The 115,343-nt window shown below is 47.0% G+C and carries 99 protein-coding genes (2 of these 99 running past the window's edge); 66 read left to right on the top strand and 33 right to left on the bottom strand.

The genetic code is table 11. The features are described 5' to 3' along the window. The 7 genes from metG to lpxB form a co-directional block, all read left to right on the top strand. Positions 1–1,993: the 3' portion of a methionine--tRNA ligase gene (gene metG / locus BUB18_RS02795; RefSeq protein WP_073077792.1), read on the top strand. It extends 146 nt beyond the left edge of the window; the window shows 1,993 of its 2,139 coding nt (coding positions 147–2,139); the start codon falls outside the window, past its left edge; the stop codon is at positions 1,991–1,993. Between the two features lie 287 nt (positions 1,994–2,280). Further along, entirely contained in the window at positions 2,281–4,680 is a 2,400-nt protein-coding gene (locus tag BUB18_RS02790; RefSeq protein ID WP_073077790.1) for a 3-hydroxyacyl-CoA dehydrogenase/enoyl-CoA hydratase family protein, read from the top strand. Between the two features lie 7 nt (positions 4,681–4,687). Further along, positions 4,688–5,584, top strand: a complete 897-nt coding sequence (locus BUB18_RS02785; protein WP_073077788.1) for an ABC transporter ATP-binding protein — start codon at positions 4,688–4,690, stop codon at positions 5,582–5,584. Further along, complete coding sequence (locus tag BUB18_RS02780) at positions 5,581–6,357, top strand: ABC transporter permease (RefSeq protein WP_073077786.1); 777 nt, start codon at positions 5,581–5,583, stop codon at positions 6,355–6,357. The genes BUB18_RS02785 and BUB18_RS02780 overlap by 4 nt, the downstream gene beginning before the upstream one ends. Before the next feature lie 83 nt (positions 6,358–6,440). Beyond that, positions 6,441–7,223: a 5'/3'-nucleotidase SurE gene (surE, locus tag BUB18_RS02775; RefSeq protein ID WP_073077784.1), complete on the top strand. Its 783-nt coding sequence runs from the start codon at positions 6,441–6,443 to the stop codon at positions 7,221–7,223. Between the two features lie 43 nt (positions 7,224–7,266). Beyond that, a complete protein-coding gene (locus tag BUB18_RS02770; protein WP_073077782.1) occupies positions 7,267–7,566 on the top strand; it encodes a hypothetical protein in 300 nt (99 codons plus the stop codon). 19 nt (positions 7,567–7,585) lie between these two features. Next, positions 7,586–8,689 carry a lipid-A-disaccharide synthase gene (lpxB, locus tag BUB18_RS02765; protein ID WP_073077780.1) on the top strand — a complete coding sequence of 368 codons (1,104 nt, stop codon included), beginning with the start codon at positions 7,586–7,588 and terminating at the stop codon, positions 8,687–8,689. A 181-nt stretch (positions 8,690–8,870) separates the two neighbouring features. Here the strand turns inward: lpxB and BUB18_RS29560 are convergent, their stop codons facing one another. Next, positions 8,871–9,041: a DUF6728 family protein gene (locus BUB18_RS29560; RefSeq protein WP_178372071.1), complete on the bottom strand. Its 171-nt coding sequence runs from the start codon at positions 9,039–9,041 to the stop codon at positions 8,871–8,873. An 80-nt stretch (positions 9,042–9,121) separates the two neighbouring features. Between BUB18_RS29560 and BUB18_RS02760 the strand changes: the two genes are divergently transcribed. The 7 genes from BUB18_RS02760 to BUB18_RS02730 all read left to right on the top strand — a co-directional run bounded on the left by BUB18_RS02760 (position 9,122) and on the right by BUB18_RS02730 (position 19,913). After that, the gene (locus tag BUB18_RS02760) at positions 9,122–11,713 is read left to right on the top strand and encodes a beta-mannosidase (RefSeq protein WP_073077778.1); all 2,592 of its coding nucleotides are present in this window, start codon (positions 9,122–9,124) and stop codon (positions 11,711–11,713) included. A gap of 2 nt (positions 11,714–11,715) precedes the next feature. Continuing rightward, positions 11,716–13,152 carry an alpha-L-fucosidase gene (locus BUB18_RS02755; RefSeq protein WP_073077776.1) on the top strand — a complete coding sequence of 479 codons (1,437 nt, stop codon included), beginning with the start codon at positions 11,716–11,718 and terminating at the stop codon, positions 13,150–13,152. 301 nt (positions 13,153–13,453) lie between these two features. Beyond that, on the top strand, positions 13,454–14,212 hold the full coding sequence (locus tag BUB18_RS02750) for a response regulator transcription factor (RefSeq protein ID WP_073077774.1): 759 nt from the start codon (positions 13,454–13,456) through the stop codon (positions 14,210–14,212). Positions 14,213–14,281: 69 nt separating this feature from the next. Continuing rightward, positions 14,282–16,534 carry a RelA/SpoT family protein gene (locus BUB18_RS02745; protein WP_073077772.1) on the top strand — a complete coding sequence of 751 codons (2,253 nt, stop codon included), beginning with the start codon at positions 14,282–14,284 and terminating at the stop codon, positions 16,532–16,534. A 233-nt stretch (positions 16,535–16,767) separates the two neighbouring features. After that, positions 16,768–18,039 (top strand): adenylosuccinate synthase, encoded by a 1,272-nt coding sequence (locus tag BUB18_RS02740; protein ID WP_073077770.1) that lies wholly within the window; start codon positions 16,768–16,770, stop codon positions 18,037–18,039. A gap of 93 nt (positions 18,040–18,132) precedes the next feature. Beyond that, positions 18,133–18,579 carry a hypothetical protein gene (locus BUB18_RS29555; RefSeq protein WP_073077768.1) on the top strand — a complete coding sequence of 149 codons (447 nt, stop codon included), beginning with the start codon at positions 18,133–18,135 and terminating at the stop codon, positions 18,577–18,579. 71 nt (positions 18,580–18,650) lie between these two features. Then, positions 18,651–19,913, top strand: a complete 1,263-nt coding sequence (locus BUB18_RS02730) for an anthranilate synthase component I family protein (protein WP_073077766.1) — start codon at positions 18,651–18,653, stop codon at positions 19,911–19,913. On the opposite strand, the gene BUB18_RS02725 is transcribed toward BUB18_RS02730, so the two are convergent. Then, positions 19,885–20,802 carry a TIGR01777 family oxidoreductase gene (locus tag BUB18_RS02725; RefSeq protein ID WP_073077764.1) on the bottom strand — a complete coding sequence of 306 codons (918 nt, stop codon included), beginning with the start codon at positions 20,800–20,802 and terminating at the stop codon, positions 19,885–19,887. The genes BUB18_RS02730 and BUB18_RS02725 overlap by 29 nt on opposite strands. A gap of 204 nt (positions 20,803–21,006) precedes the next feature. On the opposite strand from BUB18_RS02725, the gene BUB18_RS02720 reads away from it, so the two are divergent. From BUB18_RS02720 to BUB18_RS02705, 4 genes are all read left to right on the top strand, one after another. Then, positions 21,007–22,530, top strand: a complete 1,524-nt coding sequence (locus tag BUB18_RS02720; protein ID WP_073077762.1) for a hypothetical protein — start codon at positions 21,007–21,009, stop codon at positions 22,528–22,530. Between the two features lie 15 nt (positions 22,531–22,545). After that, complete coding sequence (locus BUB18_RS02715; RefSeq protein ID WP_073077760.1) at positions 22,546–23,526, top strand: hypothetical protein; 981 nt, start codon at positions 22,546–22,548, stop codon at positions 23,524–23,526. Positions 23,527–23,807: 281 nt separating this feature from the next. Then, on the top strand, positions 23,808–24,263 hold the full coding sequence (locus BUB18_RS02710) for a protein-disulfide reductase DsbD domain-containing protein (protein WP_073077758.1): 456 nt from the start codon (positions 23,808–23,810) through the stop codon (positions 24,261–24,263). Positions 24,264–24,371: 108 nt separating this feature from the next. Next, complete coding sequence (locus BUB18_RS02705) at positions 24,372–26,390, top strand: protein-disulfide reductase DsbD family protein (protein ID WP_073077756.1); 2,019 nt, start codon at positions 24,372–24,374, stop codon at positions 26,388–26,390. 81 nt (positions 26,391–26,471) lie between these two features. Here BUB18_RS02705 and hisS read toward each other — a convergent pair whose 3' ends face one another. Both hisS and BUB18_RS02695 read right to left on the bottom strand, forming a co-directional pair. Continuing rightward, complete coding sequence (gene hisS / locus BUB18_RS02700; protein ID WP_073077754.1) at positions 26,472–27,821, bottom strand: histidine--tRNA ligase; 1,350 nt, start codon at positions 27,819–27,821, stop codon at positions 26,472–26,474. A 17-nt stretch (positions 27,822–27,838) separates the two neighbouring features. Then, positions 27,839–28,279 carry a low molecular weight protein-tyrosine-phosphatase gene (locus BUB18_RS02695; RefSeq protein ID WP_073077752.1) on the bottom strand — a complete coding sequence of 147 codons (441 nt, stop codon included), beginning with the start codon at positions 28,277–28,279 and terminating at the stop codon, positions 27,839–27,841. Positions 28,280–28,792: 513 nt separating this feature from the next. Here BUB18_RS02695 and BUB18_RS02685 point away from each other — a divergent pair. The 22 genes from BUB18_RS02685 to BUB18_RS02580 all read left to right on the top strand — a co-directional run bounded on the left by BUB18_RS02685 (position 28,793) and on the right by BUB18_RS02580 (position 51,046). Next, positions 28,793–29,710 carry a substrate-binding domain-containing protein gene (locus BUB18_RS02685; RefSeq protein ID WP_178372070.1) on the top strand — a complete coding sequence of 306 codons (918 nt, stop codon included), beginning with the start codon at positions 28,793–28,795 and terminating at the stop codon, positions 29,708–29,710. Between the two features lie 36 nt (positions 29,711–29,746). Next, positions 29,747–31,504 carry a tetratricopeptide repeat protein gene (locus BUB18_RS02680; RefSeq protein ID WP_143159802.1) on the top strand — a complete coding sequence of 586 codons (1,758 nt, stop codon included), beginning with the start codon at positions 29,747–29,749 and terminating at the stop codon, positions 31,502–31,504. 64 nt (positions 31,505–31,568) lie between these two features. Next, the gene (locus tag BUB18_RS02675) at positions 31,569–32,057 is read left to right on the top strand and encodes an NADH-quinone oxidoreductase subunit A (protein WP_245805605.1); all 489 of its coding nucleotides are present in this window, start codon (positions 31,569–31,571) and stop codon (positions 32,055–32,057) included. Positions 32,058–32,081: 24 nt separating this feature from the next. Continuing rightward, the gene (locus tag BUB18_RS02670; RefSeq protein ID WP_073077747.1) at positions 32,082–32,645 is read left to right on the top strand and encodes an NADH-quinone oxidoreductase subunit B; all 564 of its coding nucleotides are present in this window, start codon (positions 32,082–32,084) and stop codon (positions 32,643–32,645) included. 41 nt (positions 32,646–32,686) lie between these two features. Further along, positions 32,687–33,202 carry an NADH-quinone oxidoreductase subunit C gene (locus BUB18_RS02665; RefSeq protein ID WP_073077746.1) on the top strand — a complete coding sequence of 172 codons (516 nt, stop codon included), beginning with the start codon at positions 32,687–32,689 and terminating at the stop codon, positions 33,200–33,202. Positions 33,203–33,213: 11 nt separating this feature from the next. Beyond that, the gene (locus tag BUB18_RS02660) at positions 33,214–34,434 is read left to right on the top strand and encodes an NADH-quinone oxidoreductase subunit D (protein ID WP_073077744.1); all 1,221 of its coding nucleotides are present in this window, start codon (positions 33,214–33,216) and stop codon (positions 34,432–34,434) included. Between the two features lie 132 nt (positions 34,435–34,566). Continuing rightward, positions 34,567–35,058 (top strand): NADH-quinone oxidoreductase subunit NuoE family protein, encoded by a 492-nt coding sequence (locus BUB18_RS02655; protein ID WP_083549284.1) that lies wholly within the window; start codon positions 34,567–34,569, stop codon positions 35,056–35,058. A 21-nt stretch (positions 35,059–35,079) separates the two neighbouring features. Then, complete coding sequence (locus BUB18_RS02650; RefSeq protein WP_073077740.1) at positions 35,080–35,271, top strand: hypothetical protein; 192 nt, start codon at positions 35,080–35,082, stop codon at positions 35,269–35,271. A 67-nt stretch (positions 35,272–35,338) separates the two neighbouring features. After that, positions 35,339–36,697, top strand: coding sequence for an NADH-quinone oxidoreductase subunit NuoF (nuoF, locus tag BUB18_RS02645; protein ID WP_073077738.1), 1,359 nt, complete (start codon positions 35,339–35,341; stop codon positions 36,695–36,697). A 106-nt stretch (positions 36,698–36,803) separates the two neighbouring features. Continuing rightward, positions 36,804–37,181 (top strand): GxxExxY protein, encoded by a 378-nt coding sequence (locus BUB18_RS02640; protein ID WP_073077736.1) that lies wholly within the window; start codon positions 36,804–36,806, stop codon positions 37,179–37,181. Between the two features lie 233 nt (positions 37,182–37,414). Further along, positions 37,415–38,512, top strand: coding sequence for an NADH-quinone oxidoreductase subunit G (locus BUB18_RS02635; protein WP_073077734.1), 1,098 nt, complete (start codon positions 37,415–37,417; stop codon positions 38,510–38,512). A gap of 26 nt (positions 38,513–38,538) precedes the next feature. Then, positions 38,539–39,582 (top strand): NADH-quinone oxidoreductase subunit NuoH, encoded by a 1,044-nt coding sequence (gene nuoH, locus BUB18_RS02630; protein ID WP_178372069.1) that lies wholly within the window; start codon positions 38,539–38,541, stop codon positions 39,580–39,582. Between the two features lie 51 nt (positions 39,583–39,633). Then, complete coding sequence (nuoI, locus tag BUB18_RS02625) at positions 39,634–40,143, top strand: NADH-quinone oxidoreductase subunit NuoI (protein WP_073077732.1); 510 nt, start codon at positions 39,634–39,636, stop codon at positions 40,141–40,143. A 46-nt stretch (positions 40,144–40,189) separates the two neighbouring features. After that, positions 40,190–40,684: an NADH-quinone oxidoreductase subunit J family protein gene (locus BUB18_RS02620; protein WP_073078418.1), complete on the top strand. Its 495-nt coding sequence runs from the start codon at positions 40,190–40,192 to the stop codon at positions 40,682–40,684. 42 nt (positions 40,685–40,726) lie between these two features. Further along, positions 40,727–41,044 (top strand): NADH-quinone oxidoreductase subunit NuoK, encoded by a 318-nt coding sequence (gene nuoK / locus BUB18_RS02615; protein WP_073077731.1) that lies wholly within the window; start codon positions 40,727–40,729, stop codon positions 41,042–41,044. Positions 41,045–41,100: 56 nt separating this feature from the next. Then, a complete protein-coding gene (gene nuoL / locus BUB18_RS02610) occupies positions 41,101–42,999 on the top strand; it encodes an NADH-quinone oxidoreductase subunit L (protein ID WP_073077729.1) in 1,899 nt (632 codons plus the stop codon). 33 nt (positions 43,000–43,032) lie between these two features. Beyond that, positions 43,033–44,466 (top strand): complex I subunit 4 family protein, encoded by a 1,434-nt coding sequence (locus tag BUB18_RS02605; protein WP_073077727.1) that lies wholly within the window; start codon positions 43,033–43,035, stop codon positions 44,464–44,466. 23 nt (positions 44,467–44,489) lie between these two features. Beyond that, positions 44,490–45,860, top strand: coding sequence for an NADH-quinone oxidoreductase subunit N (locus BUB18_RS02600; protein WP_073077725.1), 1,371 nt, complete (start codon positions 44,490–44,492; stop codon positions 45,858–45,860). Positions 45,861–46,024: 164 nt separating this feature from the next. Further along, positions 46,025–47,302, top strand: coding sequence for an ABC transporter permease (locus BUB18_RS02595; protein WP_073077723.1), 1,278 nt, complete (start codon positions 46,025–46,027; stop codon positions 47,300–47,302). Between the two features lie 59 nt (positions 47,303–47,361). Further along, entirely contained in the window at positions 47,362–48,675 is a 1,314-nt protein-coding gene (locus tag BUB18_RS02590) for a gluconate:H+ symporter (RefSeq protein WP_073077721.1), read from the top strand. Between the two features lie 10 nt (positions 48,676–48,685). Further along, positions 48,686–49,786, top strand: coding sequence for a D-TA family PLP-dependent enzyme (locus BUB18_RS02585; RefSeq protein ID WP_073077719.1), 1,101 nt, complete (start codon positions 48,686–48,688; stop codon positions 49,784–49,786). A 57-nt stretch (positions 49,787–49,843) separates the two neighbouring features. Beyond that, positions 49,844–51,046, top strand: a complete 1,203-nt coding sequence (locus BUB18_RS02580; RefSeq protein ID WP_073077717.1) for a DUF2252 domain-containing protein — start codon at positions 49,844–49,846, stop codon at positions 51,044–51,046. A 79-nt stretch (positions 51,047–51,125) separates the two neighbouring features. Here BUB18_RS02580 and BUB18_RS02575 read toward each other — a convergent pair whose 3' ends face one another. From BUB18_RS02575 to BUB18_RS02535, 9 genes are all read right to left on the bottom strand, one after another. Beyond that, positions 51,126–53,483 (bottom strand): family 20 glycosylhydrolase, encoded by a 2,358-nt coding sequence (locus BUB18_RS02575; RefSeq protein WP_083549281.1) that lies wholly within the window; start codon positions 53,481–53,483, stop codon positions 51,126–51,128. Positions 53,484–53,565: 82 nt separating this feature from the next. After that, complete coding sequence (locus BUB18_RS02570; RefSeq protein ID WP_073077715.1) at positions 53,566–53,943, bottom strand: hypothetical protein; 378 nt, start codon at positions 53,941–53,943, stop codon at positions 53,566–53,568. 36 nt (positions 53,944–53,979) lie between these two features. Continuing rightward, positions 53,980–54,732: a hypothetical protein gene (locus tag BUB18_RS02565; protein ID WP_073077713.1), complete on the bottom strand. Its 753-nt coding sequence runs from the start codon at positions 54,730–54,732 to the stop codon at positions 53,980–53,982. Between the two features lie 47 nt (positions 54,733–54,779). Continuing rightward, positions 54,780–55,403: a rhomboid family intramembrane serine protease gene (locus tag BUB18_RS02560; RefSeq protein ID WP_073077712.1), complete on the bottom strand. Its 624-nt coding sequence runs from the start codon at positions 55,401–55,403 to the stop codon at positions 54,780–54,782. Between the two features lie 46 nt (positions 55,404–55,449). Continuing rightward, positions 55,450–56,313 carry a hypothetical protein gene (locus BUB18_RS02555; RefSeq protein ID WP_073077710.1) on the bottom strand — a complete coding sequence of 288 codons (864 nt, stop codon included), beginning with the start codon at positions 56,311–56,313 and terminating at the stop codon, positions 55,450–55,452. Positions 56,314–56,385: 72 nt separating this feature from the next. Beyond that, positions 56,386–56,832, bottom strand: a complete 447-nt coding sequence (rplI, locus tag BUB18_RS02550) for a 50S ribosomal protein L9 (protein WP_073077708.1) — start codon at positions 56,830–56,832, stop codon at positions 56,386–56,388. Between the two features lie 6 nt (positions 56,833–56,838). Next, positions 56,839–57,111, bottom strand: a complete 273-nt coding sequence (gene rpsR / locus BUB18_RS02545; protein WP_073077706.1) for a 30S ribosomal protein S18 — start codon at positions 57,109–57,111, stop codon at positions 56,839–56,841. Between the two features lie 4 nt (positions 57,112–57,115). Further along, a complete protein-coding gene (gene rpsF / locus BUB18_RS02540) occupies positions 57,116–57,466 on the bottom strand; it encodes a 30S ribosomal protein S6 (protein WP_245805604.1) in 351 nt (116 codons plus the stop codon). A gap of 144 nt (positions 57,467–57,610) precedes the next feature. Beyond that, a complete protein-coding gene (locus BUB18_RS02535; RefSeq protein ID WP_143159801.1) occupies positions 57,611–57,898 on the bottom strand; it encodes a hypothetical protein in 288 nt (95 codons plus the stop codon). Between the two features lie 208 nt (positions 57,899–58,106). Between BUB18_RS02535 and htpG the strand changes: the two genes are divergently transcribed. Then, on the top strand, positions 58,107–59,948 hold the full coding sequence (gene htpG / locus BUB18_RS02530) for a molecular chaperone HtpG (RefSeq protein WP_073077702.1): 1,842 nt from the start codon (positions 58,107–58,109) through the stop codon (positions 59,946–59,948). Between the two features lie 522 nt (positions 59,949–60,470). Further along, the gene (locus BUB18_RS02525; RefSeq protein WP_083549279.1) at positions 60,471–61,226 is read left to right on the top strand and encodes a carboxylesterase family protein; all 756 of its coding nucleotides are present in this window, start codon (positions 60,471–60,473) and stop codon (positions 61,224–61,226) included. Positions 61,227–61,335: 109 nt separating this feature from the next. Here the strand turns inward: BUB18_RS02525 and recJ are convergent, their stop codons facing one another. Beyond that, positions 61,336–63,033, bottom strand: coding sequence for a single-stranded-DNA-specific exonuclease RecJ (gene recJ, locus BUB18_RS02520; RefSeq protein ID WP_073077700.1), 1,698 nt, complete (start codon positions 63,031–63,033; stop codon positions 61,336–61,338). A 101-nt stretch (positions 63,034–63,134) separates the two neighbouring features. After that, positions 63,135–64,100: a polyprenyl synthetase family protein gene (locus BUB18_RS02515; protein WP_073077698.1), complete on the bottom strand. Its 966-nt coding sequence runs from the start codon at positions 64,098–64,100 to the stop codon at positions 63,135–63,137. Positions 64,101–64,539: 439 nt separating this feature from the next. Between BUB18_RS02515 and BUB18_RS02510 the strand changes: the two genes are divergently transcribed. The 3 genes from BUB18_RS02510 (at position 64,540) to BUB18_RS02500 (ending at position 70,009) form a co-directional block, all read left to right on the top strand. Further along, positions 64,540–65,967: an OmpA family protein gene (locus BUB18_RS02510; protein WP_178372068.1), complete on the top strand. Its 1,428-nt coding sequence runs from the start codon at positions 64,540–64,542 to the stop codon at positions 65,965–65,967. A gap of 201 nt (positions 65,968–66,168) precedes the next feature. Then, entirely contained in the window at positions 66,169–68,127 is a 1,959-nt protein-coding gene (locus tag BUB18_RS02505; protein WP_073077695.1) for a KUP/HAK/KT family potassium transporter, read from the top strand. 130 nt (positions 68,128–68,257) lie between these two features. Next, complete coding sequence (locus BUB18_RS02500) at positions 68,258–70,009, top strand: DUF4091 domain-containing protein (protein WP_073077693.1); 1,752 nt, start codon at positions 68,258–68,260, stop codon at positions 70,007–70,009. Between the two features lie 208 nt (positions 70,010–70,217). On the opposite strand, the gene ftsZ is transcribed toward BUB18_RS02500, so the two are convergent. The 13 genes from ftsZ to mraZ all read right to left on the bottom strand — a co-directional run bounded on the left by ftsZ (position 70,218) and on the right by mraZ (position 86,936). Beyond that, positions 70,218–72,047: a cell division protein FtsZ gene (gene ftsZ, locus BUB18_RS02495; RefSeq protein ID WP_073077691.1), complete on the bottom strand. Its 1,830-nt coding sequence runs from the start codon at positions 72,045–72,047 to the stop codon at positions 70,218–70,220. A 194-nt stretch (positions 72,048–72,241) separates the two neighbouring features. After that, the gene (gene ftsA / locus BUB18_RS02490) at positions 72,242–73,645 is read right to left on the bottom strand and encodes a cell division protein FtsA (RefSeq protein WP_073077689.1); all 1,404 of its coding nucleotides are present in this window, start codon (positions 73,643–73,645) and stop codon (positions 72,242–72,244) included. Then, entirely contained in the window at positions 73,642–74,745 is a 1,104-nt protein-coding gene (locus BUB18_RS02485; RefSeq protein WP_073077687.1) for a cell division protein FtsQ/DivIB, read from the bottom strand. The genes ftsA and BUB18_RS02485 overlap by 4 nt, the downstream gene beginning before the upstream one ends. 6 nt (positions 74,746–74,751) lie before the next feature. Then, entirely contained in the window at positions 74,752–76,098 is a 1,347-nt protein-coding gene (gene murC / locus BUB18_RS02480; protein WP_073077685.1) for a UDP-N-acetylmuramate--L-alanine ligase, read from the bottom strand. 124 nt (positions 76,099–76,222) lie between these two features. Then, positions 76,223–77,317: an undecaprenyldiphospho-muramoylpentapeptide beta-N-acetylglucosaminyltransferase gene (murG, locus tag BUB18_RS02475; RefSeq protein WP_073077683.1), complete on the bottom strand. Its 1,095-nt coding sequence runs from the start codon at positions 77,315–77,317 to the stop codon at positions 76,223–76,225. Between the two features lie 31 nt (positions 77,318–77,348). Next, positions 77,349–78,545, bottom strand: a complete 1,197-nt coding sequence (locus tag BUB18_RS02470; protein ID WP_073077681.1) for an FtsW/RodA/SpoVE family cell cycle protein — start codon at positions 78,543–78,545, stop codon at positions 77,349–77,351. 44 nt (positions 78,546–78,589) lie between these two features. After that, entirely contained in the window at positions 78,590–79,930 is a 1,341-nt protein-coding gene (gene murD / locus BUB18_RS02465; protein ID WP_073077679.1) for a UDP-N-acetylmuramoyl-L-alanine--D-glutamate ligase, read from the bottom strand. Positions 79,931–79,972: 42 nt separating this feature from the next. Further along, positions 79,973–81,232, bottom strand: coding sequence for a phospho-N-acetylmuramoyl-pentapeptide-transferase (gene mraY / locus BUB18_RS02460; RefSeq protein ID WP_073077677.1), 1,260 nt, complete (start codon positions 81,230–81,232; stop codon positions 79,973–79,975). Between the two features lie 96 nt (positions 81,233–81,328). Then, positions 81,329–82,795, bottom strand: coding sequence for a UDP-N-acetylmuramoyl-L-alanyl-D-glutamate--2,6-diaminopimelate ligase (locus BUB18_RS02455; RefSeq protein WP_073077675.1), 1,467 nt, complete (start codon positions 82,793–82,795; stop codon positions 81,329–81,331). Continuing rightward, on the bottom strand, positions 82,795–84,849 hold the full coding sequence (locus BUB18_RS02450; protein ID WP_245805603.1) for a penicillin-binding protein: 2,055 nt from the start codon (positions 84,847–84,849) through the stop codon (positions 82,795–82,797). Before BUB18_RS02450 ends, BUB18_RS02455 begins: the two co-directional genes overlap by 1 nt. A 200-nt stretch (positions 84,850–85,049) precedes the next feature. Continuing rightward, positions 85,050–85,433 carry an FtsL-like putative cell division protein gene (locus BUB18_RS02445; protein ID WP_083549277.1) on the bottom strand — a complete coding sequence of 128 codons (384 nt, stop codon included), beginning with the start codon at positions 85,431–85,433 and terminating at the stop codon, positions 85,050–85,052. A 112-nt stretch (positions 85,434–85,545) separates the two neighbouring features. Further along, on the bottom strand, positions 85,546–86,457 hold the full coding sequence (rsmH, locus tag BUB18_RS02440; RefSeq protein WP_073077671.1) for a 16S rRNA (cytosine(1402)-N(4))-methyltransferase RsmH: 912 nt from the start codon (positions 86,455–86,457) through the stop codon (positions 85,546–85,548). Between the two features lie 11 nt (positions 86,458–86,468). After that, positions 86,469–86,936, bottom strand: coding sequence for a division/cell wall cluster transcriptional repressor MraZ (gene mraZ, locus BUB18_RS02435; RefSeq protein WP_073077669.1), 468 nt, complete (start codon positions 86,934–86,936; stop codon positions 86,469–86,471). Between the two features lie 491 nt (positions 86,937–87,427). On the opposite strand from mraZ, the gene BUB18_RS02430 reads away from it, so the two are divergent. The 11 genes from BUB18_RS02430 (at position 87,428) to BUB18_RS02380 (ending at position 96,533) form a co-directional block, all read left to right on the top strand. Further along, positions 87,428–88,264 carry an outer membrane protein assembly factor BamD gene (locus tag BUB18_RS02430; protein WP_073077667.1) on the top strand — a complete coding sequence of 279 codons (837 nt, stop codon included), beginning with the start codon at positions 87,428–87,430 and terminating at the stop codon, positions 88,262–88,264. Beyond that, entirely contained in the window at positions 88,233–88,574 is a 342-nt protein-coding gene (locus BUB18_RS02425; RefSeq protein WP_073077665.1) for a DNA-directed RNA polymerase subunit omega, read from the top strand. Before BUB18_RS02430 ends, BUB18_RS02425 begins: the two co-directional genes overlap by 32 nt. Before the next feature lie 78 nt (positions 88,575–88,652). Then, positions 88,653–89,873 carry a bifunctional phosphopantothenoylcysteine decarboxylase/phosphopantothenate--cysteine ligase CoaBC gene (gene coaBC / locus BUB18_RS02420; RefSeq protein ID WP_083549276.1) on the top strand — a complete coding sequence of 407 codons (1,221 nt, stop codon included), beginning with the start codon at positions 88,653–88,655 and terminating at the stop codon, positions 89,871–89,873. Continuing rightward, positions 89,866–90,780 carry a type IX secretion system protein PorD gene (gene porD, locus BUB18_RS02415; RefSeq protein ID WP_073077663.1) on the top strand — a complete coding sequence of 305 codons (915 nt, stop codon included), beginning with the start codon at positions 89,866–89,868 and terminating at the stop codon, positions 90,778–90,780. Before coaBC ends, porD begins: the two co-directional genes overlap by 8 nt. Positions 90,781–90,852: 72 nt before the next feature. Then, a complete protein-coding gene (locus BUB18_RS02410) occupies positions 90,853–91,338 on the top strand; it encodes a DUF4296 domain-containing protein (RefSeq protein ID WP_073077661.1) in 486 nt (161 codons plus the stop codon). A 17-nt stretch (positions 91,339–91,355) separates the two neighbouring features. Next, on the top strand, positions 91,356–92,048 hold the full coding sequence (locus BUB18_RS02405; RefSeq protein WP_073077659.1) for a CoA transferase subunit A: 693 nt from the start codon (positions 91,356–91,358) through the stop codon (positions 92,046–92,048). Positions 92,049–92,051: 3 nt separating this feature from the next. After that, entirely contained in the window at positions 92,052–92,708 is a 657-nt protein-coding gene (locus BUB18_RS02400) for a 3-oxoacid CoA-transferase subunit B (RefSeq protein ID WP_073077657.1), read from the top strand. Between the two features lie 181 nt (positions 92,709–92,889). Further along, positions 92,890–93,135: a hypothetical protein gene (locus BUB18_RS02395; RefSeq protein WP_073077639.1), complete on the top strand. Its 246-nt coding sequence runs from the start codon at positions 92,890–92,892 to the stop codon at positions 93,133–93,135. Beyond that, positions 93,132–94,262, top strand: a complete 1,131-nt coding sequence (locus BUB18_RS02390) for a DUF5723 family protein (protein WP_317043087.1) — start codon at positions 93,132–93,134, stop codon at positions 94,260–94,262. The genes BUB18_RS02395 and BUB18_RS02390 overlap by 4 nt, the downstream gene beginning before the upstream one ends. Positions 94,263–94,388: 126 nt before the next feature. Beyond that, a complete protein-coding gene (locus BUB18_RS02385; protein WP_073077633.1) occupies positions 94,389–95,228 on the top strand; it encodes an aminotransferase class IV in 840 nt (279 codons plus the stop codon). Next, complete coding sequence (locus BUB18_RS02380; RefSeq protein ID WP_073077631.1) at positions 95,229–96,533, top strand: cryptochrome/photolyase family protein; 1,305 nt, start codon at positions 95,229–95,231, stop codon at positions 96,531–96,533. It begins immediately after the preceding gene. Between the two features lie 79 nt (positions 96,534–96,612). Here the strand turns inward: BUB18_RS02380 and BUB18_RS02375 are convergent, their stop codons facing one another. Continuing rightward, positions 96,613–97,401: a 1,4-dihydroxy-6-naphtoate synthase gene (locus BUB18_RS02375; protein ID WP_073077628.1), complete on the bottom strand. Its 789-nt coding sequence runs from the start codon at positions 97,399–97,401 to the stop codon at positions 96,613–96,615. Position 97,402: 1 nt separating this feature from the next. Next, positions 97,403–98,110, bottom strand: a complete 708-nt coding sequence (gene mqnB, locus BUB18_RS02370; RefSeq protein ID WP_073077625.1) for a futalosine hydrolase — start codon at positions 98,108–98,110, stop codon at positions 97,403–97,405. Between the two features lie 114 nt (positions 98,111–98,224). On the opposite strand from mqnB, the gene BUB18_RS02365 reads away from it, so the two are divergent. From BUB18_RS02365 to fabD, 3 genes are all read left to right on the top strand, one after another. Then, positions 98,225–98,638 (top strand): 6-pyruvoyl trahydropterin synthase family protein, encoded by a 414-nt coding sequence (locus BUB18_RS02365; RefSeq protein WP_073077622.1) that lies wholly within the window; start codon positions 98,225–98,227, stop codon positions 98,636–98,638. Between the two features lie 49 nt (positions 98,639–98,687). Further along, positions 98,688–99,275 (top strand): GTP cyclohydrolase I FolE, encoded by a 588-nt coding sequence (gene folE / locus BUB18_RS02360; RefSeq protein WP_073077619.1) that lies wholly within the window; start codon positions 98,688–98,690, stop codon positions 99,273–99,275. A gap of 282 nt (positions 99,276–99,557) precedes the next feature. Then, complete coding sequence (fabD, locus tag BUB18_RS02355; RefSeq protein WP_073077616.1) at positions 99,558–100,454, top strand: ACP S-malonyltransferase; 897 nt, start codon at positions 99,558–99,560, stop codon at positions 100,452–100,454. Positions 100,455–100,557: 103 nt separating this feature from the next. Here fabD and BUB18_RS02350 read toward each other — a convergent pair whose 3' ends face one another. Together BUB18_RS02350 and BUB18_RS02345 are read right to left on the bottom strand one after the other, a co-directional pair. Next, complete coding sequence (locus BUB18_RS02350) at positions 100,558–101,406, bottom strand: GNAT family N-acetyltransferase (RefSeq protein WP_073077613.1); 849 nt, start codon at positions 101,404–101,406, stop codon at positions 100,558–100,560. Positions 101,407–101,477: 71 nt separating this feature from the next. Then, positions 101,478–101,933: a GNAT family N-acetyltransferase gene (locus tag BUB18_RS02345; protein WP_073077610.1), complete on the bottom strand. Its 456-nt coding sequence runs from the start codon at positions 101,931–101,933 to the stop codon at positions 101,478–101,480. A 99-nt stretch (positions 101,934–102,032) separates the two neighbouring features. On the opposite strand from BUB18_RS02345, the gene BUB18_RS02340 reads away from it, so the two are divergent. The 5 genes from BUB18_RS02340 (at position 102,033) to BUB18_RS02320 (ending at position 106,928) form a co-directional block, all read left to right on the top strand. Continuing rightward, positions 102,033–102,524 carry a DinB family protein gene (locus tag BUB18_RS02340; RefSeq protein WP_073077607.1) on the top strand — a complete coding sequence of 164 codons (492 nt, stop codon included), beginning with the start codon at positions 102,033–102,035 and terminating at the stop codon, positions 102,522–102,524. 53 nt (positions 102,525–102,577) lie between these two features. Further along, positions 102,578–103,273 carry an NUDIX hydrolase gene (locus BUB18_RS02335; RefSeq protein WP_073077605.1) on the top strand — a complete coding sequence of 232 codons (696 nt, stop codon included), beginning with the start codon at positions 102,578–102,580 and terminating at the stop codon, positions 103,271–103,273. 178 nt (positions 103,274–103,451) lie between these two features. Continuing rightward, positions 103,452–105,356 carry a sensor histidine kinase gene (locus tag BUB18_RS02330; protein ID WP_178372067.1) on the top strand — a complete coding sequence of 635 codons (1,905 nt, stop codon included), beginning with the start codon at positions 103,452–103,454 and terminating at the stop codon, positions 105,354–105,356. A gap of 10 nt (positions 105,357–105,366) precedes the next feature. Next, positions 105,367–106,404: a sensor histidine kinase gene (locus BUB18_RS02325; protein WP_073077602.1), complete on the top strand. Its 1,038-nt coding sequence runs from the start codon at positions 105,367–105,369 to the stop codon at positions 106,402–106,404. Positions 106,405–106,502: 98 nt separating this feature from the next. Then, a complete protein-coding gene (locus BUB18_RS02320) occupies positions 106,503–106,928 on the top strand; it encodes a hypothetical protein (protein ID WP_073077600.1) in 426 nt (141 codons plus the stop codon). A 75-nt stretch (positions 106,929–107,003) separates the two neighbouring features. Here BUB18_RS02320 and BUB18_RS02315 read toward each other — a convergent pair whose 3' ends face one another. Beyond that, complete coding sequence (locus BUB18_RS02315) at positions 107,004–108,011, bottom strand: beta-ketoacyl-ACP synthase III (RefSeq protein WP_073077598.1); 1,008 nt, start codon at positions 108,009–108,011, stop codon at positions 107,004–107,006. Positions 108,012–108,203: 192 nt separating this feature from the next. Here BUB18_RS02315 and ruvA point away from each other — a divergent pair, with 192 nt between their 5' ends. Together ruvA and sov are read left to right on the top strand one after the other, a co-directional pair. Then, a complete protein-coding gene (gene ruvA / locus BUB18_RS02310) occupies positions 108,204–108,791 on the top strand; it encodes a Holliday junction branch migration protein RuvA (protein ID WP_073077597.1) in 588 nt (195 codons plus the stop codon). Between the two features lie 32 nt (positions 108,792–108,823). Beyond that, on the top strand, positions 108,824–115,343 hold the 5' portion of the coding sequence (gene sov, locus BUB18_RS02305; RefSeq protein WP_073077595.1) for a T9SS outer membrane translocon Sov/SprA. The gene runs 767 nt beyond the window's last position; only the first 6,520 of its 7,287 coding nucleotides appear in the window; the start codon lies at positions 108,824–108,826; its stop codon lies beyond the right edge, outside the window.

Genomic DNA, 115,343 nt, shown 5'->3' with positions numbered 1-115,343 from the left:
TTGCGGAACTGATGAACATGGGGTACCCATCACCATCAAAGCAATGAAGGAAGGCATCACTCCACAGGACGTTGTGGATAAATACCATAAAATTATTGGTGACAGCTTTGCAGCGATGGGTATCTCTTTCGATATCTTTTCCCGCACCAGCAACAAAATTCACCATGAAACTGCTGCTGAGTTTTTCCTGAAAATGTACAACGATGGCCTTTTCGAGGAAAAAGAATCAGAACAGTATTACGATCCTAAGGCCAATATGTTCCTGGCCGACAGATATATCATCGGTACCTGCCCGCATTGCGGCAATGATAAAGCCTATGGCGATCAGTGCGAAAAATGCGGTAACAGCCTTAGCCCGGATGAACTGATCAACCCACACTCCGCTCTCAGTGATGCGGTACCTGTAAAGAAAAAAACCAAACACTGGTACATGCCTTTACAGAACTACGAACCATGGTTGAACGAATGGCTGCTCGAAGGGCACAAGGAATGGAAAAACAACGTGTACGGACAGTGTAAAAGCTGGCTGGATAGTGGTTTACATCCCCGCGCAATGACCCGCGACAGCAACTGGGGTATTAAAGTGCCCCTGCCGGATGCGGAAGGTAAAGTACTGTACGTATGGTTTGATGCCCCGATCGGTTATATCTCCGCTACCAAAGAACTGACTGAAAACTGGGCCGATTACTGGTGTAAAGACGATACCAAGCTGGTTCATTTTATTGGGAAAGATAACATCGTTTTCCACTGTATTATATTCCCGAGCATGCTGAAAGCACACGGTGGATATGTACTTCCGGATAATGTGCCTGCAAACGAATTCCTGAACCTGGAAGGCGATAAAATCTCCACTTCCCGCAACTGGGCAGTATGGGTGAATGATTATATCTGCGACTTCCCGGATCAGCAGGATGTATTGCGCTATGTACTTACCTCCACGGCGCCGGAAACAAAGGATAACGACTTTACCTGGAAAGATTTTCAGGACAGGAATAACAGTGAGCTGGTAGCTAACCTGGGTAACTTTGTAAACCGTACCATGGTGCTGATGCACAAACTGTGCGGAGGCAAAGTCCCTAATTTGCATGCCCACCTGGTTAACGATGAAGACCGTGCGATGCTCAGCGAATTTGCTGCCGCTAAAGAAAGAGTGGAAAATGCACTGGAATCCTACAAATTCAGAGAAGCCCTGTCCGAAATCATGGCCCTCTCTTCCAAAGGAAACCAGTACATGCAGCGTAATGAGCCCTGGATTCTTGCTAAAGCCATTGAAAAACTGAATAAGGGAGAAGCACATGATAAATACACGGCCGATGATCTCGAAATGCTCCAGCAGCGTATCGACATCTGCCTGCACGTATGTTTGCAGCTGACCGCCAACCTGGCGATTCTCATCAATCCGTTCCTGCCGTTCACAGCTAAGAAAATGCTGCACATGATGAAGGTGGTAGAGCGTATGCTGGATTGGGAAAACGCAGGTTCTGCCAAACTGCTCAGCGTAGGTTATTCCCTGCGTGAACCAGAACTGCTGTTCAAGAAAATTGAAGACGAGGCTATCGCTGCCCAGCTGGCAAAACTGGCTGAGTCCAAAAAAGCGATCGACGCTGCCGCTGCAGCCACTGCAGCAGCATTAGCACCAAAAGAAGAAAAACCGGCCGCTCCTGCAAAGCCTGAAATTCAGTTCGATGATTTCGCTAAACTGGACCTGCGTGTAGGTACCATCCTCACCGCAGAAAAAGTGGAAAAAGCGGATAAACTGTTGAAATTACTGGTAGATATCGGCACCGAACAACGCACCGTTGTTTCCGGTATCGCAGCGCACTTCGCACCGGAAGACATCATTGGTAAACAGGTAACCCTGGTGGCCAACCTGGCGCCCCGCAAAATGCGTGGTATTGAAAGTCAGGGTATGATCCTGATGGCAGAAGATAACGGTAAACTCGTATTTGTAAACCCTGCCCAGGCGGTGAAACCAGGTAGTGGGGTGAGTTGAGTTCAACTTTTCAAGTGATAAATAGTTTAAGTCCTGCCTTTATGGCGGGACTTTTTTTATTCCCCCGGATTGCGGCCCACCTGCGGTGGGCCGCAATCCGGGATGCTGCTTGGATGCCGCCGCCGGCGGCACCCAAGCCCAGTTCCTCTCGTCTGCCGAAGGCAGACGAGAGGAACTGGAAACCCGAACTTTAACATTCCCACTGACTTTTAAACCCCAAAAAATCCTAAATTCAGGAATCTAAAAATATTGATTGTATTCACTAACAGATTAAAGCTGGACGTAATATGCAAAGACATATCAATAAAGTAGCCGTACTAGGCTCCGGGGTTATGGGATCAAGAATTGCCTGTCACTTTGCAGGCATTGGAGTTCAGGTACTGCTGCTTGATATCGCACCAAAAGAACTGAACGACGCAGAAAAGAAGAAAAACCTCACATTGGATAGTCCTGCAGTGAAGAACCGGATTGTGAACGACGCTCTCCAGGCTGCTGTTAAGTCAAATCCCTCTCCTGTTTTTACGAAAGATGTAGTAAAACTCATCAAAACAGGCAATTTCACCGATGATATGAAAAAGATCGCGGAGGTAGACTGGATCATTGAAGTGGTGGTAGAAAACCTGGCCGTGAAAAAAATAGTATTTGATCAGGTGGAGCAATTCCGTAAACCAGGCACCCTGGTTACCTCCAATACTTCGGGTATTCCCATTCACCTGATGGCGGAAGGCCGCAGCGAAGATTTTCAGAAAAACTTCTGTGGCAGTCACTTCTTCAATCCGCCGCGCTACCTGCGCCTGCTCGAAATAATTCCTACACCGCATACGGATCCTGCGGTTGTCGATTTCCTGATGGAATATGGTGACCTGTATCTCGGTAAAACCACCGTGCTCTGTAAGGATACACCCGCCTTTATCGCCAACCGCGTAGGGGTGTACTCCATCATGGCCATCTTCCACATCATGCAGGAAATGGGCCTCGGCATCGATGAAATTGATGCACTCACCGGTCCGGTGATTGGCCGCCCCAAATCGGCTACCTTCCGTACAGCAGACGTAGTGGGTATTGATACCCTCGTGAAAGTGGCGAAAGGAGTGCTGGAAAACTGCCCGAATGACGAAGCTATTGCGATCTTCAAAATTCCTGATTTCCTGCAAAAAGTAGTAGAAAACAACTGGCTGGGAGATAAAACAGGTCAGGGTTTTTATAAGAAGACGACAGGGGCGAACGGAAAGGAGATCCTTACCCTCAACCTGCAAACCATGGAGTACGGGCCTAAACAAAAAGCCCGCTTCAGCAGCATTGATGCAGCCAAACCCGTGGAGGATCTCAAGCAGCGACTGAAAATACTGGCCGGTTCCACAGATAAAGCCGGTGAGTTCTATCAGCAGTTCCATGCTTATCTCTTCTCCTACGTATCACACCGCATCCCTGAAATTGCGGATGACCTCTACAAAGTAGACGATGCGATGAAAGCCGGCTTCGGCTGGGAAATCGGTCCTTTCGAAAGCTGGGACCTGCTCGGTGTGGAGGCCTACGCCAAAAAGGTAGAAGAAAAAGGACTTACCGTAGCGCAGTGGGTGAAAGATATGCTGGCGAAAGGTTTCAAGAGCTTCTACAAAGTGGAAAACGGCAAAAAATACTACTATGATATTGCATCGCAGGATTATAAAGCATTACCCGGTGAAGGTTCCTTCATTATCCTGGAAAACTATGGCAGCAATGTGATCTGGAAAAACAGCGCCAGCAGACTGATTGACATCGGCGACGGTGTGGTATGTTTCGACTGGCAAACTAAAATGAATACTATCGGTGGCGAAGTGCTCGAAGGGCTCAATAAAGCGGTGGACCGCGCGGAGAAAGACTTCCGTGGCCTTGTAGTAGCTAATGATGGTGCGAATTTTTCTGCCGGTGCCAACGTGGGGATGATCTTCATGATGGCCGCAGAGCAGGAGTATGACGAACTGGATATGGCAGTACGCTTGTTCCAGCGTTCCACTATGCGTTTACGTTATTCCAGCATTCCCGTGGTGGTAGCGCCACATGCGCTTACACTGGGTGGTGGTTGCGAAATGGCATTACACGCGGATAAAGTGCAGGCTGCTGCCGAAACATATATCGGCCTTGTGGAACTGGGCGTGGGCCTGATTCCTGGCGGTGGAGGTACCAAAGAAATGGCGTTGCGGGCCAGCAACGAATTTAAGGAAGGCCGCATTGAAGAAGAGCCGCTGAAAGATTATTTCATGACCGTAGCCACTGCCAAAGTAGCCACTTCCGGCTTCGAAGGCTTTGACATGGGTGTGCTCCGCAAAGGTCATGATGAAATTACCATGAACCCAAGCCGCCTCATCGCCGATGCGAAACGCAGCGTAATCGCCCTCGCAGACGAAGGTTATACCCGCCCCGTAGAAAGAACAGATGTGAAGGTGATGGGGCGCAGTGCACTCGGCGCCCTGCTGGCCGGTATCTATGCCATGAAGTTTGGTAACTATATTTCCGAGCATGATGAAAAAGTAGCCCAGAAACTGGCGTATGTAATGTGCGGAGGAGACCTCACCGAGCCAACGCTGGTGAGCGAGCAATACCTGCTCGACCTGGAGCGCGAAGCATTCCTCAGTCTATGCGGTGAACGCAAAACCCTGGAAAGATTACAAAGTGTAATTAAAACAGGTAAACCTATCAGGAATTAATTAGCCAATGTCAATACTATCCCTTCAAGGCATCTCCAAAAGGTATGGTGCCGTACAGGCGCTGTCAGGTGTTACTTTCGATGTTCCTCCTGGCAGCGTCTTTGGTATTTTAGGCCCTAATGGCAGCGGAAAAACTACGCTGCTGGGCATTGTTACTGATGTGCTGAAAGCCGACAGCGGTTCATTCCAGCTTTTCGGAAAACCCGGTAATGCCATGCAGCGCCGCAGCATCGGTACCCTCCTGGAAACGCCTAATTTCTACCACTACCTCAGTGGCTGGAAAAACCTGGAAATCTCTGCCAGCATCAAGCGCAGAGGAGCCGACGATATCGAGCGGGTACTCAAAGTTTGTGGATTGTATGCCCGCAGGGATGCGGCGTTCAAAACCTATTCGCTGGGTATGAAACAGCGCCTCGCACTGGCAGCAGTGCTGCTGGGCGACCCGGATGTGCTTATCCTTGATGAGCCTACCAACGGACTCGATCCTTCCGGCATCGCGGAAGTGCGCGGTATCATTCATGACCTGGCGCGATCCGGCAAAACGATCATCCTGGCCAGCCACCTGCTCGATGAAGTAGAAAAAGTTTGTACGCATGTGGCGATTCTCCAGCGCGGACAACTACTGCTTTCCGGTGCGGTAACCGAAGTGATACAGCGCAATGATTTCGTAGAACTGTCCGCTGCTGATAATCAGGCACTGTCGGCACTGATGTTACGCTATCCCGGCTGCAACAGCGCTGTAATAAGCGGCAGCAGTGTGATCGCCACTTTTGATTCGTACCCTGATACCGCAGCCATCAATGGATGGTGTGCCAACAACGGTATCTGGCTGAGCCAACTGCAATTGCGCAAAAAGAGCCTCGAAAAAGCATTCCTGGAACTGACCCATACCTCAAACTCATGAAAAATATAATTTGGACCGAATGGCTCAAAGTGCGCACCTATCGCACCTTTTGGGTGATGCTGCTCCTGGCCGTTATTATCCCTGTTGCCGCCAACTTCTTTATGGCCAATCTCTTCAGTAATGGTGACCTGAAAAAAGCCACGCAGCTCATGGGGCAGCCTTTCAGCTTCCCGGATATCTGGCTGAGTGTGGCCAGCATCTCTTCCTATACTTCCGGGCTGTTCGCGATTTTACTCATTATACTTACCACCAACGAATATACATTCCGCACTAATCGCCAGAATATCATCGATGGCTGGGACAGGCGGGAATTCGTGTATGCAAAGCTGTTCTGGCTTGTGGCCCTTTCTGTACTGGCATTGGTGGTATCTACTTTAACGGGCATTATAGTGGGTTTAAGTTATGGAGATACCAGTGTTTCTTTTGAGGATTACCGTTATATCGTATATTATTTCCTGCAGGTACTGGTTGCACTTGCCATAGCCTTGCTGATAGCAGTTTTGCTGAAGCGCGCCGGTATTGCCATCGTCATCTTTTTGGCCTACAGCATGATGATAGATAATGTGGTGTCGGCTTTACTCACCCGTCGTTTTGGACGAATAGGCGGCCTGTTGCCTTTGCAGGCGGGTGATGAGCTGTTGCCGGTACCGTTGTTTGGCAAAATGATTTCTAAGGAAGTATATGAGCCATATGTGTATTTCATAGCAGTGCTGGCCTATATCTGTCTCGCCGTATATGTCGTTTTCAGGAAGATGATGAAATCAGATTTGTAGAAAGATTATATATTTCACATTCTTTTAAAGCGAAATGTGTAGGAGAGAGCTTAAATTTGTTGGAGAAAGAAAAAATCCGAACTATGGCAGTAAAGGAAAAGTTGATCTTGGTTACGAATGATGATGGTATTACTTCGCCGGGTATTCGTGCATTGATAGAGGCCGTGAGGCCGCTGGGAAGAGTAGTGGTGGTAGCGCCGGACAGCCCGCAGTCGGGCATGGGGCATGCTATCACGATCGGGGTTCCCTTACGGTTGAACCAGGTGGATATTTTTGAAGATATCGAGGCCTGGCAGTGCTCCGGCACGCCGGTAGACTGCGTAAAGCTGGCCAGGGATAAGATACTGGGAGGCCGCAAGCCGGATCTTTGTGTGAGTGGAATTAACCATGGTGCCAACCATTCCATCAATGTGATTTACTCCGGTACCATGTCCGCCGCCATGGAAGCTGCTATAGAAGGTATCCCCTCCGCGGGATTTTCTTTCCTGGAATATGATTATACCGCAGATTTCTCTCTTCCTGCGAAAGTAGCGCGGGAAGTGGCAGAACGGATGCTATCATCCGAACTGCCGGTAGGCACACTGTTTAACGTGAATATCCCGATAGTAGAAGAAAAGAATTTCAGGGGAATCAAAATCTGCCGGCAGGCAGATGCCAAATGGGTAGAGGAATTTGACGAAAGAAGAGATCCGCACGGAAAGAAATATTACTGGCTGACAGGCGAATTTAAAAACCGCGATACAGGCGATGATACTGACGTTTGGGCATTGGAAAACGGTTACGCATCTTTAGTACCGGTGCAGTTTGATCTGACCAACTACAAACTGAAGCAACAACTGGAAGAAGAGTGGAAAGATCTGAAGTAACACTGCGTACAGTTACCCGTCCTATCGCCATCACAATCATGTTATGTTAAAGAAAGACAATTTACCCTTGGGAATTTTGCTGGGATTTGTAACACCTATCCTGGCGTTCTTCCTGTACTATCTGGTGGCAGTACGACCTTCCAACATAGAGTTTACCCAGTTTCTGGGGCAACTGAAAGGAAATTACCGCCTGATCCCTAAATTAACCAGTATCTGCCTGTTATTAAACGGCCTGGTGTTTTATCTTTACACCCGCAACAGGCGCGATTTGACAGCGAAAGGAATTTTCCTGGTAACCATGCTGTACGCTATCGCGATACTGCTCATGAAAATTATCAGATAATTATTAACAGCTACGGAATTTGAAATATTACATTATTGCGGGAGAGGCATCAGGTGACCTGCACGGAAGTAACCTGATAAAACAGTTGAAACAGCAGGATACCTCAGCGGATATACGCGGCTGGGGCGGCGACCTGATGGAGGCAGCAGGTGTAAATGTGGTAAAGCACTACAAAGAGCTGGCCTTTATGGGATTTGTGGAAGTACTGATGAACCTCCGTACCATCCTTCGTAATATAGACACTTGCAAAAAAGATATCAGCGCTTTTAAGCCCGATGTGCTCATCCTGGTGGATTATCCCGGATTTAACATGCGTATCGCTGAATGGGCTAAAGCGCAAGGTTATAAAGTGGTGTATTACATCTCTCCGCAGGTATGGGCCTGGAAAGAAAACAGGGTTAAAAAGATCAAACGTACGGTAGATAAAATGCTTTGTATCCTGCCGTTTGAGCAGGATTTTTACCATAAATGGAACTACGAGGTAGAATATGTAGGCCATCCCCTGGTAGAGGTGATTAAAGCGGAGAAAGCCAGGCCCGCCGATGCCCCGATTGCCGATAAACCGATCATTGCCGTGCTGCCAGGCAGCCGCAAACAGGAGGTCAGTGTAAAATTGCCTATTATGCTCACCATGGCAAAGCATTTCCCTGAATACCAGTTTGTAGTAGCCCAGGCACCCAGCCTGGATGATGACTTCCTGGAAAGCCTCATTGGGCAGCACCCCAACGTATCAAAAGTAAAAGGAAAAACCTATCCTTTGCTGCGACAGGCAACGGCTGCACTGGTTACTTCAGGTACCGCCACCCTGGAAACGGCGTTGTTTGGTGTGCCTGAAATCGTTTGCTACAAAGGGAATCCGGTGTCTTATATCCTGGCAAAAAATCTCATCAGGGTAAAATACATCTCCCTGGTAAACCTGGTAATGGATAAGCTGGTGGTGAAGGAATTGATTCAAAACGACCTCACGGAAGCGAACCTGCTGAAAGAGCTATCGGCCCTGCTGAAAAACGAAACCCGCCGCCAGGAACTGGCTGCAGATTATGCGGCCCTTTGGCATAAGCTGGGAGAAAAAGATGCAAGCCGACTTGCTGCGGAAATGATATATGATTTTGCCCGCGGATAGGAGCGGACCTTCCATCGACCTCTATTCGCGGAGACTATCCATCCACCGCGCTGCGGAGGTGATTTACAATTACGCTCGAAAATTATTTCCTTGCAACCAGGCCCGGACCAATGGTCCGGGCCTGGTTGCATAGTTTTCCCGTCCACCTCCGGTGGACGGGAAAACTATGCCTTTAAAAGAATTAATGTCTCCTGATCAACCGGTAAATCACAATAATCACCGCAATAAAAAACACAATGATGCTAATCCGGTTCATGCCGTGCATCATCGCCACATACCGGGTTTTAGGCGCATTAGGATCTTTTTTGCCTATATAGAAATAACGCAATATTTGCTGCCACATACTTTTCATACCGTAAAGATCGTAAAACTATTATTCTCATTTCCCCTGAGATTGTTATTTTTGATGCCTACTCAAATCATCATCTGGTTATGAAATTAAAGCTGATGGGTCGCTTTTTGCTGGTGATCTTTTTTTTATCCTTTTTTACTAAATCGATTTACTCACAGGTAGATACGCTGAAGAGTGGATGGGAATTTGGTCGCCCGGATGAACGGATCTGGCGCAGCGCCACCGTGCCGGGTACTGTGCATACTGACCTGTTGGCACATCATCTTATCCCCGACCCATTCAAAGGCATGAATGAAAAAGCCGTGCAATGGGTGGATAAAAAAGACTGGTGGTACAAATGTACTTTCGAGGTGTCGGCAGCACAGCTGAAGCAGGATGTAGTAGAGCTGGAATTTCTGGGCCTGGATACCTATGCGGAAGTTTCCGTAAATAACAAAGATGTATTGGTGACCAATAACATGTTTCGTTCCTGGTCAGCAGATGTGAAGAAGCACCTGAAAGTGGGGAAAAATACACTGCTGATTAAGTTCGAAAGTCCGATCAAACATGATATGCCCCGTTTTCTGCGCGACAGCGTAATTTACCCTGCCGGCAACGATGCCAGCGATATTCCTTTGAGTGTATACGCTCGTAAAGCACCGTATCATTATGGATGGGATTGGGGACCACGGCTGGTGACCAGCGGTGTGTGGCGGCCGGTGATATTACGTGCGTGGAGCGGCGCTGTTATCCGCAATGTAAACTATATCACTACCCTGGATGGGAATAAAGCGCATGTGACCATGAAAACGCAGCTTTCCGTTACCACTCCGGGGAAATATTTCCTGACGCCTTCGCTGGATATTCAACATCGCGAGGTACTCACTAAGCGGGTGAGTAAGGAGCTGATATTGAACGCAGGGGATACTACCTGTGAAGCCAGCTTTGATGTGGCGTCACCATTGCTCTGGTGGCCAAATGGTATGGGTGGGCAGCACTTGTATAACGCGACAGCCTACCTGACCACTGAGAAGAAAACTGCGGTGGATAATTTCAAAAAGAAAATCGGTATTCGCACTATCGAAGTGGAAAATAAACCGGATGCGCAAGGCGAGTCTTTCTTTGTGAAAGTCAATGGCCGCGCGGTTTTCATGAAAGGTTCCAACTATATTCCGCAGGATAATTTTCTTCCGCGTGTAACGAAAGGAAAATATAAAAAGCTGTTCGATGATATGCAGGAAAGCCATTTTAATATGGTGCGTGTTTGGGGCGGTGGCATCTATGAAAATGATGACTTCTACGATCTCGCAGATGAGAAAGGAATTTTAGTATGGCAGGATTTCATGTATGCGTGTACGTTATATCCCGGTGATAGATCATTCCTCGAAAATGCACGTCAGGAGGCAATTTATAACATCAACCGACTGAAAGATCATCCATCACTGGCGTTGTGGTGCGGCAATAATGAAATTGCTGTGGCTATTAAAAACTGGGGCTGGCAAAACGGTTACGCCTATACGAATTTGCAGTATGAAAGCATGCAGCGTGCATATGATAAATTGTTTAAGGAGATATTACCGACAGCAGTAAAGGAAAATGATCCGGGCAGGTTTTATTTCCATTCTTCCCCCATCAGTAACTGGGGAAAGAAGGAAGATTTTACGAAGGGAGATAACCACTACTGGGGCATCTGGCACGGGATGGAATGGTTTGAAGCATTTAATACACATATTCCGCGCTTCATGAGTGAATATGGTTTCCAGTCATTCCCGGCCATGCAAACCATTGATAGCTTTGCTACCAAAGATGATTATCATATTTTCTCCAATGTGATGCAATCGCACCAAAAGAGCCCTGCTAAAGGGAATACGGCGATTAAAACATACATGGATCACTACTATAATACGCCGGTAGATTTTCCTGCATTTGTATATCTGAGTCAGGTATTACAGGCAGAGGGTATGAAAGTGGCCATAGAAGCGCATCGCAGGAATATGCCTTATTGCATGGGTACTTTGTACTGGCAGTTAAATGATTGCTGGCCCGGTCCATCCTGGTCAGGAAGGGATTTTTATGGGAGATGGAAAGCGCTGCAATACTACGCCAAGCGCGCGTTCGAGCCGGTGATCCCGTCATCAGTGGAGGAAGATGGGCAGTTGAAGACTTATGTGATCACCGATGAAAAAGCCGATAAAACAGCCTGGAATATAGGGATAAATCTGACACTCGCTGACCTGCAAGGCAATATCATCTCCCGGAAAAAAATACCCGCACGCAAACTGCAGGATGGAACCAGTACCCTGGTAAATACAATAGCAATCAACGATTTATTGCAAGGAAGAAAGCGCAATGAGGTAATATTCTATACTGAATTGGTAAATCAGAATAAGGTTCTGAATCCTAATCTATATTACTTTGCGGTAGCGAAAGAAATAGCGTTGCAACAGCCCGATATCACATTTGCCTGCAAAGCTGCCGGCAAGGGCGTGGATGTAACCATTACAACAAAACAGCTTGCGAGAAATATTTACCTGGAACTCACTGCAGAAAAGGAAGGCGAACATTTTGAAGATAACTTCATCGACCTGCTACCTGGCACACAAAGAACCATACATCTGCAAACCGGTCGCACCGCAGCAGAGATACAACAACAGCTGAAAATAACTTCGTTGGTTGACACTTATAAAAAATAACTATGCGTAAACTTTTAATGGCGGCAGGACTGGCGTTGATAGGGATGAATGCTGTAGCGCAGCATGAGGAACATCCTTACATCCCGGAACCTGACAAGGCAGTACAACAGAAACTGGATGAGTGGCAGGACTGGAAGTTCGGGATGATTATTCACTGGGGCCCTTATTCACAATGGGGTGTGGTGGAATCCTGGAGTCTTTGTCCGGAAGATGAAGGTTTCACTCAGCGTAAACCTTACGGAATACCGTATTACGACTATCTGAAAAAATATGAAGCACTGGGTAAATCCTTTAATCCAGTGAAGTTTAACCCGGAGCACTGGGCTAAAGCCGCTGCTGATGCAGGTATGAAGTACATGGTATTTACTACCAAGCATCATGATGGATACTGTATGTTTGACACCAAACAAACGGATTACCGCATTACTGCACCAGATGTTGCTTTCAGCAAAAATCCGCGTGCAAACGTTGCAAAAGAAATTTTTGAAGCCTTCCGTAAAGAGGGCGTACATACTGGTGCTTATTTCTCCAAGCCGGATTGGAATACCGAGTATTACTGGTGGAGTTATTTCCCGCCTAAGGACAGGAACCCAAGTTATGATATCAGCAAGTATCCTGAGCGCTGGAATAAATTCAAACAATTTACCTACAACCAGATTGAAGAGCTGATGACCGGTTACGGTAAGCTCGAAATCCTTTGGCTGGATGGGGGTTGGGTACGTCCGGAAAAATACCAGACAGCAGAATCCAGGACCTGGGGTACTACCAAAGCGCAGGACCAGGATATAGATATGCCGAAGATTGCCGCTATGGCGCGCAGTCATCAGCCAGGCCTGATCGTGGTAGACCGTAGTGTGCATAGTCAATATGAAAACTACCGCACACCGGAGCAGCAGATCCCTGACAAGCCGCTGAGCTATCCCTGGGAAACCTGTATGACGATGGGTGGTTCCTGGTCGTATGTGCCGAATGATCAGTATAAATCTGTCAATACTTTGATTCATAATCTGGTAGACATCGTGGCAAAGGGTGGTAACTACCTCCTGAATGTGGGGCCTGGTCCGGATGGGGAACTGCATGATGCTGCTTATACCACCATGAAAGGTATTGGTGAGTGGATGCATGTGAACGGTGACGCCATTTATGCCACCAGGGCAGTAGCGCCTTATAAAGATGGTAAGGTTTGTTTCACCACTAAGAAAGACGGTAGCGTATATGCCATATACTTATTGGATGATCAGGAAAAGTTGCCGGCAACCATCACTTTCAAAGGGCTGACCCCAGCTAAGAAAGCACGTGTGGAAATCCTCGGTGGTGCTAAATCTTTGGTGTGGAAAACTGTAAATGGCAGTACCGTTATTAACATCCCGTCTGCCATGCAGGGTAAAGGATTTAAGCACGCTGTGGCCATCAAAATCAGTGCTGTGGAAAAAGTGTGATTATAATGTGAATTAGTGTTAATAAATATAAAAGGACTGACAGGCTATTTGTCAGTCCTTTTTTAGTTTTTATACGTAGGTATAGTAAAGGAAGCCCCGTATAGGCCCTCAGAAAAATCTGATTCAACCGTAGCAGCAGAAATATTTGTTTTCAGGATTAACGATTGATTAACCGCAAGTGACTGGAATTTTATAAAAATTGCATTGGCAGAGAGTTTTAGTAAAATAACCATATCTGGACTCAATACAGGACTCGGTATTTACAAGGATAGTAATGTGAATAGAACCCCCACATTTAATCATGAATAAGAACCCTCGTATTTTGTTGGTAGAAGACGATAAAGTCTTCGGTGGTATAGTAAAGCGCCGGCTGGAAGAAGCCGGATTCCGGGTGGAACATTGTCTGGACGGTGCCAAAGCCTGGCAGGTGTACCAGCGTTCGAAGTTTGACGTTTGCCTGCTGGACATCGTGCTGCCGGGCATGAATGGCTTTGAACTGGCCCGGAGCATCCGGGAGAAGAGCACGTTGGTGTGTATTATTTTCTTTTCTGCCGAAAGGACGGAAGATAACGACCGTATCGAGTCGTTTGAGATCGGCGGAGATACCTATCTCACCAAGCCATTCAATATCATGGAGTTAATGCGGAAGATCCTGGTGTTTTTAAAATATTCCAGGCCAATACGCTCGGATCTGCTGCTGGCCCACTCTGTGGATAACTATACTTTTCATTACCGCAAGCTGAAAGTATTTGACAACCGCACCAAAGATGTGGCAGGAAAGTTATCGCCCCTGGAATCCAAGGTGTTGCGGTATTTTTTTAGTCGCCCTAACATTATCATCCGCCGGGATGAACTCCTGATCCGCGTTTGGGGGAAAGACGATTTGCAGAACAGTCGCAGCATGGATGTGTATGTTACCAAGGTAAGGCGTCTTATCCGGGAATACCTGCAGGATATAGAGCTGGAAACATATCATAATGCCGGCCTGCGGCTGAAAGTGCCAGAGGGGAAGTTAATTGAAAGGATTGCGGTGCCCCTGGAAAACCCCATCAGGCTCTAAGGCGTTCAATATGACCCAATTCCATAGCCAGGTTTCTTTCAGATTAGATTTAATCGTAACTTTAAGGCAATGGAAACAGTGGTAGTTCAAAAATATAATTTAGACGAAGAGCAGGAAAAGAAAGAGATTGTACGACATTACCGGGCTTTGCTCAGGGCGCTGAAACCGCGCCTGAAAAAGGGCGACCGCGAATTGGTACGTACTGCTTTTGAAATGGCAGCAGATGCTCACAAGGAAATGCGGCGCAAATCCGGTGAGCCGTATATCCTGCATCCGCTTGCAGTAGCTCAGATATGCGTGGAAGAAATCGGACTGGGTGTCCGTTCCGCTATCTGTGCACTTTTACATGATACCGTGGAAGATACCGAAGTAACCCTGGAGGATATTACCCGGGAATTTGGTAACGAAATCTCACATATCGTTGACGGCCTTACGAAAATCAGTACGGTTATCGACTCCAGCACCAGCACCGCACAGGCAGAGAACTTCAAGAAAATTCTCCTCACGCTGGCAGATGATCCCAGGGTAATCCTGATCAAACTGGCCGACAGGCTGCACAACATGCGTACGCTCGACAGCATGAGCCGGGAAAAGCAATTGAAAATAGCTTCTGAAACGGTATTTATCTATTCTCCGCTGGCCCACCGCCTCGGCTTGTACAACATCAAGTCCGAAATGGAAGACCTGGCGATGAAGTATACCGAGCAGCAAACCTATAAGGATATTGCCCGCAAACTCAAAGAAACAAAGCGTGAGCGTACCCGCTATATCAACGAATTTATCAAGCCTATCAAGGAAGTATTGCAGGAGGAAGGCTTTCAGTTCGAAATCTATGGCCGCCCGAAATCCATACATTCCATCCATAATAAAATCAAGACCAAAGGGGTGTCCTTCGAGGAAGTATATGACCTCTTTGCCATCCGTATTATCCTGGATTCCGCGCCGGATAAGGAAAAAGCCGATTGCTGGAAAGTGTATTCCATCATAACCGACTTTTACCATCCGAGCCCTGAGCGTACCCGCGACTGGCTCAGCAACCCTAAATCCAACGGTTACGAGGCACTGCACGTAACGGTGATGGGCCCCAACGGGAAATGGGTGGAAGTACAGATTCGTTCCAAACGTATGAATGATTACGCCGAAAAAGGGGTAGCCGCACACTGGCGCTACAAGGAAGGAAGCTCTTCTTCCGTGCAGCAGGAATCGAAGTTTGACCAGTGGTTTATGCAAATCAGGGAAATCCTCAGTAATCCGGATTCTAATACACTGGATTTCCTGGCCGACTTCAAAAGCAACCTGTTTACCGAAGAGATTTACGTGTATACACCGAAAGGTGATCTGAAGATTCTGCCGGTAGGCTCTACCTCGCTGGATTTTGCTTATTCCATCCATAGTGCGGTGGGTAACAAATGTATAGGCGCCAAAGTGAATTATAAACTGGTACCGCTCAGCCATAAGCTGCGCAGCGGTGACCAGGTAGAGATCATTACCTCCAATAAACAGAAGCCTTCAGAAGACTGGCTTAACTTTGTGCTCACTGCCAAAGCTAAATCCAAGATCAAAGATGCGCTGAAGGAAGAGAAAAGGAAGATTGCCATGGATGGTAAAGCTACGCTGGAGCGTAAGCTGGACCACATGAGAATCAATCCCAGCCAGCATAATATCAATGAGCTGGTGCAGTTCTATAAACAGTCCAGCCCGCTGGACCTGTATTACCAGATCGCAGTAAAAAATATTGATCTGCGTGAACTGAAGGAATTCACCCTGTTGGGTGATAAGCTGGAGCCGCCAAAGCCTGCACCGGTAAAACAGCCGGAGCACGTGTCGGAAGAAGCTGTGAAGCACCAGATCCCGAGCAAGAAAGATGCAGAGCTGATCATTTTCGGGGAAAGCTCCGACAGGATTGCCTATAAGCTGGCTAACTGTTGCCGCCCGATTCCCGGCGATGATGTATTTGGCTTTATCACTGCCAGTGAGGGACTGAAGATCCACCGTACCAATTGCCCGAATGCCGCGCAGTTGCTGGCGAACTACGGACACCGGGTGGTAAAAACAAAGTGGGTAAAGAACCGCGAAATCTCCTTCCTGACTGGTTTACGCATCATCGGAATGGACGATGTGGGAGTTATCCACAAAATCACGAATATTATTTCTGGAGAACTGAAAGTAAATATCTCGGCACTCAGTATTGAGTCAAAAGAGGGCCTTTTCGAGGGTTTGATCAAAGTGTATGTCCATGACAAGGACGAACTGGACGAACTCGTAGAAAAGCTTAAAAGCCTGGATGGGATTCAATCTGTGCAGCGTCTGGAAGAGTCTTAACAGTACCTTTATTTTTTTAGGGAGAGATCAGGCGCCGGCGGCGCCTGATCTCTCCCTGCCGGGACCTGCGCCGCAGGTGCAGGCCCCGGCAGGGTAAAACCGCCGTTTGAATGCACCGCCGAATGTGGTCCCCAAATACAGAAAGTAATTTCCAGAGTTTGTAATTGTTATAAATCGCTTTAATTTTGCGACTTCTTTTAAAGCAACAACCTCCGATAAATAATTAAATCATTATGGTAGACGTTTTGTTAGGCCTGCAATGGGGCGACGAAGGTAAAGGTAAAATTGTGGACTATTTTGCCGGTAAATACGACGTGATTGCCCGCTTCCAGGGCGGTCCGAACGCAGGACACACATTGTATGTGAATGGACAGAAAGTAGTTTTACGCACCATTCCATCCGGTGTATTCCACGATAGCACAATTAACCTTATCGGTAATGGTGTGGTGCTGGACCCGGTAGCGTTCCAGAAAGAAAGCCAGGATATTTCCGCATTAGGCATCGACCTGACAAAAAATCTTTTCATTGCAGAAAAGACCCATATCATTGTTCCTACGCACAGAGCGCTGGATAAGGCTTCTGAAATCGCCAAGGGAAATGATAAAATCGGTTCTACCTTAAAAGGTATCGGCCCGGCTTATATGGACAAAACCGGCCGTAATGGTTTGCGCGTAGGGGATGTGATGTCAGCTGACTTTGAAAACCTTTATGCCAAGCTGAAACAGAAACACCTGGAGTTGCTGTCTCATTTCGATATTAGCGAATTTAGTGATGATATTGCTGCATGGGAAGCTGAGTTCTTCGAAGCAGTGAAATTCCTGCGTACCATGAACGTGGTAGCCGGTGAGTATTTTATTAACGAAAAACTGAAAGCTGGTAAAAAAGTACTGGCCGAAGGTGCACAGGGTAGCATGCTGGATGTGGATTTCGGAACGTATCCGTTTGTAACCTCCTCCAACACTATCTCTGCCGGCGTTTGTAACGGGCTGGGTATCGCACCACAGTGGATCAAAGAAGTAATTGGTGTAACCAAAGCTTACTGCACCCGCGTAGGTAGTGGTCCTTTCCCTACTGAACTGCACGATGCCACCGGGGAGCAACTGCGCGCTGCTGGTCACGAATTTGGTGCCGTAACAGGCCGCCCACGCCGCTGTGGCTGGATTGACCTCGTTGCACTGAACTATACCTGCATGTTGAGTGGTGTTACCCAACTGGTAATGACCAAATCCGACGTACTTGATGAGTTTGATGAAGTATACGCATGTACCGCTTACGAAATCAACGGACAACAAACCAAACAACTGCCTTTCCAACTGAACGGTCTGGACGTTACGCCGGTATACGAAAAGTTCCCCGGCTGGACAGAAAAAACTGCTACTTGTAAGCAATTCAATGAGTTACCAAACGAAATGAAAAGCTTCGTATCTTCCGTAGAGAAATATCTTGGCGTTCCTGTGAAATACGTTTCCAACGGGCCGGGACGCGACCAGATACTGGAGAAGTAGAACCAAAAAATTACGGAAAAAAAACGGCAAAAAAAATTTGGCGAATAAAAAAAACTATTAAAACTTTACGGCAAAGAAATAAGTGAACCTATTATGAAATCAAAATCTGATAAAGAGAAAGAGACTAAAAAAACTACTTCTCCTAAGACTGCAAAAGACGCTCCTAAAGCTGCGGCCAAGCCTAAGAAAGAGGTGGATGAAGATGATGAGGATGAAGAGGATGAAGAGGAAACTACTTCTAAATCTTCTTCAAAAAAATCAGATAAATCTCCATCTAAATCTAAACGTAAGTCTGACGATGATGAGGATGATGACGACGATGATGATGACATGGATGATGCAGATGACGCATGGGAGAAAGGCGAAGATGAGGACTATGATCCTGACTTCGAAGAATTCGACATGCCTAAATCTAAAGGTAAACGTGGCCGTCCTAGCACCAAAAAAGGCGATGATGACGACGATCTGGGCTTTGATGACGAATTCAAAGACATGGATCTGTTCAACGATCGCTTTGATGATGATGACGACGATTTCTAAGCACTAAATTGGTTATTATCAGGAATTTCCATTTTTTCCCGGTTGATGATCATAAAATATTTAAACAACAAATGTTGAATTGGGCTGCCCGGTTCAACATTTGTTGTTTATTAGACAACAATTACTATCCGTCGTCTTATCATCAATACGAAGCCATACTTGGAGCAGATGCAATTGACACACTGCAGATGCCCGCAGGCAACGCCTTTAGCGCACTACTGCAATTTCATAACAGCCGTCGGGATTGGTTATTCGGCCATCTCGCCTACGACCTCAAAAATGAAGTAGTACCCTCCCTGCACTCGCAAAACCCAGATGGAACCGGTTTCCCGGACTTGTTCTTCTTCCGGCCACGCATCGTGATGCTGCTCGAAAAAGAAGAAGTAGCCATTGGTATGCTCCATGCTTCCAAAGAAGAAGCCCACGCCATACTGCTGGAATGCCTCGCCATGCCCGCCACGGTGGAAGATCCCACACCACCCGTCGCGCAGCCATTGCAGGCATACCTGGACCACGACAGCTATATTGCCGCCGTAAAGTCGCTCCAGCAACATATCCTGCGGGGAGATTGCTATGAAGTGAACTTTTGCCGCGAAAGCTTTATCACCAACGCCAGCGTATACCCACCAGCGTTATATGCGCGACTCAGCACCTTATCTCCAGCCCCTTTTGCAGCCTTTTACCGGGTAGAAGACAAATACATGGTATGTTCCAGCCCGGAACGTTTCATTCAGAAAAAAGGCAGCAATATCATCTCCCAGCCTATAAAAGGAACCAGCCGGAAAGATGCTGACCCGGCCACCGACGATGCACTGAAGAAAGCCTTGTTCAACAACGCCAAGGAAAGAGCGGAGAATGTAATGGTGGTAGACCTGGTGCGGAATGATCTCAGTCACGCCGCCGTTAGAGGCTCTGTACACGTAAGTGAACTCTTTGGCATCTACTCCTTTGCACAGGTGCATCACATGATATCCACCGTAGCGGCCACCCTCCCGGAAGATCAGCCCTTCACCGAAGTGATCAGGCACGCCTTCCCGATGGGCTCCATGACCGGTGCTCCCAAGAAAAGTGTGATGGAATTGATAGAGTCACACGAAAAAAGCCGCAGAGGCTTGTATTCCGGTGCAGTAGGCTATATCACGCCGGAAGGGGATTTTGATTTCAACGTGGTTATCCGCAGCATACTTTACAATAGCACTGCCAAATACCTCTCTTTTCAAACAGGATCAGCCATCACCTTTTACAGTGATCCGGAAAAAGAATGGGAAGAGTGCCTGCTGAAAGCGGCCGCACTGCGAAAAGTACTCAGTGCTTCGGAAACAACTGCTCCATAGCTTTATCAATGGTAGGGTAGGAAAACTGGAAACCTGTCTGCTGAATTTTATTGGCAGACGCTCGCACACTCTTCAGTACCTCTACACTCATTTCTCCCAGGGCTACCTTCAATACCGCCGCCGGCACATAAGCCATCATATAGCTCCTGCCCTTGGCAGCTCTGGCCATGGCCTGTATCAGCTCCTTGTTGGTAACAGGGTTGGGGGCTACCGCGTTATACGTGCCCTCCAGCTTATCGTTTACAATGGCATTGAAAAACAGGCGTACCAGATCGTGGATATGAATCCAGCTGATGTACTGCTCCCCGCTGCCCATTACCGTGGCAAAGCCGAAACGAAGCGGTTTGTAGAATTCCTTCAGGGCACCGCCATTACGACTCAATACAATGCCTATACGAAATGTAACGAGTTTTTTGCCGAGCGACTTCACTTCCGCAATACCCTGTTCCCACAGCTGGGTGGTAGTGCCCAGGTAATCCTGTGCCGGCGGATCTGATTCTGTGAATATATGATCGGTATACTGGCCATAGAAGCCGGTTGCGGAGGCGCTGATTACTTTTTTTACTTTATTGGGAGTAGAAAGCAGGGCTTTTACAATCAGTTCACTGCTTTGGGTGCGGCTGGTAACAATCTCCTGCTTACGGGCGTCTGTCCAGCGTTTCTCCCCCACATTGGCGCCGGTGAGGTGCACAATATAGTCGGCCTGCTGCAGCGCCGCCGTATCTATCGTCTGGGTTTTCACATCCCACCTGGCATAGGTGATCTGCTTATTACGACCGCGCTCTGGTGTACGGGTGAGCACAATTACCTTGTACCCTCTCTCCAGTAAAAGGTCCGTTAATGCGGTGCCTACCAGTCCGGTGCCACCGGTGATTAAAACGGTTTCCATTGAGAATATGCTGTTTTAAAAAAATTAATTAAATGTACACAATAAATCCAGCCTTTTGGTATTTATGTAACGGGAAAAGGCCTACGGAATTGTGCACGGAAATTGCTTACCATTATTGTGAATTTTAATGTAAGTTTGAAAATCAGGTTAGCAGCAATCCGTTTGCCACACATAACCAACAACTTTTTGAAACACAACTGAAGCATGCATACACTATACCGCATCCAATTGTTGCTTTTGATGCTGCTGGCCGGCACCACGGTGATGGCCCAGAAAATATCCTATTCACAGCCCGAAAAGGATGATTATAAAAATACGGAGTTCGAAATCATTGGCCGCGTGGCCGGGAATATACTGGTGTATAAATCCGACCGCGGCGACTATGCAGTTTCGGTGTATGACAACGGCATGGAGCTGAAGGAAAGGGTGCCGCTCGACTTCCTCCCTAAAAAGGTGATCAGTATGGACTTTGTGGCCTATCCCAATAAAGTGCTCATGATCTATCAGTTTCAGTATAAGGATGCCGTTTTCAGCTATTGTGCCACTATGAGTCCTGATGCTAAATTTGCCACGGAGCCGCTTCTGATTGATTCTACTCGAATCGGTTATTATTCAAGAGAGAATAAAGTCTACTCCCTGGAAGTGTCCGAGGACAAGAACAGGATCATGATTTACAAGATCAACCAGGACAACGAAAACAACAATCTCTTCTATACTTTCCTGTACGACAGCGCCATGCAGCTGGTAAACAACAGCAAAGTGAGCCTGCCGATGCAGTCCAAAAAGTATTTCCTCAATAACTTTAATCTTACCAACGACGGCGATTTTATCTTCAATAAACTGGAAAGAACCAGCAGTAAGGACTATGTGATCAGCGGTAATATGATCGTAAAACACCCGCTGACAGACAGTTTTGAGGTAACACCGCTGGAGTTCAAATCCCAGATGCTGGATGAGGTGAAGATGAAACTGGATAACCAGAAGGGTACTGCCCTGATTACTGCGTTCTATTATAAGCAGAAGCGTGGTAATGTGGAAGGCCTATATCTCTATAAATATGATTTTAAAAATCAGAAAACGATTTATGAGAAGTCAACACTGTTTAGCCCGGAGCTAAAGGCCGCCGCCCGAACTGAATCCAGTACCAATGCAGCTTTCAATGATTATTTCATCCGTCGGGTGATTAATACTGCCAACGGAGGTTTCCTGTTGACCGCTGAGGCGTTCTCTACTTCCAGCCGCTATCAGCCGTGGAATCGCTGGAACTACATGTACGGTAATCCATACAGTGGTTTTTATTCTCCCTATTATTATTCTCCTTATTCCCCCTGGTACTATAATCCCGGATACTGGAACAATTCCCAGGGTTTACGTTACCATTACGATAAGGTTATTGTCCTCTCTTTTGACGAAGAAGGAAACATGCAATGGAACAACTTCGTGAACAAGAGCCAGTTTGACGATAATGCCGATCTGTATCTTTCTTACATGATGGTAAACATCGGCAGTGAGCTGCGTTTCCTGTACAACGATCTTGACCGCAGAAGCTATATCCTGACTGACAACAGTCTGGAGCCCAGCGGTAAGATCAACAGGATGCCTACACTGCGTAACCTGGACAAAGGCTACACCTGGATGCCACGCTACGGTAAACAAATCAGTTCCAGATCTGTACTGATACCGTGCATCTACAGGAACTATATTTGCTTTGCTAAAATTGACTTTTAATCACACCTTTGCACTGTGATAAAATTTTTCCGTTCCGGCAATCCGCTTACGGTATTGCTGTTGTTGATATACACACTCGTTGTAAAGTTTTTCTATCTGCTGCATCCGTCCACCTACCTGGCCGACGGTTCAGAAGGATTGCTATATAAACTGATCGTAAAATGGCTGCATAGCTTTGCAGGGGATAGCCCGTTGTTCTTCACGTCGCTGGCTATTTTGCTGATTTTGGTGCAGTCGCTGCTGTTTACAAAAATCGTAAACCATCACCGGTTGTTTGCCAAGCCTACCTACCTGCCGGCGATGGCTTATCTCCTGTTTACCTCCATGCTGCAAAGCTGGAATGTATTCTCCCCGGGCCTGCTGGTAAACCTGATTATGCTGTGGGTAGTGTCCAGTATAACGTCGTTGTATACACGTACATCCGCCAGGGATGTGGTTTTTAATATTGGATTTGCCATCGGCATCTGCGGATTGCTGTATTTCCCTTCGGTTATTTTTTGCCTGTTATTGCTGGTGAGCATGCTGATCATGCGTGCGTTCCGGCTGGCAGAGTGGATCATCGCCTTGCTGGGGTTGATTTGCCCACTTTACCTGATGGGTACTTATTTGTTTCTCACCAACCAGATCGCTTTACTGCGCATGATACCCAACATCGGGTTTTCATTGCCAATGATCACGGATTATAAGGTGTGGGGCGCCATGGTGGCCTGTTTGCTCTTCTTTTTCCTCGGATGGCTGTTGTTGCAGCGGCCGTTGAAGAAAATGCTGATCCAGGGCCGCAAAATCTGGGCAGCCCTCATTGTATACGTGGCGGTAGCCGTGCTGATTCCATTCTTCGGTATTCATTTTTCCCCTGCTTACTGGGTGCTGGCGGTATTGCCTGTTTCCATCTTTGCCGGCAACGTTTTCTGGTGCATCCCCAGCGATGCCTTTGCTAACATCGTGCATCTCATGGCCTTCGCATATGTGATAGTTATGCAATATTTCAGCAGATAATCATTTTTTAAGCACCTGATACTCAATATTTTGTTATTTCCGGATGAACGGCAATGGAAAATTGCGAGCGGCGAAGTAATTTTGTGCTTTCCTAGTAGATTTGTCAGGGAGATATTAATATCGCCTGACCACGGGAAACCAGTGATTTAGATAGTAAAAGTTTGGCAGCATTATTGAATATTATGATGTAAACGAAGCCATCCATAAGCGCTAAATCCCAAATAAAAGCTTGATAAACAACAATTAATAAATCGAACCACCAACCAATTAAAAAGCTAAGTATGAAGAAGTTATTAACAGCTATGGTTTTATTCGCCTTGCCTTTTCTGGCAAGTGCTCAGATAGAGAATCCGGTAAAATGGAAATTCAGCTCAAAGAAGATTGACGCTACCACTTACGAACTGCACATGACAGCTACCATCGATGCCGGCTGGCACCTGTACGCACAGGAAGCTGGTGAAGGTCCTGTTCCAACCACTTTCAAAATTGCTAAAAACCCGCTGGTAACACCGGTAGGTAAAATCCAGGAAGTAGGTAAACTGCACAAAAACTTCGATAAAAACTTCAACTCTGAACTGAAATACTACGAAAACACTGTTGACTTTGTACAGAAAGTAACCGTTAAAGGTAAAGCTGCCAACAAAGTGAAAGGTTCCGTTGAGTTCATGGTTTGTGACGATCATCAGTGCCTTCCTCCAAAAGAAACTGAGTTCGTAATCACCGTTGGAGGTAAATAAGTTGCATCCTCTACTTACGTATAAAAGAGTTTTATCAAACGAGTTCCACTTAACTGGAACTCGTTTGTTGTTTAGTTTCTGAAGTATTATTTAAAGCCTATTGACTTTATGAAGCATTTGCTTTCATTTCTGATACCTGTTTTAGCAATATTTGGATTAAGTGCCAACGCACAGGATCAGAGCCCGAAACCAGTGAAGTGGGAGTTTTCCGCTGAAAAGAAAAACGACACTGAATATACCTTGCACTTAAAAGGCGTGATCGAAAAGGGGGTACAGCTGTACTCCACAACCATGGGGGACGATGCGCCTAATACCCGTGTAGTGCTCGACAGCACTGCAGGTACAATTACCGGCATCACCGAAAAAGGGCAGCTTTTAAACAAAAAAGAGCCCCTGTTCGACAATGTGGAGGTAAAATATTTCGAGAATGAAGTAGAACTGGTAGCTGATGTTAAAGCTGCTGCAGGTGCCGCTAAGCTCTCCGGTTCCGTGAACTACATGGCGCTGAAAGGGGAAGAGGTGCTCTCTGAAGAAGCCACATTTGAAGTAGAACTGCCTGGCGCTGCCGCTAACACAGCAGTTGCTGCCACCGGCGACGCTGCTGCCGGCGATGTAGCGGATGACGATGCTTCTAACAAATCACTGCTGTGGATTTTCCTGGCCAGCTTTGGTGGTGGCTTCATCGCACTGATCACTCCCTGCGTATTCTCCATGATTCCTATTACGGTAAGCTTCTTTACCAAAAGAAGTGCAACCAGGGCACAGGGCATCAAAAATGCGTTTATCTATTCCCTGTCTATCATCATTATTTACACCTTCCTGGGTTTCCTGATCACCAAAATTTTTGGTGCGGGCGCCCTGAACTCGCTGGCAAGTAATGGGATAGCAAACTTTATATTCTTTGTGATCTTCCTGCTGTTCGCATTCTCCTTTCTGGGAGCATTCGAAATCAGCCTGCCTAGCAAATGGGCAAACGTATCAGATTCCAAAGCCGGCATGGGCAGCTTCATGGGTATTTTCTTCATGGCCCTTACCCTGGCTATCGTTTCCTTCTCCTGCACCGGTCCTATCCTGGGTAACCTGTTAGTACTGGCAGCAAAAGGAGGTAACACCGGTCCGTTGGTTGGTATGTTCGGATTTTCACTGGCGCTGGCAATCCCCTTCTCCCTGTTTGCCCTGTTCCCTAGTTTGCTGAATAAAATCGGTAAATCAGGTGGATGGCTGAATGCGGTAAAAGTAGTACTGGGCTTCCTGGAGCTGGCCCTGGCGCTGAAATTCCTGTCGAACGTGGACATGGCCTACCACTGGAACCTGCTGGACAGAGAGATCTTCCTGGCACTGTGGATTGCCATCTTTGGTTTGCTGGGTATTTACCTGCTGGGTAAACTGAAATTGAGTCACGATAGCGATGTGCCTTACCTGTCAGTAACCCGCCTGTGCTTTGCGATCATCACTTTTACTTTCGTGGTGTATATGATTCCTGGTATGTGGGGTGCTCCGCTAAAAGGTATCTCCGGATTCCTGCCGCACGAAGGTTCTCAGGACTTCAATCTTAACCGCAGCCTGATTGATATCCAGGCATCGCTGGAAAGCGGTGGCGGTGGTGGCGGCCAAAAATCCGACGCCCTGACTATCAAGCCTAAGAAACTGGTAGGCATTCTGCACTCTGAAATTCCGGGAGTGGAAAACGTATTCTTTGATTATGAGGAAGCGCTGGCTGCTGCCAAAGAAGCTAAAAAGCCGCTGATGCTCGACTTTACCGGTCACACCTGTGTGAACTGCCGTAAGTTTGAAAAATCAGTGCTTTCCAGCCCTAAAGTGATGAAGATCCTGCGTAACGACTTCGTAGTTGCTTCCCTGTACACTGATGAGAAAACCAAGCTGCCTGAGAATGAGCAGTATGTGTCTAAATTTGACGGTACGAAAGTGACGAATGTAGGCCTGCTGAACCAGGACCTGGAAGCGTCTAAATTCAACAGGAACTCCCAGCCTTATTATATCCCGGTTGACCTCACAGGTAAGCCGTTGGCAATGAAAGGTTATGGTTATGATCCGAAGGAAGATGTGGATGCATTTGTGCAGTATCTGGAAGCTGCAAAAGCGGAATTTGCGAATCGAAATAAATAATAAAAAATAAAGCCGGCCACGTGGCCGGCTTTATTTTTATACGACACGCTGGTGTCGGTTGCGGCGAAACCGCCAGTTAATTTAGAAATTGTAGTTTACTACATCTGCTCCTGCCACCTTCTCCTGCTGACCTGTGGTCAGGTTTTTCACACTCACATTATTCTCCAGCAGTTCTGATTCGCCGATAATGGCTACATAAGGAATACCCCTTTTATTGGCATATTTCATCTGTTTATCCATTTTGGCAGATTCCGGATATATCTCAGCAGCGATGCCTTTGGCGCGCAGCGCCTGTACATGTTTAAAGGCGGCTACCGCATTTGCTTCACCGAGATTGAGGAAAATTACCTTGGTAGATTGCTGGGCAGTTTCAGGGAAGAGATTCAGTTCTTCCAGCACGTCGTAGATACGGTCTACGCCGAAGGAGATGCCAACGCCGGAGATACCTTTGAGGCCGAAGAGGCCGGTGAGGTCGTCGTATCGGCCGCCGCCACCTATACTACCCATTTTTACGGTGGCTGGTGCTTTGACCTCCACGATCATACCCGTGTAGTAGTTCAGGCCCCGGGCGAGGGTAACATCAATGATGGGCTCGTTATTAAAGGTGGTGAGGCCGGAGTTGAGGACAAATTTTAATTCTTCAATTCCTTTAAGGCCAGTGGCGCTGCTTTGCAGCAATTCAGCCAGTTGATTTAATTTTTCTTCGTTGGTACCACCTATTGTAAGGAACTTTTCGATTGTATTAATATCGGCATCGCTTAATCCGCGGTCGCTCAGCTCTTTACGTACCCCTTCTGCACCAATTTTATCAAGTTTATCGATGGAAATGGTAATGTCTGTCAGGAGTTCCTGTTTCCCGATTACTTCTGCCAGGCCGGAAAGGATTTTACGGTTATTGACGCGCAGTTCCACACCGGCCAGACCGAGGCTGGTGAATACTGCATCGTAGATGAGCAGGAGTTCTACTTCGTTTACGAGGGAATTGCTGCCTACCACGTCCGCATCGCATTGGTAAAACTCGCGGTAGCGGCCCCGCTGTGGGTTATCGGCGCGCCATACCGGCTGCATCTGATAGCGTTTGAAGGGCAGCGCAATATCATTCTGGTTCATCACTACGAACCGGGCAAACGGGATGGTAAGGTCGTAACGCAGGGCTTTTTCGCTGACAGCGGCTACGAGTTCCCTTGTGTTTGTGGCTTTTTCGGCTTTTTCGAAGATGTTACCGTTGTTTAATACTTTAAACATCAGTTGATCACCTTCATCGCCGTATTTACCTGTCAGTGTGGATAAGTTTTCCATGGCAGGTGTTTCCAGGGGCTGAAATCCGTACAGTTCAAATACCTGGCGGATCGTCTGGAAAATATAGTTTCGCTTTCTTACGATCACCGGGCCGAAGTCGCGGGTACCTTTGGGAATGCTGGGTTTGCTCATTTATAGAAAGTTGAGTGTTATTGTTCTTTATTTATGATTCGTTCGCAGGCCTTGAAAATCAATTCATATACTGGTGCAAACATTTTATCGTCAAAGTAGGGGTCTGGTACTTCCTGTTCGTCTTCCAGGAGAAAATGGACTTTCTGGCGATCGGCTTCATGGCGTGCTTTGTTTATTACGTTGTTATAATTGCTGCGGTCCATGACGTAGATGCGGTCGAAGCGGTCAAAGTCGCTGGTAGAGAACTGCTGGCCTCTGTGGCTGGAAATGTCGATACCATTCCTTTTGGCAATGAGGGTAGAGCGCTTATCCGGCGCGTCGCCTATGTGCCAGTTGCCGGTACCGGCGGAGTCGATTTCCCAGTGGGTATGTTTACTGCTGGCAGCCAAATGGCGCATCACGCCCTCCGCAAGGGGGGAGCGACAAATATTTCCAAGGCAGACCATTAAAATTTTCATGTTAAAGAAATTGAAATTCTGGCCGCAAACCTACAAGATATTATGGAAACCTGCATTGATTTGCATCTATATAAAAGAAATCTGGTATAATGGACGAAATTTCTCAATAAAAAATACGAATTGTTGAAAAAATGACTCAAATTGCCGCTGGATGTACAATTGCGCGGTTATTTAGCAGGTTTTTTTAACAAACTTCTAAAAGATCATATGCCGGATTAAAAAATATTTTTTTGTATAATTGTAAATCGCAACCATAGATGATGCAGGACGAACAAAACAAACGCACGGATAACAGGTATAGACCTATAGGCGAATTAGTTAGAGGGTTATTTTTTATTCTCTTCGGTCTTTTCGCGATTTTCGCGCGACAGTTAGGCTTAGGAGAGTTCCGTTTATCACCGCAGTGGATGACTATATTAGGAGTTGTACTCTGTATTTACGGTCTCTTTAGAGTTATTAATGGCGCAAGAAAATTATTTTAAAACAAAATATAAGCGAAAGGAGGTTTGTTTTATGAGATTTTTCAATGTTACTAAGACCATGGCCCTGGGCCTGGCAATGGGTGCACTTGTATTCTCTGCCTGCAACAGTAATCCAAACAAAAAGAAACTGGATACACCAACTGAGGGAACCATTCACATTACGGTGGATGAGTCGTATCAACCTCTGATTGAAGCGGAAATAAAGGTTTTCGAGTCATTGTATCCAAAGGCAAAAGTGATTGCTGAATACAAGCCCGAAGCGGAATGTTTTAAAGATTTGCTGAATGATAGTGCAAGACTGATCATTGTTACGAGGGAATTTAATCAGGAAGAGAAAGATTATTTTCAGAAAATTAACATAAAACCTCGTAGTTTACTCCTCGCCTGGGATGCTTTGGCATTAATTGTGAATCATAGTAATCCGGATTCCATCCTCACAATGGACCAGGTAAGAGCGATAATGGATGGTTCGGCAACCGACAGAAAGTGGCAACTGGTGTTTGATAATGCCAACTCAAGCACCGTACGCTATATCAGAGACTCCATAAACAAAGGAAAAGCTTTACCGGCCAACACCATGGCGGCTAAAACTAACCCGGAAGTGGTGGATTATGTGACAAAAAATAAAGATGCCATGGGAGTAATAGGTGTTAGCTGGATTGCTGATCCAAACGATTCCCTTTCTCTGGCCTTTACCAATGATGTAAGCGTAGCCAAGTTACGTGCAGATGGCTACTCCGAATTTGTGAGGCCTCACCAGGCTTACATAGCAACAGGCAGTTATCCGCTTAAACGTGGATTCTTTTATTGCCTGAAGGAACCGTACAATGGATTGGGTTCGGGGTTTGCCACATTTTTAGGAAGTTACGAGGGACAGCTGGTGATTAAGCAGTTCCGGTTATTTCCGGCCAGATTGAATGTAGTATTTCGAGAGGCCAACCTGAAGTAGAAAAACACAACTAAAAATTAAAAAATCAGATTGCAAATGAACAGACGGAAAAGTTTACTCGTAGCAATGCTTTGCGCTGCATCCAGCAGCGTGATGGCTCAATCTGTTGAAGATGGATTGAAAGACCTGTACTACGGCAAAAATCTGTCCGCAAAACAGAATTTTGAAAAAGTAATTGGTGCGAAGCCAACAGAAGACAAAGCCTATTATTACATGGGTATAGCACAACTGGCCATGGGTGATGAGGCTGGTGCTGCGGCCACTTTCCAGAAAGGTTTGCAGGCTGTTCCTACCTCTGCTTTACTGCAGGTGGGTATGGGCCGTATTGACCTGATCAAAGGAGATGCTGCTGCTGCCAAACAAAAATTTGAAGCTGCAAGCGCTGCTACCCAGGGTAGAGATGGTGACGTTGCTCGTGCAATCGCCGATGCCAGCAGCGAAATTAAAGGTGGTGACCGCGCCTATGCACTGTCAGTAATGGAAAAATTACTGAACAATGAAGGCCGCAAGAAAAAAGAAGTATATAATCCAACCCCTGCCGACTATATCGAACTGGGTGATGCTTACCGCTTCCTCGGTGGAGAAAATGGTGGTAAAGCGATTACCACATACGAAAAAGCGCTGGAGCTGGATCCTAACAATGCAGAAGCGGTACTGAAACAAGGTCTGGTTAATTACAATGCCCGCCTCTTAGAAGAAGCAGTAGCAGATTGGACCAAAGCAACAAATATGGACCCCAAATATGCACCAGCATATTATGAGTTGTTCTTATTCTATACCACTCCTAAAAAGAAACAATTAGATTGGGATAGAGCTGCCGGTTACCTGCAGAAATATATGGAAGTAGCTGACCCTGCGGATAAAGCCAAACTGCAGTACCTGGATGCTTCAGTGGCCTTCTTCAAAAAAGATTACGACGCAGCGATCACTAAAGGTAACGCAGCGCTCGCTACCGCTAACGAAGAAACTGCTGATAAACTGAACCTCCTCGTAGGTGATGCTTACCTGCAGAAGGGTGATTCCCTGAACGCTAAGAAAGTAATGGATGCCTATGCTACTAAAGCTGGTGAGGGCAAACTGACTGTTCAGGATTATAAACTGATGAGCACCATCTACCTGCGTCTGAAAGATGCGGATTCTGCTACCCAGGCCGGTTACACAGATAAAGGTCTGAACTACCTGGAGAAGTTCGCATCTATGGATACCACCAAAGATGTGGAAGCTTACAACGCTGTTGCTGAAGCTTACAAATCTGCCCGCAAATACGATAAAGCAGGTGATTGGTACGTAAAAGCAAATGATCTGCGCGTAGCTAACAAAGAAACCCTGCAGGCAATTGATTTCTACCTGCCGGCTCAGATGTACTATTACGCTGGTGCTACTGCAAAACCAATCGATACTACACTGCTGAACAAATCAGATGAGCTGTATGGTAAAATGATCGAAGCTAAACCAGACTATGTCGCTGGTTACTACTACAGAGGTATGGCTAACTACGCTAAAGACCAGCAGGGTCAGAGCGGTGTTGCTAAACCTTACTTCGAGAAATACATCGAAACCGCAGGTGCTGATCCGGCCAAATACAAAACTAACCTGATCAACGCTTACACTTACATGCTGCTGTATTACTACAATAAAGAAGACAAAGAGAATATCAACACATTCGCTGATAAACTCCTGTCTGTAGATCCTAACAGCGTAACCGTAAAAGAAATCAAAGAAAACATGGCTGCACGCGAAAAACCTGCCAAACCAGCAGGTAATGGTGCCAAAACAGCAGCCAGCAACAAGTAATTAACTTATCTTGTTATAAACAAAAAACCCTCTGAACTTCAGAGGGTTTTTTTGTTGCTGGTTAATGAAAAAATCTAATATTTTAAAAGTTTATTCATTTGATATTTGGTTTAGTTACAGTATTTTTGCGCATTCGGTCAATATTTTTATCGGGAAGCTTATGTATACAGAAACTGAACTTTTGTCAGCAACGACGCCCTTCAGCTATTTCCCTATTGTACTGCAATTACTTGCTGCTCTAGGTTTCGTTGGAATAACCATGCTCGCCACCCATTTTTTGGGGCCAAAACGTAAAACGGAGGATAAGCTCATTAACTTTGAGAGCGGAATCGAGCAAAAAGGAAATGCCCGCCAGCCGGTAGCCATCAAATACTTTCTTACAGCCATCCTCTTTGTGCTATTTGATGTGGAAGTAATCTTTTTTTATCCCTACGCTGTTAATTTCAGAGATCTTGGTTGGGAAGGATTTACTGCCGTATTGATGTTTGTCGGATTTTTCCTCTGCGGATTTATTTATATCGTGAAGAAGGGTGCTCTTAAATGGGAAGACTAATCTTAAATCATTAAAATTAATACCATGCCTCGTCCGGTTCAATATAATACTAATGTGAAGATGGTGGAAATCCCTGAGGGATATTCCGGTGAAGGATTTTACGCCACATCTTTTGATAAAGTCATAGGTCTGGCCCGTAAAAATTCCATCTGGCCGCTGCCTTTTGCCACTTCCTGCTGTGGAATTGAATTCATGGCAACCATGGCAGCAACATACGACATGGCGCGTTTTGGTGCTGAACGTATGGCGTTTACACCACGCCAGTGCGACCTGCTGATGGTGATGGGTACCATTTCAAAAAAAATGGGTCCGATCGTACGCCAGGTATACCTGCAAATGGCTGAACCCCGTTGGGTAATGGCAGTAGGTGCCTGTGCCTCCAGTGGTGGTATTTTCGATACTTACTCCGTTCTTCAGGGTATTGACCAGGTGATCCCGGTGGACGTTTACGTGCCAGGATGCCCTCCAAGACCAGAAGGTATTATCGATGGGTTTATGCGTATCCAGGACCTCGTGCATAACGAAGGCCTCCGCCGCCGTAACTCAGAGAAATACCGTGAACTGATGGAATCATACGGTATCAAATAACCGAAGAACAGGTAAATCGTTAACGTAAATTATTCTTGTTAATGTCTTTAACAAACGAACGCATACAGCAACGCCTTACGGAGAAGTTTGGAGATGTGGTCACCGGCTACGAAGAGCCGTATGGCATGCTCACCTTCACTGCACAACGCGAATCCAATCTGAAAGTAATGCAATTCCTGTTTGATGATGAGGAATTGCGTTTTCAGTTTTTGACAGATATCACTGCCGTTCACTATCCGGAAAGGAAAAATGAAGAACTGGCCGTAATCTACCACCTGCACAACTTCGTGGACAACGTACGTATCCGCATGAAAGTTTTTGCACCGGTTGCTGCACCTAAAGTATACACCGCTACCAGCCTGTTTCTCTCTGCAAACTGGATGGAGCGCGAAACATATGACTTTTTCGGGATCGACTTCGTTGGTCACCCTAATCTGAAACGTATCCTAAACGTGGACGAAATGACTTATTTCCCCATGCGTAAGGAATTCCCGCTCGAAGACTCCATGCGTATCGACAAAGACGATGAGATGTTTGGTCGCGGCGGAAACATTTAATACTTAAGGATATGCTAGACCAGAAACAACACGTAAACCTGCCGCAAGGCTCCATAGAAAAAACAACTACCACACTGAACCTGGGTCCTACCCACCCGGCTACACACGGTGTGTTCCAAAATATTCTGGAAATCGACGGTGAACGTATCGTTAGCGCCGAATCTACAGTGGGTTATATCCACCGCGCTTTCGAAAAAATCGCTGAACGCCGCCCTTACTACCAGATCACTCCACTCACAGATCGCCTCAACTACTGCTCTTCCCCCATTAATAACATGGGCTGGCATCTGACCGTAGAAAAACTCCTTGGTATCGAAGTCCCTAAACGTGTTGATTACCTCCGCGTAATTATCATGGAACTGGCCCGCATCGCCGATCACCTGATCTGTAATGCGGTAATGGGCGTGGATACAGGTGCACTCACCGGGTTCGTATACCTGATGACCTACCGCGAGTTGATCTATGAAATTTATGAAGAGATCTGTGGCTCCCGACTCACTACCAATATCGGCCGTGTAGGTGGTTTCGAAAGAAACTTTACCCCTGTGGCATGGGAGAAAATTCACCGCTTCCTGGAAGAATATCCAAAAGCACTGAAAGAATTCGAAACCCTCCTCACCCGCAACCGTATCTTCATCGAACGTACGCAAGGGGTAGGTGGAATCGACGCTAAACGCGCCATGAGCTACGGCTTTACCGGTCCTAACTTACGCGCGGCAGGTGTGGATTACGATGTACGCGTGGCTACACCGTACTGCTCTTATCAGGATTTCGACTTCACCGTGCCGGTAGGTACCACCGGAGACTGTTACGACCGCTACCTCGTCCGTAACGCCGAAATGTGGGAGAGTATCAGCATTATCCGCCAGGCAGTGGAAAAACTGAAAGACCTGCCGGATGATGTATACCATGCAAAAGTACCTGAGTTTTACCTGCCTCCTAAACAGGACGTATATACGAAAATGGAAGCGCTCATCTATCACTTTAAAATTGTGATGGGTGAAACCGATATTGTACCTGGAGAAGTATACAGCTCTGTAGAAGGTGCCAACGGTGAATTAGGCTTCTACCTCATCAGTGATGGTGGCCGCAGCCCTTACCGCCTGCACTTCCGCCGTCCATGCTTCATTTACTACCAGGCATATGCCGAACTGGTACAAGGCGCTATGATCTCAGATGCGATCATTTGTATGAGTAGCCTCAACCTGATTGCAGGTGAGCTGGATGCGTAGTGATACGAAGTCTGTTTAAAAGTTCTTTAGTCTTGTTGTTTCATATGTCGGGAGATATTAGCTGCAGCTGCATTTACATCTCCCTAAAAAAGAAAGACGACAAGTTTATTCAATTATAAATTATCAATAGCTGTGGTTCAATTTTCTGAAGAGAAACTGAATAAAGTAAAAGAGATCATCGCACGCTATCCGGAAGGAAAGCAGAAAAGTGCGCTGATACCAGTGCTTCACCTGGCACAGGAATCATTTGGTGGGTGGTTGAGCGCAGAAACGATGGACTATGTAGCCTCGCTGCTGCAGATCAAACCTATCGAAGTATATGAAGTAGCAACGTTCTACAGCATGTTTAACCTGACGCCTGTTGGGAAATACCTGTTTGAAGTTTGTCAGACTGGTCCCTGCATGGTGAGCGGTTCCGATAACATCATTGAGTACATCAAATCCAAACTGGGTATTGGTGTTGGTGAAACCACCCCTGATGGCATGTTTACACTGAAACTGGTGGAATGCCTCGGCGCCTGCGGTTATGCTCCGATGATGCAGCTGGGTAAGCATTACCGGGAACACCTGACGCCTGCGAAAGTGGATGAAATCATCGCTGAGTGCAGAGCAAAGGCGAACTAATTCCAGTTTAAAAAAATACCCATGAGGTTATTGACAGGTTTACTACTGCAAAATAAGTTCTTCATTATCGAAACCATATTGCTGATGGGGTTATTCACAGCTTTGTGGAGAATTGAGAATGCTTTTGTTTCCTTTGTTTTCGGCGTTAGCGCCGGATACCTGTTGTACCGCCTTGGCAACCGCATCGCAAAGCGGGGAGCCAGCAGAGCCTGATGGTCTTTAATCTATACTAAAATCTGTTGATGACAGCAGCTGTTGTTATCAATCTATAAGGAAGAAAATGGGACGCAAATTACTTTTAGAAAACGCACATATTGAAGGCATCCGGTATTACGATACTTACCGGAGAAACGGCGGTTATGCTGCAGCTGAAAAAGCGCTGAAAAGCATGGGGCCTGAAGCTGTTCTGGAAGAAGTGAAAAAGAGTGGCCTCAGAGGTCGTGGTGGTGCCGGCTTCCCTACCGGTATGAAATGGAGCTTCATTGCCAAGCCTGAAGGTGTTCCCCGTTACCTCGTTTGTAATGCGGATGAATCTGAGCCCGGTACTTTTAAAGACCGCTACCTCATGGAATTTATCCCACACCTGCTGATCGAAGGGCTGCTGATCTCCAGCTTCACCCTCGGAGCAAACGCTTGCTACATCTATATCCGCGGCGAATACGCCTGGATTCCTGATATCCTGGAACAAGCCATCGCCGAAGCGAAAAATAATGGCTGGCTGGGTAAAAACATTCAGGGTACCGGTTTTGACCTGGAAATATATGTACAACGCGGTGCCGGTGCTTACATCTGCGGTGAAGAAACTGCGCTCATCGAATCCCTGGAAGGTAAACGCGGTAACCCACGTATCAAACCTCCGTTCCCGGCTGTAAAAGGCCTCTGGCAGTGCCCTACAGTGGTAAACAACGTTGAAACCCTCGCAGCAGTAGTACCAATCATTAAGTACGGCGGCGATGAATATATTAAACTCGGTACAGGTAAATCTACCGGTACCAAACTGATTTCTGCCTGCGGTAATATCAACAAACCAGGGGTATACGAAATCGAAATGAATATCTCTGTGGAAGAATTCATCTTCTCTGATGAATACTGCGGTGGTATCAGAAACGGTAAACGTCTGAAAGCATGTATCCCGGGTGGTTCTTCCGTACCGGTGCTGCCTGCCAACCTGCTGCTGAAAACAGCGAAGGGTGAAACCAGGATGATGACCTATGAAAGCCTGGCTGATGGCGGTTTCGCAACCGGCTCCATGTTGGGTTCCGGCGGTTTCATCGTGATGGACGAAGACCAGTGTATCGTTAAAAACACGCTCACTTTCGCACGCTTCTATCACCACGAAAGCTGTGGTCAGTGTAGCCCTTGCCGTGAAGGTACCGGCTGGATGGAAAAAGTGCTGAAAAATATAGAAACAGGTAAAGGTAAGATGAGTGATATCGACCTGCTCTGGGACATCCAGCGCAAGATCGAAGGTAACACCATCTGCCCGCTGGGAGATGCGGCAGCATGGCCGGTGGCAGCAGCTATCCGCCACTTCCGTGACGAGTTTGAATGGCATGTGAAAAATCCGGAAGAAGCGCAGCGCCGCAACTTCGGTTTAGCGCATTATGCTGATCCGTTGCCGGTTGCGGCTACAGTTTAGGAAATGGAGTAGATCTTTTTTGCTCGCAAAGCAGCATAAGCAGCAAAGGAGTTTGATAAGAAATTTGTTTGTTTTCAGAATTTGTTAACCTTTTAATTATTCATCCATGACTGAAAATGAAATCTCGAAAGAGATTGTAGATCTTTGTTTTCATTTGCACCAGCGGTATGGACCTGGTTTGTTTGAATCGGTTTACCATCGATTACTTGTATATGAACTCGAAAGGAATGGTTTCTTTGTCAGGACAGAAGTGGGAGTCGATATTGAACATGATGAAATCATTATTGAAAATGCTTTCAAAGCGGATATTATAATTAACAATAAAGTTATTGTTGAAATTAAAAGCTTAAAAGCATTGGAAGAGGTTCATTTCAAACAGCTCTATACATATCTCAAATTATCTGAGATAAAACTCGGATTATTAGTGAATTTCAATGTTAAGCTGATAAAAGATGGGATACACCGTGTCGTGTGCAATTTGTAATATAACACTAAGGAAAAGTTCAATGGTTTAACAACAAAAGAATAGAGATAAAATTCGTTTTTATCTCTATAATCGGAACTTAATCAACAAAACATAATCCTTAGCTGCTTAGCTGCTTATGCTGCTTTGCGTGAAAAAAAGACAAAACACAATCCTCGCTCCTGGCCCAATAAGCTATCTGCGAGAAAAAAATAAAAGGAAGCGCTCGCACTGCGAGTATAAAAATCAAAACAATGGCGGAGGAAAAAAAATTATTCAAGGTTAAGATCGATAACATCTCCGTGGAGGTCGAACCAGGTACTACCATTTTGAATGCAGCACGTGGTATTGGAGGAGATGTAGTGCCACCGGCTATGTGTTACTATTCCAAACTGCAGGGTAGTGGTGGTAAATGCCGTACCTGCCTGGTAAAAGTGACGAAAGGTTCAGAAGCGGATCCGCGCCCTATGCCTAAACTGGTAGCCAGCTGCCGTACTACTGTAATGGATGGTATGGAAGTAGCCAATATCACCTCTCCGGAAGTACTGGAAGCCCGCAAAGGCATCGTGGAATTCCTGCTCATCAACCACCCGCTGGATTGCCCGGTGTGTGACCAGGCTGGTGAGTGCGACCTGCAGGACCTCAGCTACGAACACGGCGCTGAAGGTACCCGCTACGAATTTAAACGCAGAACATTTGATAAAATAGATCTCGGTGATCATATCCAGCTGCACATGACCCGCTGTATCCTCTGCTACCGTTGCGTATTCACAGCGGATCAGCTGACAGCATCACGTGAGCACGGTGTACTCGACAGAGGTGATCACTCCCAGATCAGCACTTATATCCAGAATAACCTGGACAATGATTTCATCGGTAACGTAATCGATGTTTGTCCGGTAGGTGCGCTCACCGATAAAACGGCACGTTTCAAAAACCGTGTATGGTTCCTCAAACCTGTGGATGCTCACCGCAATTGCGATAATCCTAAATGCTGCGGTAAAGTGGCACTCTGGATGCGTGGTGATGAAGTATTCCGCGTAACCGCCCGCAAAGACCAATACGGTGAAGTGGAAAACTGGATCTGTGATACCTGCCGCTTCGAAAAGAAAGACGTAAAAGATTGGACCATAGAAGGACCTCGTAAGATTGACCGCCACAGCGTTATCTCTCAGGGTCACTATGTAAATACCGTGAAACCGAAAGACCCGCTTGTAGAAGTACTGGATGGCCGCCAGCCAAAACTGCTGTTCGATATCCATACGCAGAGTGAGGTAAACAGGCCTACCATCGACCTGTCGAAGATCGACGGACCGGCACACTCTGACGATTTCAATAAATCTCAATCGTAATTTGTAATTCGTAATCGTATTTGGAAATGACGTTATTAAGTATAGACTGGTTTTTCTTAATTGAAAAGATTCTCCTTATCTCAGGAGTATTGGTCCTTTCGCTGGTAGTGGCAATGTACTCTACCTGGGGCGAAAGAAAGGTAGCTGCCTGGATCCAGGATCGCCTTGGTCCTAACCGTGCGGGTCCTATGGGGTTACTGCAACCACTGGCAGATGGAGGTAAACTTTTCTTTAAAGAAGAAATCATTCCTACCAATTCCAACAGGTTCCTGTTCATCCTCGGCCCGTCCATCGCTATGTTGGTGGCCTGTATGACCAGCGCCGTTATTCCATGGGCCGATACCATTACCATCGCCGGCCGTCAGATCTCCCTGCAGGTAGCAGATGTAAACATCGGTATCCTGTTCATTTTCGGCGTGGTGAGTATGGGTGTTTACGGTATTATGATTGGTGGTTGGGCATCTAACAACAAATTCTCTCTCCTGGCATCTGTACGTGCTGCCTCCCAGATCATCTCCTACGAGTTGCCTATGGGCCTGGCGCTGATCGCGCTGCTGATGCTGACCGGCACTCTGAGCCTGAAGGAAATCGTGGAACAACAACGTGCCGGACTCTGGAACGTAGTATATCAGCCCCTGGGCTTCCTGATCTTCCTGATCTGTGCTTTTGCAGAGTGTAACCGTACTCCTTTCGACCTTCCGGAAGCAGAGAACGAGCTGAATGGTGGTTACCACCTGGAATATTCTTCCATGAAACTCGGCTTCTTCCTGTTCGCTGAATATATCAACATGTTTATCAGCTCCGCCCTGATGGCAACCCTGTACTTCGGTGGTTATGCTTATCCAGGAATGGATAAACTGGGCCTGAGCGAAAACATGCTGGCACTGACCGGTTTCCTGGCACTGTTCATCAAAACCCTCCTGTTTATTTTCTTCTTTATGTGGGTGCGCTGGACTATTCCGAGATTCCGTTATGATCAGCTGATGCGCCTGGGCTGGAGAGTACTGATTCCGCTGGCATTGGCTAACATGCTGATCACCGGAGCAGTTGAATTATTACGTCATCATTAATTAAATATTTGCCTGCCGTGTAACAGCGGCAGGACTTAAATAGCATTCATTATGCAAACTTTAACCAATAGGGCAAAACCGGTAGATCGCAGACCCATGACTTTCATGGAGAAGATGTATATCCCTGCGATTGCAAAAGGAATGGGTATCACCCTGAAACACCTTTTTCAACGTAAGGCTACCGTTAGCTTTCCAGAGAAGAAACGTCAGTTCAGCCCTGTATTCCGCGGATTACATGTATTGAACAGAGATGAAGAGGGGCGTGAAAGATGCACTGCCTGCGGCCTTTGTGCGGTTGCTTGTCCTGCCGAAGCTATAACCATGGAAGCGGCGGAAAGAAAACCGGGAGAAGAGCACCTGTATCGTGAAGAGAAATATGCTGCCCGTTATGAGATCAACATGTTGCGTTGCATCTTCTGCGGTTTCTGTGAAGAAGCCTGCCCGAAAGATGCCGTTTATATGTCAGAAACTTTTGCGCCTGCCATGTACGAGCGTAAAGGCTTTATCTACGGTAAGCAGGATCTGCTGATTCCGAATCCAAAGACATCTTCCGGTAAATAATTTTCGTCCAAAAAAAATACAATAGTCAAACATAGCAGAGATGGGAATGAGTATACAACAAATAATTTTCATGGTGCTGTCGTTAGTAGCGCTGGTATCGGCGCTGGGCGTGGTATTGAGCAAAAATCCTGTATCAAGCGTATTATGTCTGATTGTGACATTCTTCGCTATTGCCGGACATTATATCATGCTCAATGCTCAGTTCCTGGCCGTAGTACATATCATCGTGTACGCGGGAGCCATCATGGTATTGTTCCTTTATGTAATGATGCTGATGAACCTGGATGCAGACATTGAACCGCAGAAACGCAACTGGCTGAAATATGCCGGAGCTGTGAGCGGAGGTGCTTTACTGGTAGTACTGGTAGCCGCCCTGCGCGACGCCAGCATGCCGGCACTCAGTGAGTCATCCGTGGAAATAGGACTGATTCACAACCTGGGAAAACTACTGTTTACACAGTATGTAGTACCATTTGAGATTAGCAGCATCCTGTTCCTGAGTGCAATGGTAGGTGCAGTAGTTATTGGTAAAAAAGACTGATCTTACCAGGTCAGCATAATTCGTAAAACGTAATTCATTTTTATGCCTGTTCAATATTACATATTCCTGAGTATCGCCCTGTTTTGTATTGGTGTGATGGGAGTGCTGATGCGCAGAAACGCCATCATCATCTTTATGTGCATAGAGCTGATGTTAAACGCGGTAAACCTGCTGCTGGTAGCCTTCTCCAAAATGTGGGCAGATGCCGGAAAAGTAGATGCCGGTTCAGCGCAGTTGTTCGTGTTTTTTATCATGGTGGTAGCCGCTGCTGAAGTAGCAGTTGGTCTGGCCATTATTACAATGGTCTACAGAAATACACACTCCGTAGATATAAACATTCTTAACAGGCTGAAAAATTAATAATTCTCCTCCTTCATAATTATTAATTATTTCGACGTCGTAAATAGAATTGATAAATGATTAATCTAGTTTGGCTGGTACCATTTTTACCATTATTAGGTTTCCTGGTGAATGGATTGGGACGCAGATTTTTATCCAAGTCCCTCGTAGGGTTTGTTGGAAGTAGTACGGTGTTGGCTGCCTTTGTGGTGAGCTTAATGATCTTTTTCCAGGTGAAAGCTGATGGATTTACCGCACAGGTAGTGAACCTGTTCGATTTCATCTCCGTTGGTTCCCTGCATATTCCTTTCGCATTTCAGGTAGATCAGCTCAGTGCCCTCTTCCTGCTGATCATTACCGGTGTTGGTACTTTGATCCATATCTATTCCACTTCCTACATGCACGATGAGAGCAATGAGAGCTTCGCAAGATATTTTGCTTACCTCAACCTCTTCGTGTTCTCCATGCTGATCCTGGTGCTGGGCGCCAATTATGTGATGATGTTCATCGGATGGGAAGGTGTAGGTCTTTGTTCTTATCTCCTGATCGGATTCTGGTTTAAAAACACCAGTTATAATAATGCTGCCAAAAAAGCATTTATCATGAACCGTATCGGTGACCTCGGCTTCCTGCTGGGTATCCTCTTCATGATCATGCAGTTTGGTACCGTAACATTCCCTGAAGTATTCAGCAAAGCAGCGCCGCTGGGCATGAACAGTCCTGTGCTGGGTGCCATTGCCATGCTGCTGTTTGTAGGTGCCATGGGTAAATCAGCGCAAATTCCGCTGTATACCTGGTTGCCGGATGCGATGGCGGGTCCTACCCCGGTATCTGCCCTGATCCACGCTGCTACCATGGTTACCGCCGGTATCTACATGATTGCACGCAGCAACGTGATCTATACGCTGGCACCATGCATTCAGACAGTAGTGGCCATCATTGGTTTGGCTACTGCGGTGTTTGCAGCTTCTATTGCACTGAAACAAAACGATATTAAGAAAGTATTGGCTTACTCCACCGTGAGTCAGCTGGGTTATATGTTCCTGGCCCTCGGCGTAGGTGCCTATGGAGCAGCCGTTTTCCACGTGATGACGCACGCATTCTTTAAAGCGCTGTTGTTCCTCGGTTCCGGTTCCGTGATCCATGCAATGGGTGGCGAACAGGATATCCGTAAAATGGGTGGCCTTAAAAAGTATATGCCTACCACCAACTGGACTTTCCTGATTGGTTGTATCGCTATCGCTGGTATCCCCGGATTTTCCGGCTTCTTCTCCAAAGATGAAATTCTGGCCCATGCATTTGGTGTAAACATCTCCTATTACGTGATAGGCTTGATTGGTGCACTGATGACGGCTTTTTATATGTTCCGCCTGTACTACATCACTTTCTGCGGACAATTCCGCGGTACACATGAACAGGAGCATCACCTGCATGAAAGTCCTGCTGCCATGACAGTTCCTCTGATTGTGCTGGCTATCTTATCTGTGGTAGGTGGTTATGTAGGTATGCCTGAAGTATTTGGAACCAAAAACTTCCTGGCCGAATACCTGGCACCGATTTTTGCGCCGAGTGCGCCTTTCGCGGTTACGCACCATCTGTCGCACAGCACTGAATGGCTGCTGATGGGACTGAGTTCTGTACTGGTGATTGTAATGATACTGCTGGCACGTCAGAAATTCGTGAACTACCAGGATACCGGTGCTGAAAATACCGGCCTCGCTAAAGTACTTGAAAACAAATGGTATATAGATGAACTCTATGACGCAGTGATCGTTAAACCACTGTATGAACTGAGCCGCTTCTTCCGTGATACGGTTGAAAAAGCTGGTATCGACAGGCTGGTGAACGGTGTAGGTCGCGGTGTAAAATGGGGTAGCCAGCAGCTCCGGTTAGTACAAACCGGTAATGTAGGTTTCTACATCTTTGCCATGGTGATCAGTATGATCGTATTATTTGTGATCGGATTCTTATTATAAACCAATAGCAGAAGTTACAAGCGCAGATAAATTATGTTGACAGTTTTATTAATATTGATTCCTTTCATCGCGGGCCTTATCGCATTTGGCCTGAAGGGGTCCGGGCCTAAAGTGCTGGCGGTGATTTCATCCCTGGCAACGGTGGCAACAGCAATTGGTGCATGGTGCCGCTTAGGTACTGCACCCGACAGTTTGAGCTTCACAGCCAACTGGATCCCTCAGCTGGGAAGTCAATTCAGGGTAGGTTTAGACGGAATGGGCATGATGCTGTGCTTATTAACAGCCATCGCTTTTCTGCTTGTTTTTATTGCCATCTATAACCGCAACTACGAATCTTCCAACAGTTTTTATGGACTCCTGCTGCTTTCACAGGCGGGCCTTACCGGCGTATTTACCGCTTATGATGCCCTGCAGTTCTATATCTTCTGGGAGCTGGCGCTGATTCCTGTTTATTTCCTCTGCTCACTGTGGGGAGGTGATAAGCGTATAGCCGTTACGTTTAAATTCTTTGTTTATACATTCCTCGGGTCACTGCTGATGCTGGTAGGTATCATCTACCTGTATACACAGAACCCTGATCACTCCTTCAGCTGGGAATCCTTCACCAACCTGCACCTCGGTGCAGATCAGCAGAACTGGCTGTTCTGGCTCTTCTTTGTAGCCTTTGCCATCAAGATGCCGGTGTTCCCTTTCCATACCTGGCAGCCGGATACTTATGAGCAGTCGCCTACTCCTGTAACCATGATCCTTTCCGGTATTATGGTGAAAATGGGGCTGTTTGGTGTAATCCGCTGGCTGGTGCCGGTACTGCCTGAAGGCGTTCACATGTGGGCAGATGTAGCCATCGTGCTTTCCATCATCGGTATCATCTATGCTTCCTGCATTGCTATGGTACAATCGGACCTGAAGCGCCTGATCGCTTACTCTTCCATCGCCCACATCGGCCTGATGAGTGCAGCTATCTTCTCCCATACCGAACAGGGTATGCAGGGTGTGCTGCTCCAGATGTTTAACCACGGTATCAACATCATCGGCTTGTGGATTATCGTTGAGATCATCCAGCAGCGTTTCAACATCAAAAATATGGACGAGCTGGGAGGCATTGCGCAGAAAGCTCCGCGTATGGCCATCTTCCTGGTTATTATCAGCCTGGCAAACATCGGCTTACCACTGACCAACGGTTTCGTAGGTGAGTTCCTGATGTTCAGCGGTCTGTTCCAATATAATCACTGGTTTATGGCAGTGGCCGGACTGGGTATCATCCTGGCTGCGGTGTATACACTGAACATGATCCAGAAGGTAATGTTCGGTAACGCGAATGCATTAACAGAAACTACAACCGACTTACAGCCTGCAGAAGTGCTGGCTTTGAGCCTGGTGGTTGCTATCATCCTGATCCTGGGTGTTTATCCAAAACCAATCCTGGACCTGGTAAGCAACACAACTGCTGTAGTTCTTAAATTTTAATCGGGGTTTTGTAACGCAAAAATATGAATGCACTAATTTCTACTGCTTTATCGGGCGTTGTACTGATGTTCGTTGGTTTATTTGCACGTAAGCAGCACATTAAATTTTTTGCCATAGCGGCCATTATTATAGCTTTTATAGCTAACCTGGCACAGTATCCATCTGTGGAGCTGGGCGGCTATACTATGTTTGGCATGATTGAAGTGACTAAATTCAGCATAATATTCAATGCAGTAGCTATTGGGTCCACGCTGTTGTATTTCCTGTTGTCGGGTAGCGAGTTTGAAAAGGTGGGAGAGCACGTGGCGGATTATTTCGCACTGGTGTTCTTTATCCTCGCCGGTATTTCACTGGCAGCCACTTTCAGCAACCTGCTGATGTTGTTTCTGGCCATTGAGATTATGTCGATACCACAGTATATCCTTGCTGGTAGCGATAAAAAGAACCTGAAGAGCAACGAAGCTGCACTGAAATACTTCCTGATGGGATGTTTTTCTACCGGTGTATTGCTGATGGGTATCACGCTGATCTATGGTTCTGCCGGTACTTTCGAGATTGCTTCACTGGGCCTCGGCGCTGAAAACGTTTCACCGCTGGCACTGTGCGGTACCATACTGGTTGCTTTTGCACTGGCATTTAAAGTATCCGCTGTTCCTTTCCACTTCTGGACACCAGATGTATACGATGGTTCACCTACCGTTTTCACCTCCTTTATGGCTACGGTGGTAAAAGCCGGTGGTTTCATCGCGTTTGTTCGCCTGTTTCACGTTGGCTTCGGCGGCGGAGAAATCAGCAGCCACTGGATGCTGTTACTGGCCATCATTACCGCGCTGACCCTCGTATTGGGTAACTTTACTGCTGTGTTCCAGCAGAGTGTGAAGCGCATGCTCGCTTACTCCTCTATCGCACAGGCAGGTTTCATGATGTTTGCGGTAATTGCAATGAACCTCGCAGCGGCCCAGGGTATTGTGCTGTATGCTGCTGCCTATAGCATCGCTACCATCGGTATCTTCGCGGTACTGCTGCGTTTAAAAGATTATACCTTCGAAGGATTCAACGGCCTGGCTAAGAAAGAACCAGTGCTGGCTTTTGCGGTAACAGTATTCCTGTTTTCACTGGCAGGTATCCCGGTTACGGCCGGCTTCTTCGCTAAATACTTCGTACTGGCTGCAGCTATCCAGCAGGGCCACCTGCTCTGGCTGGTGATCCTGGCGGTACTTTGCGCTGCCATCAGCGTATACTATTACTTCAGAGTGATCATAGCCATGTACTTCAAACAGGGCGAGCCTCAGGTAGAGCCGGTTTCCGGTGGCTTCAAAGCCGGTCTGATCTTCACCGTGATCCTCGTGCTGGCACTCGGTTTATTCCCGAACCTGCTGCTCTGCTGGCTGTAATTCAAATATTACTACCGCAAAACCCCCGGTTTTGCGATGATACTAAAAAGGAAGACTGGTGCCGAAGGCACCAGTCTTCCTTTTTTTATACCGATCAACCACTAATCCCAAATAACCTCGGATCGAATGCATTATTATATTAACTTTACTATTAACCCGTATTTATGCAATCCCGAGATATATTTTCACTGGCATATCGTTCCGTTACCGGTAATAAACTCCGAACCGGGCTCACTGTAGCAATCATCGCACTGGGTATTACTGTGCTGGTGGGCATTCTTACTGCTATCGACAGCATGAAGAACAGTATTTACAGCAGTTTCGCCATGATGGGCGCCAACAGCTTCAGTATCCGCAACCGCGATATCCAGGTACGCATGGGCGACGACAGTGAAAAAGCCTCAAAAGGGAACAAAAACCAGAAAAAAGTAAAAAAATCAAACAGTAACAAGGTGATATCCTACCAGGATGCCGTACGTTTTAAGGAACGTTACCACTTCCCCGCTGAGGTGAGCATCAACTTCAGGGCCTCCGGCATTGCCACTGTTTATAAAGATGATAAGAAAACAAATCCCAACGTGACCGTCATTGGCGGGGATGAAAACTATCTCAAGGTGGCCAGTTACGAAGTGGCCGAGGGAAGGAACTTTAACACCCTCGATGTGGAATCCGGCCGAAATGTAGCCATCCTGGGAAAAGACGTGGCGGAAAAACTTTTTGGCAAAAAGCTGAAGAACGTAGTGAATAATACCGTGCGGGTGGGAGATGTGCGCTACCGGGTAATCGGCGTGCTCGCCTCCAAAGGAAGTAGTGCCATGATGAGCCAGGACAACGTAGTACTGACTACGGTCAACAATACACGAAGAATTTTTAACCGGCCTAATGCCTCCTACCAGATAGGCATCGCCGTAAAAGATATCAGCCAGATGGAGCCCGCACAAGGGGAAGCTATCGGGCTTTTCCGTATTATCCGTGGTCTTGCTGTAAACGAGGCTGACAACTTCGTGATCAGCAAAAGCGATAGTATCGCAGAAATGCTGTTTTCCAGTCTCAGTAAAGTAAATCTCTTCGCAGTAGCCATTGCCTTTATCACCTTGTTTGGCTCCGCTATCGGACTCATGAACATCATGCTTGTATCGGTGGCCGAACGTACCCGCGAAATCGGCGTCACCAAGGCCCTGGGAGCCACCAGTAAAGTGGTGCGCCAGCAGTTCCTGTACGAAGCCATTATCATCAGTGTGATGGGTGGGGTGATCGGTGTATTGGTAGGCATGCTCTTCGGCAACGTAGTGTCGTTACTGTTAGGTTCTCCATTTATCATCCCATGGCTATGGATCTTTATCGGTGTAAGTCTCTGCGCCATCGTGGGCCTGATCTCCGGCATCTACCCGGCTTATAAAGCCTCCAAACTGGATCCGATTATCGCCCTGCGGTACGAATAACAATCTTCCGTTTACTACTTCTTTTTTTATATCTTGTCCGATACCAAAATCGAACAAGCATGCCTTTACTTATTGTGATTGGTGCCATCATCCTCCTTGTGATCCTGGTGGCCTGGCTCAAACTAAATACCTTTCTCAGTTTCCTGATAGTATCCCTGCTGATGGGACTGGCCCTGGGTATGGATATTTCAGCCATTACACAGTCGATCCAAATCGGTATTGGTAAAACGCTGGGATCGCTGATCGTGGTGATAGTAGCCGGTAGCATGCTGGGTAAGCTGGTGGCTGAAAGTGGCGCCGGACAACGTATTGCGGGCGGACTCATGAAACTGCTGGGGCCAAAATATGTGCAGTGGTCCCTCATGATCACCGGGTTTGTAGTAGGTATTCCCTTGTTTTATAATATCGGGTTTGTGCTGATGGTACCGCTGATATTTATGGTAGCCGGGCGTACAGGCTTACCTGCTGTGTACCTGGGGATTCCCATGCTGGCTTCCCTATCAGTAACCCATGGCTATCTCCCCCCACATCCTTCACCTACCGCGCTGGTACAAACCTTTCATGCCAGTATGGGCCTTACGTTGTTGTACGGCATCCTGGTGGCAGTGCCCGCAATCATCCTTGCGGGGCCCGTATTCAGCAGATTTCTTAAAAGCTACACCAACCCGCCATCCCAGATATTTACGACGAAAGAACTGCCGGAAAACGAAATTCCGGGAATGGGCGCCAGCCTGTTCGCCGCCATGCTGCCAGTGCTGCTGCTGGCATTTACTGCCGTGGCAAAGCTCTGGATACCAGAACACAGTTTCGGATATAAGGTGGCCAGCTGGCTGGGCGATCCGCTGATCGTAATGCTGCTGGCCGTGCTCAACGGTATGTACCTGCTGGGATTACGCAGGAAAACACCCATGAAAAAAGTTATGGGCCTGATGGATGAGGCAGTAAAGGATGTAGCTGTAATTATTCTGGTAATTGGCGGCTCCGGCGCACTTACACAATTGCTGAACGATAGCAAAGTAAGCTCCTATATCGCCGATAGCCTGCAGCAGCTGCACCTGCACCCGCTGGTGCTGGCATGGGGTATTGCCGCAATCATACGTGTGTGCATTGGTTCCGCTACCGTAGCAGGACTCACTACCGCTGCCATAGTGGCCCCGCTGATACCGGCTTCGGGCGTGAATCCCAACCTGATGGTGCTGGCCACAGGTGCCGGCAGCCTCATGTTCTCCCACGTAAATGATGCCGGTTTCTGGATGTTTAAAGAATACTTTAACTTGACAGTGAAAGACACCATCAAAACATGGTCCGTGATGGAAACGATCGTATCCGTAACCGGACTGGCAGGCACTTTGTTGCTTAGTTTGTTTGTATAAAAAATTTGTAATGAATTGGTTTGAACTCAGGAATGCAGCCCAGGTAGATTCACCTGCACTCATCATCTATAAAAACAGGGTGATTGAAAATATCAACACCGTAAAGGGAATGATTGATAACGTATCACGGTTACGCCCACACGTAAAAACGAATAAAATGACGGAAGTGGTGCAACTGATGATGGACGCGGGTATCAATAAATTCAAATGCGCTACCATCGCGGAAGCGGAGATGACCGGTTTGGCCGGCGCGGGGGATGTACTGCTGGCCTATCAGCCGGTAGGTCCAAAGGCAGTGCGTTTCCTGGAGTTGATACAGAAATATCCGGGCACCAGTTTCTCCTGCCTGGTAGATAACAGGGAGTCAGCTGACTATTTACAGTCGCTGGCGCAGCAAAGCGGCCGCCACGTGCATGTATACATGGATATCAACGTAGGTATGAACCGCACCGGCATTAAGCCGGATCAAACCGCGCTGGCATTATATCAGTACATACATTCGCTGGAAAACCTGCTGCCGGTAGGATTCCATGTATATGATGGCCACCTGCACGACACGGACCTGGCTATACGAAAACAAAAATGTGATCAGGCTTATGAGCCTGTTATAAACCTGGTGGCAGATGTGGTGGCAACCGGTTTACCGGTGCCGTTGGTAGTGGCAGGTGGCACACCCACTTTCCCGATTCATGCACAACGCCGCCGCGAAGAATGTAGTCCGGGTACTTTTGTATTCTGGGATTTTGGTTATGCCAAAAATCTGCCGGAACAACCATTTCATTACGCAGCGTTGGTACTCAGCCGGGTCATTTCTCACATCGATGATCAGCTGATCTGCCTGGACCTCGGGCATAAGTCCGTAGCGGCCGAAAACCCGCAGCCACGTGTGGAATTCCTGAACATTCCCGGCACTATTATCTCCCAGAGTGAAGAGCACCTGGTGATGAAAGTGGAATCAGCTGCGCAATATCCCGTAGGTACTGTTGCCTACGGAGTACCTTTACATATTTGCCCTACCGTAGCCTTGTTTGAAAAGGCTTATGTAGCAGAAAATAACGATGTAACTGCCACCTGGAAGGTGATTGCGCGCGACCGCCAGATCATCGTGTAAGCGGCCGGAATTTGGTATCTTTATATAACGCAGGTAAGCGCTATATAAAGATACCATATGCAGCAGATTTCTGACAGGATTATCCATTTCAACGAAGGCCGCATTCCTGCCTTGCTTTCCATGAAGTATGCAGCCATGCGCCGCAATCCACTCCGCTTTTTCAGAGGCTCCTGCCATTTGTTTTACGAAGATTTGCCTGCAGGGAACGAACTACTGAAATCCCCACGTAGCTGGATCTGCGGAGATCTCCACCTCGAAAATTTCGGTAGCTACAAAGCCGATAACCATATCCCTTATTTCGATATCAACGATTTTGACGAAGCAGTGCTGGCGCCCTGCCTGCTGGACCCTGCACGATTGCTATGCAGTATCTTCCTTACCTCCGATGTGCTGGATGTGAATGCCAAAGAGGCGAAAAAGCTCGCCGGTATTTTTATTAAATCGTATGCTGATACGCTTACGGCCGGATATATCCGTTCCCTGGAAAAACAGGCCGCTACCGGAACTATCCGCCTGTTTCTGGATACGGTGCGTAACCGGAAGTTAAAGCCATTCCTCGCAAAAAGAATGTATATAAAAGAGGATAAACCCCGACTGCTCATCGATGACCTGAAAACCATCAAAACACCGAAGGAAGAGCGGGACCTGGTAAAGGCGGCGGTGAACAGCTGGGCAGCCAAACGTCCTGCTTTAAAAGGTTACAACGTAGTGGATGCTGCGTATCGTATAGCCGGTACCGGTAGTTTGGGTATTGAACGCTATGTACTGTTGGTGACCTACGATAAAGCACCGGGTGAATATCACCTGCTGGACCTGAAAAGAGCTAACCCTTCCTGCATTTTAAAATACCATCACTTCCCCCAGCCTGTATGGACAGACGAGGCGCATCGTATCACGGAGGTACAGAAACGTGTGCAGGCAGCCTATCCTGCGCTGTTGCATGCTGTTAATGTGGCGGGGGAACAATTCGTATTAAAGCAACTGCAACCCAGCTCCGATAAATTGAACTTTGAATTGTTTGCCGGTAATATTCCGCAGCTGGAAGAGATTTTGACGACGATGGGGCAGATCCTTGGCTGGGATTGCCTTCGCTCGGGAGGCCGCCAGGGCTCTGCAATTGCGGATGAACTGATTGATTTTGGCGGCAGTGTGGATAACTGGAAAGACAGGCTGTATGAATATGCTGCTTCTTATGCGGAGCAGGTGCAGGATGATTTTAAGGAGTATGCCGCTGCTTATGATGATGGGGTGTTTAAGTAATTGCGTGAGAAGCAACGCCGTCAGCGTTGCTTCTCACGCAGTATTCACCATCGCCGAAAGCGATGGTGAATACTGCAAATTATTTTTTGATACTGGTCACCCTGATATGCTTCAACTCACCCACAAAAGCATTCGCTGTATCCCCGATATACTTAAACGGAAACACCAGCGTCTGCACTTTTGCAATTTTATCTTTCGTATTGGTAAAAGAAATTTTCGCACCTTCCAGTCGCTCTGTTAGCACGCCATTTACAAATAGCAATGTGCCTTTGTTATCTCCTGAAATCTCAATATGTGTCCAGGTTTCAGCCGGAACACTGTAGTTGAAATAATAATCATATCCCTCTCTGCTGAAGCCCAGTTTACCAGTTTGCTGCTGGAGTAATTTTACAGCGCCGGTAGGGCCGGAAAATAATACTGCATTGGCCGGATTGTTTTTATCCGGCTTGATGTCAAATGAAATCGTATATCCGTAACCGATGGCATCCACCGGTGTTTGTAAATAGCTCCTGCCGCCATTCAGCTTTAGGCTGTTAGCAATAGTACCGTTTACCAGTGTAGTGGCGTCGTGCTTATTGCCACTGATATCTTTTTTACTTTTAAAATCGTATGCTATTAATATGGAATCCTTACTATATAATTTGTGTTGTAAGTTTAACCCTGGTCCTTCAGGGAGATATTTACTTTTACTGAGGTAGGTTTTATACGGCTGATGGGCGTTGTAGCCGGTCCACATTTTCTCCGCTAATACCTGCATGGCCGGAAAGGCGCGGTCATGTACATCTTCGGCGGTTATGCCATTGCCGGGATGATCATTCCATACTGCAAATGCGCCGCCTTTAATTTTCGGATGCCCAAACGGAAATACTTCCTTCCCTATCATATTCGGCTCCCATTTGTTATATATACGGGAGATGTTGAGGTAGTCGTAATAATAACCGGCAGCGGGCACTATATACAGCCAGCCGTCTGGTGTGCTGATGAGGTCATAACCCAGCTTAATCATATCGCGCGGCTCCGCATAACCGTTGTACCAGGCATTCATGGTAACACCGGTTGATTTCACGGGAGTAGTTCCTTTGGCATGTGTGAGTGAGCCCCACATCCTTACTTTCTTGCCGTAACCTTCCACATATTTTATCAGGTGATCGGTGAAAGCCCTGAATTTTTCGGACTCTTTTTTATCATATTCATCGGTACCGATGTGTACTTCGTCGCCGATAAACACCGGTTGCGGGCCTTCCAGGTATTCTTTGAAAATATTATCCACCATTTGCCAGGAAACAGGTTCCAGGTTGAGATGGTCCCGGCCGTATTTATCGCTGGCTACCGCTGGCAGGGCTTTGCTGAGCGCGAGTGAATGCGCCGGTACATCTATTTCCGGGATGATCCGTACTCCAAAGCTGTCCGCCATTTTTTGCAGGGCAATAAATTCTTTTTTGGAGTAGGAGCCGTCTTTGGCTGTCAGCCCGGGATAGGTGCTGTTTTCCAGCCGGAAGGCGGAATAGGTGCTATCCCAGTTATCCCCGAAAAACTTCGCAAATCCGTTGTCATTCAGGTGTACATGGAAATCATTCATTTTATAGTAAGACATGAATTTCACATAGTTACGTAGAAATTCCATGCTGAAAAATTTTCTGCCGGCATCAAGCACAAAGCCACGCACTGCGTATTTAGGGTAATCCCGCGTGATGCCCTTGGGCAGGGTGTTGCGGGCAGGCGACTGCTGCAGCAACTGCAGGATGGTTTGCGCGCCCCACAAAACGCCGGTAGGGTGTGTAGCCGTTACCGTTACTGCGCTGTTGATATCCAGCTGGTAACCTTCCTTGCCAAGGTTGGCATCTGCGCCGGCTAATGTCAGAAATATATCACCGGCGGCAGGTTTGCCGGTTTTGTAAGTTATTTTACAGGTAGATGTGGTAGCCGCGATATCAGCGGTGAGCCGCTGTGCCACGCTTTCCAGCTGTGCAGCATAGGCCGGGTCAATGATCACTCTTGCCTTAGGTGTCAGCGTGTAATGGCCTGTATAGCCATGCCATTCCCGGAGTGCCGGAATTACGAATGGCTGATCCGCCTGCGGCGCTCCATATCTCCCTGAAACAGCAACAGACATGGGTACATCCGTTTCAGCACCATCCGACTGCCGTTGCAATACAAAGTAAAGGTTTACGGTAGCATCCGTAAGCGGAGTGGTAACGTGGCCATCCAGGTTGATGACCGGCATTCTGTCGGAGCCTTTCAGCAGCAGGTTATAGCCTGCTGGTGCTGTTGGCAGTGGAATTGCAGTTTGTCCGACTTTAACAGGTGCCAGCGGCGGCAGGGCTTTTACTATGGCTGCCAGCTGTGCAGAGTCAGTATTTTGCTGGGCTGCCACGGGATGGGCGGACAGGATGGTGGCCGCCGCAAATACAGCAGATGTTAACTTAAGCAATTGCATTGTTCATAATTGTTCACTGGTAAAAAAAGCGCCTCACCTATTGCTAAGTGAAGCGCCTGAAAATACTTAATTATCGTGACATCTAATAGTACAGGTAGGTGAGCACGTTGGTTGCATCCGGGGCTGCCGGCTTTAAACTGAGATAGTTATTAAACTGTTCAGTGCCCAGCAGTGCTTTTAGTTTGTTGTTAAGGCCATTCTGCATGCTGTTGAGCTTTGTCTGGTAAGCCTTTTCATTGCTGCCTTTGAGTGCCTGTATATTCGATTTTTGTTGCAGATAATTGGTGACAAGGGTAAGTAACTTAGGTTGTTGCTGATCGGTGAGCACCAGTGACTTACCCAGTTTGCTGACAATAGAGGCGGAAGTACCTTCTATGTTGATAGTTGGATTTTGCGCCTGCGTTTGCATAAAGAAAACACCGAAAATGAGCAGGAGCAAGGTAGTAGCCAGCTGTTTCATATATGACGGATTTATCTTTAAGTTACGGATAATTTGCTATTGCATCACCAATTTTACATGTGTGGATTGGGTGGTTCCTTCGTCGTCGATACTGATATAGCGACAGAGGATCGTTTTAGCATCCACCCATTTTGTTTCTGTGGGTCCCCAGGTTTCCAGGTTGGTCTCGCCCATGTAGCGGATACTGTCTTTTTCGATATTATACAGTTGGAAACCGTTTGGCATAAACGCTGCCACCAGGTCCATGCTGGCGCAGAGGATATGTTTTTTATCCGGGGAGAAGATGGGTTCAGTCCAGATGTGCAGGGTATCGCCCGTGCGGGTGTCCAGCAGCAGGAAATCCTGCGATTCGTAATAATATGCGATGATACCTTTGCGGTTGATTTCCGGGTAATTGCTCACATAAGAGAAATGCACGAAGTCGCCTTCATTTTCGGCATCGCTGTCTTTGTCCGTGAGGGTGGCAATTTTACCATTTTGTAGTTTAAACTGTAAGCTGTTACCTGTTCTTTTTACAGTAGAATCTTTTGCAAGTGCCTGGGCTTCGCTGGTATCCTGCGGTTGTACTTTGAAGTTTTCAAATACGGTAGAATCGATGGTATAGATCAGGTAAGTTTTTCCTGCCAGCTCCATGGTGTCGATTGGCGTGTCAGAAAGTGCCGGTACGTCTGCCATTTGTGAGCCGGCAGCATCCGTTGGTGGTGTTTTTTGTGTTTTCTGCTGTCCGCAGCTCCAGAGCATTACTGCCAGTGCTGCCAGGTTAAACAGGTTTTTGTACATATTCTTCATTAAGTTGCTGATCTGCAAAAGTAAGTATTTAAGTTTTCGTCTTGCGATTAGTTTGGCAACCGGCTTGCATCTGCTTTGGATAAAGTAAAGTATAGTAAATAGCCGGTGAGTATGCCGCAGCCAAAGCCGGTAAGGTGCGCAATATTATCTATGCCTACGGTAAAGCATGCCACGATGATATTTAAACATACAAATAAGGCTATAAAAATGAGGAAAGGCATTTTTACGGACCGTTTAAACAGGGGGGTGGTTAGCAGCGCCAGAAAGGCACCATAAATGCCGAATATGGCCCCTGATGCGCCTACGCCTACGGCATCGGGATGGAACCATATGCTGGCATAATCAGCCACCAGGCCTGTAACCAGGTACACGAGGCAAAATTTAGGTCCTTTTAAAATGGGTTCCAGGAATATGCCGGCGATGAGTAATCCCAGCATATTGGTAAACAAATGCCAGAGGCCAGCATGCAGAAACATACTGGTAAATAAACGCCAGTATTGGTGTTGCACTACCGTAAGGGGCCAGTAGTTGGCGCCCCGGAGTAGTAGGTCATCCGCATTGCCCCACCACAGTTCATGCCCACTGATCGCCATTATGCAAAAGATGACTGTATTCACTGCTATCAGTGAAAGGGTTACTGGTGCATTATACAGGCGTTTTAATATTTGCATTCACGATAAGTTACGAAAAATCGTGAAATAAAATATTGAGTGTCAGTTATTCGTAACTGTAATCTACCACCGTATTGCAGGTATTATTGAATTGTGTATAACCTTTTGTATGTAGGTAGACGTTAGCGCTTCTGGGATAACCATTCCCGTTACAGGCATACATATACTGCACGGTGGTGGATCTGGATAAAGCCATCACACCCTGTTGGGTGACTGTTTCCAGCTTTTCGTCCAGCTGGATTCTGCTGGGATTGTTAAAGCTGATATGTAAGAGGAGGTTGGCCAGGTCGGGCAGGGGCTCGCTGGCATGGCCCTGCGGAATGGTATCTGCCAGAATGAGCTGGTTGGCCAGGCGCGCGAGTGGGTTATAGGAGTTATCCCAGTCGCAGCTGGCTTTGGTAAAGTAGATGGTGGTATCCTCCCGTCGATCTTTGGCGATATTTTTCCAGGTGGGGTTGCCTTCTATGTAATCCCAGCTGGTGGCCTGTTGGAGGTCGGTGTATTTGAGTGACAGGGGCAGGTCGTTTTGCCATTGGATACGTGCAGTACGTACGTGTTGTTTATCCCCGTCGAAGAAATCCACTTCTTTGATGTTGCCGCGCAGATCCCAGTCCTTAACGGTGGCTGATTTAGTCACCTTTACCTGGTTGTGGGTATTGAGTTCGCAGCGCATGCCGGTGAGACGGTGCTGTTGGTCATATTCAAAATGGATGGTATTGGTATCGTTTGCGTTGGGATGTTTTGTGAGGGTGGTCATCTGCCCGTCTTTATTATACCTGAAACTTATCCAGGGGTTGTTTTCTCCATGGATAGTGATGGCCTGCAGGCGTGGCGTATTGAGCTTCCCGCGGTGGGAAGAACAGGCTGTCAGCAGCACTGGTAAAGCGAGGGCAAGGAGATACTTTATCATGGGAGGGAAGTTACAAAAAATAAAGCACCCGTACCAGGCGGCACGGGTGCTTTACTATTCAAGAGTTATATATTACTCAGCTACCACTTCGAATTCCATTTCGGTATCGTTGCCTTTACCGAAGTCCAGGCGAGCTTTGTAAGTACCTAATTCTTTCACATCATCCAGGATGTGGATGCGGCGACGGTCGATTTCGTAACCTTTCTGTTCTTTAATTGCGCGGGCAATCTGAACACCGGTAACGCTACCGAAGATTTTACCGGAAGTACCGGTTTTAGCGCCGATTTTAACAGGAGAAGCTTTCAGAACTTCCACTACTTTAGCGATTTCCGCCAGCAGTTTCTCTTCTTTCACTTTCTGTACTTTCAGGCGCTCCTGCAGTTGTTTCAGGTTAGAAGGACTAGCTTCTACCGCAAACTTCTGCGGGATCAGGAAATTTCTGGCGTAACCATTCTTTACGGAAACCAGTTCATTCTTCTGACCCAGGTTGTCTACGTCTTGTATTAAAATAACTTGCATAACTTCTTACTTTAAAAGGTCAGTAACATAAGGCAATAAAGCCATTTGACGAGCTTTCTTAATAGCCTGGGCTACTTTACGCTGAAATTTCAGGGAGTTACCTGTAATACGACGTGGCAACATTTTGCCCTGATCGTTCAGAAATTTCTTCAAAAACTCCGCGTCTTTGTAATCTACATACTTGATGCCCATTTTCTTAAAACGGCAGTATTTCTTCTGACGTTTTTCAGTTTTTACGGCTGTTAAGTATTTGATCTCTTGTTTAGGTTTAACTGCCATAATTTTAAGCTTCAGTGGTTTTAGATTCAGCATTCGCACCGTAGTTCTTGCGGTTGTTGTACGCTACAGCGTATTTGTCAAGCGCAGTCACCATGTGACGTAATACATTTTCATCGCGGTTCAGCTGGATTTTCAGCTTCTCATTGAGGTCGGTTGGCGCAGTATATTCCAGAACCAGGTACATTCCTGTAGTCTTTTTCCGGATAGGATACGCCAGTGATCTTAATCCCCAGGGATTTTCGTGCGTGATTTCTCCGCCGTTATCTTTAATGATATCGACGAATTTTTTCTGAGCCGCTTTGTAGTCGTCTTCAGAAAGCACAGGGGTAAAGATCACCATCAATTCGTAGTTCATAATTCCCTGTTTTTTGTTAGGTTTAATAAAAAAATTCGGACCGCAAAGATAAAGAACTATTCCCAATTTTAGGAGATAACCGGGTTTTATTATGGAATATTCTTTCTTTTTTGGGTTATTAATTGATTTATAGCTTGTTATATATTATTTAGGGTTCTGGTGCTGAACCAGTTGGGAGGCAATCGCCACCTTCGGTGGCGATTGGGGAGTGCCGCGCTGCGCGCGGCGCCAGCGTATTGCCAGCGTATTGCCAGCGTATTGCCAGCGTATTGCCAGCGTATTGCCAGCGTATTGCCAGCGTATTGCCAGCGTATTGCCAGTGTATTGCCAGCAGGGTACCAGCAGGTTGCCGGTAGATAGCCAGCGTATTCCCCGCGGATACCAGCAGATTTCCAGCAAATTATCAGCAGGTTGCCAGCAGATTACCGGCATATTGCCAGCAAAATAAAACACAATCCTTTGCTGCTTATGCCTCTTATGCTGCTCTGCGAGAAAAAAAGATCGCACCAATCCTTTGCCCCTTACGCCGCCAGCAAAGCTTTGCGTGAAAAAATCCCGCCTCGCGTCATCTTGTCAGCCACCACGGCGCTGGCACAACCTTTGACTCTCATCTCCCCGAAATCTAAAATTTACTTTTCCCATGCAAAAAGGCGCTATACGTGTACAAACGGAAAATATCTTTCCGATCATCAAAAAATTCCTGTATTCCGATCACGAAATCTTTATCCGTGAGCTGGTGAGTAACGCCGTAGATGCTACCCAAAAACTCAGAACACTGGCAAGTGTGGGTGAATTCAAAGGCGACCTGGGCAATATCGATATCGAAGTAAAACTGGATAAAGAGAAAAAAACTATCACCATCGCAGATCATGGTGTGGGTATGACTGCGGAAGAAGTGGATAAATACATTAACCAGGTGGCTTTTTCCGGCGCAGAAGAGTTCCTGAAAAAATACAAAGGCCAGGAAAGCGGCACCAATATAATCGGTCATTTCGGCCTCGGCTTCTACTCTTCTTTCATGATTAGTAACCAGGTAGAAATCTTCTCCAAATCCTGGAAAGAAGATGCCCCTGCGGTTCGCTGGGAATGCGATGGCAGCCCTGAATACAGCCTCGAAGAGACTACCAAAACAGAACGTGGTACTGAAATCGTGATGCACGTAAACGAAGAGAGCGAAGAATTCCTCGACGAAGGCCGCATCCGTTCCATCCTGACCAAATTCTGTAAATTCCTCCCCGTTCCGGTTAAGTTCGAAGGAGAACAAATCAATAACGTAGCGCCAGCCTGGACTAAAAAACCGAGCGAGCTCACCGCTGAAGATTATCAGAACTTCTATAAAGAATTATATCCTTTCGCAGAAGCACCACTGTTCTGGATTCACCTGAACGTAGATTATCCTTTTAATCTCACCGGTATCCTGTACTTCCCTAAAATTACCAAGAGCTATGAAATACAGAAAGATAAAATCAATCTGTATTCCAACCAGGTGTATGTTACCGATGAGGTAAAAGATATCGTTCCGGAATTCCTGATGCTGCTGCATGGTGTGATCGACAGCCCGGATATCCCGCTCAATGTTAGCCGTAGCTACCTCCAGGGCGATCCGAATGTGAAAAAAATCAATGGCTATATCACCAAAAAGGTAGCGGATAAACTGGATGAAATGTTCCGCCAGGACCGCAAATCCTTCGAAGAAAAATGGGAGTCCATCGGCCTGTTCGTGAAATATGGCATGATGACAGACGATAAATTCCTCGACAAAGCCAATAAATTCCTCCTGCTGGAAGATGTGGCTGATGGTAAATTTTACACCCAGGAAGAATACCGCACTGAAACTGCTGCGCTGCAAACCAACAAGGAAGGCAAACTCGTGGTACTGTATTCTACCAACCCGGTGCAGCAGGACAGCTACATCCAGGCCGCACAAAAGAAAGGTTTCAAAGTAGTGAAAATGGAAACGCTGGTAGATGCCGCCTTCATCAACAACATAGAGATGAAGTGGGACAATGTTCAGTTTACCCGCGTAGATGCTGATATCGCCAATAACCTGATCGATAAAGACGAAAATGCAGATACCCTGCTTTCGAAAGAACAGGAGGAAACACTCAAAAACCTCTTTACCCAGGAAGTAAATCAGCCTAATATTAAGGTAGATATGAAAGGCCTCACTGCCGACCTCCAGCCGGTGATTGTTACCCGTCCTGAGTTTATGCGCCGTATGAAAGATATGGCCAGCATGGGTGGCGGCGGAATGAACTGGTATGCCAATATGCCTGATGAAATCAATATGACCATCAATGCTAACCATCCGGTGTACCTGCAAATCCTGCGTGAGAAAAACAACGGTCTGCAGCAAAAACAGATTAAAAACCTGGCGGACCTCGCGCTGTTATCTCAGAACCTTCTTACCGGCGCGGATCTTACTGCTTTTGTTAATAGAAGCGTAGAACTGATGAGTAAAGAAGAAGAGGAAGAAGCATAATTATTATTGTATAGTTATATTAACAAAGCACAAAGGAACCTTCGGTTCCTTTGTGCTTTGTTGTTTAAGGCCGCCGGTGGCGGCCTTAAACAATCGAATACCAGCAGTATATCGCACATGTAACACACCGCACCCCGCGTAACACACCGCACCCCGCGTGACACACCACACCCTGCGTGACACGGCGTACCCCGCGTAACACGGCTTACCCCGCGCGCAGCGCGGAACTCCCAGGTGACACCGAAGGTGTCACCTGCCTCGCTAAAATCTCCTCAAAAAATTTTATACTAACGCTAATGTATATACGAAAAATATTTTCCTGCTTATGAACACAAAAAATATGGCATTATTTTTCCTCTTATAAACAATCCTTATATGTGCCCCAAAGCCAATAAAATAAAATAGTTCAGCCCGCGTTAATTCCTTTATTTGCAACCCCGCTGCGGGTAATTCACACCGCAGGAAAATATTGTAAAACCTGGTCCCGGCAATTGCCGGGACCTTTTCATTTGAAGCTGTTATATGAAAAAAAGAACAATTAAAAATTTATGCCATGTCTTGGTGCTGTTGTCCATAGCACTGTTTTCCTGCTCAAAGAAAGAAACCTCAAAGCCAGCCAAGCCGGTAGATGAGGAATTTGATCCGCAGCCGTTGGGCACCACTACTCAGAAAGTAACCACTGGTGGTAATATCAGCGATTACCTGTTATACATCCCGGATGACTACAACACAAAGAAAGATTATCGCTGGCCGCTGGTGATATTCCTGCATGGGGTAGGGGAAATTGGCACCAATGTGGAAATACTGAAAAATGTAGCATTGCCGAGAGTCGTAAAGGGTAAACCCTTTGTAATGGTAGCCCCGCAGTGCAACAAGACGTGGTGGAACAGGGAAGTGTTGCAGAAGTTCTATAGGGAAATGGTGGCGAAGTATCATGTGGATTCCAACCGGGTGATAGTAACCGGACTAAGCATGGGCGGAATAGCAACATGGGACTGGATTTGCGCTTACCCAAAGAACTTTGCAGCAGCCGTACCTATTTGCGGTACCGGTTATGCGAACCTGGTGCCTGCGGTGAAATCATTACCTATATGGGCTTTCCACTGTGCGGATGACCCTACCGTCAGCGTAAATGGTTCACGGGAACCGGTAAAAGCATTGCAGAACCTGGGGGGAAATATTAAATACACTGAATATCCAACCGGTGGCCATGATGCCTGGACCAGGGCCTATGCCACTGCGGAGTTATACACCTGGATGCTTAGTCAGCACCGCTAGTAGCAGGGATATCTCTTTACCATATCAATAAACCATTATCCGGCGTTCTTTACAGAGCGCTTCCCTACACCATAACGGCCCGTCAAAGGGCTGTTATGGTACTTAGCGCTTATCGGATATCAATTACTTTTAACTGAAGGGTGGTTTGCCCGTTCCACTCATTTTCATCCAGTGTAAACGTCATATCAAAGGGCCTTTTGCTGCTCACAATGTCAAATTTTTCAGCCATGTAAAAGCCTATACCCGACATGGTTTGCCCGTTGTTGCCCTGTCGTACAGAAAACTTAATATGTTCATCTTTCACCACCTTGGAAAAACCGGTGTCACGGAGGTTTCTGGCCAGGAATACCGGGCGGAGATTTTCAGGACCCAGTGGCTCAAATTGCTTGAGGATATTATAAAAAGCAGGGGTGATATCGCTGAACAGTATTTCTGTGTCTATCACAATTTCAGGCACCAGCATTTCTGCGGAGATGGTGTTGGCTACCACCTCCTCAAACTTCTCCTGGAAAGCTTTTACGTTTTCAGGGCGCAGCGTCATACCGGCTGCATAAAAGTGCCCGCCGTAGTTTTCCAGCAGGTCTTTGCATTGATGGACTGCTTCATACACGTTGAAACCCATTACAGATCTGGCGGAACCGGCCACCATGTCATTGGATTGCGTGAGTATAACGGTAGGCCGGTAATAGAATTTGTCTATCAAGCGGGATGCTACGATGCCTACTACGCCTTTATGCCAATGCGCCTGAAAGAGTACAGTGGATTTTCTGGCGGCCATTGTTGCGTCATTCTGAATCAGCGTAATGGCTTCCTGGGTAATAGTGCTGTCGATTTCCTTGCGGTCAAAGTTATCGGCATGTAATGCCTCCGCTATAATCCTGGCTTTTTCAGGATCATTTTCTACAAAGAGATTTACGGCTTTCCTGGCATCGTCCATACGTCCGGCAGCATTTACGCGTGGAGCGATGGCGAAAACAAGGTTTGAGATGGTAAGCAGTTCTTTTTGTGCATTCAGCTGAATAAGCGCTTTGATACCCGGTAAGGGATCTTCATTCACTTTCTTCAGGCCGTGGTAGGCGAGTATCCTGTTTTCTCCCGTCATCGGCACAATATCCGCTGCGATGCTGGTGGCTACCAGGTCCAGGTATTTATTGGGCGCACTTTCCGGGAGTCCGCGTTTCAGGGCGATGGCGCTCACCAGTTTATATCCGATGCCGCAGCCACTTAATTCTTTATAAGGGTAGGGGCAGTCATACTGTTTTGGATTAAGGATGGCCACAGCCGGTGGCAGTACAGCATCCGGCAGGTGGTGATCACATATAATGAATTCTATCCCGGCTTCCTTTGCAGCGGTGATTAGTTCTACAGATTTGATCCCGCAATCGAGGGCAATGATGAGGCTAAAATCATTTTCCATGGCGTAGGCAATTCCCTGTGTGGAGATGCCATAGCCCTCACGGTACCGGTGAGGAATATAATACTCAATATGGCTGTAGAGCTGATGGAGAAAATCGTATACGGTGGCTACGGCGGTGGTGCCGTCTACATCATAGTCGCCGTATACCAGTATTTTTTCATTACGGAAGAAGGCCAGTTCTATTCTGGCAATGGCCTTGTCCATATCTTTCATGAGCCAGGGGTCGTGCAGGTCTTTCAGTGTAGGTCTGAAAAACAGCCGGGCAGCCTCATAGGTATGAACATTCCGTTGCACCAGTAACCTGCATAACAAGGGATGTATGCGTAGGGATGATTGCAGCAGATGTTCCTGATTTGGTTGATAAGCTTTTACTGTCCAGCGTTTTTGCATTATATATGTTCAGGATTCTTTTACCATTATATGGGCTTTAAGCCTAAGCTTAAGCGGTTATTGCATTTTACATTTAATATTTAACATTTTCGAATTTCTTTTTAGAAAGTGCGGTCGGTGGTGTACCGGACCATGGATTCGAGGCCGTTTCTGATTGGGGTTTCCGGAAACTGGCGAAGAATGGCGAGGGCTTCATCGCGGTATTCAAACATTTTTTGCTGGGTATATTCGATTCCGCCGGAAGCTTTAACGAGCTGGATAACTTCCTCTACTTTTTCTTTATTCGTATTTTGATTTTTTACTATATAGATAATTCTTTTTCTAATTTCCGGGGTGGCGTGCTCGAGTGTATAGATGAGGGGAAGGGTCATTTTTTTCTCGCGGATATCGATTCCTGTTGGTTTTCCGATTTTGGCGGTCCCATAATCAAAGAGATCATCTTTAATTTGGAAGGCAATTCCTACTTTTTCTCCGAACAACCTCATTTGTTCAGTTGTTGTGTCATCATTGGTAGCGCTCCAGGCACCGGCAGCACATGCAGATGCGAGAAGTGAGGCCGTTTTACGGCGGATGATTTCAAAGTATATATCTTCCTTGATATTGAGTTTCCTGGTTTTCTCTATTTGCAGCAGCTCCCCTTCGCTCATGGCCTGCACTGCGTCAGAAATGATCTTTAAAGCTCTGAATTCGTTGTTGTTAAGGGAGAGGGATAATCCCTTGGCGAGGAGGTAGTCGCCTACCAGCACCGCAATTTTGTTTTTCCACAGTGCATTGATGGAGAAAAACCCGCGGCGTTCATTGGCGTCATCTACCACATCATCGTGTACGAGGGTAGCAGTATGGAGTAATTCCACAAATGCTGCTGCTCTGTGCGTACTTTCCGTCAGATTATCTGTGAAAAGCCGGGCGGAGAGTAACACGAACATGGGACGCATTTGCTTCCCTTTGCGCTTAACAATATAATGCATCACGCGGTCCAGCAGCGGTACATTACTTTTTACCGCTTCCGCGAATTTGAGCTCAAAATCTTGTAATTCCTTACCTATCAGGTATTTAATATCATCCATGGACTAAAATCAAAAGGATTGCTAAGCTAGGTTTAAAAAGTGAAACTTTAACATTTTGGCCTCTAATTTGTATATGGAGTATAACAAACCTTTAACAGCAGCTAAAGGTTTTGTTAACACGAGGATTGCAATACTTTAACTTACGCGTATTTAAGGTATATAAATACTTTTAGTTACGCACTGCTTTTTAAGCACTTATCAATGAAAATAATATTGCAAGAAAAATTTGATTATTCGTTAATGATTTTTACCTTTGCTTGGTAAAAAACGGGTTATTAGTAAATTTTTAACAGTTTTTAAATAAAAAACAATTATGGCAAGCAAAAAGTACTTTTTACTGGCAGGCGCTGTGAGTTTATTAGCCGCGTCTTCTGGTTTTGCACAGGTTCAACCAACCGGCTATGATGCACTGGATTCGTCCAAAGTGTCTAGCAAGAAAATGGTACAACAGAATAACTTCATGAACCACACTTCCAACTTCCCTGCTAAACCTAGGGATATGTGGGAACTCGGTTTCCATGGAGGTCTGCATCTGATCAGCGGTACCATTCCTGCTCAACCAGGTTTTGGTGGTGGTATCTCCCTGAGAAAATCTCTGGGTCATACTTTCTCCCTGAGAGCTGAGTATACCGGTTCTTTCGACTACGGTCAGGATTACAAACTGCGTCCGGTTCCTTACACTGTTGATCCAGTAAATCCTTGGGCTGCAACTGCTGCAAGAAATGGTGGCCAGATTATCGGCAACTACAAATCCGCTAACCACCAGCTGTCCCTGGACGTGCTGATGTCTCTGAGCAACATCATGTTCTACAAAGCTGAACCTAAAGCTAACTGGTATTTACTCGCTGGTTACTCTATCGTGATGGCTGATGTGGACGTTGACGCATTAGACGGTAACGGCAATCCATATGTTTACGATCCAGCTCGTCTGACTGGTAAACGTTCTGACATTAAAGATTACATCAAATCTGTACAGGACAAAAAATACGAACAGAATGCTCCAGCACAGGGCAACCGTATCGCTATCGGTCGTAAAGACGACAACCAGCTGATCCGTCACGCACTGGACCTGGGTACTGGTGTTGCGTTCAAAGTTTCTAAACGCTTCAACATCGGTATCGAAGAAAAAATCACCATGCCTTTTGACGCTTACCTCGATGGTTACGCTGGTCCTGGTGGTTCTTCCAAAGACTTCTACTCTTACACAAGTGTACGTCTGAACTTCAACCTGGGTAATCCTAACAAACGAGTTCAGCCATTATGGTGGATCAACCCGCTGGAATACGCTTACAGCGAGCTGTCTAACCCACGTCACATGAAACTGCCTACTCCAGTTCTGCCTGATGCAGACGGTGATGGCGTAACTGATCAGTTCGATCGCGAACCTAACACTCCAGCTGGTGCACCTGTTGATTCTCACGGTGTTGCTAAAGATACTGACGGTGATGGCGTTCCTGATTACAAAGACAAACAACTGATCACTCCTACTTACTGCCAGCCAGTTGACGCTGACGGTGTTGGTAAATGCCCAGATCCTGAGTGCTGCAAAAACCGCGTAGAAACTAACTGCGCTAGCCTTGTACTGCCTTCAGTTTCTTTCAAAGGTTCTTCTACCAAAGTAGCATCTGACAACGAAGCAATCCTCGCTAGCGTTGCTGCAACCCTGAAATCTAACCCATCTTGTAACGTTCTGGTTACCGGCCACGCTGGTGCTAAAGGTAAAAAAGGTGGTGTTGATCTGAGCAGCCGTCGCGTTGATGCAGTTATCGACTACCTGGCTGATAAACAAGGTATCGATCGCGGTCGCTTCATCAAACAAAACACTCCTGGTGAGTCTAACACTGTTGATTTAGCTCCTGCTAACTAATCAGTACACTCCCAAAGAATGATAATACTAAAAAGTCCTCCAGCCTCAAGCGGAGGACTTTTTAGTTTCCACCCATCTCCACACACTGTACACTTACTGCGCCAATCCCAGGTTCACACCTTAAGTCCATTTTTTCCTTTCCTTTGCTCCATATCCCAAAAACATATAATTTTGGGGGCTTTTTTAACAAACTTTTTCTAAGTGGGTATAAACATTAACAGGGTCTCCCTGGCAGGTTTAGTCGTAGCGCTCGGAATTATCTACGGCGACATCGGAACCTCTCCGCTCTATGTGTTTAAGGCCATTGTAGGAGGTAATCCTATCAGCGACCTGCTTGTCATTGGTGGTATCTCCTGTATCATCTGGACACTTACACTGCAAACAACCGTCAAATACGTTATCCTTACCCTCCGGGCAGATAACAAAGGTGAAGGCGGTATCTTCTCCCTTTATGCACTCGTTCGACGACACGCCAAATGGACGGTTATCTTCGGCATGATCGGGGGAGCCGCACTCCTCGCAGATGGCATTATCACACCTCCTATTACCGTTACCTCCGCCATCGAAGGGCTACGTACCCTCGAGGTATTTAAAGACCTTAGCCAGCTTACTATCGTAAAGATCGTACTGGCCATCATCTCCGGCCTGTTCATCATGCAACAGTTCGGAACCGTATCCATCGGGCGCCTCTTCGGCCCCATCATGGTACTATGGTTCTCTATGCTCGGCATCCTCGGGATCACCCATATCGCCGATGACCTGAGCATTTTCAAGGCCTTTAGTCCGCATTACGCCATCGAACTGCTTACCACCTACCCTAAAGGATTCCTGATCCTCGGTGCAGTATTCCTCTGTACCACGGGTGCGGAAGCACTATACTCGGACCTCGGCCACTGTGGAAAAGGAAACATCCGCATCTCCTGGATATTTGTGAAAACCTGCCTGATCCTCAATTATCTCGGTCAGGGTGCCTGGTTACTCACACAAAAGGGTCAGATCATTCCTAAAGATCAGAACCCTTTCTTTACCATCATGCCCGAATGGTTCGTCATTTTTGGTGTACTCATCGCTACCATGGCCTCCATTATTGCCAGCCAGGCCCTGATTTCCGGCTCATTTACCCTCATTTCAGAAGCAATGCGCCTCAACCTCTGGCCTAAGCTGCGGGTAAACTACCCAACCGAAATGAGAGGACAGCTCTACATCCCAGGCATCAACGTAATGCTGTTTGTAGGATGCGCCGCCATCGTTCTGATATTCCAGGAATCCTCGCACATGGAGGCAGCCTACGGCCTGTCCATCACCATCTGTATGCTGATGACCTCCTGCCTGTTCGCCTTCTATCTATATACCCGAAGGGTATGGATCGGATGGATACTGCTATACCTCGTCGTCTACTTTACCATCGAATTCTCCTTCCTCTTTGCCAACCTGGTGAAATTTGCCCATGGTGGTTACGTTACCGTGATCGTGGCAGGAGCGCTGTTCCTCGTTATGATGGTGTGGTTTAAGTCCCGCAAAATCAAAAACCGGTACGTGGAATTCGTTCGACTGGAAGACTACCTGCCCATCATGCAGGAGCTCAGCAACGATACCACTATCCCTAAATATGCCACGCACCTGGTATATATGAGCAGCGCGGATAATCCAAAGGAGATCGAACATAAGATTATATACTCCATTCTCAATAAGAAGCCGAAAAGAGCCGATATCTACTGGTTTGTACACGTTGATGTGGTGGACGAACCTTACCTCAGCGAATATTCGGTTCAAACGATTATTCCAAACGAAGTGATCCGCGTGGAATTCCGCCTCGGTTTCAAAGTGGAACAACGCATCAACCTGATGTTCCGCATGGTAGTAGAAGATATGGTGCGTAACAAGGAAGTGAACATCACCAGCCGCTATGAGTCGCTCAGCAAGAACAATGTAGTAGGCGACTTCCAGTTTATTGTGATGGAGAAATTCTTATCCCACGATAATGACCTGCCACTCTACGAAAGAATGATCATGAAGATGTACTTCTTCCTGAAAAAGATCAGCCTGTCGGAAGAAAGAGGTTTTGGCCTGGATTCCAGCTATGTCACCATCGAAAAATACCCGCTGGTGGTAGCGCCGGTAACAAATCTGCAGCTCAAGCGGATAGTTCACCGGTTCTAGCTTTTCCATGAACGGTAAGCATATTTTGCCCGATATCTTAGAAAAACCGGCGTTTTTTTAAGATATTGGGCAAATCTTTTTAGGGGAAGTCCGCTAGTGCTGCCCCATAGCAATGAAAATCTATTTAGTAATGGTGAACAAAATTTTCGGCATGCTACTCCTCGTAGCATTGCAACAAAACGCATTCGCGCAATCGCCGCTTACCCGCGATTATAAAGAATTGCCAGACCCTCGCCCGGTTTCTGAAGCCTCCTGGCAAGCATACGATCAGCAAGTACATGTAGCCTTCGGTAATACCGATACCCGTTATGAAAAAAGAAATGCTCCTGCTGCTGCCCAAACCACCGAAACGTGGAAAGGTACCGCCTGGAAAGGGGAAAGAGTACATACGCAGCTGCTCATATGGACCGCAAAGCCACTGGATAAAGTAACGGTACAGGTAACCGGAATTACCGGCGGCCAGTTCAAATTTCCCGCAAACGCTGTGCAGGCAGGTTTTGTACGGTATGTCATGACAGATGAACTCAACAAAAATGGCGGTGGCTGCGGCTACCGTAAACCGCAGGACTTTGACTCCTCCCTCGTGGCAGATGGCATCGACCTGAAAAATTCGAATGCAATAGCCGGAAAAACCACACAACCGGTATGGATCAGTATACAGGTGCCGGCAAATACCCCCGCTGGCAATTACACCGGTACTATCGAAGTTACCGCAGGTAAAAGCAAGATCCGCAAACAGTTTCAGCTCGAGGTATTGAACCGCACTTTATCCACACCGGATAAATGGGCCTTTCACCTGGACCTCTGGCAGAGTCCTGACGCAGTAGCCCGTATGTATAACGTAAAGCCCTGGAGTGATGCCCATTTTGCCGCGATGAAGCCATACATGCAAATGCTGGCTGCTGCAGGTCAAAAATGTATCACTGCCACCCTGATTCATGATCCATGGAACAGCCAAACACAGGATGTGTATGGCAGCATGATCAAATGGACCAAAAAGAAAGATGGCAGCTGGGCGTACGATTACACCATTTTCGATAAATGGGTAACCTACATGATGAGCCTGGGCATTAAGAAGGAAATCAACTGCTACAGCATGATTCCATGGAATCTCAAGTTTTACTACTTCGACGAGGCCGCTAACCGCGATACTTTTATTGTGGCTAAACCAGGCTCTCCGGAATACACTGCACACTGGCAGCCTATGCTAAACAGTTTTGTAAAGCACCTGAAACAAAAAGGCTGGTTCGGCATTACTACCATCGCTATGGACGAGCGTCCGATGAAAGATATGCAGGAGGCACTCACTATCATCCGTAAGGCGGATAAAGACCTGAAGTTGTCGCTCGCAGGCAGCCACCACGGGCCACTGGTAAATGAAATTTATGACTACTGTATCGCTTCCGGTGAAGCATTTACTAAAGAAGAGATGGCAGCCCGTAAGGCAAAAGGCTGGCCTACCACTTTCTATACCTGCTGCACTGAAGGGTATCCCAATACATTCACCTTTTCACCACCAGCTGAATCAGCCTTTATGGGCTGGTATGCTGCTGCAAAAGGTTATGATGGCTACTTACGCTGGGCATTTAATTGCTGGGTAAAAGATCCGCTGACCGATAGTCGCTTCAGAGCCTGGGCAGCCGGCGATACTTACTTCGTATATCCGGGACCGAGATCTTCCATTCGTTTCGAAAGACTGGTGGAAGGTATCCAGGATTTCGAGAAAATACGGACTTTAAGGGCAGAATTTGAAAAAAATGGAGATAAGGAAAAGCTCCAGCAGCTGGAAGATATGTTGAAGCCGGTTGAAATCAGTGCGTTGAAAACTACGCCTGCGGCGGACGTGATTAATGCTGCGAAAGCGAAGTTGAATACTCTATAAGATCATATTTTGTTTAGTGCCGGCCCGTCCCAATCGCCTTCGGCGATCGGGACGGGCCGGCCTTGTATCAGGCCGCTGGCCTGTTACGAGGCTGGCATGCGTATTTGCCGTTGCGAATAAATAAAAAATCCTCCGGGGAACCGGAGGATTTTCTTAACACAACTAAAAAACAATCAAATATTTACCGGAAAAGATAAATGTTACTTTATCAATCGGGTTTCTTTCCATCTAAAAAAGTATTTATCGTATTTATTTCAGTCGGATTGTTCTGTCCGGGCTCACCGCTTACGGTGTAGTTGGAGTAGAACTGTTCTGCAGAACCGGCGCCATTATCCAGGTTTACATTACGACGGAGGTAAGCGGGAACGTTTTCAATTTCAGCGTTATTATCCATGTTTTTCACATTGAAGCTGATGCTGCGGAGTTTTGCAACTCTTTCGGCTTGTTTACGTTTCTGTTCTTCCAGGTCCTCGTAAGTATTGTGCATAGGCACTTCAGGTGGCATAGGAGTATGATTGTGTTCATCTTCCTTATATACCATCTTCATTTCCTGCTTCAATTCCTGAGGAGGCGTAGTGCCTGGCTCTACATATATAGGATTCGGAATCGTCGTATATGCACTGGTGTTACCTGCCTGAGGCTGAATCACATTGATGTTATTCAGTGCAGTGTTTACAGCAGGGTTAGGCAGCGGCTGTTGAATTGGCTGCTGTTGTACCTGTTGCATCGGCTGCAGGGGCTGTACGGTTTGCACAGGCTGTGCAACTGGTTGTACCGGTTCCGGTACTGGTTGTACAGGCGTCTGCTGGATATTCAGTACATAGTTCTGACGGGATGGCGCGATCGGGGCCTGCTGGCTGGCAGGTTGTACAGATGGCTGTGAATATGGAATTACCGGCTCAGGGTGGTCCATGAGGCGAGGTGCCATCAGGTCCTGTGGTTCCTGGAACAACAAGCCCTGGCTCTGCTGCATATTCATTTTTTTCTCATCACCGTCTTTACCCAGTTGCATTACGATTTTAGGCTCTGCTCTTTCAGGGTTGGAGGGAGTTATTTTCTGTTGCTGAATGGGTTTCTGTTCGAAACCGGTAGCAATGATAGTAACGCCCAGGTTCCTGTCGAGTGCCTGATCGTAACCCACACCAAGGATTACGTCGCAATCCTCACCAGCCTGGCTTTGCACGTAAGCCTGGATGATATCCATTTCATCGAGGGTGTGTTCGAACTCACCTTCAGAAGATGAGATATTGATAAGGATCCATTTAGCGCCGCGGATATCATTATCGTTCAGCAATGGAGAGGTCAGCGCATCTTCGATAGCACGCTGCGCACGGTTTTCACCTTCTGCCAGTGCGGAGCCGAGTATCGCTACACCACCATTACGCATTACGGTGCACACATCGGCGAAATCGACGTTGATCTGGCCGGTAGAGTTAATCACATCCGTAATACACTTCGCAGCAGTAGCGAGTACGTTATCAGCTTTTTCGAATGCGGCCTTGAATTTAAGGTCGCCGAATTTCTGACGCAGTTTATCATTTGAGATGATCAGCAGGGTATCCACGTATTCTTTCAAACGGGAGATACCTTCATCTGCCTGACCCATTCTCTTTTTACCTTCGTAAGAAAAAGGGGTGGTAACAATACCAACGGTCAAGATACCCAGTTCTTTACAAATACGCGCGATGATAGGAGCGCCACCCGTTCCGGTGCCACCACCCATACCAGCGGTAATGAAAGCCATTTTGGTATTCACCTCCAGTATTTTTTTGATTTCTTCAAAGGACTCTTCTGTTGCCTGTTTGCCGATTTCGGGGTTAGCGCCGGCACCAAGACCCTGCGTGAGATGGGGGCCCAGCTGGATCTTGTTGGGGACAGGACTGTTTGCAATAGCCTGTGCATCGGTATTGCAGATAATAAAATTCACGCCATCAATGCGCTGGCTATACATATGATTCACCGCATTGCTTCCGCCACCACCAATACCGATGACCTTGATGATAGAAGATTTTTCCTTAGGAAGATCAAAATGTATCATGACTCTGTCTCTTTTATGGGTTAGTACGATTTGTTAATAATGAATTATTAAGAATTAAGTCTGCTTTTACTATGTTGTTACTATGGTTCATATGCCTTATCATTATTAACGATCGTTCTTAATTCTTATTTGTTTCGTTTTAGCCGGCGCAATTATTGTCGGAAGGCTACTAACACAACAATTGCGCCATCTCTTTATAGTTTAGCGTCTTCTTCTTCGGTGAACATGTCGATGATCTTTGTTTTCATCTTGTCGAGGAAATTTTTCAAAGATGCATTTCTTTCTTTAGCCTTTCTATCCTGGATTTCCTGACTGCTGGGTGCACTTTCTTCTACCCAGGAATCCTGTTCTGCCATTGATTGTGCTGCCTGTTCTTTTGCGAGATAGCTGGTATTTATTTTCACGTAGTTTTCTTCCAGTGACTTGCGATCATTTTCATAATCGTTATAGCCTTTAAGAATCAGACCTACGCAGGTAGCATACATTGGTTTCGTCAGTTCGTCGATATGTCCGCTTGCCAGATGCTCGTTAGGAAAACCTATGCGTGCACTTACACCGGTGGTATATTCTGTGAGCTGAATCAGATGCTTCAGCTGGGAACCTCCTCCGGTAAGTATAATGCCGCCATTGAGCATTTTATTGTCCATGCCGATTTGTTTCAGGTGATACACCACGAAATCGAGTATTTCACTCATACGCGCCTGGATGATATGCGCCAGGTTTTTAACAGAGATTTCTTTAGGACTCTGTCCACGTAAGCCGGGTATAGTGATGTAAGCATTGCTCTTCGCTTCGTCTGCCAGGGCGTAACCGAATTGCACTTTCATCTGTTCAGCCTGGGTTTTAAGTACGCCCAAACCGTTTTTAATGTCGTTGGTAATATTTTCACCGCCATAAGGAATTACTGCAGTGTGTTTGAGAATTCCTTCGTAGAATACGGCGAGGTCAGTGGTACCACCACCAATATCCACGATGGCTACACCTGCTTCAAAGTCCATATCGCACATCACCGCTGCAGCAGAAGCCAGTGGCTGTAATACCAGGTCACGGATTTTCAGACCTGATTTTTCCACACTGCGGTTAATGTTACGAATGGCGTTTTTATCGCCGGTGATGATGTGAAAGTTTGCACCCACCTTCACCCCCGACATACCAATGGGGTAGGTGATATTCTGCAGACTATCCACAATATATTGCTGCGGGATCACATCAATGATCTGATCACTTGCAGGAATAACGGTTTTGTACTGATCGTTGATTAACTGATCAATATCTTTCTGGGATATTTCCGCTTCCACATCATTGCGTACTATATCTCCGCGGGTTTGCAAACTTTTAATATGATGTCCGGCAATGCCTACATATACTTCGTTAATCTCCAGGTTGGGGTTGGATGCATAACAATTTTCCAGGGCCTGCCTGATCGCCTTTATTGTTTGGTCGATGTTCAGCACCATACCATGCTGAACACCAAACGATGTGGCTTTACCGAATCCCAGGATTTCCAGTTTCCCGAATTCATTCTTCCTTCCTGCTATGGCAGCAATCTTCGTAGTGCCTATGTCGAGACCTACAATGATAGGAGCTTCCTGATTCATGGCGTTTTTTGTTTTTTTGATGTGTTAACAGATTTATTCCCTGGCTTATACACTGCTTTAGGTTGTTGCTTGGGCTTTTCTGCAGGTGCTTTCTCCTTTTTCTTCACTGTTTCTTTCTTCACAGGCTCCTTTTTCTCCGCCTTAGCTTTTGATTCCGTAGAAGGCCTGGCTGCGGGCTTCGGTTTTACCGCCGCTGGTTCCTCCGTTTTTTTGCTGGTGACTGCTGATGCTGAGTCGTTGTTTTCATATACAGGCACTTCATCTGCTCCATTCACTTTCACACTGTCGGAAGTAATGATTGGTTGCAAAGGTGCAACACCATCTTTCCTTGTACACACCACCTGGTCTTCAAATGCTACGTTGATGCGAGAATAATTATTCCAGCCAACTTTGTTCAGTCCTTCTTTATAAAAAGCCAGTAGCTTGGTGAATTTTTTGTCTATACCCGTGCCATCACCGATTGCAATTACATGATCTCCAAGTTGCGGGATGAATTCGAACTTGTGATCCGGTGTGATCATCAGTTGTTCTACCTGGGCCGACCAGAACGCATTGCCATTGATATAGGTACCCAAATCTACAATCTGCGCGGTGAGCAGGCTATCCGCCCGCTGCAGCTTTTCCGCATCTGTAGGGAAGCCAGTGAATACCGGTACTTTGGCAGCATATCGGGTAGAAACCGGAATTCTTTCTCCCGTTTCGTCCAGGTAAAAACTATTGCCTGAAAATGTAAATACTCTCGCTACCGGTTCCCGCTGTTTGATTTTGATGTTCAGCTGCTGCTGGTTATCAAAATACAATTCGGAATTTTTTACCCAGGGATCGGTATCAATCAGCTTTTCCAGCTGTGCTACATTGATAGATCCAATCGGCTTTCCTACCGGATTAATGCTTTTATCCTTTGTTATCAGGGATTTGATATCCTTTGACTCAATGAAGAAATTGTCATCTTCCCCTTCGAACTTAACAACGATTTTTTTGCATTTGCTTTCGTCTTTTACATTATTGGCGGCTACCAGCAATATGACAAAGCCTGTCATCACGCCTACCCAAAGGGTGGCAATGCCCAGTCTTTTCAATATGTTGGTAGTTTTAGACATACACTATTATAAAATTTCCTTTATTGGTTCTTTCAGCTGGTCAATATCGCCTGCACCTGCTGTAATCAGCAATGGTACGGGTGTTGACTTCAACCATTGTAATACTTCTTCTTTCTGCAGGATGCGTACCGGTACGGTAATCTTACCGGCAATCATCTCGCTGCTAACTCCTTCAATCGGTAATTCACGGGCCGGGTAGATGGGTAACAGTATCACCTCATCTGCCAGCGACAGGCTGGATGCAAAACCATCCGCCAGGTCACGGGTACGGCTAAACAGGTGCGGCTGGAAGATAACGGTGGTTTTTCTTCCCGGGAAGAGGGCTTTGGCGCTGGTGATCAGCGCTTTCAACTCTTCAGGGTGGTGTGCATAATCATCAATATAAATCTGGTGATCATTTTTTACCACATACTCAAACCTGCGTTTGATACCTTTGAAAGAACTCAGTGCTGCACGGATTTTTTCCGTACTGATGCCTAACAGGTGCGCTACGGTGACTGCCACCACAGCATTTTCCACATTATGCATGCCGCCGATGTGCAGTTCCAGATTGTCAATCATCCAGTCTTTATGCATTACATCAAACTCATAACCGCCGTTTTTCATGCGGATGTTTTTGGCGTAGGCATCGGCAACATCGTTTTGTAAACTGTACAGCAATTTGTTGGTCGCATTCAGTTCATTATCACGGTGAAGGCCGAAACGAGCAATCAGCGTGCCATTTGGTTTAATATTGTGCGTATACTGAATAAAAGCGTCTTCCATCGCCTCCGGTGTGCCATAAATATCCAGGTGGTCTGCATCCATGGCAGTCAGTACCGCGATATCAGGACTTAATTTCAGGAACGAGCGGTCGTATTCATCTGCTTCAATCACTGCCACCTGTTTATCGCTGCTCCAAAAATTTTTATCATAGTTGACACTGATGCCTCCCAGAAATGCATTACAACCGTAACCGCTGTCTCTCAGCAAATGAGCAATCATGGTGGAAACAGTGGTTTTTCCATGGGTGCCTGCTACGGTGATGGCAAAGAGGGAGCGGGTGATTTCCTGCAATACATCGCTGCGCTTCACCACTTCGATATTGTTATTGCGGTACCAGGTCAGCTCTGTATGTGTTGCCGGAATGGCCGGCGTGTATACGACCAGGTTAGTATCCCTGTCCAGCAGGTTCACATCATCTGTATAATGGATTTGCATACCTTCTGCTTCCAGCTGCCTGGTAAGCACTGTTGGCGTACGGTCATAGCCACTCACTTTCACGCCTTTTTCATTAAAGTAGCGTGCAATGGCGCTCATTCCGATTCCGCCGATCCCGATAAAATAAACCCTATGTATGTTATTCAAATCCATATTCTCTCTATAACGGAAGATATACGCTGATATATCTGTTTAAGATTTTTATTTTCAATATTTTCTGAAGATTATTTGCATAATTCTTCTTCCGGTTGCGTTACTTTAGGTCGATGCTAACCTATCACTGCATGATGCCAAGTACCTGCCGGGCAATGTCCATGTCAGCATTCGGATGCGCCATAGTACCAATGTTATGCTCCATTTTCTCCATTAACGCCTTGTTTTGGAGGAGACTGAAAAGCACGCTTTCCAGCTCTGTTCCAACCGCATCATTTTTGATGAGCAGGCCAGCTTCTTTGTTTACCAGATTCATAGCGTTGGACGTCTGGTGGTCTTCCGCTGCGAAGGGGTAAGGAACAAAGATGACGGGCTTTTTCACAATGCACAGTTCAGCAATGGCCAGCGCACCTGCCCTGGAAAGCACTACATCTCCCGCCTTATATGCAAAATCCATTACATTGATAAACTCATGGACTTTTACATGAGATGCGTAAGGGGCTGCAGCAGCTTTGGCAGTTTCGTAAAACGGCTTCCCCGTTTGCCAGAGTAACTGAATGTCTTTCTTAACAAAAGTTGCCAGCAAAGGCACCAGTGCTTCATTGATGGCTTTAGCCCCCAGGCTGCCACCCACGGCAAACACCGTTTGCCTGCCGGTAGCCAGGTCAAAATGCTTCAGCGCATCTTCTTTGGTAACGGCCGACTGGGTAATATTATTCCTTACCGGGTTACCTGTTAAAATCAACCTGTCCGCCGGGAAAAAACGTTCCATGCCATCGTACGCCACACATATTTTCTTTGCCTTCTTCCCCAATATTTTGTTGGATTTGCCGGCAAATGAATTCTGCTCCTGTATCAGGGATGGAATCTGCATCCGCTGTGCTGCCCGCAGGATAGGGAAGCTGGCATAACCGCCAACGCCTACTACTGCATCCGGCTGGAATTCCCTGATGATGGCCTTTGCATGCCGCAGGCTTTTCCAGATTTTAAATGGCAGCAATATATTCTTGAAAAGATTGCTTCTGTTGAATCCTGCTATTTCCAGTCCTTCAATCCGATAGCCTGCCTGCGGTACCTTCTCCATCTCCATTTTACCTTTGGCGCCCACGAAGAGGATTTCGGTGTCCGGTTGAATCTTTTTCAACGCATTGGCAATGGCAATCGCCGGGAAGATATGTCCTCCTGTGCCGCCACCTGCTATGATAATTTTGCGTTGCATCTGTGCTGTTGTTACTTTTTTATCTGTTTAATTATGCTACTGCTTCGTTTTCACGGGCAGCCATTACACGTTCAAGTCTTTCTTTTTCTGCTTGTTTACCTTCCATCTCTTCCACATTTCTGGCCACACTCAGGATAATACCGATGGCCAGGCTGGTAAAGATGACGGACGATCCACCCATACTTACCAGCGGCAGTGTTACCCCAGTTACCGGAAAGAGGTGTACGTTTACCGCCATGTTGGTGAGTGCCTGTATCACTAAAGTGACGCTCAGGCCCACTGCGAGGAAGGCGCCAAAAGCGTAGGGGCATCGCCGGTAGATGCGGATGCTCCGCAGCAATAGCAGCATGTAAGCTGCCAGGATCAGGAAAGCTCCCACGAGCCCGTATTCCTCAATGATCGTAGCGTAGATATAATCTGAATAGGCATGTGGTAAAAAGTTACGTTGCGTACTGTTACCCGGGCCTTTTCCCATCATACCGCCGCCGGCGATGGCAATGTTTGCCTGTTGCACCTGGTAAGGTGTTTCCGTATGATCGTCATGTAAAAAGCTGTCAATACGCTTCTGCCATGTTTTGGTACGCATTTCCATTCCTGTTAGCTGGGCTATAAGGAATAGCATGACTACACCTACCGCTCCTGCTGCTACCATGCCGGCAAGGAATTTTACCGGTACTCTTCCGATAAAGAAGAGGATCATACAGCTGGCACCTAACAGTAAAGCCGTACTCATATTGGCCGGCATGATCAGCAGGCAGATGATGCCTACCGGTATTACTATCGGAAGAAATCCCTTTCGGAAATCCTGGATGATATGTTGTCTTCTGGATAACTGCCTGCTTACATACATGAAGATGAAGAGCTTGGCTACATCTGATGTCTGGAAGGTGAGGTTGATGATCGGGAGGCTGATCCATCTGCTGGCCTGGTTGATATTGGAACCGAATGCCAGCGTGTATACCAGCAGCGGTATGGATATCAGGAAGCCTACCTGCGCTACGCGGGAGTAAATCGTATAGTTTACCCGGTGTGCAAAATAGATGATCAGGAGTCCCATCACCAGTACGGAAAGTTGCTTCAGCAGATAATACTCTGTATGTCCGCCTCTTTCGCGATAGGCCAGTGATCCGGTTGCGCTATATACCGACAGCAGGCTAACCAGCGACAGGAAAATCACTATCGTCCAGATAACTTTATCGCCTTTGGTTCTATAGAGCAGATTATTCATATTCGTTTATTCGTGACTGTTACAATACCTTTTAACCCATTATATTATAACTCTCTGACAGCGTCTTTAAACTGCCGGCCTCTGTCTTCATAATTCTTGAAGAGGTCGAAGCTGGCGCAGGCCGGGGAGAGTAGTACCACATCGCCTTTTGCTGCCAGCTTGAGCGCGGTGGTGACCGCTTCCTTCATGCTGGTGGTGTTTACCATCACCGGTGTGTCGTTGCGGAGGGCTTCTTCTATCGGTTTGTTATCCACGCCCAGGCATACAATGGCTTTCACCTTTTCCTGCACCAGCGGGCGGATAGCGCTGTAGTCGTTGCCTTTATCCACACCACCCATGATCAGTACGATGGGCTTTTCCATGCTTTCCAGCGCGAACCAGACTGAATTGACGTTGGTAGCCTTGCTGTCGTTGATGAAGTCCACCCCTTTGACAGTGGTTACATATTCCATTCTGTGTTCCAGGCTTTTGAAACTGGTGAGGCTTTCGCGGATTTTCTCCTTGCGGATGCCCATTGTTTTACCGGCGATGCCGGCTGCCATGGAGTTGTACAGATTGTGTTTTCCTTTCAGCGCCAGGTCATAGATGCTGACTATCACCGGGTCTTCGTCTACCTTTATGTGCAACTGGTCGTTGTCGACATAGCCGCCTGCTTTCAGTCGTTTCATGATGGTAAAAGGTATTGATGTTGAATTAATGGGTTGCTGCGGTAAATGCTGCATGATCTCGGGATCATCTTCACAGTAGACGAATGTATCGTCCTGGGTCTGGTTCATGACAATCCTGAATTTGGACTTCACATAATTCTCCATTTTGTACTCGTACCGGTCCAAATGATCAGGCGTAATGTTCAGCAGGATGGCTACATTGGGTTTGAACTCCTTAATGTCATCCAGCTGAAAGCTGCTAACTTCAATCACATAATACTCCGCTGGTGCGGTGGCCACCTGGCGGGCATAGCTTACACCGATATTACCTACCATGGCCACATCATAACCTGCGTTTTTGAAGAGGTGATAGGTGAGGGCGGTGGTGGTGCTTTTGCCGTTGCTGCCAGTGATGGCAATAATCTTTTTACCTGTCGAAAAACGGTAGGCCAGCTCAATCTCAGAAATTACGGATACGCCTTTTTCACGCACCTTTTTCATCAGTTCAGATTTTTCGGGGATACCGGGGCTTTTCACGATTTCATCTGCGCCAAGTATGATATCCCAGGAATGATGACCTTCTTCGAATGGTATCTGGTTAACCGCCAGTTCCTGTTTATAAATGTCTTTTATCGGGCTTCCGTCTGACACAAAAACTTCATATCCCTGCTGTTTACCCAGCAAGGCCGCGCCAATTCCACTTTCTCCGGCTCCTAATATGATCAGTTTATGTGCCATTTCGTTTATTCTTCTACGTTATTTGATATATTAATAATACTGTTATCTCATTTTGAATGTAGCGATGGCAAATACCACGCACATGATGGTTACGATCCAGAAGCGAACGGAAATTTTGCTTTCGTGGTAACCCAGTTTCTGGTAATGGTGATGGAGGGGCGACATTTTCAGCAGTCGTCTTCCTTCGCCATATTTCTTTTTGGTGTATTTGAAGTAGGACACCTGTACCATTACGGATACCAGTTCTACCAGGAATACGCCGCAGAAGATGGGGATCAGCAGCTCTTTGCGCACGATGAATGCCAGCGATGCGATAATACCGCCGATGGCGAGGCTACCGGTATCTCCCATAAATACCTGTGCCGGATAAGCATTATACCAGAGGAAGCCTACGCAGGCTCCGACGAACGCCGCAATAAAAATGGACAATTCCCCGAGGTAGGGGATGTACATTACATTGAGGTATTCGGCAAACTGGATATTACCGGATACATAGGCGAAGATGCCGAGGCCTACCCCTATAATCGCCGAAACGCCCGTTGCCAGGCCATCTAGTCCATCCGTTATGTTGGCGCCGTTGGAAACGGCGGTGATTACAAAAATTACGATCAGGATATAAAGTACCCAGGTATACTTTTCAGCACCGGGGATCCAGGAGATCAGTTTGGAATAGTTGAACTCATGGTTTTTTACGAACGGGATGGTGGTGATGGGTGTTTTCACATCCACAAATCTGTGTCCATCGCGGGTTACTCTTTCCGGATGGTTTTTTACCGGTCTTTCGTAGGCGGCGATTTTTTTAGGTCCTACTACTTCGCGGGATACCACCACATCGTTGTTGAAATACAGGGTACATCCTACGATCAGCCCCAGGCCTACCTGGCCCATGATTTTGAATCTGCCGGCAAGGCCTTCTTTATTTTTCTTAAAGACTTTAATATAATCGTCCAGGAAGCCGATCAGTCCGAGCCACACGGTGCTCAGCAGCATGAGCCAGATGTATACGTTGGCCACCTGTGCGAATAATAATGTAGGAATAACGATGGCAGACAAGATGATCAGGCCACCCATCGTTGGGGTGCCTTTCTTGGAATTTTCTCCCTGCAGACCGAGTTCGCGGATGGTTTCCCCGATCTGGCGGCGCTGGAGCAATCTGATAATACGTTTACCCAAAAGCAGGGAGATCACCAGCGACAATAGCAGTGCCATGGTAACACGGAAGGTGATGAACTGGAACATTCCACCGCCGATTACGCTGATGTTGAATTCTGTTTTGAGATAATTTAAAAAATAATATAACATATAGTTTTAGTCGTACCTGTTTCACCCTGCCATAGCGGTGTTACAGGTTTTTAAGTCATTGAGTTATTCAAATAATTTACATCAACTGCACTTTCGTTACTTCTCGAGCATTGTCATCATCTCGTGTAATACCTTTTTATCATCGAAGGGGTGTTTGACCCCATGGATTTCCTGGTATTTTTCGTGGCCTTTACCGGCTACGAGGATGATATCGTCTTTACCGGCGAGGGAAACGGCTGTTTTAATCGCTTCTTTCCTGTCGACGATGGCGAGATATTTTTTCCTGAGATGCACGGGTACGCCTTTTTCCATTTCTTCGATGATGGCGGTGGCGTCTTCGGAGCGGGGGTTATCGGAAGTGAAGATAACCTTGTCGCTGCTTTCCACTGCCACATCAGCCATGATAGGGCGTTTGGTGGTATCTCTGTCGCCTCCGCAACCTACTACTGTAATCAGCTGTTCATTGCCTTTGCGGAGGTTTTGTATGGTGGCCAGTACATTTTTCAGTGCGTCTGGCGTGTGTGCGTAATCAACGATAGCGATGATCTGGTCTTTGTCGGACACGAAGTAATCGAAGCGGCCTTCGGCGCCTTGTACATCACTGAGTGCCTGTAGTACTTTGGACTTATCTTCTCCCAGTAACCTGGCGGCACCGTATACTGCCAGCAGGTTATAGGCGTTGAATTCACCGATGAGGCGGAAGTGTACTTCGGTATCATCGATGGACATGATCAGCCCTGTCAGGTTGTTTTCAAGGATTTTTCCTTTGAAGTCGGCCAGGGTATGTAAGCTATATCCTGCTTTGCGGGCTTTGGTATTTTGCAGCATTACGTTACCTCTTTTATCGTCGAGGTTGGTGAGTGCAAAAGCGCCGGCGGGCAGGTTATCAAAGAACGATTTCTTCACGCGGATGTACTCATCAAAAGTTTTGTGGTAGTCCAGGTGATCGTGCGTGATATTGCTGAAAATGCCTCCTGCGAACTGAAGACCTGCGATGCGGTGTTGGTGTATCGCGTGGGAGCTTACTTCGATAAAGGCGTACAGGCAGCCATCTGCCACCATACGGGCCAGCAGTTCATTGAGACTGATAGGGTCCGGGGTGGTATGGGTAGACGGTATAACGGTATCGCCTATCTGATTTTGCACAGTGGAAAGTAGTCCACAGTGGTAGCCCATTTTGGTGAACAGGCGAAACAGCAGGGTGGCGATGGTTGTTTTGCCGTTGGTACCGGTAACGCCCACGAGTTTGAGCTGGTGGCTGGGGTTATCATAGTAGTTGCCTGCTATGATACCACTGGCGGTGGCGCTGTCTTTCACCTGTACATAGGTGATATTGTCGGCAATGTTTGCCGGCATCTCTTCACAGATAATGGCGGTAGCGCCTTGTGCTACAGCTTTGTCGATATATTGGTGACCATCTGCGTGAACGCCTTTAACGGCGATGAAAGCATCGTTTTTACCAATGGCTCGTGAATCAATTGCAATCGCGTTCACGGTAATATCCGTATTACCCTGAACGGCGGTGATGCCTACGTTGTATAATATGTCGCGCAGCGTCTTCATTAGCTGAGTTCTATTACGATGGTTTGTTCGTTTCCAATTTTAGTTCCGCCTGCCAGTGATTGTGTTTTCACTTTGCCGGCGCCTTTAACTACTACACGGAGGCCTGCATTTTCGAGCAGGTACAGTGCGTCTTTGAGTCCCATTCCGGTTACATCCGGCACGGCGCCGCGTTGTTGCGTTACCTGCTGGAAGTTCACTTTCTGGTTTGTTACTTTCGCGCTTACCCAGGCATTAGCGGCTGGGAGGGCGGCGGCGGGGAGTTGCAGTGTATGGAGTATTTCGTTCCATTCTGCAGCTTTCCCTGTTTTCATGGCCAGCATGGTGTCTAGTTTGACATTTGCCTGCATGGGTGCCTGTTTTTCCACGGCGAGTGCATAGAGTTTATCCGCTACTTCCCTAAACACAGGACCCGCTACACTGGCGCCATAGAAGCGGAGTGCATGCGGTTTGTTTTTTATTACTACCACACAGGTGTACTGCGGATCATTAGCGGGGAAGTACCCTGCGAATGATGCCTGGTAGATTTTATCGGCATACCCTCGGCTGCCGTTGGCAACGAGGGCGGTACCGGTTTTTCCGGCGAAGGTGTAGTATTGGTTTTGCAGTTTTTTTGCTGTTCCGTTGGTGACTACCCCTGCCAGCATGGCTTGTACCTGGCGGAGGGTAGTCTGGGAGCAGATGCTGTCCATTACTACCGTTGGTTCAAATTGTTTGACTACCTGGCCATATTCCATGATGGAATTGACGAGGTAGGGTTTCATCATTTTCCCGTTGTTGGCTACTGCGTTGTACAGCATGGCTGTTTGTAGCGGGCTCACGAGCACTTCATAGCCGAAGGCCATCCACGGGAGGGTGGTATTGGACCAGGTGCGTGCGGACGTATTTTTAATGATCGGGCGTCCTTCACCTACGAGGTCAATACCGGTGATAGTATCGAGTTTCAGCCTTTTCAGGTGGTTGACGAAACTATTTGGTTTTTTGCCGTAGAACTGCACGGCGAGTTTGGCCATACCTACGTTGGAACTGAGTTCGAACGCGTGTTTGATGGTTACGTTCTGCGGACCAGGATGTGGTTCGGAGTCGAAAACCGTTCTGCGGCCTACACGCCATTTACCGCCTTCCATGTCGACCATGGTGTTCATGGTGGCGTATTTATCTTCCAGCACAGATATAACGGTGGCCAGTTTAAATACCGAACCTGGTTCACCTACCTGTAGGGCGTAGTTCATATTTTCCCAGTAGCTGCCGTCCGGTTGTCTGCCGAGGTTAGCCATGGCTTTAATTTTTCCGGTTTTCACTTCCATGAGTATACAGGTGCCGTGGTCACATTCATTTTGCACCATCATATTCATGAGGGCTGTTTCCACGATATCCTGCATGTTTACATCGATGGTGGTGACGATATCGCGTCCGTTTTCCGGTTCGATATCGTAGCCTTGCACGGGAACGTAAGTTCCGCCAGCGATGCGGCGCATGAGGCGTTTACCGGTAACACCTTTGAGGTATTCGTCGTAGGTTCTTTCGAGGCCTACGCTTTGTGAATTCTCGCGGGCGAGTCCGATGGTTCTGTTGGCAAGCAGTTTAAAGGGGTTGATGCGTTTACTTTTGGTTTCAGCGATCATACCACCTTTGTTTTTGCCGAGCCGGAACATCGGTAATGTTCTCAGGGTTTGGTACTGGTTAAACGGTATATCTCTTTTTAGGAGGAAGTACCGGTCTTTAGATTTGTACCCTTCTCTGAGCAGTGTTTTGTATTCCTCTTTTGAGCGGTCGTTAAACAGCTGGGAGAGGCATAGGGCAAGGGAGTCCAGGTTTTCCCTGAAGACTTTTCCTTGTTTATCTCTTAGTCCGTCTGCGGCAAAATCTATTCTGATATCGAAATAGGGGATAGAGGAAGAGAGCATTCTTCCTTCTTCAGAATAGATGGTACCTCTGTCGGCGTCGAGGGCTACGTATCTGGTATGCAGGCTGTCTGCGATACTTCTCCAGTAGCTGCCCTGAACGTTTTGGATATAAAAGACTTTAGCGAGTATAGCGACGCTGAACAGCGCCATGCCTATTACGCATAGATAAACTCGCCATAATATGTCTTTTTTTACATCCACTTTTTTGTTGTTAGCTCCCTTTAGGGGGAGATATAATTAAGTATGATACCTGACACTGGCGGTTTTATTGAGATGCTTGCCATATGATATTTACCAGCATCCCCGCCTATACAGATATGTAAGGGCGGGCAGTATCAGGTATCAATGTGTTAATCATTTTTTTCTGTTTCATTTTTCAGCACAATTTTTCGAGGGGGGGAGTTCAGTTGTTTGAGTCCCAGTTGCTCTACGGATTTGCTGACTTCACTCATTTTGCTTTGGAACATGAGCTCACTCTTCACGTTGATATATTCCCACTTAAGCTCTTTGATTTCTTTGCTAAGCTGATTGATACGGCGTATTTTTTTTTCAGCGAGGTGGCTGTTGGCGATATAGATAAGCGCCAGGGCAGCAAGAAAAAGGATACGGGGCATGTTCTGCACCAGCATTGAATAGTTGATGCGGAGCCGCCATTCCTTTTTAGGTTCCTGCAAAGGGATATGATCTTCGCTGGGGGCCTCCTGGTTTTTATCGATAATTTCTTCCTCGGACACGCGCTATGCTTTTTAAGGATTATGAAATGGATAGACGCCTACGCCATCATCAGTTAAAGCCTTCACAGTGAATAGGAATGATAGGATTGGAGCTGCGTTGTAAGGCGCTGTGCTACAAGTTTTTTTCGGCTACACGCAGTTTTGCACTTCTGGATCTGCTATTGTTTTTCAGTTCTGCGTCGCTGGCGGTAACCGGCTTTTTTGTGATTAATTTGAACAATTTAGGGGGTGTTTCCAAGCCAAACGGATCGTCTTGTGCTTCCTCGAAACTGCCAGATTTCATAAAGTTCTTAACCATTCTGTCTTCCAGTGAATGGAAGGTGATGATAGCGAGTCTTCCGCCTGGTTTCAGTACTTCAGCGGATTGTGACAGTAAATCTTTCAAAGCTCCCAGCTCATCGTTAACGGCTATACGCAGTGCCTGGAAGACCTGGGCCAGGTATTTCTGCGGGTTACCCTTTACGATGGGTTGGATTACAGATTTGAACTCTGCAATGGTACGCATGGGGTGTGCTTTCCTGTTTTTGACGATGGTTTGGGCCAGTGTTTTCGAGTTGGTTACTTCTCCGTATTCCTGGAACAGGAGATGTAGTTTAGCTTCGGACCATGTTGCCAGCAATTTAGCGGCGGTGAGGTCGGTTCTGGTGTCCATACGCATGTCCAGATCGGCGTCGAATCGAATACTGAATCCTCTTTCTGCAGTATCAAACTGATGGGAGGATACGCCGAGATCTGCCAGTATACCATCTACAGGCTCTGCTTTATGTAATTTCAGGAAACGCTGCAGGTGCCTGAAGTTCTGTTGTACAAAAGTGACGCGGTCGTCTATAATCCTGTTACGGTAAGCATCTTCGTCCTGATCAAACACAATCAGTCTGCCGTTTTCACCTAGTCTTTCCAGTATGGCTCTTGAATGTCCTCCGCCTCCAAACGTAGCATCCACATATGTTCCGGATGGATTGATGTGAAGTAACTCCGTTGTCTCCTGCAGCAGAACAGGTAAATGATATTGCTGTTCGCCCATACGCTACAGATTTAAATTGTGTTGTTGTTATCTCCTCCGCCCATAACCTGTTGTGCCAAATCACTGAAGGCTGCTGGTGAGAAATTTTCAAAGAACTCCTGGTATTTACCACTATCCCAGATCTCGATTTTATTGGTGGCCGCAGCCAGAATAATATCTTTTTCCAGATTGGCGTAAGAGAGCAGGTTTTTAGGTACCAGCAACCTTCCCGCGCTATCCAGCTCCAGTATGGTAGCCCCGTTGAGAAAGTAACGCTTGAACTCTCTCACCTTCGGATCGAAGTCATTCAGCTTACTGATTCTTTCGAAAATGGGCTGCCATTCATTCATCGGATACAGGGACAAACATTTCTCAAACCCTCGGCAAATCACAAACTGTCCTCCAGCGCTTTCCTGAACCTGCTTTTTGAATCCGGCAGGTAGCAGAAAACGCCCTTTTGCGTCCAGCGTTGCTTCGTATTCACCGAGAAAACCAGTCATACCATGGGGTAAAGTCCTTGAAATCCATTTTCTAACACAAAATAACACTTTTTCCCACTTTTTAACGAAAAAATGCTTTATAAATTTTTTCCACAGGAACAAAAGGCCACAGGTGTTGATTTTATAGGGGTTTATGTGTAGGGAGATGTGGATTTCTCTGGGATGGGTGTGCGCAATGTGTTAATAAGTTTAACTGAGGGATGAGCCTGAGGCAAATAAGGCCATGGACCTGCAATTGGTGCGACAAATATTTCCCGGTTTTTTTTCGGGTCATCTGAAATTATACTTAGTTTTTAATTCTAATTCGTTCCGGCACCCCCGTTAAAATTTTATCATCAAAAAATTTTTTTTGAATTTCTCATTTCTTTTTTTAAATCACCATTAATTTTTGCCAGTTTGTCGACTTATTCGGCCCTTTTGCAAAATTTTAACAGCAACGAAAATCTCTCTACCTTACATTTACATTTAATTCTTAATTTTGCCACTCTTTTATGCGGAAATTTTTATTGTTCATCGGTGTCCTTTTGATTGCTGCAATTTCTTTCTCCTCCTGTAATAACGAGTTACGTAGGATAGAAAAAAGCAATAACTTTGAAAAGAAGCTGGCATACGCCGATAAAATGTACCAGAAGAAAAAATACAATACTGCGCTTACGCTGTATAGCGACCTCATGCAGGTGTATAAAGGTACCGACAAGTTCGAAGGACTCTACTACAATATGGCTTATTGCTCTTACTACCTGAAAGACTACGTACAGGCCGGTTTTAACTTCAAAAACTACCTGGACCTCTTTCCAAACAGCCCGAGAGCAGTAGAAATAGACTATATGCAGGCCTATTGCTACTATAAGCAGTCGCCTAAGGTGTCGCTGGACCAAACCAACACCACCAAAGCCATTGCCGCCATGCAAACGTTCGTGAACAACTACCCTTCCGCTCCTAAAGTAGCCGAAGCCAACCTGGTAATCGAACTCTGCCGCCGCAAACTGGAAAAAAAAGAATATAACGCAGCCGAATTATATTATAACCTCGGCTACTTCAAAGCTGCCGGTATCGCCTTTAAAGGTCTCATGCGTAACTACCCTGATTCCGATAAGTCCGACAGCTATAAAGTAATGGCTATCAAAGCTTACTACTCTTACGCCAAAAACAGCGTAATGGATAAGCAAAAGGAAAGATATGAAACCGTAGTATCGGAATATCTTGACTTCAATGACCACTATCCAAATAGTAAACTGAAGCCTGATGCCGAAAAATTTTATACCTTAGCGCAATCAAACATTAAAACTCTGGAAAATGAGCAAAATAAAGCGAAGTCTAACCAGTAGCCTTAATCCTTGGGTAGAAACCAGAAATACTACCGATATTAAGAACAGAACTGGGAATTTATATGAGTCTATTGCCGTGATCGCAAAACGCGCCAATCAGATCAATATTTCCGTGAAAGAGGAGCTCCATTCCAAACTGGAAGAGTTTGCAAGTCATACCGACAACCTCGAAGAAGTGCACGAAAACAAAGAGCAGATCGAAATCAGCCGCTTTTACGAAAGACTGGCTAACCCAGCGATCCAGGCTACGCACGAATTTCTGGATAACAAAATCTATTTCCGTAAAAACGATGATGACCTGTTCAGCTAATCGTTACGGGAATAAATAAAAATATTAATTTCATGGCGGCAGATATTTTTCTGCCGCTTTTTTGTTTCATACACGTCCATGGACACTACTAAGATATTACACGGCAAAAAAATACTGCTCGGCGTGTCCGGTAGTATTGCCGCCTATAAGGCCGCTACCATCGTGCGACTCCTCGTAAAAGAAGGAGCCCAGGTGAAAGTTGTCATGACCCCGGCAGCCGCCGGCTTCATCACGCCACTCACCCTCGCCACCCTCTCCAAAAATGAAGTACCCCTTCAGATCAGTGACCACGACAGCTGGAATAATCACGTAGCCCTCGGCCGATGGGCTGATGTGATGCTCATCGCACCGGCATCCGCCAATACCATCGCCAAAATGGCCAACGGTCTTTGCGATAACCTCCTGCTCGCCACCTACCTCTCCGCCACCTGCCCGGTGATATTTGCACCCGCAATGGACGAAGACATGTGGCACCACCCGGCCACCCGTTATAACATCGAAAAACTCATCTCTTATAAAAATATTCTTATCCCCGTAGCCAATGGCGAGCTCGCCTCCGGCCTCGTAGGAGAAGGCAGAATGGCCGAACCGGAAGAAATCCTCGCATTCCTCCGCCGCCATTTCAGCAAGTCCGGCTCCCCTAAACCACTCGCCGGCAAACTGGCCGTGGTAACAGCTGGCCCAACCATCGAACACATCGACCCGGTGCGCTACATCTCCAACCACTCCAGTGGGAAAATGGGCATCGCCATCGCCGAAGTGCTCGCCGATGCCGGCGCACAGGTGAAGCTGATCCTCGGACCCACCCACCTCAGCACCAACCACGCCGGCGTGGAAACGATCCGGGTGCAGTCGGCCGAAGAAATGTTCCATGCCGTAATCGCCGCCTACCCACTGTCCGACCTGGTAGTGGCCGCCGCCGCCGTAGCCGACTACCGCCCGGCACAGGTAGCCGATAAAAAGATCAAGAAAGGAGAGGTACAGTTAAATATACCTTTGGAAAAAACGCACGATATCCTGCGTACTTTGGGTAATAACAAAGGACCACAGCAAATGCTCATTGGATTCTCCCTGGAAACAAACAACGAAAAAGAATATGCCCTCAAAAAGCTCAGGGAAAAGCACCTCGATATGATCGTGATGAACTCCCTGGCCGACCCGGGTGCAGGTTTTAACTATGATACGAATAAGGTAACCCTGTTCGACCGCAAAGGCCGCGAAAAAAGCCTGCCCCTCAAATCGAAACAGGAGGTAGCCCAGGACATTGTTTCAGCTATAATAGAACTGCAAAATGCTTAAACGCTTTTCCGTATTCCTGCTCCTATGCTGTGCAACCTTGTTTGCCAACGCCCAGGAGTTCCGCGCCAACGTAACTGTAGTGGCCACCCAGCTGACCGGTGTGGATAAGAAAATCTTTACCACACTGCAAAACTCCCTTAAAGAGTTTATCAACAACCGCCACTGGGCCAGCGATGCCTACTCCCCGGCTGAACGCATCGAATGCAATATCATGCTGAACCTCACCGGGGTAGTCAGCTCCGATATCTATCGCGGTACGCTCACCATCCAGGCCACCCGCCCGGTATACAACGCCAGCTATGTGACCAGCCTGCTCAATATCCAGGATAACAACGTACTGTTTCGTTACACCGAATTCCAGCCAATGGAATTCAATGATAACCGCGTTGCCGGCAGCGATCCGCTGGCAGCCAACCTCACCGCCATCTTTGCGTATTACGCCTATGTGATGCTGGGACTGGATGCCGATTCCTTCTCGCCAAGAGGAGGGGATGCCTTCTTCAAAAAAGCCCAGAACGTAGTAAATAATGCGCCGGACGGTAAGGACGTATCAGGTTGGAAAGCCTTTGAAAGTCAGCGTAACCGCTACTGGCTCACCGATAACCTGCTGAACGTGAAGTTCAACAACTTCCACGATGTGATGTACCAGTACCACCGTATGGGACTTGATCTCATGTATGACGACGTAAACACCGGCCGCGGCGCCATCATGAACTGCATTAACCTGCTATATGCCATCTACCAGGATGTACCCAACTCCATGCTGATGCAGACGTTCTACTCTGCCAAAGGAGATGAGCTGCTGAAGATATTTTCTAAAGCCATGCCACAGGAAAAAGCACGCGCCGCAGAAATGCTGGCAAAGATGGACATCCCCAACGCCGCAAAATACCAGCAGATGCGATAGCACTGCTGCCGCTTATATTATTTTATCAGCAAATGTTGATAGCTTTACGCTTTCTACAACGCAGCCATTAACATGCATTATATTAAGAAACTCAGTGTAGTCGCATTCCTGGTAGTATTGTTCGCCTGTGGCGATAAAGACCGTATTCCCGGGAATATCATGAAGCCGGAAGAAATGAGTGCCGTCCTTGCGGACCTGACCATTGCGGAAGCCTATGGTAACAACTTTGTGGTGAATAACAATCCCGGCAGCTACGATTCCCTGCGCCAGGAAAAAATTAAAGTCTACTCAAAACAGGTACTGGATCTGCACCAGATATCCGTAAAAGATTTTTACAACAGCTACAGCTGGTACGAGCAACATCCGGATAAACTCACGGCTGTACTGAACCAGGTAACAGCTAATCTCACCGAAAGAAAAAATAAAGCCCCGGACATGGGCCAGCTGTCGGCCCCGGTAGCCTACCGCCTGCGCACCCTTTTCCCGAATGCAGAAAAGGCCATCCTGATTTCGGCCAACAGCGATACCACCAAGCCATTTATCAAACGTCAGAAATAAAAGAAAAACACCAAAACATGAACAAAGTATTCGCAAATGCAGACGAGGCCATACGCGACATAGGAGATGGAGCCGTGCTGATGCTGGGAGGGTTTGGTTTATGTGGTATTCCTGAAAACAGTATTGCTGCACTGGTGCGAAAAGGTATTAAAGATCTTACCTGTATATCCAACAACGCCGGTGTGGATGATTTTGGCCTGGGACTGTTATTGAAAACCCGCCAGATTCGAAAGATGATGTCGTCTTACGTGGGCGAAAACGCGGAATTTGAAAGGCAGCTGCTGGCCGGAGAGCTGGAAGTGGACCTGATTCCGCAGGGAACACTGGCCACGCGCATCCAGATGGCAGGCATGGGCATTCCCGCCTTTTTCACCCCTGCCGGTTATGGTACCGAAATCGCGGAAGGTAAGGAAGTACGCGTATTTGACGGCAAGCATTACCTGATGGAAATGGCGCTGCACGCTGATTTTTCCATTGTGAAAGCATGGAAAGGCGACACCATGGGCAATCTCGTTTTCCGCAAAACTACCCGTAATTACAGTGTACCAATGGCTAAAGCAGGTAATGTTACTATCGTAGAGGTAGAACACCTGGTGCAGCCCGGTGAGCTGGACCCTGACCAGATCCATGTGCCCGGAATCTATGTGCACCGCATTTTCCAGGGAAGCAATTATGAAAAAAGGATTGAACGTAAAACGGTAAAAATCTAAACTATGGCGCTTGATAAATATGGCATCGCCAAAAGAATTGCACAGGAACTGCAGGATGGTATGTACGTGAATTTAGGCATCGGTATACCTACGCTTGTTTCCAATTATGTGCCATCCGGTATCAGCATTATGCTGCAGTCAGAAAACGGCATGCTGGGCATGGGACCTTATCCTACAGAAGAAGAAATAGATGCAGACCTCATCAATGCCGGTAAAGAAACCGTTACCGTATTGCCTGGTGGCAGCTTCTTTGATTCCGCAGAAAGCTTTGGTATGATCCGCGCCGGTAAGGTGGACCTTACCGTGCTTGGTGCGATGGAAGTATCTGATAAAGGTGATATCGCCAACTGGAAAATTCCCGGTAAAATGGTGAAAGGTATGGGCGGCGCCATGGACCTGGTAGCTTCCGCACGCAATATTATAGTAGCCATGATGCATACCAATCCCAAAGGAGAAAGTAAGCTGCTGCCTGCCTGTACACTGCCCCTTACCGGCGTTAGCTGTGTAAGGAAAATCGTAACGGAGCTGGCTGTACTGGAAATAACCCCTGATGGCTTCCTGCTGCTGGAAAGAGCTCCCGGTGTGAGCACAGAGGAAATTAAAGCTAAAACAGCCGGTCGCCTGGTTGTACATGGTGAAGTGCCGGAAATGAAGATATAAGGAAAACAGCGTTTCCTGTGCAAAAGTCCCATGCCTTCGGCACGGGACTTTTGCGTTCTGTAAGGGCCGCAGGCCCTGACCACCCATCTTTTCTTGATACATATATACATAGTGTGATTTTGTTTAATGCGATAAAACCATTATCCTTGCGCCCACATTTATCCTAAACCTAACACGACCTATGAAGAGAATTTCTACTTTTCTTTTCCTGGCATGCAGCACTGTAGCCGCGCATGCACAGGATCTCCCCGGATTTCGTTCCAGTAATTATGCAGGTGTTTACAGTGTGTATGGCAACCCCGCCAACATTGCCGACGGCCGGTATAACTGGGATGTGAGCATTTTTGGTGTGAACGCCCACGTGGGTAATAACCAAGTGAAATACAAGCTGAGTAACATCGGTGATGCCTTGGTGAAGATACCCTGAAAAGCCAGCTGTTTGGCGCTAACAGCGGTACCACAAAAGCCCTGGTGAATGCGCAGGTGTACCTGCCCTCTTTTATGTTTAAAGTGAAGCATTTCACCTTCGCATTTACGAGCAGAGCAAGGGTGATGGCTAACATTGCTGACCTCAACGGTAAGCTGGCGGATAAAGTGTCCAGCGACTTTAGCGATGATCCGGAGTTGCCGTACACCATTACCTCTAACGACAAAATGCGCGTGAGCATGAATGGCTGGGTGGAATATAATCTCTCCACTGCCAGGGAAATTATTCACCTGGGCCCGCACTATGTAAAAGGTGGCGTGACCATCAAATACATGACCGGCGTTGGTAACGGAAGTCTGCAAATCGACAACCTGCATGGGACATTGATAGAAGATGAAGGGGCACAGGATGTTGCACTGACCAATGCTACCGGTAAGATCGGTACCAATTTCGCAGGTATCAGCTTTACCGATTTTGAAGCCGGTGACCTGACCCGATTTGTAGGCCATGGCGTTGGATTTGAGCTGGGTGCAGTGTATGAATATCGCCCGGGCGACAGTAAGGATTACAAACTTCGTGTAGGCGTGTCGTTATCTGATATTGGCCGTATTAAATATGAGAGAGATGTACAGCGCAGCGGCACTTTCAATATCAACATTCCGGCTAACCAGAACTTCTACCTGAGCAGTCTGGACGGGGTGAGCATTGATGACTACAAGACAGCGCTGAACAAATATCCACAGTATTTTACACCGGATGGTAATAACGAAAGCACAACGTATAGTGTGAGCTTGCCAGGCCGTTTACAGCTCGATGCGGATTACCATATCAAGCAGCATTTTTTTGTGAATGCAAACGGTCAGTTTTCGCTGGCTACGCTGAAGAAAAAAGCGTTTAACAGTCAATACTTCGGTGGGCTGACGGTAACACCAAGATACGATGGCCGCATCTTCGGATTCTTCCTCCCACTTAGCTATAATACACTGACGAAGTTTAATGCAGGAGCGAGCTTCCGCGTAGGTCCGTTATTTTTGGGTAGCGGTAGTGTGCTGACGGCGCTGGCCGGTGGTGCACATCAGGCGGATTTCTTTATTGGCGTTCGTTTTGGCGGATTACAACGTAAGTAGTTTTTTGTTGAGATGCAGCCGTTTTGTTACAAAAAACAGACATTCAGCTTTAACAAAAAAGCTGCATCTCAACTTATCTAAATCGGGAATTATTGGGTAACTTACAACTTGCTAAAAGTCATTGAAGTGCAAGTTGGATTCCTTTGTTATAACGGCAAATTTATACCTGCCGGAGAGCCTATTTTTACAGCAGACAACCGTTCTTTCAGATATGGTGACGGTTTTTTTGAAACGCTGAAGGTGTACCAGGGAACTGTGCTGCTGGCCGATCTCCACTATGAACGACTCATGGCCAGCTTACACCTGCTGCATTTTGATATTCCTCCTTCATTTACTAAAACGTTTTTCATAGAGTCTATCCTGGAATTGTGCGCCAGAAATAAATACGATGACCTCGCGCGGGTGCGCATTGCTGTATTTCGTTCTGATGGAGGCCTGTATGATCCGGTTAATAATTTACCCAACTATGTGATACAGGCCTGGGAGCTCAGCAAATCCGTGCTGGAGCTAAATGAATCCGGCCTGGTAACAGATATCTTTCCGGATGTGAAGAAGAGTGCGGATAAGTTGTCATCGATTAAATCCAACAACTGTTTATCGTACGTAATGGCCGCCATGTATGCCCGCCAGCACCGGCTGAATGAGGCTATACTCCTGAATCCTTACGGCCGTATAGCGGATAGTACTATCGCTAATGTGTTTATAGTAAAGGGTAAGGAGATATTCACCCCACCATTGACCGAAGGTCCCGTATGTGGGGTAATGCGCAAGTATTTATTACAGGCCGACCTCCCTTATCATTTTCAGGAAAGGCCCCTGGAAATTGAAGACCTGGAAAATGCCGATGAAATTTTTCTTACCAATGCGATATACGGAATCCGTTGGGTAGGCACTTTCAGGGATAGCAGTTATGGCAATGCCACTGCTGCGGTTTTACACGAACTCCTCCACGAAAATATTCTTTAAATGGCAGCTCCTGTTGTTAATTTATGTTGGTTCCGCCGTGATCTCAGGCTGGACGATAATGCAGCATTATATCATGCTTTGAAGTCGGACAGGCCGGTATTACCGGTGTTTATTTTTGATACCAATATTCTCCGGGATTTGGAAGATAAAACCGATGCAAGGGTTACTTTCATCCACCGGACGTTGGTGCAGCTACAGCGGCAGCTGCGTAATTATGGTGCTAATATGGAAGTCTTTATCGGCACACCGGAGGAAGCGTTCCGCTATTGGACCGGTAAATATCAGATAGGAGCAGTATATACCAACCATGATTATGAACCTTATGCGAGGCAGCGGGATGCCGCTGTAGCTAAGCAACTGGCGCTGGAAGGCATCGGTTTGCTGACGTTCAAGGACCAGGTTATACTGGAAAAAAATGAAGTACTGAAAGATAACGGAGAGCCCTATACGATATTTACTCCTTACAGTAAAAAATGGCAGCAGGTGCTCACGCCTTTTCACCTGAAGCCCTATCCGGTACGGCGTTATATGTCGCACCTCTTTAAGGCGGCAGCCACGGATATTCCAACGCTGGCAGCTATCGGTTTTCAGCCATCCGGCTTGGCATTACCATCTGCAGAATTGAACGAAGCCATTGTTGCGCACTACGATCAAACCCGCGATTTTCCGGCGCAGGAGGGTACATCGAGGATGGGGCTGCATTTACGTTTCGGTACGGTGAGTATCCGGCAGCTGATGAAAGAGGCGCTGGCATTGAATGCTACTTATGTGAATGAGTTGGTATGGAGAGAGTTTTACCAGATGATTCTCTGGCATTTCCCGCATGTGGTAGGACATTCATTTAAAAGGGATTATGATAAGATTCCATGGAGAAATAACGAGGTGGAGTTTAAGCGCTGGTGCGAAGGCCAAACGGGTTATCCGATTGTGGATGCCGGTATGCGGGAGTTAAATGCAACGGGTTATATGCATAACCGGGTGCGTATGATTACGGCGAGTTTTTTAACAAAGCACCTGCTCATCGACTGGCGATGGGGCGAGGCTTATTTTGCTGCGAAGCTGCTGGATTATGATCTGGCGGCGAATAACGGCGGGTGGCAGTGGGCGGCCGGTTCAGGCTGTGATGCGGCGCCTTATTTCAGGGTGTTTAATCCCACGTTGCAAACGCAGAAGTTTGATAAGGATTTAAAATATATACGTAAGTGGGTGCCGGAGTTTGAGAGCTTTGAGTATGTGAAGCCGATTGTGTCGCATGAGATGGCAAGGAAGCGGGTGTTGGAGGTGTATGCCAAAGCGTTGAAGTGATTTAAGCAAAGATCCGGGCCGAAAGGCCCGGATCTTTGCTTATTTGCCTGCGCCGAAGGCGCAGGCAAATAAGCAAAGATTATCGTTTGGCAGCAGCCATCAGGGCATCCACGGCCTTATGTCCTTCTTCGCCCAGGTCCAGGCTAAACTGGTTTACATATAAATCAATATGCTGACGCATCACCGCTTCATCCATTTCCTGTGCATGTGATTTCACGTAGTCGGACAGAACCGGGTACTGGCTGTAAGCGTGCTGCAGGCTTTCATGAATAAGCTGATCGAGTGCGGCACGTTTTTCAGGTGCAATATCTTTTTTTATGAAGATGCCACCGAGCGGGATAGGGTTACCCGTCGTTTGTTCCCAATATTCACCCATGTCCATCACCTTTTTGAGGCCTTTTAGCTGGTAGGTGAAGCGGTTTTCGTGAATGATTACACCTGCATCAGCTTCCCCGTTCAGCACAGCGTTTTCGATGTCAGAAAACACCATGATCTTCTTGTTTTTTGCTTCCGGGAAGGCGATAGAGAAAAGGAGGTTGGCGGTAGTGTTTTCACCTGGAATGGCAATGGTTTTATTTTTTACCTCTTCCGGGGCAAGCGGTTCTTTGGAGATGAGGAGTGGACCGCATCCGCGACCGAGAGCGCTGCCACTGTTGAGCAGATCATACTGATCTTTAACTTTCAGGTATACGGCAAAGGAGAGTTTTGTTACATCCAGTTTGCCCTGGATAGCCCAGTTGTTGAGTGTTTCAACGTCTTCGAGGCGGGTGTCAAAGCTAAAGCCGTTCGTATTGATTTTATTATTCACCAGTGCGTCGAAGATGAAGGTATCATTCGGGCATGGTGAAAAGCCGAGCGTTAAATTCATATCAGAAGTTTTTTGTTACGGTAGTATAGTGGGCACAGAGTTCTTCTACGGTGCGCACAAGTTCATCGTTCAGGTTTTTAACGGCAGTAGGTATTTGCCATTTGGATTTATCCCTGATTTCCACGTAGTTAGATATACTCCTTATTTGAAGGAAGGGTATGTTTTCCTGTAGGCAGGCATAGTGAAAGGCGGCGCCTTCCATACTTTCGGTATCGGGCTGGTATTTAGCTTCCAGTTGTGCAATAGTGGCGGCGCTGCCGCTAACGCGGTTCACGGATACGCCGGTGGCGGCGGGCAGTTCCAGGGCGAGTGGCCAGGCATGAAAAGTATTGACCAGGCTGGTGCCGGTGAATGGATGCTGGGATTCCTTCCAGAGATTGATATCAAATAAATCTTTAAACTGATCATTGTCCTCCGCGCCGAGGTCGGCCAGGTGTTCACTTTCAACGGCCACTACGGCGCCAAGATGCCAGTCCTTGCGGAAAGTACCGCAGATACCGGCCTGTATGGCCACATGCGGGGTGTGCAGGGTAAAGTATTTACCAAGGCTGAAAGCCGTATGCATCATGCCGATGCCGGCGATGAGCACATCTACCTCGCATCCGGTTAATCTGAACCGGTAATCCGATACCTGCTGGCTGTGTTGCTCCAGGTATTGCAGAAAGGGCTTTATTTCCAGGCTAGTAGCCGCTGTAACCAATATTTTCATGCGATAAAAGTACGGTAAAATCAGGTTTTTGAAGTGTAAAACAATTGACAGGAATAAGGATAATTGGATTCCCTCGCGGAATAGTGGTATTTTTGCGAAAATTTTGTTGCAATAATGATTTATTTAACGCGAGTAGAGAACTTTAATGCCGCGCATAAGTTATCTAACCCGAACTGGAGTGCAGAAAAGAACGAAGAGGTATTTGGAAAATGCGCCAATGTAAACTGGCATGGACATAATTACGAACTGCACGTTACGATAAAAGGCAATCCTGATCCTGAAACAGGATTCGTTTTCAATGCCAAAACTTTAGGAGTAATCATTAAGGATGTAGTCATTGAAAAGATTGACCACCGCAATCTCAATATGGACGTGGATTTCATGGCAGGTAAGTTTACCTCTGCTGAAAACCTGGCTATCGCCATCTGGGATCAGTTATCGCAGCATTTGCCAGCTGAAGTAATGCTGCATTGCATTAAGCTGTACGAAACTCCGCGCATCTACGTGGAATACTACGGAGGCAAGTAACCACGCTTCGTGGCCCCCGCAAGCAATTTTCGAACTAAAACATATAAGGATGGCGTATAATAAGATTGAAAGCTATGACGAAAAGATCACGGCCGATCTGAAGGATAATTACAAGCGATGCCTGGAACTGTTGGGAGAAGACTCGGAGAGGGAAGGCCTGGAAAAAACGCCGGAACGTATGGCCAAAGCCATGCAGTTTTTAACGCAGGGCTATCAGCAGGATGCTAAGGAAATCCTGTTGGGTGCACGGTTCACCGAAGCATACAGTGAAATGGTTATAGTGAAGGATATTGAGTTGTATTCGATGTGTGAACACCATATGCTGCCTTTCTTCGGAAAAGCGCATGTTGCCTATATCCCTAACGGTTATATCACCGGCCTGAGCAAAATTGCACGCGTAGTGGACGTTTTCGCCCGCCGCCTGCAGGTACAGGAGCGCCTTACCCACCAGATCCTGGATGCTATCCAGGAAGCCCTGGAGCCACAAGGCGTAGCCGTTGTAATCGAAGCGCAACACCTCTGCATGATGATGCGCGGGGTGCAAAAGCAAAATTCGATTACCACCACCTCCGCTTTCAGCGGACAATTCGCAGATGGTACCACCCGCGATGAGTTCCTGAAGCTGATCGGCAGATAATCACTGCGCATCGGTAGCCAATAAATCATTTTTTTCTTTCGATCGTGTGCCGAAGGCACACGATCGAAAGAAAAGGGGTCACGGCCGCAGGCCGTGACCCCTTTTCTTTTGGGACGAAATAAATTTCGTAAACCCGCTGTAGTTGTTCATTTCATTTTTATGCCCGGTTTTTCTTTTATTTGCAAACTGAAAAATCAGTGCAGTCGATGATTTTGTTATAAATTAATTGATTGTATATTTGATATATTTTTAATTCGACTTTAAACTTATAACATAACCAACATGAAGCATGCTTACGTATTCCCCGGACAAGGTTCTCAGTTTCCGGGAATGGGCAAAAACCTGTATGACACCAACGCAAAAGCAAAAGAGCTGTTCGAACGCGCAAACGAAATTCTCGGTTTCCGCATCTCCGATATCATGTTCAGCGGTACTGAAGAAGACCTGAAGCAAACCAAAGTAACACAGCCGGCGGTTTTCCTGCATGCAGTCATCGCTTTCCTGTGCACAGAGCATAGTCAGCCCGACATGGTAGCAGGCCACTCCCTGGGTGAGTTTTCCGCCCTGGTAGCCAACGGAGCGCTGTCGTTCGAAGAAGCCCTGAAGCTGGTAGCCATCCGCGCTAATGCCATGCAGAAAGCATGTGAGCTGCAACCATCTACCATGGCCGCAGTACTGGCCCTGGACGATGCTAAGGTAGAAGAAATCACTGCCGCTGTTACCGCCGAAACCGGTGAGGTAGTAGTAGCTGCCAACTATAACTGCCCTGGCCAGCTGGTAATTTCCGGTACGGTTAAAGGGGTGGAAATTGCCTGCGAAAGAATGAAAGCTGCCGGCGCTAAACGTGCACTGGTATTGCCAGTAGGCGGTGCTTTCCACTCTCCGCTGATGGCGCCTGCTAAAGAAGAACTGAAAGCAGCGATTGAAACCGCCACTTTCAACACGCCTTCCTGCCCGGTATACCAGAACGTAGTAGCAAAAGCTGTTACCAACCCGGAAGAAATCAAACAAAACCTGATTGATCAGCTGACTGGTGCTGTAAGATGGACACAGTCCGTACAGGCAATGGTTGCAGATGGGGCAACTGAGTTTACCGAAGTAGGCCCTGGTAAAGTGTTACAAGGCCTGGTGCAGAAAATCTATAAAGAAGCCGTGGTGAACGGTATCGAAAATAAATAAGCTATTCCCATTAATCCCACGCCATCGGCGTGGCATTAATGCAGCCGCCTTCAACGGCCCTTTGCATTACTCCGGAGCCTTCGGCTCCGGAGTAATGCAAAAATCAAATGGACGCCACCATCTCATACTGCGTAATATAATTGTTCAACCCCGCCTGCTCCAGAAAGCGACAGGTACCCTGATAACGATCATCAATATTAATCACGGTCAGCGTGCCGGGCAGCGCCTCCGCGGTATGCTTCAGCAGGGCATTCCCCACGCCACTGCGCCTGTAGCGCGGATCTACCGCTATACTTCTCACCCGCCGGGTAAGTACATTCACTGCAATAAAACCAATCACCTGCTCATCCTGCAGTGCTTCCCACACCGTGGTAGTTTTTTCGCGGCTGGCACTGGATAACAGGTTACACCAGCTGGGTTCCATATCCATGAATGTGCCGTACAGCAACCAGTTTGGCTGACGTTGTTCCCGCAGCATTACGGGAGCTGCCGGCAGTCCGGCTCTGACATCTCCCTTAAAACACTCCAATACCCTGTTTTTTTCAAACCCACTGTTTTTATAAGCCTTGATAGCAGGGAGATTAGACGTCAGTACTTCCAGTACAATCCTGCGCACACCGGCGTCCTGGTACCTGGGAATATAGGCCTCATACATCTTCTGCACGAGATGCTGACCACGATAAGCAGGCGTTACACCGGTACCACCGTTATACAGTACCGTCGGTGCAAATTTGTCATCTGCCCCATGCAAAATAAATGCGCCCAGCTCCGCACCGTTGAAAGCACCAATGGACCATTCCAGGCTGGTGTTTTCCCCCTGGAATTTCTCCTCCATCACGGACGGCGTCAGGTTAACCGGTACTATATAGTCGCTGAAGGCCAGGTTAAACGTATTGCAAAGGCTCATGGTCGATTGACCCTGCAGGTCGTGGAAATCACTCAGATAAATCATAACAACAAGGATATAACCAATATTAACAAGTAACAGGCATATACCTGCAATGATTTATACGAACGGAAAAATTACACCATTTCTATGCTCACGTTTACCCACTCAGGATCAAATTTCGCCTGAAACTTTTTGTAGAAGTTAATCGCTGGCTCATTCCATTCCAGCACCTGGAAGGTAATACCGCTGAATTGCTTTTCCCTGGCTTCTTTAAACAATTGCTCAAACAACAGCTGCCCGATTTTTTTGCCTCTCCATTTTTCGGTAACGATGATGTCTTCGAGGTAGAGGCGACACCCTTTCCAGGTAGAGTAACGGACATAATAAAGCGCAAAGCCAACAATCTGTTCGTTCACTTCCGCTACAAATGCCTTCCAAACAGGATTTTCCCCAAATCCGGCTGCTTCAAAATGTTCCAGCGTAACGGTTACCTCCTGTGACGCCTTTTCATATTCGGCCAGCTCCCGGATCAGCTCCAGCAGGCGCGGACAATCTTCCTTTCGGGCTACTCTCAGCGTGATATTATCCATAATAGTCATTATTTGTGCACAGCAAATATCGGTGCTCACAAAATGATTAACAATATTGTAAATTGAATGATTTTTCGGGAGATATTAATCCTGCTTTGCATGAAACCAATTTTACAGCGCTATACGGCCTATCATCTCTGGGCCAATAAGGAGATAGGGAAGCTTCTGGTGAAACTTACGCCTGAACAGGTGACTACCAACCTGGGCGGCAGTTTTGAGCATATGCGGGCCCTGGTTTGGCATGTGTGGGACAGCGAAAGTATCTGGTATCAGCGGTTACAGCTGGAGGAAAAGCCTATCCGGCCATCCGAAGGTTTTAGCGGCAGTTTTGCAGAAGGATGTGCTGCATGGCTCCGGCAATCGGCCCTGCTGGCCGAATGGGTGGCCTCCGCCACGCCTGCCCGCATTGATCACATCGTGGCTTTTACGCGTCAGAAAAATGAACATTACAAAATGGCCGTTGCGGATATTATCATGCATGTCTGCAACCACAGCACGTTTCACAGGGGGCAGCTGGTATTTATGTTGCGACAACTGGGCATCACTAAAATACCGTCCACGGATTTCAGCTCATTTAGCCGGAAGAAATAACGGGTTTTAATATTCATTATGTTATTTTTGAACTTACATTATCAGATAAAAGTATGAACGCGGCTTCTTTTTATGCTAAAGCCCCAAGGCACCTGGTGGCTGTGGATTGTATCATCTTCGGTTTCGATGAGGGTAAGCTCAAATTATTGGTTATCAAACGTAAAGTGGCTCCTATGGCCGGCGAATGGTCGCTCGTAGGAGGATTCGTACAACCGGATGAAAGCACCGACGATGCCGCCGCCCGCGTACTGAAACTGACTACCGGACTGGATGATATCTACATGGACCAGCTCCATTGCTATGGGGATGTAAACCGCGATACCGGCGCCCGAGTAATTTCGGTGGCCTATTACGCACTCATCCGTATTAAGGACCATGATAAGCCACTCGCACAGGAACATGGCGCTCACTGGCTGGAACTGGAACATATGCCGGAGCTGATCTTTGACCATAAAAAGATGATTGAAGACGCCCTGGTAAAACTCAGGGATAATGCACAGTTCCACCCGATAGGCTTTGAACTGCTGCCGCAGAAATTTACCCTTTCACAACTCCGTAGCCTATACGAAGAAATCTACGGCCGCACCCTGGATAAACGAAATTTCCGCAAAAAAATCCTCTCCCTGGATGTGATGGAGAAGTTGGATGAAAAAGATAAAACCTCTTCTAAAAAAGGTGCACATCTCTACCGGTTCGATCCGGAGAAGTATGAGCAACTGAAGAAAAAAGGCCTCGTATTCGAAATATAACACCCATGCCTGTCATCTATTGCGCTGTTCATTTTGTTCATTTTGCTGATAAGGCGAAGTAAACCCTGATTTCCATAGATTTTCGCTTTTTTTTGATTATTTTGAGTCATGCAATAAACCATGCATGTTCGAGTTGTTTCCATATCTAAAAAAAACTTCCTTAGTACTTTTATGTCTGTTGTTTTTATTCCGTGACTCGAGAGCGCAACAAGCGGAAATAGTCCGTGCTAAAGCATTGCTGCAACAGGTTAAAGACAGTACTTCTTACGTAGATGTGCTTAACAGGCTGACTGTGCTCTACCAGGCGTGTCAGCTGGATAGTTGTGGGCGTTATGCAAGTGATGCCATGCAGGTTGCCACCAGGTTACATTACAACACAGGACTTATCATTGCACTAAAAAACCTCGGCAGCTACTACGCATTTAAACCAAATCGTTATCTCTCCTATCTTTTTTATAATGAAAGTCTGGCTAACGCCAGAGAAGCAGGTGACCTTCCCAACGAAGCCATCAACCTGATGAACATCAGCATCTATCATCAGTACCTGGGGCATACTGCTGATGCAGTGAAAATGGCAGATACTGCCATGGCCATCGTAAACCAAACGGGCAACGATTCCATCAGAGCGCTGGTGCTGGCTAACTATTACAGTATTCATCATAACGATACGCTGCTGACTGCACACATGAAAGCTGTGGAAGCTTTGGAAGAAGCGGCAGTGTTAGCAGTGAAGTACGACGACTACCGCCAGATACTTTACACCAGGCTGTTTAAAGCCAATGAGTTGCAACGCAGCGGGCAGTTAAAAGATGCGATGGCGCTTATCCAACAGGTAGTGGATTCATCCAAATCATCCGGGCTTAACTACCTGGTGGTGTATGGAGATATTATGCTGGCGGGATATGCAACTGCACTTAAACAACCCGATAGCATCCGGTATTGTAAGGAGGCGCTGGAATATGCCCTCAAAGGCGGATACCTGGGCCTGATGCGACCTACGGTGATGACGCTGTATCAAAACAGTATAGCAGGAGGCGATACTGCCCGCGCAGATTATTACGCAGGACTGTTATGGACCATTCTGCAACAGGAACGTGCCGTACAAAAGGCCGGGGCCACTATCTATATGAACTTTGCATCTGCCGACAGGCAATTGGATAGTATGCGTACCCAGCATGCCAACCAGCACCGGCTCCTGGAAAAAAAGAACCTGGAGAATATCTACTGGCGCTACCTGCTGATATTTTTACTGGTAGTATTGCTGCTGTTGACATCCCTGCTTATACACGTGTTTCAGGCCTACCGGATGTCGCGTTCCAACAGCCGTAAGCTTGCCTACATGCAGCGTGAGTTGGAGCAAAGTACGGCACAGATGCGGGTGAACGACGATTTTAAAAACAAGCTGATCTCCCTGATTGCGCATGATTTCAGGAGTCCGCTAAACAATATAATCAGCATCAGCAGCTTTGTGAAAGATGATGCCATTTCGCTGGATGATGCTAAGGATATGATCATGCAGGTGGATACGCGCGCCCGTAATACACTACAGGTGTTTGATGGTATTCTGCGATGGATGAAAACACAGCTCACCGGCTTTAGCTATCAGCCAAAACCTTATGTGGTAAAGGATTTGATGAGCACTACTGCAAAAAATATTCAGCATCTGCTGACGGATAAAAATCTGCAGCTGGTGATCGATGCATCTACGGAAGTGCCCGTGTATGCCGACTTTGAAATGATCCAGTTTGTAAACAGAAACCTGTTACATAATGCCACTAAATATTCTGGTTCCGGTAAGCGTATAACGGTAACGGCTATACGTGATAATGATATGGTGACGGTGTCAGTTATGGATGAAGGAAGTGGTATTGATCCTGTGGTACTGCCGGGGTTGTTTTCCGTGGAGCAAACGACCACTGCCAAAAGTCGTAAAGGAAAAGGTGCAGGTATTGCATTAATTATTTGTAAAGATTTTATTGAAAAAATGAACGGGACCATCGGGGCGGAAAATAATGCGGACAAGGGCGCACGCTTTTTTTACAGTCTTCCATTGGCCACAATGAATAATGATGCGGGTAACTAAACAAATATACATGGCTGTGTGTCTGCTGCTGTGTATAACGGCGGCAATGCAGGCTATTGCCCGCCCTTATCCGGATTCGCTTACCCGCGATGAGATTTATCGCCTGGCGCAGTCGCAGGATACCGTGGCCGACAGCATTAATTACCTGCAATACCTGGTGAAGGAACGTGCAGCGGAGGCGCTGGCCCGTAAGAATGTACTGCAGCGGGAGCTGCTGCAACGGCGTATCCAGGATAAGAAAAATACACAGTTGCTGACGATAGGCGTGATTTCAGTGGCCATATTATTGCTGGTGCTGATCCTGACACGGTATTATCATTTCCGCAATTCGAGGCGGCAGGAGCAGCAGCTGGCCAGAGGCTATGCAGAAATTTCTGAGAAAAATGCAGAGCTGAAGGCGACGGATGATTTTAAGAATAAGCTGATTACCATTATTGCCAACGACTTCAGAGAGCCGTTGCTGCATATTACAGATGTAGCTGAAAAGCTGGAGCGTGGTGGTATGAGCAGGCAGGAGATGTTGGAGGAGATGGAAAAGATAGGGTTGTCGTCCCACAAAACACTGGATGTTTTTGACTATGTGCTGCGTTGGATTCAATTGCAGCTAGCCGGATATACTTATACACCGGTTACATGCAGGTTAAGGGAGATGATGAACCATCTGGCGGATAATCTCAGCTATATGAGCAGTAGTACATCGCCCCGTGTGGTGGACCGGATTCCCGATGATGCCACGGTGCTGGCAGATGCGGAAATGTTGCAGTTTGTGCTCAGGCAGATATTACTGGCTGCTTATCGGCATGGCCTGCCTGGCAGCCTGGTGATTGCGGATGCCTGGCCGGATGATAACAAAGTGCGTATTTCTATTGCGCTGGATGCCGGTGAAGCCGCTATGGAGGTATCGGAGAGCCTGTTTGCCTGGCAACGTGATACCGTGGCTTTAGGTATGGCGGTAAGCCGTGATTTTGCGGTAAGGATGCAGGGGGATATTCAGGTGGAAGCCAGCGCCGGGAGATACATTACCATCTCCCTGATATTACCAAAGTAAATGAAGGGAGTGATACTTATTTCATTGAAAATATAGTTTTGTGGCAACTATTTATTGCACCTGCGCGTATAATATTACATCATCTAATCTTCACCTGTATGCATATACGTACCCTTTTTACCGCTTTGTGTACCATGCTGCTGTTTGCCTCCTGCAGCAATAATGACGATGATGTGGTAGCGCCTCCTGTTGATCCGAATGCGCCCAGCTCAGGGACCTGGAAGGTTGCCCAGTTTTCGGAGCGAAATGAGGATCATACCAGCGAATTTAATGGTTACACTTTTACGTTCAGCAGCACTGGCACAGCATCAGCGCTCAAGGGCAGTGTAACTGCTAATGGTACCTGGAGTATCACGAATAATTCGGCCAGGTTTAACATCGATTTCGGCGCTAAGTCGGATGCGAATAAGCCATTGGGTGAGCTTACGGACGACTGGCGGATCATCAGCGTTAGCAGCACAAGGATTCAGCTGACGGATGACAATACTTCCAGTGCAGAAGTACTGACATTTACGAAGATCTAAAAAAAATAAAGGGGCTGACCAAAGTGTAAACTTTGATCAGCCCTTATGATTTCAAACATTTTTTCAGCTTAGTGACTACTGCACTTTATCGCCGTCGTATGCCCATTTGATGTAGCTGGAACCCCAGGTGAAACCACCGCCAAATGCAGCGAGGATGAGGTTGTCACCTTTTTTGAGTTGTTTTTCGTAGTCCCAGAGGCACAGCGGAATAGTTCCTGCAGTGGTGTTACCATAACGATGAATGTTCATCATTACTTTCTCGTCCGGCAGGTTGATATATTGCGAAGTTGCGTTGATAATGCGTTTGTTGGCCTGGTGAGGTACTAACCATGCAATGTTTTCGGCAGTGAGGTTATTACGTTTCATCACATCACCGGCAGCTTCTGCCATGTTGGAAACGGCATATTTAAATACCATTTTACCTTCCTGGTATACGTAATGTTCGCGGTTCTGCACTGTTTCGAGGGTGGCAGGTCTTACAGATCCACCAGCTTTCATGTGCAGGTATTCGCGGCCATGACCATCACTTTTCAGGATGCTGTCGATTAAGCCGTAGCCTTCTTCGTTTGGCTCGAGCAGTACGCCACCGGCGCCATCACCGAAGATGATGCAGGTAGTTCTGTCAGTATAATCAATGATAGAGCTCATTTTATCGGCACCGATCACCATTACTTTTTTATAACGGCCACTTTCGATGAAGCGTGCTCCTGTATCCAGTGCATAGAGGAAACCGGAACAGGCAGCGCTGATATCGAAACCGAATGCATTTACAGCCCCAATTTTATCAGTAACTACGTTGGCAGTAGCCGGAAAGGTCATATCTGGTGTAACAGTTGCAACTATCAGCAAGTCAATTTCCTCAGGGGAGATGCCTCTTTTCTTGCAAATTTCTAAAGCTACAGGCACACAAAGATCGGATGTGCCCTTGCCTTCACCCTTCAGAATCCTTCTCTCGGAAATTCCCGTGCGGGTAAGAATCCAATCATCTGTTGTGTCGACTAATTTCTCCAGTTCCTTATTGGTAAGAACGTAATCCGGAACATAGCCACCCACCGCTGTAATTGCGGCTGTAATTTTATTCATATGAACTAAATGTGTGTTTAAATCGAGGCGTAAAAATACGACATAAAGCAATATTTCCTAAAAAAGTCGCATATGATGCAATCCCGAAGGTTGACAATCCGTTAAAAGTTAGCATCTTTGCCGGTATTTCAGGAGATATGAATTTCATATTTTTCCGTCAATTTTTACTAAATTACTGAACCTTTACCTTCTATGATCGCTTATTTGAATGGAAAATTGGCTTACAAATCACCCGCACTGGTGCATATTGACATCAACGGAGTGGGGTACGAAGTCCAGATAAGTTTGAATACCTATTCCCGTATTCAGGGTCTGGAAGCCTGTAAGCTGTTAACCTGGTTACATATAAAGGAAGATGGCCATACGCTGTACGGTTTTTTTGAAGAATCCGAGAGAAGCCTTTTCCTGCTGCTAATCAGCGTTTCCGGTATCGGTGCCAGTACGGCCAGAATGATGTTGTCTTCTCTTCAACCGGAAGACATTACCCGGGCTATCATGATGGAAAATGAAAAGATGCTCGAGAGTGTAAAAGGAATCGGCGCTAAAACAGCCAAACGCGTGATTCTTGAGCTAAAAGACAAAGTGAAGAAAGGAAAGGACCATCCTACACATTTATCTTTACCTGTAAACAATACAATCCAGGAAGATGCGTTAAATGCACTGGTGACTTTGGGAATTGCCCGTAACATGGCAGAAACGGCAATCACGAGAGTTATGAAAAGCGATCCACTATTGCAAAACTTGGAAGAGTTAATCAAAAAAGCTCTGAAAAGCCTATAAATACGATTATACCTCTATAAAAACCTATTTTTTTGGCTATAAAGACATATTACGGTGTTTTTGCAGTAATAGGAATAGTATCTTTTATCATTGTTGACACTGCCGCCAGGGACCGTTCAGGAGGAATGCATTTGTCCACTGCTGTGAACGAAGCCCGGGTTTTGGAACAGGATACCACCGTTCCGGCTAAAACTACCCCGGACTCAACCAGAAAGAAAGATACCTTGAAATATCCCTTGCAGGACCGACGTGGCCCCAGTATTACAGATCAGGCCCCGTCCAAAACTGCTTTGGACCTCAAAGACCCTGCAAATATCAATAAGACCGTTGAATACGACCCTGTAACAAAGCAATATACCGTTACCGAAAAAATCGGTAACCAATACTATCGCAACCCCACTTATATGAGTTTCGACGAATTCTATAAGATGCAGGCGGCGCAAAGTGAGCAAAACTACTGGCAAAAAAGAGCTTCTACCCTCGGTAATCTTAACCAGAAAGGTAACGGCCCCACCATGTATAATGGCAATAACCTGTTCGACAGGCTGTTTGGCGGCAGTAAGGTGGACATCAAGCCACAGGGAAGCCTCGATCTCACCTTCGGTTACCAGGGCCAGAATATCAAAAACCCCGTACTCGTAGAACAAGCCCGCAGAAACGGCGGCTTCAACTTCGACATGGGCATCAACATGAACGTAACCGGTAAAATCGGCGAAAAACTTAAAATCCTCACCAACTACAATACACAATCGGCCTTCGATTTCGAAAACCAGATCAAACTGGAATACACCGGCTACGCCGACGAAATTATCAAGAAAATCGAAGCAGGTAACGTAAGCTTCCCCCTTCGCAGCTCCCTCATATCAGGGGTACAATCGCTGTTTGGGGTGAAAACACAACTGCAGTTTGGCCGCCTCACCGTTACCAGCGTACTCTCCAACCAGAAGTCGCAGAAACAAAACCTCCAGCTTAAAGGAGGTACTATGGTGCAGGACTACAACATCAGAGCAGATGAGTACGAGGATAACCGCCACTTCCTCATGGCGCAGTTTTTCCGCGATACCTTCAACTACGCCATGCGCAAACTCCCCATTATCCAATCCCTGGCTAATATCACCAGGCTGGAAGTATGGGTAACCAATAAAACCGGGGTGACCACCCAAACCCGCGACATCGTAGGTTTGATGGACCTGGGTGAACACGAGCCTTATAATAAAAGCCTCTCCGTACTCACCTCCAACCGCCTGCCGGACAATAACGTCAATGACCTGTATCAGAAATTGATTAATGATCCGAGTAGTCGCGCCACCGGAACAGCCGTAAGCCGGCTCCTGGCCCTGGGGCTTGCACCTGTGTCAGAGTTTGAGAAAACGTTCGCCCGAAAGCTCGACTCCACGGAATATACGGTGAACAAACAACTGGGTTTCATCTCCCTAAACCAACAACTGCAGCCAGACGAAGTCCTGGCTGTTGCCTTTCAATATACCTACAACGGCAAGGTGTATAAAGTGGGTGAGTTTTCACAGGACGTACCCCCGGATCAGAACAACTCCGCCAACCAGCCGGTACTGTTCCTCAAGCTCCTGAAAGCTACCTCCGCCCGCCCGGCACTCCCTATCTGGGACCTGATGATGAAAAACGTGTATAACACCGGCGGTTATGCACTCAATAAAGAAGACTTTAAACTCGACATCTACTATAAAGATCCCGGTGCGGAAGGACGCCCGCCAAGTGATAAACGCTACATCCCTGATGCACAGGGCAGCCTGGCAGGTGCACCGATCATTACCATCCTCAACCTCGACCGCCTCAACAACCAGCTGGATCCTCAGCCGGACGGTGTGTTTGACTACGTGGAAGGCTATACGATCAATTCCCTCAACGGCCGTGTGATGTTCCCTATGCTGGAGCCTTTCGGCGATGGCCTGAAACCTGCATTCAATGGGAATGTAGGGCTTGAAAAACAATATCTCTATAACGTACTCTACGATTCCATCAAAGTAGTAGCACAGCAGTTCCCGCAACTGAACAGGTACGTGCTGCGTGGTTCCTATAAATCCGCCAGCTCCTCCGAAATCAGCCTGGCACCTAATATCCCGCCGGGTTCGGTGACCGTAACTGCAGGTGGACAGCTGCTGCGTGAAAATGTGGATTATATCATTGATTACAACATGGGCCGGCTGAAAATTATCAACGGCGGTGTACTCAATGCAGGTGTGCCTATCAATGTACAGTATGAAAATAACTCGCTGTTCGGGCAACAGGTGAGGAACTACTTTGGTACACGGTTCGACTATCTCGTGAATGATAAACTCAGTCTGGGTGGTACGATCGTGCGAATGAGTGAACGCCCCTACTACCAAAAGGTGAACTACGGCGATGACCCTATCAAAAATACCATGGTAGGCCTCGACGTCAACTATAACTCCGAGTGGAAAGGGCTTACCAAGTTCCTGAATAAACTACCGAACTATAACTCTACCGCACCATCCAGTATTATTTTCACCGGTGAGGTTGCGCGGTTGTTCCCAGGACATAGTAAGCTCATTAACCAACCCGGCAGCAAGGAAGGAACCACTTATATCGATGACTTTGAAGGTGTGAAAAGTGGATACGACCTGAAATTCCCTGCCACTAACTGGGCCCTGGCATCCACCCCGAAAGGCGCTACCAATGCAGCCGGACAGGTAATGTTCCCGGAAGCAGAATACAATAATATCCTGGATTACGGTAAAAACAGGGCGAAACTGGCCTGGTATATTATCGAGCCTACGTTGCAGATCCCGAGATCACCAAATCTCCCGGCAGGTATCGGCGTAGAGGAGCAATCCGACCCACGCGTACGCCTGGTGTATCAGAACGAGGTATTCAAAAATAAATCTACTGACTTCGGACAAAGCCAGCTGAGTACACTCGACCTGGCCTACTATCCGAAAGATCGTGGTCCGTATAACTTCACTTCCAGCCAAATGTCCGTAGACCGTAACGGTAAACTGATGCAGCCGCAAACCCGTTGGGCGGGTATTATGCGCGCACTGGATAACAGTGACTTTGAAACGGCTAACATCGAATACATCGAATTCTGGATACAGGATCCGTTTAACGCCATGACCAACCAGGCCGGTGGTCAGCTGTATATCAACCTCGGTAACGTGTCAGAGGATATCCTCAAGGATTCCAAGAAATTCTTTGAGAACGGACTGCCTAACCCATCTGAAACCAATAAACTGGATTCTTCCAAATGGGGCCGCATTCCTAAATTCCAGCAGCAGATCACCCAGGCATTCGATAACGACCCTGCCATCAGGGCCTTCCAGGACGTAGGGTACGATGGTTTGCAGTCTGCCGATGAACAGGCATTCTTTAAAAGCTATCTCGACTCTATCGATCAGCAGTTCGGTTCTTCCTCACCGATCGGCCAACAGGCGCATGTGGATCCGTCCAATGATAACTATAAGCATTACCGCGACGCTTCTTATAATGGTTCCTCTATTCTCTTCCGTTATAAGAACTACAGCAATCCGGAGGGCAACTCCCCGGCATCCAGCGGCAACTCCACGTATTCATCTGCCGCTACCAACATACCGGAGTCAGAAGACCTGAACAGGGACAACACCCTCAATGAAACAGAGGAGTACTTCCAGTACCGGGTGGACCTGAAGCCTGACATGGTGGTAGGTCAGAACTACCTCGTGGATAAAATTCCGGCTAACGTAAAACTGGCGAACGGAAAGGATACAGTGGAATACTGGTACCAGTTTAAAGTGCCTATCCGCCAGTATGATACCAGAGTTGGTAACATCCCTGACTTCAAATCAATCCGCTTCATGCGTATGTTTATGACCAACTGGCAGGACTCCGTGGTACTCCGTTTCGGTAAGCTGGAGCTGGTGCGCAGCCAGTGGCGTAAATACGATTACGAGCTGAAAGCAGGTGACCCAATTCCTTTGGATAACAGTGTAACATTTAACCAGACGGCGGTGAACATCGAAGAAAACTCCAGCCGCCTGCCTATTAACTATGTACTGCCAAACGGAGTGGTGCGTCAGAATACCATCAGTACCAACAATACCACCCTGCAGCTCAACGAGCAGTCGTTGTCGTTACAGGTTTGTAACCTGAAAGATGGTGATATCAGGGCAGTGTATAAAACCCTGAACATGGATATGCGCCAGTATAAAAAGATGCAGATGTATATCCACGCGGAAGGTTCAGGTACCTCTATGGACCTGAAAGATGGCGACCTGCAGGCGGTAATTCGTATTGGTAGCGACTTTGTGAGCAACTACTACGAATATCGTATTCCTCTGAAGGTCACCAACCCGAACACCGGAAAAAGTGATCCGAACCAGATCTGGCCAGAGCAAAATAACATGGAACTGGTACTGGCTAACCTCAGTAAGCTGAAGCAACTACGTAACATGTGCGACTCCTGTTCGCCGCTGCTGCCATATCCGGCCGTTCCGGTGAAAGATGAATATGGTGGCTATATGTCGATTGTAGGTAACCCAAGCCTCGGTGATTCCAGGACGATGATGATCGGTATCCAGAACACCAAAGACGATGGTTTGCCGAAGTGTGGAGAGGTTTGGCTCAACGAGCTGCGTCTGTCTGACTTTGATGAAAAAGGAGGTTATGCGGCTTTGGGCAGGGTAGATGTCCAACTCTCCGACCTGGGTACCGTTTCCGTTTCAGGTAATATGCACACGGCAGGTTTCGGAAATATCGACCAGCGCGTAAATGAACGCTTCCGCGATAACTTCCTGCAATATGATGCCGCTGCTAACCTGGACCTGGGTAAACTGCTGCCGAAAAATGCAGCAATATCTATTCCTGTATATGCCGGCTACTCGCAGTCAGCCAGCAATCCGGAGTATGACCCGTACGACCTTGACATCAAACTAAAAGATAAACTCAGCCTGGCACGCAGTAACCGGGAGCGCGACTCTATCCGCAAAAATGCGCAGGACTTCACTTCCATTACAAGTCTGAACTTTACCAACGTAAGGAAGATGAGTACCAAAAAAGGTAAACGCCAGCTGTGGGATATCGAAAACTTTGATGTGAGTTATTCCTTCTCCCAGATCAACCGGCATAACCCGATCATCCAGAATGATGTGCTTACGAAACATCGCGGAGGACTGGGCTATAACTTCTCCGGAGAACAAAAATATGTAGAACCGTTTAAACGCATGATCAAGTCAAAATCGCACTGGCTTGACCTGGTGAAGGATTTCAACTTCAACTATGTGCCCAGTATCCTCAGCTTCAGGGCCGATATCTCCCGTCAGTTCGGGGCTACCAGGGTGCGTAACGTGGGTGGTGATACGAAATACCAGCTGCCGGAAACGTATAACAAGTACTTCACTTTCGACCGCTATTACAGCATGAAGTGGGACCTGAGCCGCAGCATTAACGTTGAGTTTAATGCCGTGAACCGTGCCCGTGTGGATGAGCCGGATGGCAGGATCAATACTTCGGAGAAGAAGGATACCCTCTGGAAAAACTTCTTCAAGGGAGGCCGTACTACTAACTATTCACAGAATGCGAATATTCTGTATGTACTGCCAACCGCGAAGTTCCCGGCACTGAGCTGGACCAGCGCTACCATTTCCTATGGTACGGAATACTACTGGAACGGGGCATCCCAACTGGCGCTGTACCTGGGTAATGCCATCGAAAATGCCAATACGAAAAGGTTTACTACAGAGCTTCGCTTTACCGATCTGTATAATAAATCGAAGTTCCTCCGGGCGGTGAATAGTCGCCGGCCAACCAGCAATAACAATAACAACAAGCAGCAAAACAATAAAGATCCAAAAGATCCAAAGGCTGCGGGTAATAATAATACCCAGAACAACGCCGACGAGATTTCAGGGTTCGTGAAAGCGGCCTTCAAAGCGTTGACGATGGTGAAAATGGTGACGTTCAACTACGATGAAAATGCGGCTACCCGCATGCCAGGTTACCTGGATAGTACCAAGATACTGGGCATGAACTGGCAGTCGATGGCGCCGGGGCTTGACTTCGTATTCGGTTACCAGCCTGACAAGGCATGGATGGATCGTTTTGCGGCCAAAGGACTGGTAACACCGGATCCATTGCTGAACATCCAGTTCCAGCAGCAGTTTACCCAGCGCTGGAACCTCCAGGCTCAACTGGAACCTATCAGCGATCTGCGTATTGACCTGAACATGACCAAGTCGTTCTCAAAAACACATTCTGAGCTGTTTAAACGCGTGGATGATACTTCCGGCTTTGCTCACTTGAGTCCGTATGACGCGGGTGGATTTGAGATCACCTACATCGCTGTTAAAACGATGTTTGGTGATATTCAGACAGCAGAAGGGGTGTCACAAACCTTCCGCAGGTTTGAGAACTACCGCAATATTATTTCCCAGCGCTTAGGTGCAGCCAACCCTTACAATGCTGATGCAGGAGTGCCTTATTACGATCCTAAAGATCCAACCTACCGTTATGGTTATACCAGGTATGCGCAGGACGTTCTCATCCCTTCATTTATGGCGGCTTACACGAATAAGAGTCCGGAAG

Origin of the sequence: Chitinophaga jiangningensis (assembly GCF_900142605.1) — a bacterium.
Classification (GTDB): Bacteria; Bacteroidota; Bacteroidia; order Chitinophagales; family Chitinophagaceae; genus Chitinophaga; species Chitinophaga jiangningensis.
This window is presented reverse-complemented; position numbering and strand designations above follow the sequence as displayed.

Excerpts from the sequence above, each read along its gene's own strand:
- nuoK (WP_073077731.1), top strand. The coding sequence starts at position 40,727 with ATGCCTGTTCAATATTACATATTCCTGAGTATCGCCCTGTTTTGTATT.
- BUB18_RS02350 (WP_073077613.1), bottom strand. The coding sequence starts at position 101,406 with ATGATTTATCTGAGTGATTTCCACGACCTGCAGGGTCAATCGACCATG.
- BUB18_RS02405 (WP_073077659.1), top strand. The coding sequence starts at position 91,356 with ATGAACAAAGTATTCGCAAATGCAGACGAGGCCATACGCGACATAGGA.
- BUB18_RS02450 (WP_245805603.1), bottom strand. The coding sequence starts at position 84,849 with ATGGCGCTGTTCAGCGTCGCTATACTCGCTAAAGTCTTTTATATCCAA.
- BUB18_RS02670 (WP_073077747.1), top strand. The coding sequence starts at position 32,082 with ATGCCTCGTCCGGTTCAATATAATACTAATGTGAAGATGGTGGAAATC.
- BUB18_RS02510 (WP_178372068.1), top strand. The coding sequence starts at position 64,540 with ATGGTACAACAGAATAACTTCATGAACCACACTTCCAACTTCCCTGCT.
- rplI (WP_073077708.1), bottom strand. The coding sequence starts at position 56,832 with ATGCAAGTTATTTTAATACAAGACGTAGACAACCTGGGTCAGAAGAAT.
- BUB18_RS02515 (WP_073077698.1), bottom strand. The coding sequence starts at position 64,100 with ATGGATGATATTAAATACCTGATAGGTAAGGAATTACAAGATTTTGAG.
- coaBC (WP_083549276.1), top strand. The coding sequence starts at position 88,653 with ATGGACACTACTAAGATATTACACGGCAAAAAAATACTGCTCGGCGTG.
- folE (WP_073077619.1), top strand. The coding sequence starts at position 98,688 with ATGGCGTATAATAAGATTGAAAGCTATGACGAAAAGATCACGGCCGAT.
- BUB18_RS02755 (WP_073077776.1), top strand. The coding sequence starts at position 11,716 with ATGCGTAAACTTTTAATGGCGGCAGGACTGGCGTTGATAGGGATGAAT.
- BUB18_RS02665 (WP_073077746.1), top strand. The coding sequence starts at position 32,687 with ATGTCTTTAACAAACGAACGCATACAGCAACGCCTTACGGAGAAGTTT.
- ftsA (WP_073077689.1), bottom strand. The coding sequence starts at position 73,645 with ATGAATCAGGAAGCTCCTATCATTGTAGGTCTCGACATAGGCACTACG.
- BUB18_RS02565 (WP_073077713.1), bottom strand. The coding sequence starts at position 54,732 with ATGAAGAATATGTACAAAAACCTGTTTAACCTGGCAGCACTGGCAGTA.
- surE (WP_073077784.1), top strand. The coding sequence starts at position 6,441 with ATGGCAGTAAAGGAAAAGTTGATCTTGGTTACGAATGATGATGGTATT.
- BUB18_RS02790 (WP_073077790.1), top strand. The coding sequence starts at position 2,281 with ATGCAAAGACATATCAATAAAGTAGCCGTACTAGGCTCCGGGGTTATG.
- BUB18_RS02410 (WP_073077661.1), top strand. The coding sequence starts at position 90,853 with ATGCATTATATTAAGAAACTCAGTGTAGTCGCATTCCTGGTAGTATTG.
- mraY (WP_073077677.1), bottom strand. The coding sequence starts at position 81,232 with ATGTTATATTATTTTTTAAATTATCTCAAAACAGAATTCAACATCAGC.
- BUB18_RS02560 (WP_073077712.1), bottom strand. The coding sequence starts at position 55,403 with ATGCAAATATTAAAACGCCTGTATAATGCACCAGTAACCCTTTCACTG.
- recJ (WP_073077700.1), bottom strand. The coding sequence starts at position 63,033 with ATGCAAAAACGCTGGACAGTAAAAGCTTATCAACCAAATCAGGAACAT.
- BUB18_RS02335 (WP_073077605.1), top strand. The coding sequence starts at position 102,578 with ATGAACGCGGCTTCTTTTTATGCTAAAGCCCCAAGGCACCTGGTGGCT.
- BUB18_RS29555 (WP_073077768.1), top strand. The coding sequence starts at position 18,133 with ATGAAATCAAAATCTGATAAAGAGAAAGAGACTAAAAAAACTACTTCT.
- rpsF (WP_245805604.1), bottom strand. The coding sequence starts at position 57,466 with ATGAACTACGAATTGATGGTGATCTTTACCCCTGTGCTTTCTGAAGAC.
- BUB18_RS02345 (WP_073077610.1), bottom strand. The coding sequence starts at position 101,933 with ATGGATAATATCACGCTGAGAGTAGCCCGAAAGGAAGATTGTCCGCGC.
- BUB18_RS02660 (WP_073077744.1), top strand. The coding sequence starts at position 33,214 with ATGCTAGACCAGAAACAACACGTAAACCTGCCGCAAGGCTCCATAGAA.
- BUB18_RS02740 (WP_073077770.1), top strand. The coding sequence starts at position 16,768 with ATGGTAGACGTTTTGTTAGGCCTGCAATGGGGCGACGAAGGTAAAGGT.
- BUB18_RS02605 (WP_073077727.1), top strand. The coding sequence starts at position 43,033 with ATGTTGACAGTTTTATTAATATTGATTCCTTTCATCGCGGGCCTTATC.
- BUB18_RS02745 (WP_073077772.1), top strand. The coding sequence starts at position 14,282 with ATGGAAACAGTGGTAGTTCAAAAATATAATTTAGACGAAGAGCAGGAA.
- rsmH (WP_073077671.1), bottom strand. The coding sequence starts at position 86,457 with ATGGGCGAACAGCAATATCATTTACCTGTTCTGCTGCAGGAGACAACG.
- BUB18_RS02555 (WP_073077710.1), bottom strand. The coding sequence starts at position 56,313 with ATGATAAAGTATCTCCTTGCCCTCGCTTTACCAGTGCTGCTGACAGCC.
- murD (WP_073077679.1), bottom strand. The coding sequence starts at position 79,930 with ATGGCACATAAACTGATCATATTAGGAGCCGGAGAAAGTGGAATTGGC.
- BUB18_RS02470 (WP_073077681.1), bottom strand. The coding sequence starts at position 78,545 with ATGAATAATCTGCTCTATAGAACCAAAGGCGATAAAGTTATCTGGACG.
- BUB18_RS02365 (WP_073077622.1), top strand. The coding sequence starts at position 98,225 with ATGATTTATTTAACGCGAGTAGAGAACTTTAATGCCGCGCATAAGTTA.
- BUB18_RS29560 (WP_178372071.1), bottom strand. The coding sequence starts at position 9,041 with ATGAAAAGTATGTGGCAGCAAATATTGCGTTATTTCTATATAGGCAAA.
- BUB18_RS02400 (WP_073077657.1), top strand. The coding sequence starts at position 92,052 with ATGGCGCTTGATAAATATGGCATCGCCAAAAGAATTGCACAGGAACTG.
- htpG (WP_073077702.1), top strand. The coding sequence starts at position 58,107 with ATGCAAAAAGGCGCTATACGTGTACAAACGGAAAATATCTTTCCGATC.
- BUB18_RS02575 (WP_083549281.1), bottom strand. The coding sequence starts at position 53,483 with ATGCAATTGCTTAAGTTAACATCTGCTGTATTTGCGGCGGCCACCATC.
- BUB18_RS02325 (WP_073077602.1), top strand. The coding sequence starts at position 105,367 with ATGGCTGTGTGTCTGCTGCTGTGTATAACGGCGGCAATGCAGGCTATT.
- BUB18_RS02650 (WP_073077740.1), top strand. The coding sequence starts at position 35,080 with ATGAGGTTATTGACAGGTTTACTACTGCAAAATAAGTTCTTCATTATC.
- BUB18_RS02685 (WP_178372070.1), top strand. The coding sequence starts at position 28,793 with ATGAGATTTTTCAATGTTACTAAGACCATGGCCCTGGGCCTGGCAATG.
- fabD (WP_073077616.1), top strand. The coding sequence starts at position 99,558 with ATGAAGCATGCTTACGTATTCCCCGGACAAGGTTCTCAGTTTCCGGGA.
- BUB18_RS02580 (WP_073077717.1), top strand. The coding sequence starts at position 49,844 with ATGCAGCAGATTTCTGACAGGATTATCCATTTCAACGAAGGCCGCATT.
- BUB18_RS02340 (WP_073077607.1), top strand. The coding sequence starts at position 102,033 with ATGAAACCAATTTTACAGCGCTATACGGCCTATCATCTCTGGGCCAAT.
- BUB18_RS02725 (WP_073077764.1), bottom strand. The coding sequence starts at position 20,802 with ATGGAAACCGTTTTAATCACCGGTGGCACCGGACTGGTAGGCACCGCA.
- BUB18_RS02590 (WP_073077721.1), top strand. The coding sequence starts at position 47,362 with ATGCCTTTACTTATTGTGATTGGTGCCATCATCCTCCTTGTGATCCTG.
- murG (WP_073077683.1), bottom strand. The coding sequence starts at position 77,317 with ATGCAACGCAAAATTATCATAGCAGGTGGCGGCACAGGAGGACATATC.
- porD (WP_073077663.1), top strand. The coding sequence starts at position 89,866 with ATGCTTAAACGCTTTTCCGTATTCCTGCTCCTATGCTGTGCAACCTTG.
- nuoL (WP_073077729.1), top strand. The coding sequence starts at position 41,101 with ATGATTAATCTAGTTTGGCTGGTACCATTTTTACCATTATTAGGTTTC.
- BUB18_RS02635 (WP_073077734.1), top strand. The coding sequence starts at position 37,415 with ATGGCGGAGGAAAAAAAATTATTCAAGGTTAAGATCGATAACATCTCC.
- BUB18_RS02705 (WP_073077756.1), top strand. The coding sequence starts at position 24,372 with ATGAAGCATTTGCTTTCATTTCTGATACCTGTTTTAGCAATATTTGGA.
- BUB18_RS02430 (WP_073077667.1), top strand. The coding sequence starts at position 87,428 with ATGCGGAAATTTTTATTGTTCATCGGTGTCCTTTTGATTGCTGCAATT.
- BUB18_RS02730 (WP_073077766.1), top strand. The coding sequence starts at position 18,651 with ATGTTGAATTGGGCTGCCCGGTTCAACATTTGTTGTTTATTAGACAAC.
- BUB18_RS02695 (WP_073077752.1), bottom strand. The coding sequence starts at position 28,279 with ATGAAAATTTTAATGGTCTGCCTTGGAAATATTTGTCGCTCCCCCCTT.
- BUB18_RS02750 (WP_073077774.1), top strand. The coding sequence starts at position 13,454 with ATGAATAAGAACCCTCGTATTTTGTTGGTAGAAGACGATAAAGTCTTC.
- BUB18_RS02525 (WP_083549279.1), top strand. The coding sequence starts at position 60,471 with ATGAAAAAAAGAACAATTAAAAATTTATGCCATGTCTTGGTGCTGTTG.
- BUB18_RS02770 (WP_073077782.1), top strand. The coding sequence starts at position 7,267 with ATGTTAAAGAAAGACAATTTACCCTTGGGAATTTTGCTGGGATTTGTA.
- BUB18_RS02680 (WP_143159802.1), top strand. The coding sequence starts at position 29,747 with ATGAACAGACGGAAAAGTTTACTCGTAGCAATGCTTTGCGCTGCATCC.
- nuoF (WP_073077738.1), top strand. The coding sequence starts at position 35,339 with ATGGGACGCAAATTACTTTTAGAAAACGCACATATTGAAGGCATCCGG.
- BUB18_RS02485 (WP_073077687.1), bottom strand. The coding sequence starts at position 74,745 with ATGTCTAAAACTACCAACATATTGAAAAGACTGGGCATTGCCACCCTT.
- BUB18_RS02720 (WP_073077762.1), top strand. The coding sequence starts at position 21,007 with ATGCATACACTATACCGCATCCAATTGTTGCTTTTGATGCTGCTGGCC.
- BUB18_RS02600 (WP_073077725.1), top strand. The coding sequence starts at position 44,490 with ATGAATGCACTAATTTCTACTGCTTTATCGGGCGTTGTACTGATGTTC.
- ftsZ (WP_073077691.1), bottom strand. The coding sequence starts at position 72,047 with ATGATACATTTTGATCTTCCTAAGGAAAAATCTTCTATCATCAAGGTC.
- BUB18_RS02375 (WP_073077628.1), bottom strand. The coding sequence starts at position 97,401 with ATGAATTTAACGCTCGGCTTTTCACCATGCCCGAATGATACCTTCATC.
- nuoH (WP_178372069.1), top strand. The coding sequence starts at position 38,539 with ATGACGTTATTAAGTATAGACTGGTTTTTCTTAATTGAAAAGATTCTC.
- BUB18_RS02620 (WP_073078418.1), top strand. The coding sequence starts at position 40,190 with ATGAGTATACAACAAATAATTTTCATGGTGCTGTCGTTAGTAGCGCTG.
- BUB18_RS02425 (WP_073077665.1), top strand. The coding sequence starts at position 88,233 with ATGAGCAAAATAAAGCGAAGTCTAACCAGTAGCCTTAATCCTTGGGTA.
- BUB18_RS02535 (WP_143159801.1), bottom strand. The coding sequence starts at position 57,898 with ATGCCGGTAATCTGCTGGCAACCTGCTGATAATTTGCTGGAAATCTGC.
- BUB18_RS02570 (WP_073077715.1), bottom strand. The coding sequence starts at position 53,943 with ATGAAACAGCTGGCTACTACCTTGCTCCTGCTCATTTTCGGTGTTTTC.
- BUB18_RS02320 (WP_073077600.1), top strand. The coding sequence starts at position 106,503 with ATGCATATACGTACCCTTTTTACCGCTTTGTGTACCATGCTGCTGTTT.
- BUB18_RS02585 (WP_073077719.1), top strand. The coding sequence starts at position 48,686 with ATGAATTGGTTTGAACTCAGGAATGCAGCCCAGGTAGATTCACCTGCA.
- BUB18_RS02640 (WP_073077736.1), top strand. The coding sequence starts at position 36,804 with ATGACTGAAAATGAAATCTCGAAAGAGATTGTAGATCTTTGTTTTCAT.
- BUB18_RS02500 (WP_073077693.1), top strand. The coding sequence starts at position 68,258 with ATGGTGAACAAAATTTTCGGCATGCTACTCCTCGTAGCATTGCAACAA.
- BUB18_RS02395 (WP_073077639.1), top strand. The coding sequence starts at position 92,890 with ATGAAGAGAATTTCTACTTTTCTTTTCCTGGCATGCAGCACTGTAGCC.
- BUB18_RS02760 (WP_073077778.1), top strand. The coding sequence starts at position 9,122 with ATGAAATTAAAGCTGATGGGTCGCTTTTTGCTGGTGATCTTTTTTTTA.
- nuoI (WP_073077732.1), top strand. The coding sequence starts at position 39,634 with ATGCAAACTTTAACCAATAGGGCAAAACCGGTAGATCGCAGACCCATG.
- BUB18_RS02675 (WP_245805605.1), top strand. The coding sequence starts at position 31,569 with ATGAAAAAATCTAATATTTTAAAAGTTTATTCATTTGATATTTGGTTT.
- BUB18_RS02780 (WP_073077786.1), top strand. The coding sequence starts at position 5,581 with ATGAAAAATATAATTTGGACCGAATGGCTCAAAGTGCGCACCTATCGC.
- mraZ (WP_073077669.1), bottom strand. The coding sequence starts at position 86,936 with ATGACTGGTTTTCTCGGTGAATACGAAGCAACGCTGGACGCAAAAGGG.
- ruvA (WP_073077597.1), top strand. The coding sequence starts at position 108,204 with ATGATCGCTTATTTGAATGGAAAATTGGCTTACAAATCACCCGCACTG.
- BUB18_RS02380 (WP_073077631.1), top strand. The coding sequence starts at position 95,229 with ATGGCAGCTCCTGTTGTTAATTTATGTTGGTTCCGCCGTGATCTCAGG.
- BUB18_RS02455 (WP_073077675.1), bottom strand. The coding sequence starts at position 82,795 with ATGAAGACGCTGCGCGACATATTATACAACGTAGGCATCACCGCCGTT.
- BUB18_RS02785 (WP_073077788.1), top strand. The coding sequence starts at position 4,688 with ATGTCAATACTATCCCTTCAAGGCATCTCCAAAAGGTATGGTGCCGTA.
- murC (WP_073077685.1), bottom strand. The coding sequence starts at position 76,098 with ATGGATTTGAATAACATACATAGGGTTTATTTTATCGGGATCGGCGGA.
- hisS (WP_073077754.1), bottom strand. The coding sequence starts at position 27,821 with ATGAGCAAACCCAGCATTCCCAAAGGTACCCGCGACTTCGGCCCGGTG.
- rpsR (WP_073077706.1), bottom strand. The coding sequence starts at position 57,111 with ATGGCAGTTAAACCTAAACAAGAGATCAAATACTTAACAGCCGTAAAA.
- BUB18_RS02595 (WP_073077723.1), top strand. The coding sequence starts at position 46,025 with ATGCAATCCCGAGATATATTTTCACTGGCATATCGTTCCGTTACCGGT.
- BUB18_RS02710 (WP_073077758.1), top strand. The coding sequence starts at position 23,808 with ATGAAGAAGTTATTAACAGCTATGGTTTTATTCGCCTTGCCTTTTCTG.
- mqnB (WP_073077625.1), bottom strand. The coding sequence starts at position 98,110 with ATGAAAATATTGGTTACAGCGGCTACTAGCCTGGAAATAAAGCCCTTT.
- BUB18_RS02315 (WP_073077598.1), bottom strand. The coding sequence starts at position 108,011 with ATGAATAAAATTACAGCCGCAATTACAGCGGTGGGTGGCTATGTTCCG.